General features: G+C 74.0%; 95 protein-coding genes, 1 tRNA gene and 1 riboswitch. Of the genes, 84 read left to right on the top strand and 12 right to left on the bottom strand.

Annotated features, from left to right (window positions below; genetic code table 11):
- Positions 1 to 465 precede the first annotated feature (465 nt).
- The 5 genes from ACWCOM_RS11660 to ACWCOM_RS11640 all read left to right on the top strand — a co-directional run bounded on the left by ACWCOM_RS11660 (position 466) and on the right by ACWCOM_RS11640 (position 4,211).
- Positions 466 to 1,311 (top strand): phage holin family protein, encoded by an 846-nt coding sequence (locus tag ACWCOM_RS11660; protein ID WP_454548911.1) that lies wholly within the window; start codon positions 466 to 468, stop codon positions 1,309 to 1,311.
- 166 nt (positions 1,312 to 1,477) lie between these two features.
- Complete coding sequence (locus tag ACWCOM_RS11655; protein ID WP_454548910.1) at positions 1,478 to 2,398, top strand: DMT family transporter; 921 nt, start codon at positions 1,478 to 1,480, stop codon at positions 2,396 to 2,398.
- A 47-nt stretch (positions 2,399 to 2,445) separates the two neighbouring features.
- The gene (locus ACWCOM_RS11650; RefSeq protein ID WP_454548909.1) at positions 2,446 to 3,693 is read left to right on the top strand and encodes a glycosyltransferase; all 1,248 of its coding nucleotides are present in this window, start codon (positions 2,446 to 2,448) and stop codon (positions 3,691 to 3,693) included.
- Between the two features lie 31 nt (positions 3,694 to 3,724).
- Positions 3,725 to 3,798, top strand: a tRNA-Ile gene (locus ACWCOM_RS11645).
- Positions 3,799 to 3,929: 131 nt separating this feature from the next.
- Positions 3,930 to 4,211, top strand: a complete 282-nt coding sequence (locus ACWCOM_RS11640; protein WP_454548908.1) for a hypothetical protein — start codon at positions 3,930 to 3,932, stop codon at positions 4,209 to 4,211.
- Here ACWCOM_RS11640 and ACWCOM_RS11635 read toward each other — a convergent pair.
- On the bottom strand, positions 4,184 to 4,771 hold the full coding sequence (locus tag ACWCOM_RS11635; protein ID WP_454548907.1) for a M23 family metallopeptidase: 588 nt from the start codon (positions 4,769 to 4,771) through the stop codon (positions 4,184 to 4,186). The two genes, ACWCOM_RS11640 and ACWCOM_RS11635, sit on opposite strands and share 28 nt — an antisense overlap.
- Positions 4,772 to 5,210: 439 nt before the next feature.
- Between ACWCOM_RS11635 and rpsB the strand changes: the two genes are divergently transcribed.
- From rpsB to ACWCOM_RS11545, 18 genes are all read left to right on the top strand, one after another.
- Positions 5,211 to 6,065, top strand: a complete 855-nt coding sequence (gene rpsB, locus ACWCOM_RS11630; RefSeq protein WP_454548906.1) for a 30S ribosomal protein S2 — start codon at positions 5,211 to 5,213, stop codon at positions 6,063 to 6,065.
- Between the two features lie 106 nt (positions 6,066 to 6,171).
- A complete protein-coding gene (gene tsf, locus ACWCOM_RS11625; RefSeq protein ID WP_454548905.1) occupies positions 6,172 to 7,002 on the top strand; it encodes a translation elongation factor Ts in 831 nt (276 codons plus the stop codon).
- Positions 7,003 to 7,225: 223 nt separating this feature from the next.
- Positions 7,226 to 7,999, top strand: a complete 774-nt coding sequence (pyrH, locus tag ACWCOM_RS11620) for a UMP kinase (protein ID WP_454548904.1) — start codon at positions 7,226 to 7,228, stop codon at positions 7,997 to 7,999.
- A 126-nt stretch (positions 8,000 to 8,125) separates the two neighbouring features.
- A complete protein-coding gene (gene frr / locus ACWCOM_RS11615) occupies positions 8,126 to 8,683 on the top strand; it encodes a ribosome recycling factor (protein ID WP_047801870.1) in 558 nt (185 codons plus the stop codon).
- Positions 8,683 to 9,618 carry a phosphatidate cytidylyltransferase gene (locus ACWCOM_RS11610; protein WP_454548903.1) on the top strand — a complete coding sequence of 312 codons (936 nt, stop codon included), beginning with the start codon at positions 8,683 to 8,685 and terminating at the stop codon, positions 9,616 to 9,618. Before frr ends, ACWCOM_RS11610 begins: the two co-directional genes overlap by 1 nt.
- Positions 9,619 to 9,641: 23 nt before the next feature.
- Positions 9,642 to 10,244, top strand: a complete 603-nt coding sequence (locus ACWCOM_RS11605; RefSeq protein ID WP_454548902.1) for a DivIVA domain-containing protein — start codon at positions 9,642 to 9,644, stop codon at positions 10,242 to 10,244.
- 163 nt (positions 10,245 to 10,407) lie between these two features.
- Positions 10,408 to 10,788, top strand: a complete 381-nt coding sequence (locus tag ACWCOM_RS11600) for a DUF485 domain-containing protein (protein WP_454548901.1) — start codon at positions 10,408 to 10,410, stop codon at positions 10,786 to 10,788.
- A gap of 3 nt (positions 10,789 to 10,791) precedes the next feature.
- Positions 10,792 to 12,423, top strand: coding sequence for a solute symporter family protein (locus ACWCOM_RS11595; protein WP_454548900.1), 1,632 nt, complete (start codon positions 10,792 to 10,794; stop codon positions 12,421 to 12,423).
- Positions 12,424 to 12,645: 222 nt separating this feature from the next.
- On the top strand, positions 12,646 to 12,915 hold the full coding sequence (locus ACWCOM_RS11590) for a GlsB/YeaQ/YmgE family stress response membrane protein (protein ID WP_454548899.1): 270 nt from the start codon (positions 12,646 to 12,648) through the stop codon (positions 12,913 to 12,915).
- Between the two features lie 112 nt (positions 12,916 to 13,027).
- A complete protein-coding gene (gene dxr, locus ACWCOM_RS11585) occupies positions 13,028 to 14,314 on the top strand; it encodes a 1-deoxy-D-xylulose-5-phosphate reductoisomerase (RefSeq protein ID WP_454548898.1) in 1,287 nt (428 codons plus the stop codon).
- Between the two features lie 46 nt (positions 14,315 to 14,360).
- A riboswitch (SAM riboswitch) is annotated at positions 14,361 to 14,477 on the top strand.
- A 91-nt stretch (positions 14,478 to 14,568) separates the two neighbouring features.
- On the top strand, positions 14,569 to 15,444 hold the full coding sequence (locus ACWCOM_RS11580; RefSeq protein ID WP_454548897.1) for a MetQ/NlpA family ABC transporter substrate-binding protein: 876 nt from the start codon (positions 14,569 to 14,571) through the stop codon (positions 15,442 to 15,444).
- Positions 15,441 to 16,517, top strand: coding sequence for a methionine ABC transporter ATP-binding protein (locus ACWCOM_RS11575; protein WP_454548896.1), 1,077 nt, complete (start codon positions 15,441 to 15,443; stop codon positions 16,515 to 16,517). The genes ACWCOM_RS11580 and ACWCOM_RS11575 overlap by 4 nt, the downstream gene beginning before the upstream one ends.
- 56 nt (positions 16,518 to 16,573) lie before the next feature.
- Positions 16,574 to 17,173, top strand: coding sequence for a methionine ABC transporter permease (locus ACWCOM_RS11570; RefSeq protein WP_454548916.1), 600 nt, complete (start codon positions 16,574 to 16,576; stop codon positions 17,171 to 17,173).
- A gap of 188 nt (positions 17,174 to 17,361) precedes the next feature.
- Entirely contained in the window at positions 17,362 to 18,696 is a 1,335-nt protein-coding gene (locus ACWCOM_RS11565; protein ID WP_454548895.1) for a M50 family metallopeptidase, read from the top strand.
- A gap of 144 nt (positions 18,697 to 18,840) precedes the next feature.
- Positions 18,841 to 20,001, top strand: a complete 1,161-nt coding sequence (gene ispG / locus ACWCOM_RS11560; protein WP_454548894.1) for a flavodoxin-dependent (E)-4-hydroxy-3-methylbut-2-enyl-diphosphate synthase — start codon at positions 18,841 to 18,843, stop codon at positions 19,999 to 20,001.
- A gap of 18 nt (positions 20,002 to 20,019) precedes the next feature.
- Positions 20,020 to 20,874: a GNAT family N-acetyltransferase gene (locus ACWCOM_RS11555; RefSeq protein WP_454548893.1), complete on the top strand. Its 855-nt coding sequence runs from the start codon at positions 20,020 to 20,022 to the stop codon at positions 20,872 to 20,874.
- Positions 20,875 to 21,016: 142 nt separating this feature from the next.
- Positions 21,017 to 22,816, top strand: coding sequence for a proline--tRNA ligase (locus ACWCOM_RS11550; RefSeq protein ID WP_454548892.1), 1,800 nt, complete (start codon positions 21,017 to 21,019; stop codon positions 22,814 to 22,816).
- A 4-nt stretch (positions 22,817 to 22,820) separates the two neighbouring features.
- A complete protein-coding gene (locus tag ACWCOM_RS11545; protein WP_454548891.1) occupies positions 22,821 to 23,633 on the top strand; it encodes a TSUP family transporter in 813 nt (270 codons plus the stop codon).
- A 55-nt stretch (positions 23,634 to 23,688) separates the two neighbouring features.
- Here the strand turns inward: ACWCOM_RS11545 and ACWCOM_RS11540 are convergent, their stop codons facing one another.
- A complete protein-coding gene (locus tag ACWCOM_RS11540) occupies positions 23,689 to 24,642 on the bottom strand; it encodes a hypothetical protein (protein WP_454548890.1) in 954 nt (317 codons plus the stop codon).
- A 100-nt stretch (positions 24,643 to 24,742) separates the two neighbouring features.
- On the opposite strand from ACWCOM_RS11540, the gene ACWCOM_RS11535 reads away from it, so the two are divergent.
- The 10 genes from ACWCOM_RS11535 to ACWCOM_RS11490 all read left to right on the top strand — a co-directional run bounded on the left by ACWCOM_RS11535 (position 24,743) and on the right by ACWCOM_RS11490 (position 34,372).
- Complete coding sequence (locus ACWCOM_RS11535; protein WP_454548889.1) at positions 24,743 to 25,261, top strand: ribosome maturation factor RimP; 519 nt, start codon at positions 24,743 to 24,745, stop codon at positions 25,259 to 25,261.
- Positions 25,262 to 25,453: 192 nt separating this feature from the next.
- Positions 25,454 to 26,434, top strand: coding sequence for a transcription termination factor NusA (gene nusA, locus ACWCOM_RS11530; RefSeq protein WP_454548888.1), 981 nt, complete (start codon positions 25,454 to 25,456; stop codon positions 26,432 to 26,434).
- A 193-nt stretch (positions 26,435 to 26,627) separates the two neighbouring features.
- Positions 26,628 to 27,038: a YlxR family protein gene (locus tag ACWCOM_RS11525; RefSeq protein ID WP_454548887.1), complete on the top strand. Its 411-nt coding sequence runs from the start codon at positions 26,628 to 26,630 to the stop codon at positions 27,036 to 27,038.
- 142 nt (positions 27,039 to 27,180) lie between these two features.
- Positions 27,181 to 30,048, top strand: coding sequence for a translation initiation factor IF-2 (infB, locus tag ACWCOM_RS11520; protein ID WP_454548886.1), 2,868 nt, complete (start codon positions 27,181 to 27,183; stop codon positions 30,046 to 30,048).
- A gap of 133 nt (positions 30,049 to 30,181) precedes the next feature.
- Positions 30,182 to 30,631: a 30S ribosome-binding factor RbfA gene (rbfA, locus tag ACWCOM_RS11515; protein ID WP_047802801.1), complete on the top strand. Its 450-nt coding sequence runs from the start codon at positions 30,182 to 30,184 to the stop codon at positions 30,629 to 30,631.
- A 20-nt stretch (positions 30,632 to 30,651) separates the two neighbouring features.
- A complete protein-coding gene (truB, locus tag ACWCOM_RS11510) occupies positions 30,652 to 31,698 on the top strand; it encodes a tRNA pseudouridine(55) synthase TruB (RefSeq protein WP_454548885.1) in 1,047 nt (348 codons plus the stop codon).
- Positions 31,698 to 32,069, top strand: coding sequence for a hypothetical protein (locus ACWCOM_RS11505; RefSeq protein ID WP_454548884.1), 372 nt, complete (start codon positions 31,698 to 31,700; stop codon positions 32,067 to 32,069). The genes truB and ACWCOM_RS11505 overlap by 1 nt, the downstream gene beginning before the upstream one ends.
- A 43-nt stretch (positions 32,070 to 32,112) precedes the next feature.
- On the top strand, positions 32,113 to 32,592 hold the full coding sequence (locus ACWCOM_RS11500; RefSeq protein WP_454548883.1) for a hypothetical protein: 480 nt from the start codon (positions 32,113 to 32,115) through the stop codon (positions 32,590 to 32,592).
- A 127-nt stretch (positions 32,593 to 32,719) separates the two neighbouring features.
- On the top strand, positions 32,720 to 33,334 hold the full coding sequence (locus tag ACWCOM_RS11495) for a GNAT family N-acetyltransferase (protein ID WP_454548882.1): 615 nt from the start codon (positions 32,720 to 32,722) through the stop codon (positions 33,332 to 33,334).
- Between the two features lie 48 nt (positions 33,335 to 33,382).
- Positions 33,383 to 34,372 carry a bifunctional riboflavin kinase/FAD synthetase gene (locus tag ACWCOM_RS11490; RefSeq protein WP_454548881.1) on the top strand — a complete coding sequence of 330 codons (990 nt, stop codon included), beginning with the start codon at positions 33,383 to 33,385 and terminating at the stop codon, positions 34,370 to 34,372.
- An 18-nt stretch (positions 34,373 to 34,390) separates the two neighbouring features.
- On the opposite strand, the gene ACWCOM_RS11485 is transcribed toward ACWCOM_RS11490, so the two are convergent.
- On the bottom strand, positions 34,391 to 35,260 hold the full coding sequence (locus tag ACWCOM_RS11485; protein WP_454548880.1) for an aldo/keto reductase: 870 nt from the start codon (positions 35,258 to 35,260) through the stop codon (positions 34,391 to 34,393).
- 260 nt (positions 35,261 to 35,520) lie between these two features.
- Here ACWCOM_RS11485 and rpsO point away from each other — a divergent pair, with 260 nt between their 5' ends.
- The 16 genes from rpsO to miaA all read left to right on the top strand — a co-directional run bounded on the left by rpsO (position 35,521) and on the right by miaA (position 53,714).
- Positions 35,521 to 35,790 (top strand): 30S ribosomal protein S15, encoded by a 270-nt coding sequence (gene rpsO, locus ACWCOM_RS11480; RefSeq protein WP_162459734.1) that lies wholly within the window; start codon positions 35,521 to 35,523, stop codon positions 35,788 to 35,790.
- A 256-nt stretch (positions 35,791 to 36,046) separates the two neighbouring features.
- On the top strand, positions 36,047 to 38,311 hold the full coding sequence (locus ACWCOM_RS11475; RefSeq protein ID WP_454548879.1) for a polyribonucleotide nucleotidyltransferase: 2,265 nt from the start codon (positions 36,047 to 36,049) through the stop codon (positions 38,309 to 38,311).
- A gap of 54 nt (positions 38,312 to 38,365) precedes the next feature.
- Positions 38,366 to 39,790 (top strand): M16 family metallopeptidase, encoded by a 1,425-nt coding sequence (locus ACWCOM_RS11470; protein ID WP_454548878.1) that lies wholly within the window; start codon positions 38,366 to 38,368, stop codon positions 39,788 to 39,790.
- Between the two features lie 38 nt (positions 39,791 to 39,828).
- Complete coding sequence (gene dapB, locus ACWCOM_RS11465) at positions 39,829 to 40,632, top strand: 4-hydroxy-tetrahydrodipicolinate reductase (protein WP_454548877.1); 804 nt, start codon at positions 39,829 to 39,831, stop codon at positions 40,630 to 40,632.
- A 4-nt stretch (positions 40,633 to 40,636) separates the two neighbouring features.
- On the top strand, positions 40,637 to 41,269 hold the full coding sequence (locus ACWCOM_RS11460) for a hypothetical protein (protein WP_454548876.1): 633 nt from the start codon (positions 40,637 to 40,639) through the stop codon (positions 41,267 to 41,269).
- Positions 41,270 to 41,358: 89 nt separating this feature from the next.
- A complete protein-coding gene (gene dapA, locus ACWCOM_RS11455) occupies positions 41,359 to 42,303 on the top strand; it encodes a 4-hydroxy-tetrahydrodipicolinate synthase (protein ID WP_454548875.1) in 945 nt (314 codons plus the stop codon).
- A 12-nt stretch (positions 42,304 to 42,315) separates the two neighbouring features.
- A complete protein-coding gene (locus ACWCOM_RS11450; protein WP_454548874.1) occupies positions 42,316 to 44,007 on the top strand; it encodes a ribonuclease J in 1,692 nt (563 codons plus the stop codon).
- A gap of 65 nt (positions 44,008 to 44,072) precedes the next feature.
- Entirely contained in the window at positions 44,073 to 47,075 is a 3,003-nt protein-coding gene (locus ACWCOM_RS11445) for a DNA translocase FtsK 4TM domain-containing protein (protein WP_454548873.1), read from the top strand.
- Positions 47,076 to 47,113: 38 nt separating this feature from the next.
- Entirely contained in the window at positions 47,114 to 47,719 is a 606-nt protein-coding gene (pgsA, locus tag ACWCOM_RS11440) for a CDP-diacylglycerol--glycerol-3-phosphate 3-phosphatidyltransferase (RefSeq protein WP_454548872.1), read from the top strand.
- A complete protein-coding gene (locus ACWCOM_RS11435) occupies positions 47,716 to 48,210 on the top strand; it encodes a CinA family protein (RefSeq protein ID WP_454548871.1) in 495 nt (164 codons plus the stop codon). The genes pgsA and ACWCOM_RS11435 overlap by 4 nt, the downstream gene beginning before the upstream one ends.
- Positions 48,211 to 48,374: 164 nt before the next feature.
- Positions 48,375 to 48,806, top strand: coding sequence for a helix-turn-helix domain-containing protein (locus tag ACWCOM_RS11430; RefSeq protein ID WP_454548870.1), 432 nt, complete (start codon positions 48,375 to 48,377; stop codon positions 48,804 to 48,806).
- 163 nt (positions 48,807 to 48,969) lie between these two features.
- A complete protein-coding gene (locus ACWCOM_RS11425; protein WP_454548869.1) occupies positions 48,970 to 49,191 on the top strand; it encodes a DUF3046 domain-containing protein in 222 nt (73 codons plus the stop codon).
- 230 nt (positions 49,192 to 49,421) lie between these two features.
- Positions 49,422 to 50,531, top strand: a complete 1,110-nt coding sequence (recA, locus tag ACWCOM_RS11420; RefSeq protein WP_454548868.1) for a recombinase RecA — start codon at positions 49,422 to 49,424, stop codon at positions 50,529 to 50,531.
- Between the two features lie 8 nt (positions 50,532 to 50,539).
- Positions 50,540 to 51,172: a regulatory protein RecX gene (locus ACWCOM_RS11415; RefSeq protein ID WP_454548867.1), complete on the top strand. Its 633-nt coding sequence runs from the start codon at positions 50,540 to 50,542 to the stop codon at positions 51,170 to 51,172.
- 98 nt (positions 51,173 to 51,270) lie between these two features.
- Positions 51,271 to 52,797 (top strand): tRNA (N6-isopentenyl adenosine(37)-C2)-methylthiotransferase MiaB, encoded by a 1,527-nt coding sequence (miaB, locus tag ACWCOM_RS11410; protein ID WP_454548915.1) that lies wholly within the window; start codon positions 51,271 to 51,273, stop codon positions 52,795 to 52,797.
- A complete protein-coding gene (gene miaA / locus ACWCOM_RS11405; protein ID WP_454548866.1) occupies positions 52,794 to 53,714 on the top strand; it encodes a tRNA (adenosine(37)-N6)-dimethylallyltransferase MiaA in 921 nt (306 codons plus the stop codon). The genes miaB and miaA overlap by 4 nt, the downstream gene beginning before the upstream one ends.
- Here miaA and ACWCOM_RS11400 read toward each other — a convergent pair.
- Entirely contained in the window at positions 53,711 to 55,288 is a 1,578-nt protein-coding gene (locus ACWCOM_RS11400; protein ID WP_454548865.1) for an LssY C-terminal domain-containing protein, read from the bottom strand. The two genes, miaA and ACWCOM_RS11400, sit on opposite strands and share 4 nt — an antisense overlap.
- 124 nt (positions 55,289 to 55,412) lie before the next feature.
- Between ACWCOM_RS11400 and dapF the strand changes: the two genes are divergently transcribed.
- Positions 55,413 to 56,378 carry a diaminopimelate epimerase gene (gene dapF / locus ACWCOM_RS11395; protein ID WP_454548864.1) on the top strand — a complete coding sequence of 322 codons (966 nt, stop codon included), beginning with the start codon at positions 55,413 to 55,415 and terminating at the stop codon, positions 56,376 to 56,378.
- 25 nt (positions 56,379 to 56,403) lie between these two features.
- Here the strand turns inward: dapF and ACWCOM_RS11390 are convergent, their stop codons facing one another.
- Positions 56,404 to 57,066: a class I SAM-dependent methyltransferase gene (locus ACWCOM_RS11390; protein ID WP_454548863.1), complete on the bottom strand. Its 663-nt coding sequence runs from the start codon at positions 57,064 to 57,066 to the stop codon at positions 56,404 to 56,406.
- 120 nt (positions 57,067 to 57,186) lie between these two features.
- Here ACWCOM_RS11390 and hflX point away from each other — a divergent pair, with 120 nt between their 5' ends.
- Positions 57,187 to 58,833: a GTPase HflX gene (gene hflX, locus ACWCOM_RS11385; protein ID WP_454548862.1), complete on the top strand. Its 1,647-nt coding sequence runs from the start codon at positions 57,187 to 57,189 to the stop codon at positions 58,831 to 58,833.
- Positions 58,834 to 58,837: 4 nt separating this feature from the next.
- Positions 58,838 to 60,919: an ATP-dependent DNA helicase gene (locus ACWCOM_RS11380; protein ID WP_454548861.1), complete on the top strand. Its 2,082-nt coding sequence runs from the start codon at positions 58,838 to 58,840 to the stop codon at positions 60,917 to 60,919.
- Between the two features lie 88 nt (positions 60,920 to 61,007).
- Here ACWCOM_RS11380 and lexA read toward each other — a convergent pair whose 3' ends face one another.
- Positions 61,008 to 61,781, bottom strand: a complete 774-nt coding sequence (gene lexA / locus ACWCOM_RS11375; RefSeq protein WP_454548860.1) for a transcriptional repressor LexA — start codon at positions 61,779 to 61,781, stop codon at positions 61,008 to 61,010.
- A 341-nt stretch (positions 61,782 to 62,122) separates the two neighbouring features.
- Here lexA and ACWCOM_RS11370 point away from each other — a divergent pair, with 341 nt between their 5' ends.
- The 9 genes from ACWCOM_RS11370 to ACWCOM_RS11330 all read left to right on the top strand — a co-directional run bounded on the left by ACWCOM_RS11370 (position 62,123) and on the right by ACWCOM_RS11330 (position 67,957).
- A complete protein-coding gene (locus ACWCOM_RS11370) occupies positions 62,123 to 62,542 on the top strand; it encodes a LysM peptidoglycan-binding domain-containing protein (protein ID WP_454548859.1) in 420 nt (139 codons plus the stop codon).
- A gap of 65 nt (positions 62,543 to 62,607) precedes the next feature.
- Positions 62,608 to 63,045: a DMT family transporter gene (locus tag ACWCOM_RS11365; protein WP_454548858.1), complete on the top strand. Its 438-nt coding sequence runs from the start codon at positions 62,608 to 62,610 to the stop codon at positions 63,043 to 63,045.
- Entirely contained in the window at positions 63,045 to 63,365 is a 321-nt protein-coding gene (locus ACWCOM_RS11360) for a DMT family transporter (RefSeq protein WP_454548857.1), read from the top strand. Before ACWCOM_RS11365 ends, ACWCOM_RS11360 begins: the two co-directional genes overlap by 1 nt.
- Before the next feature lie 59 nt (positions 63,366 to 63,424).
- A complete protein-coding gene (locus tag ACWCOM_RS11355) occupies positions 63,425 to 64,528 on the top strand; it encodes a histidinol-phosphate transaminase (RefSeq protein ID WP_454548856.1) in 1,104 nt (367 codons plus the stop codon).
- A gap of 143 nt (positions 64,529 to 64,671) precedes the next feature.
- A complete protein-coding gene (hisB, locus tag ACWCOM_RS11350; RefSeq protein ID WP_454548855.1) occupies positions 64,672 to 65,301 on the top strand; it encodes an imidazoleglycerol-phosphate dehydratase HisB in 630 nt (209 codons plus the stop codon).
- A gap of 17 nt (positions 65,302 to 65,318) precedes the next feature.
- Complete coding sequence (gene hisH / locus ACWCOM_RS11345) at positions 65,319 to 66,083, top strand: imidazole glycerol phosphate synthase subunit HisH (RefSeq protein WP_454548854.1); 765 nt, start codon at positions 65,319 to 65,321, stop codon at positions 66,081 to 66,083.
- Positions 66,080 to 66,241: a hypothetical protein gene (locus ACWCOM_RS11340; protein WP_454548853.1), complete on the top strand. Its 162-nt coding sequence runs from the start codon at positions 66,080 to 66,082 to the stop codon at positions 66,239 to 66,241. The genes hisH and ACWCOM_RS11340 overlap by 4 nt, the downstream gene beginning before the upstream one ends.
- Positions 66,242 to 66,353: 112 nt before the next feature.
- Positions 66,354 to 67,106: a bifunctional 1-(5-phosphoribosyl)-5-((5-phosphoribosylamino)methylideneamino)imidazole-4-carboxamide isomerase/phosphoribosylanthranilate isomerase PriA gene (gene priA / locus ACWCOM_RS11335; protein ID WP_454548852.1), complete on the top strand. Its 753-nt coding sequence runs from the start codon at positions 66,354 to 66,356 to the stop codon at positions 67,104 to 67,106.
- Positions 67,103 to 67,957 carry an SseB family protein gene (locus ACWCOM_RS11330; protein ID WP_454548851.1) on the top strand — a complete coding sequence of 285 codons (855 nt, stop codon included), beginning with the start codon at positions 67,103 to 67,105 and terminating at the stop codon, positions 67,955 to 67,957. Before priA ends, ACWCOM_RS11330 begins: the two co-directional genes overlap by 4 nt.
- Positions 67,958 to 68,005: 48 nt before the next feature.
- Here the strand turns inward: ACWCOM_RS11330 and ACWCOM_RS11325 are convergent, their stop codons facing one another.
- On the bottom strand, positions 68,006 to 68,416 hold the full coding sequence (locus tag ACWCOM_RS11325; protein ID WP_454548850.1) for a DUF1844 domain-containing protein: 411 nt from the start codon (positions 68,414 to 68,416) through the stop codon (positions 68,006 to 68,008).
- An 85-nt stretch (positions 68,417 to 68,501) separates the two neighbouring features.
- Here ACWCOM_RS11325 and ACWCOM_RS11320 point away from each other — a divergent pair, with 85 nt between their 5' ends.
- The 6 genes from ACWCOM_RS11320 to ACWCOM_RS11295 all read left to right on the top strand — a co-directional run bounded on the left by ACWCOM_RS11320 (position 68,502) and on the right by ACWCOM_RS11295 (position 72,302).
- Positions 68,502 to 68,798 (top strand): DUF503 domain-containing protein, encoded by a 297-nt coding sequence (locus ACWCOM_RS11320; RefSeq protein ID WP_454548914.1) that lies wholly within the window; start codon positions 68,502 to 68,504, stop codon positions 68,796 to 68,798.
- 311 nt (positions 68,799 to 69,109) lie between these two features.
- Positions 69,110 to 70,090 carry a translation initiation factor IF-3 gene (gene infC, locus ACWCOM_RS11315; RefSeq protein ID WP_454548913.1) on the top strand — a complete coding sequence of 327 codons (981 nt, stop codon included), beginning with the start codon at positions 69,110 to 69,112 and terminating at the stop codon, positions 70,088 to 70,090.
- A 159-nt stretch (positions 70,091 to 70,249) separates the two neighbouring features.
- On the top strand, positions 70,250 to 70,444 hold the full coding sequence (gene rpmI / locus ACWCOM_RS11310; RefSeq protein WP_454548849.1) for a 50S ribosomal protein L35: 195 nt from the start codon (positions 70,250 to 70,252) through the stop codon (positions 70,442 to 70,444).
- 94 nt (positions 70,445 to 70,538) lie between these two features.
- Positions 70,539 to 70,928: a 50S ribosomal protein L20 gene (gene rplT, locus ACWCOM_RS11305; RefSeq protein WP_454548848.1), complete on the top strand. Its 390-nt coding sequence runs from the start codon at positions 70,539 to 70,541 to the stop codon at positions 70,926 to 70,928.
- A gap of 13 nt (positions 70,929 to 70,941) precedes the next feature.
- Positions 70,942 to 71,853, top strand: a complete 912-nt coding sequence (locus ACWCOM_RS11300; RefSeq protein WP_454548847.1) for a TrmH family RNA methyltransferase — start codon at positions 70,942 to 70,944, stop codon at positions 71,851 to 71,853.
- Positions 71,850 to 72,302 (top strand): NUDIX domain-containing protein, encoded by a 453-nt coding sequence (locus ACWCOM_RS11295; RefSeq protein ID WP_454548846.1) that lies wholly within the window; start codon positions 71,850 to 71,852, stop codon positions 72,300 to 72,302. Before ACWCOM_RS11300 ends, ACWCOM_RS11295 begins: the two co-directional genes overlap by 4 nt.
- A 70-nt stretch (positions 72,303 to 72,372) precedes the next feature.
- Here the strand turns inward: ACWCOM_RS11295 and ACWCOM_RS11290 are convergent, their stop codons facing one another.
- Positions 72,373 to 72,819 (bottom strand): eCIS core domain-containing protein, encoded by a 447-nt coding sequence (locus tag ACWCOM_RS11290; protein WP_454548845.1) that lies wholly within the window; start codon positions 72,817 to 72,819, stop codon positions 72,373 to 72,375.
- 237 nt (positions 72,820 to 73,056) lie between these two features.
- Between ACWCOM_RS11290 and pheS the strand changes: the two genes are divergently transcribed.
- The 3 genes from pheS to ACWCOM_RS11275 all read left to right on the top strand — a co-directional run bounded on the left by pheS (position 73,057) and on the right by ACWCOM_RS11275 (position 77,501).
- On the top strand, positions 73,057 to 74,127 hold the full coding sequence (gene pheS, locus ACWCOM_RS11285) for a phenylalanine--tRNA ligase subunit alpha (RefSeq protein ID WP_454548844.1): 1,071 nt from the start codon (positions 73,057 to 73,059) through the stop codon (positions 74,125 to 74,127).
- A 4-nt stretch (positions 74,128 to 74,131) separates the two neighbouring features.
- Complete coding sequence (gene pheT / locus ACWCOM_RS11280; protein ID WP_454548843.1) at positions 74,132 to 76,684, top strand: phenylalanine--tRNA ligase subunit beta; 2,553 nt, start codon at positions 74,132 to 74,134, stop codon at positions 76,682 to 76,684.
- A gap of 202 nt (positions 76,685 to 76,886) precedes the next feature.
- Positions 76,887 to 77,501 (top strand): hypothetical protein, encoded by a 615-nt coding sequence (locus ACWCOM_RS11275; protein ID WP_454548842.1) that lies wholly within the window; start codon positions 76,887 to 76,889, stop codon positions 77,499 to 77,501.
- A 64-nt stretch (positions 77,502 to 77,565) separates the two neighbouring features.
- On the opposite strand, the gene ACWCOM_RS11270 is transcribed toward ACWCOM_RS11275, so the two are convergent.
- Both ACWCOM_RS11270 and ACWCOM_RS11265 read right to left on the bottom strand, forming a co-directional pair.
- On the bottom strand, positions 77,566 to 78,942 hold the full coding sequence (locus ACWCOM_RS11270) for a M1 family metallopeptidase (protein WP_454548841.1): 1,377 nt from the start codon (positions 78,940 to 78,942) through the stop codon (positions 77,566 to 77,568).
- Positions 78,939 to 79,907, bottom strand: coding sequence for a quinone oxidoreductase family protein (locus ACWCOM_RS11265; protein WP_454548840.1), 969 nt, complete (start codon positions 79,905 to 79,907; stop codon positions 78,939 to 78,941). The genes ACWCOM_RS11270 and ACWCOM_RS11265 overlap by 4 nt, the downstream gene beginning before the upstream one ends.
- A gap of 331 nt (positions 79,908 to 80,238) precedes the next feature.
- On the opposite strand from ACWCOM_RS11265, the gene argC reads away from it, so the two are divergent.
- The 7 genes from argC (at position 80,239) to ACWCOM_RS11230 (ending at position 87,895) form a co-directional block, all read left to right on the top strand.
- A complete protein-coding gene (argC, locus tag ACWCOM_RS11260) occupies positions 80,239 to 81,288 on the top strand; it encodes an N-acetyl-gamma-glutamyl-phosphate reductase (protein WP_454548839.1) in 1,050 nt (349 codons plus the stop codon).
- A complete protein-coding gene (gene argJ / locus ACWCOM_RS11255; RefSeq protein WP_454548838.1) occupies positions 81,285 to 82,499 on the top strand; it encodes a bifunctional glutamate N-acetyltransferase/amino-acid acetyltransferase ArgJ in 1,215 nt (404 codons plus the stop codon). Before argC ends, argJ begins: the two co-directional genes overlap by 4 nt.
- Before the next feature lie 61 nt (positions 82,500 to 82,560).
- Positions 82,561 to 83,490, top strand: coding sequence for an acetylglutamate kinase (argB, locus tag ACWCOM_RS11250; RefSeq protein ID WP_454548837.1), 930 nt, complete (start codon positions 82,561 to 82,563; stop codon positions 83,488 to 83,490).
- The gene (locus ACWCOM_RS11245) at positions 83,487 to 84,818 is read left to right on the top strand and encodes an acetylornithine transaminase (RefSeq protein ID WP_454548836.1); all 1,332 of its coding nucleotides are present in this window, start codon (positions 83,487 to 83,489) and stop codon (positions 84,816 to 84,818) included. The genes argB and ACWCOM_RS11245 overlap by 4 nt, the downstream gene beginning before the upstream one ends.
- An 8-nt stretch (positions 84,819 to 84,826) precedes the next feature.
- Entirely contained in the window at positions 84,827 to 85,795 is a 969-nt protein-coding gene (gene argF / locus ACWCOM_RS11240; RefSeq protein WP_454548835.1) for an ornithine carbamoyltransferase, read from the top strand.
- Positions 85,792 to 86,286, top strand: a complete 495-nt coding sequence (locus ACWCOM_RS11235) for an arginine repressor (RefSeq protein ID WP_454548834.1) — start codon at positions 85,792 to 85,794, stop codon at positions 86,284 to 86,286. Before argF ends, ACWCOM_RS11235 begins: the two co-directional genes overlap by 4 nt.
- A gap of 106 nt (positions 86,287 to 86,392) precedes the next feature.
- On the top strand, positions 86,393 to 87,895 hold the full coding sequence (locus ACWCOM_RS11230; protein WP_454548833.1) for a long-chain-fatty-acid--CoA ligase: 1,503 nt from the start codon (positions 86,393 to 86,395) through the stop codon (positions 87,893 to 87,895).
- Here ACWCOM_RS11230 and ACWCOM_RS11225 read toward each other — a convergent pair.
- The gene (locus tag ACWCOM_RS11225) at positions 87,892 to 88,326 is read right to left on the bottom strand and encodes an ankyrin repeat domain-containing protein (protein WP_454548832.1); all 435 of its coding nucleotides are present in this window, start codon (positions 88,324 to 88,326) and stop codon (positions 87,892 to 87,894) included. The two genes, ACWCOM_RS11230 and ACWCOM_RS11225, sit on opposite strands and share 4 nt — an antisense overlap.
- 183 nt (positions 88,327 to 88,509) lie before the next feature.
- Here ACWCOM_RS11225 and ACWCOM_RS11220 point away from each other — a divergent pair, with 183 nt between their 5' ends.
- On the top strand, positions 88,510 to 90,030 hold the full coding sequence (locus tag ACWCOM_RS11220) for a long-chain-fatty-acid--CoA ligase (RefSeq protein WP_454548831.1): 1,521 nt from the start codon (positions 88,510 to 88,512) through the stop codon (positions 90,028 to 90,030).
- Positions 90,031 to 90,145: 115 nt separating this feature from the next.
- Here the strand turns inward: ACWCOM_RS11220 and ACWCOM_RS11215 are convergent, their stop codons facing one another.
- On the bottom strand, positions 90,146 to 91,819 hold the full coding sequence (locus tag ACWCOM_RS11215; protein WP_454548830.1) for a catalase: 1,674 nt from the start codon (positions 91,817 to 91,819) through the stop codon (positions 90,146 to 90,148).
- 276 nt (positions 91,820 to 92,095) lie between these two features.
- Between ACWCOM_RS11215 and ACWCOM_RS11210 the strand changes: the two genes are divergently transcribed.
- The 6 genes from ACWCOM_RS11210 (at position 92,096) to tyrS (ending at position 99,896) form a co-directional block, all read left to right on the top strand.
- Entirely contained in the window at positions 92,096 to 93,307 is a 1,212-nt protein-coding gene (locus tag ACWCOM_RS11210) for an argininosuccinate synthase (protein ID WP_454548829.1), read from the top strand.
- Between the two features lie 142 nt (positions 93,308 to 93,449).
- Positions 93,450 to 94,898 carry an argininosuccinate lyase gene (gene argH / locus ACWCOM_RS11205; RefSeq protein ID WP_454548828.1) on the top strand — a complete coding sequence of 483 codons (1,449 nt, stop codon included), beginning with the start codon at positions 93,450 to 93,452 and terminating at the stop codon, positions 94,896 to 94,898.
- A complete protein-coding gene (locus ACWCOM_RS11200; protein ID WP_454548827.1) occupies positions 94,895 to 95,608 on the top strand; it encodes a DNA-3-methyladenine glycosylase in 714 nt (237 codons plus the stop codon). Before argH ends, ACWCOM_RS11200 begins: the two co-directional genes overlap by 4 nt.
- Positions 95,609 to 95,639: 31 nt before the next feature.
- The gene (locus ACWCOM_RS11195; RefSeq protein WP_454548912.1) at positions 95,640 to 96,146 is read left to right on the top strand and encodes an adenine phosphoribosyltransferase; all 507 of its coding nucleotides are present in this window, start codon (positions 95,640 to 95,642) and stop codon (positions 96,144 to 96,146) included.
- A gap of 119 nt (positions 96,147 to 96,265) precedes the next feature.
- Positions 96,266 to 98,524, top strand: a complete 2,259-nt coding sequence (locus ACWCOM_RS11190) for a HelD family protein (protein ID WP_454548826.1) — start codon at positions 96,266 to 96,268, stop codon at positions 98,522 to 98,524.
- 61 nt (positions 98,525 to 98,585) lie between these two features.
- The gene (gene tyrS / locus ACWCOM_RS11185; protein ID WP_454548824.1) at positions 98,586 to 99,896 is read left to right on the top strand and encodes a tyrosine--tRNA ligase; all 1,311 of its coding nucleotides are present in this window, start codon (positions 98,586 to 98,588) and stop codon (positions 99,894 to 99,896) included.
- Positions 99,897 to 100,320 lie beyond the last annotated feature (424 nt).

Raw genomic sequence — 100,320 nt, 5'->3', positions numbered from 1 at the left:
CTGGGCGGGGGGGCGGGCGGCGACCACCACGGACCACTCCCGCCCCTCGGCGAGGACGTCGGCGCTGGAGACGGCGAAGCCCCGGGCGGTCAGGGAGCGGAGGACGTCGTCGCGCACCGGGGTCGCGGCGGTACGGGCGGGGCGGGCGATGACGGTCATGGCAGGATTCCTTCCGGGAGAGCACGAGACGGTGCACTTCCCATTCAGCCGCATGGAATCGCTCCTGTAATGCCCGCTCTTTGCAGGACAGCGCGGGGACACCGCTGTGGGCTCCTCGGCGGACGGGCGCGCCGCGGAGCCGCTTTCGAGGCGCCCGGCCCCGGTGCGACAGGGGCGGGCCCGGGCCTCCCGTCCGGGCCCGGGACCCGGTGGGCCGCCGACCCCGCGAGCGCCCGCCGGCACGCGGCCCGATGGTAGCTTGGTGCTCAGTCCACATACTTTTTCTCATCATCAACGGAGGCGGGCATGAGTCATTCGGTAGGCCCCAGCGCGGGCGGCACCTCGGGAGCGGGGACGGAGCGCACCGACCCCGGGGCGGCGTCGATCCTGGATGTCGTCAAGGTCCTCGGCCGCCTGCTGCCCAAGCAGCTCAAGGACGAGGCCCAGCTCGCGAAGATCGAGCTCACGGAGAAGGCGAAGACCCTGGGCAAGGGCGCGGCCTTCGTCGTCGTCGGCCTGGTCTTCCTGCTGCTGGCCACCATCGCGCTCGTCGGCGCCGCCATCGCCGGGCTGGCGCAGGTGATGCCGGCGTGGCTGGCGGCGCTGCTGCTGGGCGTGCTGTTCCTGGTCGTCCTCGTGGTCGCGGCGCTCATCGGCGTGGCGACCATCAAGAAGGCCCTGCCGCTCGTCCCGCGCAAGGCGGTCTTCGGGCTCAAGTACGACCTCGGCGTGGTCAAGGAGGGCTCCGCCTACACCGAGGGCCGCGTCCAGCGCGAGGAGCAGCTGGCCCGCGAGCGTAAGGAGCAGGAGCGGCGCGAGGCGGCCCAGGACCCGGCCCGCCAGAAGCCCCCGGCGCCGACCGAGGAGCAGCTGCGGCACCGGCTGAAGCTGCGCCGCGAGCACCTCAAGACGCTGCGTGACGACGTCCAGGGCCGGGCCGAGACCATCCAGGCCACGACCAAGGGCTTCGTGGACCGCACGAGCCGCACGGTCCGCACCACGCCCAAGGACGTCAAGAGCCTCCTGACCCAGGGCGGCGGGACCCGCTCCGGCGCGGGGCAGTCCGGGCTGGGGGAGCGCTGGCAGCCGCTCACCGTCCTGGCCGTGGCGGGCAGCGCGTTCCTCGTCCTGCTGCGCAGGCTGTTCCGGTGACCACGGCGTCCACGGCGACCCCGTGGACGTCGACCCCGGCCGAAGGCCCGGAAGCCACCGGCTTCCGGGCCTTCGCCGTGCGTTCACCCGGCGGCCACGCGCCACCCGGACGGTCCCCGGCGGGCGTCGCTAGAATTCCGGGCGTGAGCACAGGTCGGTGGAGGCGGTGAGCCAGTGGTTGGCCGTGGCCCTCGCGCTGCTCTCGGCCCTGTGCCTGGCCGTCGGCACGCAGAAGCAGGGCAGCGCCGTGGCGGACCGCGCGCACGGCCGGCTGACCCCGAAGGCGCTGGCGGCGCTGCTGGGCAACCCCCGGTGGCTCCTCGGGCTGGGCCTGCTCGGGCTCGGCACCGCGCTGAACGTGGCGGCCCTCGGCCTCGCCACCGTGACGGTGGTCCAGCCGATCGGCGTCGTCGCCCTGGTGGTCACGACCCTGCTGCACGCCCGCCACCGGCGGCTGCGGATCAACCGCCGGACCTGGGCGGCGATCGGGCTGTGCACCGCCGGCGGTGCGATCTTCGTGACCTGCGCGGTCGCGGCGACGGATCCGGCGCACGGGATCTCGGCGTGGGCGGAGCGCACCGTGGTCGTCATGCTCGTGGTCCTCGTCTGCGTCCTCGGCGTCGCCGCGGCACTGTTCCGTCACGGCCTCGGCGGGACGTTCTACGTGGTGGGCGCCGGCATTCTCTACGGGTTCGTGGCGGTGCTGGTCCGGCTGACCATCACCCGGATCCAGGGCAGCGCCGGCGGCCCGCTGGACGACGTCAACTGGCTCGCGATCGGTGCCGCCGCGGCGGCCGCCGCCCTGGGCGGGTGGTTCGTGCAGACGGCGTTCGCCTCCGGGCCGCCGGACCTGGTCATCGCCGGGCTCACCGTAATCGACCCGATGGTGGGCGTCCTCCTGGGGATGCTGGTGCTCGGCGAGGCCGGCCCGGGCTTCTCCGTGCCGACCGGCGTGCTCATGGCGCTGGCAGGAGGCGTTGCTATAGTCGGGGTCGCCGTGCTCTCGCAGCACCACCCGGAGGTGCTCGCACGCCGTGCCGAGCTCGCGCACCGGGACCGGCGCGCACCGGAGCGGCCGGGGCCGTGACCCGCAGGACCTGACCGACCAGCCGACCACCGACCGGGAAGCCACGCTTGAGCGCCGACATCACGACCACCGACCGTCCCCTGACCGTGCTGCTGGGCGCCGACACGTACCCGCCGGACGTCAACGGGGCCGCGCAGTTCGGCCACCGGCTCGCCCGCGGCCTGCACGAACAGGGGCACCGGGTGCACGTGGTCTGCGCCCGGACCGACCGCGGGCCCTCCGTGCGCGCCGACGACGACGGCGTCGTCGAGCACCGGCTGCGCTCCCACCGGGCCTTCACCCACCCGTACTTCCGGCTCTGCCTCCCGTGGCAGGTGGCGGGGGAGATCCGCCGGGTGTTCGACGAGGTGGCTCCCGACGTCGTGCACGTGCAGTGCCACTACATCCTCGGCCGGCTGCTCGTGCGCGAGGCGCGGCGGCGGGGCATCCGGACGGTGGGCACCAACCACTTCGTCCCGGAGAACCTGGAGCCCTTCCTGCCGTTCCCGCAGTGGTTCCTGAACCTCTACCGCAGGGTCTCCTGGCGGGACATGGTGCGGGTCCTCGGCGGGTGCGACGTGGTCACCGCCCCTACGCCGTTGGCCGTGCAGACCATGGTCCGCAACGGCTTCCCGGACACCGTGCTCGCCGTGTCCAACGGGATCCGGATCGCCGACTACGAGGCCCACGCCGGGGAGCGGGCGCACCGCGGCGCGCACCCGACCGTCCTGTTCACCGGCCGTCTCGCGGTGGAGAAGAACGTCGACGTCCTGATCGAGGCTGTGTCCCTGCTGCCGGCCGAGCTCGGCGCCCATCTGGAGCTCGCCGGGGACGGCGAGCAGCGCGCCGGGCTCGAGAAGCTGGCGCAGGCCCTGGGCGTCGGCGACCGGGTGCACTTCCTCGGCTACGTCCCCGACGAGGAGCTGCGCGACGCCTACCTCCGGGCCGACGTCTTCTGCCAGCCGGGCACGGCCGAGCTGCAGTCGCTGGTGACCCTGGAGGCGATGTCGGCGTCCCGCCCGGTCGTCCTGGCCGACGCCCGCGCCCTGCCGCACCTGGCCGAGGACGGCGTCAACGGCTGGCTGTTCCGCCCCGGGGACGCCCGCGACCTGGCGCACAAGCTGGGCCTGGTGCTCGGGGCGAGCGCGCAGGAGCGGGCCCGGATGGGGCGGGAGAGCCGCCGCAAGGTGGCCCAGCACAGCTTCCCGCGCACCCTCGAGACGTTCCAGCGGATCTACCGCGGGGAGCAGCCCGGTCCCGACCGCGGCGGGCGGCCGCGCCGGCTGCGGGCCAGGCTGGGTGCCCTGGTGCGGTAACGTGGTCTGCGCCGCCGGCCCCGTCCGGCGCGGGGCCGTAGCTCAGCTGGTCAGAGCAGAGGACTCATAATCCTTCGGTCGTGGGTTCAAGCCCCACCGGCCCTACTCCCGCACCCCTCGCAGCGCCCTCGGCCGGTGACCGGGGTGCCTCCTCGCCCCCGGCCGGGTGCGCGCGGCGGCCGGATGTGGTGCACTGGTGCTGCGACGCACGCACCATCGACAGAGGGGACGTTCCGATGACCCGCCGCAGGCTGTGGAGGCCCCTGTCCCTCGCGGCCCTCGCGCTCGCCGCGCTGACCGGCTGCGACCTCGGCGCCGAGCGCATCGAGCAGGAGGTCGAGCAGGGCGCCGAGGACGTCCAGCAGGAGGTCGAGCAGGGCGCCGAGGACCTCCGGCAGGGCGCCGAGGAGGGCGCCGAGGAGGTCGAGCGGGGCCTCGACGACGCCCGGGACGAGGGCGCTCAGAACGAGGGCGCTCAGAACGAGGGCGCTCAGGACGAGGACGGCGACGACGGCTGAGCCGCCGCGTGCGGCCGCCCGGGCACGGGCAGCAGCACCGACGGCTCCAGCGCGCCGACGAACAGCAGCGGGTTGAGGTAGTCCCCGCCCCGGCGCACGCCCCAGTGCAGGCAGGCCGCGGCCCCGCAGTGGTCGCGTCCGCGCAGCACGCCCACCACCTGCCCGCGGCGGACCCGGTCCCCGCGCCGCAGGGCCGACTCGACGGGCTCGAAGCTCGAGCGCAGCCCGCCGCCGTGGTCCACCGTGAGCACCGGGCGGTCCACCACGAACCCCACGAAGCTCACGGTGCCGTCGGCGGGGGAGCGCACGGTCGCGCCGGGGGCCGCGGCCAGGTCCACGCCGCGGTGCCCCCGTCCCCAGCGCTGCGCCGGGGCGGCCCACTCGCCCACCACCGCAGGCCGCGGCGCCAGCGGCCAGGCCCAGCCGCGCTCCCCGGAGGCCGGCAGCGACGTCCCGGCCAGGACGACGACGAGGGCCAGGGCCATCGCGACGGGCAGGGCCACGGCGACGGGCAGGCGCGGCCGGCGGGTCGTGCGGAACCGGGGCGCAGCGGATGTCATGACCCCACCCTCGGCCGCGGCGGCGCCGGGCGCGGGGCCCGCCCCGCCGCCTGTGGACGGTCCGGGGCGGGGTCCCGCCCGAGGCCGCGGGTGTGCAGGGGCGACGGGGCCCGTGTAGTACAGTTGACCCCGCAGTGTGCTCCCTGCGCCCCTCGTGGCGTGCCCTCGTGACCACTCCGGACCCGGCTCCGCCGGATCCGACGGCACGGTGGCGAGCAGCTGACTTCGCGCGCAGCGCCGCCGGGACCTCCTGTCCCGGCCCGGCCGCCCCGGTCCGCGTTCCCCGTCCCGGCGGGGTGCGGCACGGCGGCCCGGCAGCGGATCCGCCTCGGGTCCGCTCACCGCTGCGCCAGGGGCTCGTCCGCCGGACGCAGTCGATAACCGTACCCGCGGGCCGGGCGTCGTCGCACGCCCTCCCGCACGAGAACAAGGAGACGACATGTCCGTCGTTACCATGCGCCAGCTCCTCGACAGCGGCGTGCACTTCGGCCACCAGACCCGCCGCTGGAACCCGAAGATGAAGCGCTTCATCTTCACCGAGCGCAACGGCATCTACATCATCGACCTCCAGCAGTCGCTGTCCTTCATCGACCGCGCCTACGAGGCCGTCAAGACCACCGTGGCCCACGGCGGCACCATCCTGTTCGTCGGCACGAAGAAGCAGGCGCAGGAGGCCATCGCCGAGCAGGCCACCCGCGTGGGCATGCCCTACGTGAACCACCGCTGGCTGGGCGGCATGCTCACCAACTTCACCACGGTCTCCAAGCGCATCGAGCGCATGAAGGAGCTCGAGGAGATCGACTTCGACGACGTCGCCGGCTCGCAGTACACCAAGAAGGAGCTGCTGCTCCTGCGCCGCGAGAAGGAGAAGCTGGAGCGCACCCTCGGCGGCATCCGCAACCTGACCAAGGCCCCGTCCCTGGTCTGGATCGTGGACACCAAGAAGGAGCACCTGGCCGTGGACGAGGCCCAGAAGCTGGGCATCCCGGTCGTCGCGATCCTCGACACCAACTGCGACCCCGACGAGGTCGCCTTCCCGATCCCGGGCAACGACGACGCCATCCGCTCCGTCAACCTGCTGACCCGCGTGATCGCCGACGCCGTGGCCGAGGGCCTCATGGAGCGCCACAACAAGAAGTCCGGCGGCGCCGAGCAGGCCGCCGAGCCGATGGCCGAGTGGGAGCGCGAGCTGCTGGAGCAGCACGCCGCCGAGCAGAACGCCGCCCCGGAGGCCTCCGCCGAGGCGCCGGCCGAGGCCGCCGCCCCCGCCGAGACCGAGACCGCCGCCGAGTAGTCTCCGTTCATCGTCCGTTTTCCCCGGTGGGGCACCATCTCCACCGGACGCCGGCCGGGGCGCCCGCGCGCCCCGGCCGGCACCACCGACTACGTGAGGAGTTCACATGGCGAACTACACCGCCGCTGAGATCAAGGCCCTGCGGGAGCGCACCGGTGCCGGCATGCTCGACGTCAAGAAGGCCCTCGACGAGGCCGACGGCGACCTGCAGAAGGCCCAGGAGATCATCCGCGTCAAGGGTCTGAAGGGCGTCACCAAGCGTGAGGGCCGCGCCACGGCCGAGGGCCTCGTCGCCGCGCGCGTCGAGGGCTCCGTGGGCTACCTGGTCGAGGTCAACTCCGAGACCGACTTCGTGGCCAAGTCCGCCCCGTTCGTCGAGTTCGGCAACAAGGTCCTCGACGCCGCCGTCGCCGCCGACGCGAGCTCCCTCGAGGAGCTCATGGCGGCCCAGGCCGACGGCAAGGCCGTCTCCGAGCTCGTCACCGAGACCGGCGCGCTGCTCGGTGAGAAGGTCGTCGTCCGCCGCCTCGCCCGCGTCGAGGGGGAGAACGTGGCCCTCTACCTGCACAAGACGTCCAAGGACCTCCCGGCCCAGGTCGGCGTGCTGCTGGCCGCCTCCGGCGCCCAGGCCGACGAGGTCGCCCACGACGTCGCCGTGCACATCGCCGCGATGTCCCCGACCTTCCTCTCCGAGGAGGACGTGCCCGCCGAGACCGTCGAGTCGGAGAAGCGCGTCGCCGAGGAGACCGCCCGCGCCGAGGGCAAGCCGGAGAAGATCATCCCGAACATCATCACCGGGCGCCTGAAGGGCTACTACAAGGACGTCGTCCTGCTCGACCAGGACTTCGCCAAGGACTCCAAGAAGACCGTCGGCAAGGTGCTCGAGGAGGCCGGTGCGACCGCCACGGCCTTCGCCCGCTTCCGCGTCGGCGCCTGAGCGTCCGGGCGCCGCGGCGCCCCGCCGGAGGGAGGCGACCCTGCACCGCAGGGTCGCCTCCCTTCGTCATACTCGCTCCCACCTGCGGCGACGCCCCGACGGCCGCCGGTGCCGCCGGAGGCCGGGCCCGGTGTTCTGTATGCTGAGGGAGGCCCGGGCCCGCTCCGCCCCACCCACGCGGGACCGTGCCCGTCCAGCAGCACCGTCGTCGCCGGGAGGAACCATGCCCACCACTTCAGCGTCCGAGATCCAGGACGAGGCCCTGCGCCTGAGCCGCGGCCCGCGGGTCACCCCGACGCGGCGCCGGGTCCTGCTGAAGCTTTCGGGCGAGGTCTTCGGCGGCGGCTCCATCGGCGTGGACACCCGAGTGATCCGCGACATCGCCGAGCAGATCGCCGCGACGGTCGGCCAGGTGGAGACCGCGATCGTCGTCGGCGGCGGGAACTTCTTCCGCGGCGCGGAGCTCTCCCAGGCCGGGATGGACCGCTCCCGCGCCGACTACATGGGGATGCTCGGCACCGTCATGAACTGCCTGGCCCTGCAGGACTTCCTCGAGCAGTGCGGCGTCGACACGCGGGTGCAGTCGGCGATCAAGATGGAGCAGGTCGCCGAGGCCTACATCCCGCGGCGCGCCATCCGCCACATGGAGAAGGACCGCGTCGTGATCTTCGGCGCCGGGGCCGGGCTGCCCTACTTCTCCACCGACACCGTCGCCGCCCAGCGCGCCCTCGAGGTGCACGCCGACGAGGTGCTGATGGCCAAGAACGGGGTCGACGGCGTCTACACGGCCGACCCGCGCACGAACCCCGACGCCCAGCGGCTGTCCGCCCTGACCTACGACGAGGCCCTGGCCCGCGACATCCGCGTAATGGACCAGACGGCCTTCAGCCTGTGCCGCGACAACGACGTGACGATGCGCGTGTTCGGCATGCAGGGGGAGGGCAACGTCACCCGCGCGGTCCTCGGGGAGCAGATCGGCACCCTCGTCACCGCCTGACCCGGCGTCCCGCGGCCCGGCGCTAGACTGGGGCCAGCATGCCCGGGACGGGCGCCCCCGGCGCCGTTCCCGGCGGAACCGACCCCGCGCGGAGGACTCCGTGCGACCCGACGAAGGAGCTCCTACGTGATCTCAGACATCCTGTCCGAAGCGAAGACCAAGATGGGCAAGGCCGTGGACGGCGCCAAGGAGGACTTCGCCGGCATCCGCACGGGCCGGGCCAACCCCTCCCTCTTCTCCAGCGTCCTCGTCGAGTACTACGGCACGCCGACCCCGCTGCAGCAGCTGGCCTCCTTCCAGAACCCCGAGGCCCGCACCCTGCTCATCACCCCCTACGACCGCTCGGCCCTGACGGACATCGAGAAGGCCCTGCGGAACTCGGACATCGGCGCCAACCCCGCCAACGACGGCAACGTCATCCGGGTGGTCATGCCGGAGCTGACGCAGGAGCGCCGCAAGGAGTACGTGAAGATCGTCGGGCACAAGGCCGAGGAGGCCCGGGTGTCGGTGCGCAACATCCGCCGCCACGCCAAGGACCAGATCGAGAAGACCGTCAAGGACGGCGACATCGGCGAGGACGAGGGCAAGCGCGCCGAGAAGGACCTCGACGCCGTGACCAAGAAGCACATCGAGCAGATCGACGAGATGCTCAAGAACAAGGAAGCGGAGCTGCTGCAGGTCTGATGCCGGACCCGCGACCCCCGCACCAGGAGCTGAAGGCTTCCCCGGGACCCGCCGGGGAAGCCTTCTCTCCTCGTGCCCCCGGTGCGGCGCCGGGCCACCACCGGGAGCGGCGGCACACCGCGCCCTCCCGCGCCGGGCGGAACCTGCCGGCCGCCGTGGGCGTCGCCGTGGTGCTCATCGGCACCCTGCTCGTGGGCCTGTTCGTCCAGCCCGTCGTGCTCGCCCTGCTCGCCGGCACGGCCGCCGGGATCGGGGTCTGGGAGGTCGGCCGGTCGCTGCGCTACCGCGGCATCTCCATCCCGCGCGTCCCGGCGGTCACCGCCGGGGTGCTCATGCCCCTCGCCGCGTTCGCCGGCGGGGGAGAGGCCCTCATGATGGCCGTGGTCGTGGGCCTGACCCTGGTGATCGTGTGGCGGGCGCTGGGGGACCGGGACGGGATGATCCTCTCCGTCATGGGCTCGGTCTTCGCCCTCGTCTGGGTCGGGTTCCTGCTCAGCATCGCCCTGCTGCTCTACCACGCGGACGCCGGGGCCCTGAAGGTCCTCACCGTCATCCTGCTGGCCGTCGGCTCGGACACGTGCGGCTACGCCGTGGGGGTGGTCTGGGGCCGCCATCCGATGGCCCCGAGGATCAGCCCGAAGAAGTCCTGGGAGGGCTTCGCCGGCTCCCTGGGCGGATCCGTGGTGATCGGCGTCCTGTGCGCCGTGCTGCTGCTGGACCACGCCTGGTGGGAGGGCGCCGTCCTGGCCGTGGCCCTCGTGCTGGCCGCGACCCTCGGGGACTTCTCCGAGTCCATGGTCAAGCGCGAGCTGGGGATCAAGGACATGGGCACGCTGCTGCCCGGCCACGGGGGCGTGATGGACCGGATCGACTCCATCCTCTTCGCGGTCCCCACCGGGTACCTGCTCTTCGAGCTGTTCGCCGCGAGCGCCTGACCAGCCCCCAGGACCGCCCGCCCATGCCCGCCGAGATCCCCGCAGCCCGCTTCCCGGCCGCCCGCATCCCCCGCTGCGCCGAGGGCGCCCGGGGCTACGACGTCGCCGAGGTGGACGCCTTCCTCGCCCGCGTGCGGCAGGCCCTGGAGGCGCCCGGCCACGCCCCGGGGCAGGAGCGCACCCGGCTGCTGAGCACGCACGTGCGCGCGGCCGCGTTCGCCGGGGCGAGCGGCGGCTACCGGCCGGAGGCCGTCGACGAGGTCCTGGACGCCGCGGAGGACGCCCTCGCCGCCGCCGAGCGCGAGGAGGTCCTGCGGCTGCACGGTCCCGAGGCCTGGCAGGAGCACGTCGACGCCCTGGCCGGGCTGCTGCGCGGGCGGATCGACCGGCCGCGCACCCGGCGCTTCCGCCACCCCGCGCGGGCCCGGGCGCAGGGCTACTCCGCCGCCCACGTCGACGTCCTCTGCGAGCGCCTCGGCGCCCGCCTGGCGCACGCCGCCCCGCTGGAGCCGGCCGAGCTGCGCCGGGCCGTCTTCCCGCCGGCCAACGGCGAGCGCGGCTACGAGGAGCAGCAGGTGGACGCCTTCCTGGACCGGGCCGTCCAGCTCCTGCTGGCCCTGCGCTGACCCCACCACCTCGGCCGGCTGTGTATACAGCCTGGGGCGCAAATCGTCCAGAACACGCCGCACGCATGACATTTTCTCCCCAAACTGGGAATTCCCCGGGCGTCGTCTTGCCCCTCTGCATACAAGGCCCTAGTGTGGTCCGCATCACATGAGGAGGTAGCCCATGTCCAACCAGCCACCCATCGACGCCGACGACCTCGTCGCCGACGTCGACTTCCCCGCGGCCCAGCGGTCGCCCGAGTTCCAGGAGCTGCGGAGGACCCACCGCGGCTTCGTCTTCCCGCTCGCCGTCGCGTTCCTGATCTGGTACCTGCTGTACGTGGTGCTCGCCATGTACGTCCCGCAGCTCTTCGCGATCCGGGTGGTCGGCAACGTCAACCTGGGCGTGATCCTCGGGCTGCTCCAGTTCGTCACCACCTTCGCGATCACGGGCGCGTACGTGTCCTTCGCCAACCGCAGGCTGGACCCGAAGGCCACGGCCATCCGGGAGCGCCTCGAGCCCGGCCCCGGCAGCACCGGCGGCGTCCACGGACAGGAGAACTAGCCGATGAACCACCTCCCCACCGCGCTCGCGCCCATGGCGACGGCCACCACGGAAACGGTCGGCACGCCCTGGATCAACATCTCCATCTTCGGCGCCTTCGTCGTCGTCACCATGGTGATCGTGCTGCGGGCCTCCAAGTCCACGGCCACGGCGGCCGACTACTACGCCGGCGGCCGCGGGTTCAGCGGCACGCAGAACGGCCTGGCCATCGCCGGCGACTACCTCTCGGCGGCCTCCTTCCTGGGCATCGTCGGGGCGATCGCCGTGCAGGGCTACGACGGGTTCCTCTACTCGATCGGCTTCCTCGTCGCCTGGCTGGTGGCGCTGCTGCTCATCGCCGAGCTGCTGCGCAACACCGGCAAGTTCACGATGGCCGACGTCCTGTCCTTCCGGCTGCGCCAGCGCCCGGTGCGGGTGGCGGCGTCGATCTCCACGCTCGCGGTGTCCGCGTTCTACCTGCTGGCCCAGATGGCCGGCGCCGGTGCGCTGGTGTCCCTGCTGCTGGGCATCAGCTCCCGCGCGGGACAGTCCCTCGTCATCGTCGTCGTGGGCGTGCTGATGATCGTCTACGTCCTCGTGGGCGGGATGAAGGGCACCACCTACGTGCAGATCATCAAGGCCGTGCTCCTGGTCTCCGGGGTGGCGGTGATGACCGTCTGGATCCTCGCGCTCTACGGCTTCAACCTCTCCTCCCTGCTGGGCGACGCGGTCGCCGTCTCCGGCAACCCCGCGATCCTCGAGCCGGGTCTGCGCTACGGGGTCAGCGAGACCAGCAAGCTGGACTTCATCTCCCTGGGGCTGGCCCTGGTCTTCGGCGCCGCCGGCCTGCCGCACGTGCTGATGCGCTTCTACACCGTGCCGACCGCCAAGGAGGCCCGCACCTCGGTGGTCTGGGCGATCGGGCTGATCGGCCTGTTCTACCTCTTCACCCTGGTCCTGGGCTTCGGCGCGGCGGCCCTCATCGGCGCCGAGCGGATCCAGTCGGCCCCCGGCGGGGTGAACTCCGCGGCCCCGCTGCTGGCCTTCGAGCTCGGCGGCTCGCTGCTGATGGGCATCATCGCCGCCGTGGCGTTCGCCACGATCCTCGCGGTCGTCGCCGGCCTGGCCATCACGGCCTCGGCCTCCTTCGCCCACGACATCTACACCAGCGTGATCAAGAAGGGCCGGTCCGACCCCCGCCAGGAGCTGCGCGTGGCCAAGACCACCGTGGTGGTCATCGGCATCGTCTCCATCGCCGGCGGCATCGGTGCGCAGGGCCAGAACGTCGCGTTCCTCGTGGCGCTGGCCTTCGCGGTGGCGGCCTCGGCCAACCTGCCGACCATCCTGTACTCCCTGTACTGGCGGCGGTTCACCACCCGCGGCGCGGTCTGGTCCATGTACGGCGGCCTGATCCTCTCGGTGGTCCTGATCGTCTTCTCCCCGGTGATGTCCGGCGCGGAGACCTCGATGATCCCCACGGCGGACTTCGCGTGGTTCCCGCTGCAGAACCCGGGCATCGTGTCCATCCCGGCGTCCTTCCTCCTCGGCTTCATCGGCTCCATGACGGAGCGGCGCCCGGAGGACCCGGTCAAGCAGTCCGAGATGGAGGTGCGCTCGCTCACAGGCATCGGCGCGGAGAAGCCCGTCGCCCACTGACGGCGCCCGCACTCTGACCTGGGACGATCCCGGTCCGCCCGACGCCCCGGCGCCGGGCGGGCCGGGATCGTCCGCTGCGGACGCCGCCCGGATTCGCGATCGACAAAAGACAGGAGCCTGATGGTCCGGTAGGGTGGGGCCAGAAGCCGGCCCAGGGTATTCCTGGGAAACTCGCCGGTTGCTTACAATGAAAGTCCCTCCCGGGACGGATAAGGAGCAATCATGGGAATCATCAGCTGGATCGTTCTCGGTCTCATCGCAGGCGCCCTCGCCAAGCTCATCATGCCGGGCAACCAGGGTGGCGGCATCATCGTCACCATCGTTCTGGGCATCGTCGGCGCCCTCCTCGGAGGCTTCCTCGGCTCGCTGATCGGCATCGGCGACCTCGAGTCCGTGTTCGACATCGGGACGATCATCACCGCCGTCGTGGGAGCGCTCATCGTGCTCTTCATCTGGGGCGCGGTCACCGGCCGCCGGGGCCGCACGCACTGACCCGCAGCCCAACGGAACCCGAGGCCCCGGCCACCGGCAACGGTGACCGGGGCCTCGTGCTGTCCGCACCCGCCGCGCCCGGGCGCCGCTCCGGCCGGGGGATACTGGGGCCATGAGCTCCCCCTCCGCCGCGTCCGGCCCCCGCCCGATCCCCGTCCCCACCCCCGAACTGCGCGCGCTGGCCGCCGCCGGCCCCCGCCGGGTCGTCGTGCTGGGCTCCACGGGGTCGATCGGCACCCAGGCGCTCGACGTCGTGCGGGCCGCCAACGGGCTCGACGGCGGGGCGCCGTTCCGCGTGGTGGCCCTCGCCGCCGGCCGGGGCCGTCTGCCGCTGCTGGCGGAGCAGGCCGTGGAGACCCGCGCCGCCGTGGTCGCCACGAGCGGCGGCGGGGAGGACGCCCGGGAGCTGGCCGTGCGGATCGGCGAGCGCGCCGCGGCCGTCGGCGCGGGGGACTACCGGCCCGAGATCCTGCACGGCCCCGACGCCGCCACGGCGGCCGCGGCGCACCCCGGTGCCGACCTCGTGCTCAACGGCATCACCGGCTCGATCGGTCTCGCCCCCACCCTGGCGGCCCTGCGGGCCGGGCACCGGCTGGCGCTGGCGAACAAGGAGTCGCTGATCGCCGGAGGAGCCCTGGTGAAGGAGGCGGCCGCGGCCTCGGGCCTGCCGGACGCCCTGGTCCCGGTGGACTCCGAGCACTCCGCCCTGGCGCAGGCGCTGCGCGGCGGCAGCGCCGCCGAGGTGGACCGGCTCGTCCTGACGGCCTCGGGCGGTCCGTTCCGCGGCCGCACCCGAGCGCAGCTGGAGGCAGTGACCCCGCGCGAGGCGCTGCGCCACCCCACCTGGGACATGGGCGTGATGGTCACCACGAACTCGGCCTCCATGGTGAACAAGGCCCTGGAGGTGCTCGAGGCGCACCTGCTCTTCGACGTGCCCCTCGAGCGCATCGACGTGGTCGTCCATCCCCAGTCGGTGGTGCACTCCATGGTCCAGTTCGTGGACGGGTCGACGCTGGCCCAGGCCTCGCCGCCGGACATGCGCCTGCCCATCGCCCTCGGCCTCGCCTGGCCGCACCGGGTGCCCGGCGCCGCCGCCGCGTGCGACTGGACGCGGGCGACCGAGTGGACCTTCGAGCCGCTGGACCGCGACGCGTTCCCCGCCGTCGACCTCGTGAAGGCCGCCGGCGAGCGCGGGGGCACCCACCCGGCGGTGTTCAACGCCGCCAACGAGGAGGCGGTGCACGCCTTCCACGACGGGCGGATCCGGTTCCCGGCGATCGTGGACACGGTGGAGGCGGTGCTGGGGGAGCACCAGGACCACGGGGGCCTGGACCTGGAGGCCGTCCTGGAGGCCGAGCGCTGGGCCCGGCGGCGGGCCCAGGAGGTCCTGGCCCGCTGAGCCGGGCCCTCCCCGGCTCCGGGTGCACGTGCTAGTCTGTCGGGCGGATGACGAGTCCCAGCGCGCAGCCCTGGCTAGCTGGGCGGCAACCCTCTCCCGTAGTGGGGTGCCCCAGGTGAACCATCCGGCACCGGCCATCGTGGGCCGGCGGCAAGTACGGTTCGACCGCGGACGCGCCCTCCGGCGCGCCCTCGACCGTGGCCGTCGGGCCCGGTGGGACCTCCCGACATCCTGGATCCACGGAAAGGCACGACATGCGATCGCAGCGCCTCACCCTCCTCGCCCTGACCACCACCCTGGGCCTGACCCTCACCGCCTGCGGCGGCTCCGACCAGGCCGCCGGGCCCTACGACGACGGCGTGATCACGATCGGCACCGACGGCCGCACCCAGGTGCACGAGGCCTTCCTGGAGGAGGCGGAGAAGGCCGGCGTCGAGGTCGAGCTCGTCGAGTTCACCGACTACAACCAGCCCAACGCGGCGCTCACCAGCGGCGACCTGGACATGAACTGGTTCCAGCACGGTGCCTTCCTGGCCGACTACCGCAACAACTCCGGCGAGGACATCGTCCCCATCGGGTCCACCTCCATCTACCCGCTGGGTCTGTACTCGGAGCGCTACGACTCCCTCGACCAGATCCAGGAGGGCGACGAGATCGCGGTGCCCAACGACGCGATCAACCTCGCCCGCGCGCTGCTGCTGCTGCAGTCGGCCGGGCTCGTGGAGTTCACCTCCGACACCACCGCGCCGTCCGAGCTGGACGTCGACACCGAGGCCTCCAAGGTCCGGGTCACCCCCGTCTCGGCCGAGCAGACCGTGCTGTCCCTGAGCTCCACCGCCGGCGCCGTGGTCAACAACACCTTCCTCGCCCGGGCCGACATCGACCCCAACACCGCCCTGTACTCGGACGGCGAGGACAACGAGAACGCCCTGCCCTACGTCAACTTCTTCGCGGCCACCGGCGCCAACAAGGACGACGAGACCCTCCACCAGGTCGCCGACCTCTTCCACACGGACGCCGTGCTGGCGGCGGAGCAGGCCGAGACCAAGGACACCGCCGTGTCCAAGGACGTCCCGCAGGAGGAGCTGATCGAGGTCGTCGACCGGTACGCCGAGGACCTGCAGAAGTGACGGCCCCGGGCGCACCCGACCGGGCCCGCCACCCCGACGGCGACGTCATCGTCCGCTTCCAGGACGTCAGCAAGACCTTCGCCACCGGCCCGGCCAAGGCCCGCCGCGAGGTCGTCGCCGTGGACAAGGTCTCGCTCGAGATCCGCCGCGGGGAGATCTTCGGCGTGATCGGCTACTCGGGGGCCGGCAAGTCCACGCTCGTGCGGCTCATCAACGGCCTGGAGCCGGTGACCGCCGGCTCCCTGGCCGTCGACGGGTTCGAGGTCGCCGGGCGCAAGGAGACCGAGCTGGCGCCCGTCCGGCGGGAGATCGGGATGATCTTCCAGCAGTTCAACCTGTTCACGTCCCGGACCGTGGCCGGCAACGTCGAGTACCCGCTCAAGCGGGCCGGCTGGCCGAAGGACAAGCGGCAGGCGCGGGTCGCCGAGCTGCTGGAGTTCGTGGGCCTGTCCGCGCGCGCCGGCAACTACCCGGAGCAGCTCTCCGGCGGGCAGAAACAGCGCGTGGGCATCGCCCGCGCGCTGGCGACCAGTCCGAAGCTGCTCCTGGCCGACGAGTCCACGAGCGCCCTGGACCCGGAGACCACCCAGGAGGTGCTGCAGCTGCTGCAGCGGGTCAACCGGGAGCTGGGCATCACGATCGTGATCATCACCCACGAGATGGACGTGGTCCGGGCGATCGCCGACCGCGTCGCCGTGATGCAGGACGGCCGGGTGGTGGAGCACGGCTCGACCGTGGACATCTTCGCCCGGCCCCGCACCGAGACCGCGCGCCGCTTCGTCTCCTCCGTCCTGCACTCGGTGCCGGACGAGCGCGAGGTCGAGCGGCTGCGCCGGACCCACCACGGGCGCCTGGTGATCGTGGACGTCGGCGACGGCGTGGACATCGGCGGCGTGCTCTCCGACGGCGCCGCCCGCGGGGTGCGCTTCACCATCGCCTACGGCGGGATCAGCGTGCTCCAGGAGCAGTCCTTCGGGTCCCTGACCTTCGAGCTGACCGGTGCGGACGCGGCCGTGCAGGCCGTGGTCGACGAGCTGTCCCGCATCACGACCCTGAGAGAGGTGGCCGCGTGAACGACTGGTCCGTCCTGGGCCCCGAGCTGCTCTCCGCGCTCGGCGAGACCCTCTACATGGTGGCCGTCACCCTCGTCCTCGCCGGGCTGCTCGGGATGCTCGTGGGGGTCGGCCTCTACGTGACCCGCCGGGGCAACATCCTGGAGAACCGCGTGGTGCACGAGGCGCTCAACCTCGTCGTGAACTTCGTCCGGCCGATCCCCTTCATCATCCTCCTGGCCGCCCTGGGGCCGGTCACCGAGGACGTCGTCGGGACCCGGCTGGGCCCCAACGCGGCGATCTTCGCGATGACCATCGGGGCGATGTTCGCGGTGGCGCGCATCGTCGAGCAGAACCTGATGAGCGTGGACCCCGGCGTGGTGGAGGCCGCCCGCTCGATGGGCGTCTCCCGGGGGCGGATCATCACCACGGTGATCCTGCCCGAGGCGCTCGGGCCCCTGGTGCTCGGCTACACCTTCCTGGTGATCGGCATCACGGACATGTCCGCGATGGCCGGGGCCATCGGCGCCGGCGGGCTCGGAGACTTCGCCCTGCGCCTGGGCTACCAGCGGTTCAACGACGAGGTCACGTGGGCGGCGGTCGCCGTCATCGTCGTCCTCGTCCAGCTGGTCCAGCTGGTGGGCAACCGGCTGGCGCGGCGCATCCTGCGCCGCTGACCCCCGGCGCCGCTGCGCCGCCCGCGACGGCCGGTCCCTCCCCGGAGGCGACCGGCCGTCGTCGTGCGCCGGGGCGTGACACCCGGCGCCCAGGATCGTGGTGCACACTGGTCCTCGCCGCGCACGCGCGGCCCCTGCCGTCCCCGGCGCCCGCCGGGGACGCCCCGACGACTCCCGGAGGTCCCCGGATGGGCGTGGTCCTGTTCCTCGTGGGCGTGCTGCTCGCCGCCGCGGCCATCGCGGTCTCCATCGCCCTGCACGAGCTCGGCCACCTGTTCCCCGCCAAGCTCTTCGGCGTGCGGGTGACCCAGTACATGGTCGGCTTCGGCCGCACCGTGTTCTCCCGCCGCCGCGGGGAGACCGAGTACGGGCTCAAGGCCGTGCCGCTGGGCGGGTACATCTCGATGGTCGGGATGTACCCGCCCGCCCGGGCGGGGAGCACGGCGCGGACCGCCGGCACCGGGGTCCTCCAGCAGCTCGCCGCGGAGGCCCGCAGCGCCTCCGCCGTGCAGCTGGCCCCCGGGGACGAGGACCGCGTCTTCTACCGCCTGCCCGTGGGGAAGCGGATCGTGATCATGCTCGGCGGGCCCGTGATGAACCTGCTGCTGGGCACCGTGTGCCTCGCCGTGCTGCTCACCGGCTTCGGCACGGCGACGCCGACCACGACGGTGGCGTGGGTCTCCCAGTGCGTGGTGCCCGCCGAACGGCAGGCCGCCGGGCAGAGCGAGTGCCGTGCGGAGGACCCCGAGGCGCCGGCCAACGCGGCCGGGCTGCGCCCCGGGGACGTCGTCACGGCCGTCGCCGGGGCTCCCGTGGCCACGTGGGAGGAGCTCACCGCGCGGATCCGGGACCGCGCGGGGGAGCGGATCCCCGTGGTGGTCGAGCGCGACGGGGCGCAGGTGCGGACCACGCTCACCCCGATCCTCACCAGCCGACCGGTGGTCGACGACGCCGGCGCGGCCGTGACGGGCCCCGACGGCGCGCCCCGCTACGAGGAGGTGGGCTTCATCGGGATCAGCCCCACCGCCGTACCCGTCCGGCAGCCGCTCACCGCGGTGCCCGGCGCGGTGCTGGACGGACTGGAGCAGATCGCCGGGATCGTGCTGCACCTGCCGCAGCGGATCTACGAGGTGGGGCAGGCGGCGTTCTCGGACGCGCCGCGGGACCCGGACGGGCCCATCTCCGTGGTCGGGATCGGCCGGATCTCCGGGGAGATCGCCGCCCACGAGGAGATCGGGCTGCGGGACAAGGCGGCCTCCCTGGTCGGGCTGATCGGGTCCGTGAACCTGGCGCTGTTCGTCTTCAACCTGCTGCCCCTCCTGCCGCTGGACGGCGGGCACGTGGCCGGTGCCCTGTGGGAGGGCCTGCGGCGGGGCGCCGCCCGGCTGCTGGGCCGCCCCGACCCGGGCCCGTTCGACCCGGCGCGGCTGCTCCCGCTGACCTACGCCGTGGCCGTGCTGATGATCGGGATGTCGGTCCTGCTGGTCTACGCGGACATCGTCAAGCCCGTGCAGCTGTTCTGAGCCGTTCCGCCACGGCGGACACCGGGGGCCGCGCCCAGGAACCGTCCCGGGGCATGGGGCACAATGGGAGGCGACGACGGATCCGGCGACCGGGTCCGCCGGCCACCGTTCCCGCACCTGTCCGCGAACTCCTCGGAGGAACCCTTGACCCCGGTCAGCCTCGGCATGCCCGCCGCACCCCAGCCCGTCCTGTCCCCGCGCCGGAAGACCCGGCAGATCCGGGTCGGGTCCGTGGGCGTCGGTTCCGACTCGCCGGTGAGCGTGCAGTCCATGACGACCACCCCCACCACGGACATCAACGCCACCCTGCAGCAGATCGCCGAGCTGACCGCCTCCGGGTGCGACATCGTCCGGGTGGCCTGCCCGTCGCAGGACGACGCCGATGCCCTGCCGATCATCGCGATGAAGTCCCCGATCCCGGTGATCGCCGACATCCACTTTCAGCCGAAGTACGTGTACAAGGCCATCGAGGCCGGGTGCGCGGCCGTGCGCGTGAACCCCGGCAACATCCGCAAGTTCGACGACCAGGTCGCCCAGATCGCCCGGGAGGCCAAGGCCGCCGGGGTCTCCATCCGGATCGGGGTGAACGCGGGCTCCCTGGACCAGCGGATCATGGACCGCTACGGGAAGGCCACCCCGGAGGCGCTCGTGGAGTCCGCGGTGTGGGAGGCGTCCCTGTTCGAGGAGCACGACTTCCACGACTTCAAGATCTCGGTCAAGCACAACGACCCCGTGACCATGGTGCGGGCCTACCAGCTGCTGGCCGAGCGTGGGGACTGGCCCCTGCACCTGGGCGTGACCGAGGCGGGCCCGGCCTTCCAGGGCACGATCAAGTCCGCCACCGCCTTCGGCGCCCTGCTCTCCCAGGGCATCGGCGACACCATCCGGGTCTCGCTCTCCGCGCCGCCGGTCGAGGAGGTCAAGGTGGGCAACCAGATCCTGCAGTCCCTGGGGCTGCGCCCGCGCAAGCTCGAGATCGTCTCCTGCCCCTCGTGCGGGCGCGCGCAGGTGGACGTCTACACGCTCGCGGACGAGGTCACCGCCGGCCTGGAGGGACTCACGGTCCCGCTGCGCGTCGCCGTCATGGGCTGCGTCGTCAACGGTCCCGGCGAGGCGCGCGAGGCCGATCTCGGGGTGGCCTCCGGCAACGGCAAGGGCCAGATCTTCGTCAAGGGCGAGGTCGTGAAGACCGTGCCCGAGGACCGGATCGTGGAGACCCTGATCGAGGAGGCCAACCGCATCGCCGCGGAGATGGACGCGGACGGGGAGAACGCCGCCGGCGGCCCCGTGGTGAGCGTCGGCTGACGGGCCGGTGACGGTCGCGTGAGGACGCAGCGGAGGACGGCGCCCCGGCTCGTGCCGTCGGGGGAGGTCGACGCCGCCGAGCTGGACCGCCTGCTCGGGGCGGACCCCGTCGCCCACGCCTTCGTGACGGCCCACGTGGAGTCCCACCGCCGGGGCAGCGGCTCCCGGGTGCCGCCGGTCGTCGGCACGGCGGGCCCGGACGGGCGGCTCACCGGGGCCTGCTGGACGGGCACCAACGTGGTCCCCATCGCCCTCGACGAGCCGGGCCTCGACCTCGTGGCCGGGCACCTGCGCCGGGGCGGGTCCCGGTTCGCCTCCGTCTTCGGCCCGGCCGAGCCGGTGCTCGGCCTGTGGTCCCGGCTCGAGGGCTCGTGGCCGCGGCCCTTCGACGTCCGTCCGGTGCAGCCCCTGCTGGCCATCGACCACGACCCGGCGCCCGCACCGCACCCCGGGGTGCGCTTCGCCACGAGCGCCGACCTGCCCGCCGTGCTCCCGGCCAGCGCCGCGATGTTCGAGGAGGAGGTCGGCTACTCCCCGTACTCCGGCGGGGACCGCGGCTACCGCGACCGGGTGGCCGCCCTCGTCGGCTCGGGACGCTGCCTCGTGCTCACCGACGAGCGGGACCGGGTGGTGTTCAAGGCCGACCTCGGCTCCGTCGCCCGCGGGGTCGCCCAGGTGCAGGGCGTGTGGGTCGACCCGGCGCACCGGGGCCGGGGGCTCGCGGTGCCGTGCATGGCCGCCGCGGTGCGCCTGGCCCGCCGCACCACCCCGGTGATCAGCCTCTACGTCAACGACTACAACACCCGCGCCCTGGCCACCTACGACCGGGTCGGCTTCCGCCGGGTCGGGACCTTCGCGACCGTCCTGCTCTGAGCCCGGCACCGGGCGCGCCGTCCGGCGCGGCGCCGGGGGTGTAGATTTGACCGGAATCCGCGGCGCCGTCGGTGCCGCACCCCTCTCGACGCCCCGGACCCGGCAGCACCTCGCCGCGCTCCCCGGGAGAAACGGAGCCCACGTGGCGCTGCGCCTCTCCTCCCTGTTCCTGCGGACCCTCCGCGAAGACCCCGTCGACGCCGAGGTGGACAGCCACCGGCTGCTCGTGCGCGCCGGCTACATCCGCCGCGCCGCCCCCGGGATCTACACCTGGCTGCCGATGGGCCTGCGGGTGCTCGCGAAGGTGGAGCGGGTGGTGCGCGAGGAGATGGACGCGATCGGCGCCCAGGAGGTGCACTTCCCGGCGCTGCTGCCGCGCGAGCCCTACGAGGTCACCCACCGGTGGACGGAGTACGGCGAGAACCTCTTCCGCCTCAAGGACCGCAAGGAGGCCGACTACCTCCTCGCGCCCACGCACGAGGAGATGTTCACGCTGCTCGTGAAGGACCTGTACTCCTCCTACAAGGACCTCCCGGTCACCCTGTACCAGATCCAGGCGAAGTACCGCGACGAGGCCCGCCCGCGCGCCGGCCTCCTGCGCGGGCGCGAGTTCGTGATGAAGGACTCGTACTCCTTCGACGTCGACGACGCCGGGCTCGAGGAGTCCTACGCCCGGCACCGCGAGGCCTACGTCCGGATCTTCGAGCGACTGGGCCTGCCCGTGGCCGCCGTGTCGGCGCAGTCCGGGGCCATGGGCGGCTCCCGCTCGGAGGAGTTCCTGCACCCCACGCCGATCGGGGAGGACACGTTCGTGCGCTCGGCCGGGGGCTACGCGGCCAACGTCGAGGCGGTCACCACGGTGGTGCCGCCCGAGCGCGACGTCGACGCCGCGCCCGAGGCGCGCGTGCTCGACACCCCGGACAGCCCCACCATCGCCACGCTCGTGGAGCGCTCGAACGAGCTGCACCCGCGCGTCGAGGGGCCCTGGACCGCCGCCGACACGATGAAGAACGTGGTGCTGGCCGTCGTCCTGCCCGACGGCGGGCGTCGGCTCGTGGCGGTCGGCCTGCCCGGGGACCGCGCCGTGGACCTCAAGCGCATCGAGGCCGGCATCGGCGCCGCGCTCGAGGTCTCCGGGGAGCTGCTGGTGGAGCAGGCGACCGATGAGGACCTGCGCACCTGCCCGCTGCTGGTGAAGGGCTACATCGGGCCCGGACTCGGCCTCGACCAGGCCGTGCTCGGCGAGCGCTCCTCGACCGGGATCCCCTTCTTCGTGGACCCGCGGGTGGTCCGCGGCACCCGCTGGATCACCGGGGCGAACGTGGCCGGCAAGCACGTCTACGACCTCACGGCCGGGCGCGACTTCGCCTGGGACGGCGTGCTCGAGTGCGCGGAGGTCCGGGCCGGGGATCCCGCCCCGGACGGCTCCGGTCCGCTCGAGGCGGCCCGCGGCATCGAGATGGGGCACATCTTCCAGCTGGGCCGCAAGTACGCCGAGGCGCTCGGGCTGAAGGTCCTGGACCGCAACGGCAAGCTCGTCACCGTGACCATGGGCTCCTACGGCGTCGGCGTCACCCGCGCGGTGGCCGCCCTGGCCGAGGCCTACCACGACGACAGGGGACTGATCTGGCCCCGCCAGGTCGCCCCGGCCGACGTCCACGTGGTCGCCACCGGCAAGGGGCCCGAGGTGCTCGAGGAGGCCGAGCGGATCGTGGCCGAGCTCGAGGCCGAGGGCGTCGAGGTGATCTTCGACGACCGCCCCAAGGTGTCCCCGGGCGTGAAGTTCGGCGACGCCGAGCTGCTCGGCGTGCCCACCGTGCTGGTGGTCGGCCGCGGGCTGAAGGACGGCCTGCTGGAGCTCAAGGACCGCGCGAGCGGCACCAGCGAGGACGTGGCCCGGGACGGCGTCGCCGCGGCGGTCGTCGCAGCCGTGCGCGGCTGAGCCCGTGGACCAGCTCGAGGGCTGGCTGGGGGCCTCCGGCCTGGAGCAGGTGGAGCCCGGCGTCGTCGTCCTGCTGGTCGCAGCCGGGCTCGCCGCCGGCTTCATCGACGCCGTGGTGGGCGGCGGCGGGCTGCTGCAGGTGCCGGTGGTGCTCATAATGCCCGGGATCAGCCCGGTCCAGGCGCTGGCGACCAACAAGATGGGATCGGTGTTCGGCACCGCCACGAGCGCGCTGACGTTCTACCGCCGCACCTCCCCGGACCTGCGCACGGCCCTGCCCATGGCCGGGGTCGCGCTGGCCGGCAGCTTCGGCGGCGCCGCCCTGGCCGCGTCCCTGCCCGAGGAGGTGTTCCGGCCCGTCATCCTCGCGGCGCTGGTCGCCGTGCTGCTGTTCACCGTCGCCCAGCCGACCGTCGGCCAGCTCACCGAGCTGCGCCACAGCGGGGCGCGGCACTACGGGACCGCGATGGTGATCGGCACGGTCATCGGCTTCTACGACGGCGTGATGGGCCCGGGCACCGGGTCGTTCCTGGTGATCGCGATGATCACGCTGCTGGGCTACAGCTTCCTGGCCGCGAGCGCGAAGGCGAAGATCGTCAACCTGGCCACCAACGTGGGCGCCCTGCTGTTCTTCTTCGGGCACGGCTCGGTGCTGTGGGGCCTGGGGCTGCTGCTGGGCCTGTCCAACATGGTGGGCGGCTACCTCGGGGCGCGCACCGCCGTGGCCCGCGGCAGCCGGTTCATCCGGGTCGTGTTCCTGAGCGTGGTCTCGCTGCTGATCCTCAAGCTGGGCGTCGACGTGCTCCGCGGGGCCTGATCCCGCCGGCCCGCCCCCGGAGGGGCCGTGGCCGGGCACCCCGGCGCCCCGCGCGTCACGGCAGGCCGGGCGCGGCGGAGGGGTCGTCGGGGAGCACCCCGGGCAGGGCGTCCACCTCGCCGCCGAGCTCCGCGCGGAGCGTGCCGGCCCGCTCCAGCGCGTGCACCGCCCAGCAGCGCGTCGCCGGCCCGCCCCCGGCCAGGGCGTGCGCGGCGGCCTCCTGCACGTCGCCGGCCGCGACCGCGGCACCCCGGTGCGGGTCCTGCACGAGATCCGCGGGCAGGACGTAGGCCCCGGCCCGCAGCCCGGGCTCGGCCGCGAGCGCACCGCGCGCCACGGGCTCCTCCAGCAGCTCCGCCACGTCCTCCCGGGCCCGCCGCAGCGCACCGTCCGCCGGGGCGCCGCTCGGCCCGGTGCGGGCGGCCAGCGCCTCGAGGGCGTAGCCGGCCCGGTCCAGCGCGGACCACAGCACCGCCGCGGCGGGATCCGCCGCCCCGGAGCCGGGGTCCGCGCCGGGCGGGCACAGCCGCGGCATCCCGGCGTCCTCCCGGAGCCGCCCGGCCGTGGTCGCCCGCGAGGCCGCGGCGGCGCCGAGGACGCGGGCCAGGGCGGGGTCCTCGGCGGCCAGGGCGTCCCGGGCCAGGTCCGCGGCCGAGCGCGCCAGGGCGCCGGCGAGGTCCTCGGCGTCCGCGGGGGTCGCAGGTCCGGAGGCGTCCGCGGGGGAGGGCGGCGCGGCCCGCGCCGCGGGCGCCGGCCCGAGGGCGGTGAGCTGGCGGTCCAGGTCCGCCCGCACGGCCGCCCCCTCCCCGAGGGCCCCCAGGGAGGGGTGCCGCAGCAGCGCCTCCGTGCCCGACCACGCCTCCGCCCGCGCCGCCTCGTCCGGGGGCACCGGCCGCGCCGCGCCGAGCCACCAGCCGCCGGCCGCGGCGAGGAGCACCACCAGCACCGTCAGCAGCGCCGTCGGCAGCGGCGGGAGCGCCCGGCGGGCGGGCGGGCGGGGATCGGTCACCGGGGGCTCCTGGACGGGGGGAGGAGAAGGGCGGGGGCCCGCTTCATCATAGGATCTGCAGGAGCGACCCCGCCCGACCCGAGAGCACCAGGAGATCCCCGTGAGCGAGCAGAGCAGCACCGGACCCGACGACCAGCGACGGCTGGCCGAGCTGGTCGGGCCGGTCGTGGAGGAGGCGGGACTGGTCCTGGAGGACGTCGCCCTGCGGCCGAGCGGCACCGGGCTGGTGCTGCAGGTGCTCGTCGACCTCCCCGAGGACCGCACCGACAGCGTGGACATCGACCGGATCGCCGAGGTGGCCCGGGCGGTCTCCGACGCCCTGGACCGGGACGACCCCGTGCCCGGGTCCGCCTACGAGCTGGAGGTCTCCTCCCCGGGGGCCACCCGGGAGCTGACCGCGCCCCGGCACTGGCGGCGCTCGCTCGGCCGCCTGGTGCGCGTCACCCCCGTGGAGGGGGAGAAGTTCACCGCCCGGCTGCTGGAGGTGGCGCCGGACGGCGTGGTGCTGCAGCGCAGCCACCAGGCCAAGAAGGGCATGCCCGCGCGGCTGCTCGACCCGGAGCGGTGGCCGTTCGACCGCGTACGCCGGGCCAAGGTGGAGGTCGAGTTCACGGACTGAGCGCCGCGGGGCACCCCGGGGCGAGTGTAAGATGTGCCGTTGACGCCGCGGCGCCCGCCGGCGCCGCGGTCCGCAGTGCGACGACAACCGAGTACAACGAACGAGTGTGCGAACACGACCCGTGGCAGCGCTCCGTCCTCACCGACGGCGCGCTGTTTCGTCCCCGGGGTCGACACGTGAGGAAGGCCGGACATGGACATCGATATGAGCACCCTCCGACTGCTGGAGCGTGAGCGCGACATCCCCGTGGACCTGCTCATCCCCACGATCGAGCAGGCCCTGCTGCTGGCCTACCAGAAGAGCCCCGGGGCGCTGCCGGGCGCCCGCGCCGAGATCGAGCGCCGGAGCGGGCACGTGACCATCTGGGCCCCCGAGCTGGACGAGGACGGCGAGGCGGTCGGGGAGTTCGACGACACCCCGGCCGGCTTCGGGCGGATCGCGGCCTCCACGGCCCGCCAGGTCATCCTGCAGCGCCTGCGCGACGTCGAGGACGACGCCGTGCTCGGCCACTTCAAGGGCCGCGAGGGCGAGATCGTCTCCGGGCAGATCCAGCAGGGCCACAACCCGCACATGGTGCAGGTCGACCTCGGCACCGTGGAGGGCGTGCTGCCCCCGCACGAGCAGTCCCCGGGCGAGAAGTACCTGCACGGGTCGCGGATCCGCACCTTCGTGGTCGAGGTCAAGCGCGGCATGAAGGGCCCGTCCATCACGCTGTCCCGCTCCCACCCCGACCTCGTGCGCCGGCTCTTCGAGATGGAGGTGCCGGAGATCGCCGACGGCTCCGTGGAGATCATGGCCGTGGCCCGCGAGGCCGGGCACCGCACCAAGATCGCCGTGCGCGCCACCCAGGGCGGGATCAACGCCAAGGGCGCCTGCATCGGCGAGATGGGCTCCCGGGTCCGCGCGGTGATGAGCGAGCTGCACGACGAGAAGATCGACATCGTGGACTGGTCCGACGACCCGGCCCGCTGCATCGCCAACGCCCTGTCCCCGGCCAAGGTGTCCCGGGTCACCGTGCTGGACGAGCGCGCCCGCTCCTCCCGCGCCGTCGTCCCCGACACCCAGCTCTCCCTGGCCATCGGCAAGGAGGGGCAGAACGCCCGCCTCGCCGCGAAGCTCACCGGCTGGAAGATCGACATCGTCCCCGAGTCGAAGGCGTCCGCGCGGGCCTGAGCCCGCCCCCCCGGGGCCGGGCCCGCGCCGCCGCGCGGGCCCGGCCCCGGGCCTCCGCCCGCCCGGTTTCGGCTCAGGGCCGTCCCCGGGATAGACTGGTCCACGGTCAGATCGTTGGTGGTCCCTGTCCGGGGCCGGATCCCCGGCCCGCGCGGGCCGTCCCGACGTCCCGCCGCGAGACGAGGAGCCCTGAGTGAGTGCGGACTCCCGTCGCACGTGCATCGGATGCCGGGCCACCGACCACCCTGACCAGCTCGTACGTGTGGTGACCGAGCCGGACGACGGCGGCCGAAGGGCCGTGCTCGACCGGACCGGGCGCCTCGGCGGTCGTGGGGCCTGGCTCCACCCCTCCCGCGAGTGCCTGGACACGGCCCTGCGCCGGCGCGCCTTCCAGCGCGCGTTCCGGGCCCCCGTGGACACCGAGGGGATCGCCCCCGAGCTGGACGCCCTGCTGTCCTCGCGGACGGCCGGGCGACCGGGCGCACGAGTGCCGACCACAGCCGCCCCCGGGCGGCAGCCCGCGCGGTCCGACCGGACCGGTGACCACGTCCGCACGCGGGTCAGAACTGGAAAGCGAGTCAGAGAACCGATGGAAAACCGATGAGTGCCCAGCGATGAGTGCTTCGTTGTGCTCTGCCTACGGCCTCCTGGGCCGGCGCGCCGTCGTCGACGGCCGACACCCCGGGAGCCTCAACGGAAAATAAGTGGTTCGTGCCTGTTTCGGTGCGGACCGAGACAGGAGAGAAGTGGCCAAGCCCCGCGTTCACGAGCTCGCGAAAGAGCTCGGAATAACGTCCAAGGAAGCGATTTCCACGCTTCAGACCCTGGGTGAGTTCGTCCGAGGCGCGTCCTCGACCGTCGAGCCCCCCGTCGCCAAGAAGCTGCGCTCGGCGTTCGCCGACAAGGCCGACAAGGCCCCCGCGCGCCCGGCCGGCGGCAGCGCGCCGTCCCCGGCGAAGTCGGGTCGTCCCGCCCCCCGGCCCGGCACGTCCGCCCGCCCGGGCTCCGCCGCGCCCAGCCCGGCGGCCGCCAAGCCCGCCGAGAAGCCGGCCGCCCGGCCCGCCCAGCAGGCCCCCGCGCAGCCCCAGCAGCCGGCGGCCCGCGCCGAGCAGCCGGCCGCCCCGGAGCGTCCCGCCCCGCAGCGTCCCGCCTCGCCGGGCGCCAAGGCACCCAGCCCCGGGCCCCGCCCCGGCAACAACCCGTTCGCCACCCAGCAGGGGATGTCCCGCGGCGGGGCGCCCCGTCCGGGCTCGGCCGCGCCGCGCCCCGGCTCGGCGGCCCCCCGCCCGGGCTCGGCCGGACCCCGTCCCGGCGGGCCCCGTCCCGGCGGCCCCCGCCCGGGCAACAACCCGTTCGCCGCCCAGCAGGGCATGCGCACGGGCCGCCCGGAGCGTCCGGGCGGTCCCCGTCCCCAGGGCGCGGCCGGTCCCCGCCCGCAGGGCCAGGGCGCGGCCGGTCCGCGTCCGCAGGGCCAGGGCGGTCCCCGTCCCCAGGGCGGCCCCCGCCCCGGCGGCGCCCGTCCCAGCCCGAACATGATGCCCGGCCACACCTCCGGCGTGGCCCCGATCGGCTCCCGGCCGGCCGGCGGCGGAGCCGGCCCCCGGCGCGGCGGTCCCGGCGGCGCCGGCGGCGGCGGGTTCTCCCGTCCCGGCGGCGGTCCCGGCCGCGGCGGCCGCGGCGGCACCCAGGGCGCCTTCGGGCGCGGCGGTGCGCGCGGCAAGCAGCGCAAGTCGAAGCGGGCGAAGCGCCAGGAGCTCGAGCAGATGAAGGCCCCGTCCGTCGGCGGCGTCTCCGTGCCCCACGGCGACGGCACCACGGTCGTGCGGCTGCGCCGCGGCGCGTCCCTGACGGACTTCGCCGAGAAGATCAACGCGAACCCGGCCTCCCTCGTCACGGTGCTCATCCACCTCGGCGAGATGGCCACCCAGACGCAGTCCCTCGACGAGGACACCTTCCAGCTGCTGGGCGCCGAGCTCGGGTACCGGATCCAGGTCGTGTCCCCGGAGGACGAGGAGCGCGAGCTCTTCGAGTCCTTCGACATCGACCTGGAGGCGGAGGCCGCGGCCGAGGGCGACGACGTGCTCGAGGCGCGCCCGCCGGTCGTGACCGTCATGGGCCACGTCGACCACGGCAAGACCCGCCTGCTCGACGCGATCCGCAACACCAAGGTGATCGAGGGGGAGGCCGGCGGCATCACCCAGCACATCGGCGCCTACCAGATCGAGACCGAGGTGGACGGCCAGGAGCGGCAGATCACCTTCATCGACACCCCGGGCCACGAGGCGTTCACCGCCATGCGTGCCCGTGGTGCCCAGGTGACGGACATCGCCGTGCTCGTGGTCGCCGCGGACGACGGCGTCATGCCGCAGACGGTCGAGGCGCTCAACCACGCCCAGGCCGCTGGGGTGCCGATCGTGGTGGCGGTCAACAAGATCGACAAGCCCGAGGCGAACCCGGAGAAGATCCGCGGTCAGCTCACCGAGTACGGCCTGGTCCCGGAGGAGTACGGCGGCGACACCATGTTCGTCGACGTCTCGGCCCGCCAGAACCTGAACATCGACGACCTGCTGGACGCGATCGTGCTGACCGCGGACGGCGCGCTGGAGCTGCAGGCGAACCCCAACAAGGACGCCCGCGGTGTGGCCATCGAGGCGAACCTGGACAAGGGCCGCGGCGCGGTCTCGACCGTGCTCGTGCAGTCCGGCACGCTGCGCGTCGGCGACGCGATCGTCGCCGGCGCCGCGTACGGCCGCGTGCGCGCCATGTTCGACGAGAACGGCCAGTCGGTCGAGCAGGCCGGTCCCTCGCGGCCGGTGCAGGTGCTCGGCCTGGACTCGGTGCCCCGCGCCGGCGACACGTTCCTGTCCACCCCGGAGGAGCGCACCGCCCGCCAGATCGCCGAGAAGCGCCAGGCGGCGGACCGCAACGCGCTGCTCGCCAAGCGGCGCAAGCGGATCACGCTGGAGTCCTTCGACGAGGCCGTGGCCGCGGGCAAGATCGACACCCTCAACCTCATCATCAAGGGCGACGTGTCCGGTGCCGTCGAGGCGCTGGAGGACTCGCTGCTCAAGATCGACGTGGGCGAGGAGGTCCAGCTGCGCGTCATCCACCGCGGTGTGGGCGCGATCACCCAGAACGACGTCAACCTGGCGACCGTCGACAACGCCATCATCATCGGCTTCAACGTCCGTCCCGCCGAGCGCGTGACGGAGCTGGCCGACCGCGAGGGCGTCGAGATGAAGTTCTACTCGGTGATCTACAACGCCATCGACGACGTCGAGAGCGCGCTCAAGGGCATGCTCAAGCCGGAGTACGAGGAGGTGGAGCTCGGCACCGCCGAGATCCGCGAGGTGTACCGCTCCTCCAAGTGGGGCAACATCGCCGGTGCCTACATCACCAAGGGCACCATCCGCCGCAACTCCAAGGCCCGGCTGGTCCGGGACGGCAGCGTGGTGGCGGAGAACCTCTCGATCGACTCGCTGCGCCGGTTCAAGGACGACGCGACCGAGGTCCGCGAGGGCTACGAGTGCGGTATCGGGCTCGGGTCCTTCAACGACATCCGCGAGGGCGACCTCATCGAGACGTGGGAGATGCGCGAGAAGCCGCGCGCCTGACCCGTCCCCGGCCCCGCGACCCGCGCGCTGGGCCGCCCCGGGGGCGCGGACGGACCCGTCCGTGCCGCCGCCCCCGTCGGCGGCACCGCACCGCCGACCGACAGCACCCCCGATGAACCGAGGAGCACCCACCATGGCTGACGCAGCACGCGCCGCCCGACTCGCCGACCGGATCAAGGTGGTCGTGGCCCAGGCGCTCGAGCGCCGGGTCAAGGACCCCCGGCTCGGCTTCGTGACCATCACGGACGCCCGGGTGACCAACGACCTCCAGCACGCGACGCTGTACTACACGGTCTTCGGCACCGCGGAGGAGCAGGAGAGCACCCGTGCGGCCCTGGAGTCCGCCAAGGGCGTCCTGCGCAGCGAGGTCGGCCGCAACATCACGGCCCGCCTCACCCCGACCCTCACGTTCGTCCCGGACGAGATCCCCGTGAACGCCTCCCACCTGGAGGAGGTGCTGCGCGCCGCCAAGGAGAAGGACGCCGAGGTCGCCGCGCAGGCCGCCTCGGCCACCTGGGCGGCGGGGGAGGACCCCTACCGCAGGCCGGCCGAGGAGGACGACGAGTCCTCCCCGTCCCGCTGAGCGCGGCAGGCACCGGACCGGTGGCCCGCGCCCCGCACGACGTCCCGAGCCCGGACCCGTCCCTGCCGACGGTGTCCGGGCTCGTGGTCGTGGACAAGCCCGCCGGCTGGACCAGCCACGACGTCGTCGCCCGGATGCGCCGGCTCGCCGGCACCCGGAAGGTCGGCCACGCCGGGACCCTGGACCCCATGGCCACCGGGGTGCTCGTGGTGGGCGTGGAGAAGGCCACCCGCCTGCTGACCTGGGTGGTCGGCCAGGACAAGACCTACGAGGCCACCATCCGGCTGGGCCAGGCGACGGTGACCGACGACGCCGAGGGGGAGCTGGTCGCGGCGGCGGAGCCCGCCGCCGTGGCGGCCCTCACCGACGGGGCCGTGACCGCGGCGGTCGCCCGGCTCACCGGGGCCATCGAGCAGGTCCCCGCCAAGGTCAGCGCCATCAAGGTCGACGGCCGGCGGGCCTACGCCCGGGTGCGCGCCGGGGACGACGTGGAGCTCGCGGCCCGTCCCGTGACGGTCTCCGCCTTCGACGTGCACCGCACCACCCGGACCCACGACGACGCCGGCCGGCCCGTCCTCGACGTCGAGGCCACCGTCTCCTGCAGCACCGGCACCTACGTGCGCGCCCTGGCGCGGGACCTCGGCGAGGCCCTGGGCGTCGGCGGGCACCTCACCGCCCTGCGGCGCACCCGCGTGGGCGCCCTCACCCTCGAGCACGCCGCCACCCTGGAGCAGCTCTCGGCCGACGTCGCCGCGGGCCGCCCCCTGCCGGTGACCACCCTCGAGCAGGCCGCCGCGGGGCTGTTCCCCGTCCGCCGGCTCACGGCCGCCGAGGCCGGGGACCTCGCCGACGGGCGCCGGATCGGGCCCTCCGCCGGGGACCCGGCGGAGGGCCCCCTGGACAACGACGTCGTCACCGCCGGCCTCGCCCCGGACGGGCGGCTCGTGGCGCTGCTGCAGGACCGGGGCAACCGCGGCGCCCGCACGGCCAAGCCCGTGCTGGTCTTCCTGCCGGGGGAGCGGTTCAGCGCCGCCGAGCCGCCCGCCGCGCCGGGACGGGACCGCTGATGCTGTGGGGCTACGACGGCTGGTTCTGGGCCGCCGTGCTGCTCGGCGGTGCGTCCTTCCTGGTGTGCGCGGTGCAGGCCCTGCGGGGCCGGCGGCCCGACGACGTCACCCAGGGCTCCGTGCTGCTGCTGGAGGCCTTCCTGCTCGCCTACGCGGTGGGCTCGGTCGTGATGCACGTGCTGGGCCCCGCGCCCACCGGCTCGGCCCTCGAGTACTGGGGCTACCTGCTGACCGCGCTGCTCATCCCCGCCGGGACCTTCGTGTGGTCGTTGGTGGAGCGCTCGGCCTGGTCCAACTACGTGCTCGCCGCCGCGGGGCCGGTGGTGGTGATCATGGTCTACCGCATGAACTTCATCTGGTACTACCAGTGAGCCCCCGCCCGCCGTCCGACCCGCCCGACCAGGAGACCGCCCGATGAACCACCAGCCCGAGCCCGGCCGCACCCGGCTGCAGCAGCGCTTCGGACCCCGGGCGGGTGGCGTGCGCGCCGACCGGAAGTCCTCGGGCCTCGGCCGTCTCGTCGTGGTGGTCTACGCGGTGTTCTCCCTCTCCGCCGGGGTCCGCTCCCTGTACCAGATCCTCACCGACTTCGGCGCCGCCCCGCTGCCGTACCTGCTCTCCGCCCTCGCCGCGGCGGTGTACGTGCTGGCCACCGTGGCCCTGGCCCGGCCCGGCGCCCGCTGGTACCGCGTGGCCGTGGCGGCGGTGCTGGTCGAGCTGTGCGGGGTGCTCGGCGTGGGGCTGCTCTCGGTGCTCGCCCCCGGGCTCTTCCCCGAGGCCAGCGTGTGGTCGCACTTCGGCGAGGGCTACGGCTACGTGCCGCTGGTCCTGCCCCTGGCCGGGCTCGCGTGGCTGTGGCGCTCCCGTCCCCGGGCCGGGGCCCCGGGGGCCTGAGCACCCCGCCGGCGCCCGCCCGTCCCGAGCGCGCGCCGGGCGGGCGCCGGGCGGGCGCCGGCAGCGGGTAGGCTCGTGCGCGGGCCGGAGCGCCCCGCGCCGCACCCCTCCCGAAAGGACCACGCCCATGCCCGCACGCCCCGACGGCGCCGGAGACTACGACGTCCCCGTCCTCACCGACGGGACCGTGGTCCTGCGCCGCCTCGACGAGCGCGACGTCCCGCAGCTGGCCCGCAACTGCGCGGACCCCGCGGCCGCCGAGTTCACCACCGTGCCGCTGGGCTACACGGACGCCGACGCCCGGTGGTACGTCGAGCACTTCGTCCCCGAGGCCTGGCGCGCGGGCCGCGAGTACAACTGGGCCGCCGCCGACGCCGCGACCGACCGTCTCTACGGCACCGTGGGGTTCAACGCGCTGCGCGGCACCACCGCCGACGTCGGGCTCAACTTCGGCCCGCACGCCCGGGGCACCGGGGCCGCCGAGGCCGCCTGCCGGCTGCTGCTCGCGCACGGCTTCGAGCACCTGGGCCTGACCTATGCTTACTGGGTGGCGAAGGTCCCCAACTGGGCCAGCCGGAAGCTCGCGTGGAAGCTGGGGTTCCGCTCGCCGGTGCGCATCGACGGGTTCATGGAGCAGCGCGGCGCCTCCGTGGACGCCTGGATCCTCACCCTCGGGGCCGACGACCCCCGCGCCCCCCAGGCCGCCTGGGACGGCCCGCCCCCGCCCGGCGCGCGGCGCTGACCCCCGCCCCGCCCTGTTCCTGCCTGTCCCGATCCTGCGAGGAGAACCGTGTTCCGCTGGCGAGACCTCTCTGACGTCCCCGCGGGCTTCGGCCCGTCGGTGGTCACCCTCGGCAACTTCGACGGCGTCCACCGGGGCCACCAGCAGGTGATGTCCCAGCTCGTCAGCTCCGCCCGCGAGCGCGGCTGGGCCTCGGTCGTGGTGACGTTCGACCCGCACCCCGCCCGGGTGCACCGGCCGGACAGCCCGCCGGGGCTGATCATGGGCACCGAGGACAAGCTCGACGCCCTCGAGCAGACCGGGGCGGACGCGGTGCTCGTGCTGGCCTACACCCTGGAGTTCGCCGAGCAGACCACCGAGGAGTTCGTGCTGGGCACCCTGGTCGGGCCGCTCGGCGCCCGCTGCCTGGTGGTCGGCTCCGACACCCGCCTGGGCCGGGGCAACTCCGGCAACATCGACACGCTGCGGGAGCTGGGGGAGCGGCACGGCTTCGAGGTCCGGGTGGTCGACGACCTGCTCGACCCGCTGGACGGGGAGGACTCCCGGCACGCCCCGCCGGGCGAGCGGCGCTGCTCGTCGACGTGGATCCGCTCGTGCCTGCAGGCCGGGGACGTGCGCGCCGCCGCCCGGCTGCTCGGGCGCAACCACCGGGTGCGCGGGGAGGTGGTGCACGGGGCGGCCCGGGGGCGGGAGCTGGGCTACCCCACGGCCAACCTGGCCGCCGAGACGGCCGGGTTCGTCCCCGCGGACGGCGTCTACGCCGGCTGGCTGGTCGACGCCCACGGCACCCGCTGGCCCACCGCGATCTCCGTGGGCTCCAACCCCACGTTCGAGAACGTCCCGCGGCAGGTGGAGGCCCACGTCATCGACCGCCCCGCGGAGCGGGTCGAGGACTTCGACCTCTACGGCCAGGACGTGGTCGTCGAGTTCGTGGAGCGGCTGCGCGGGATGGTCGCCTACGAGGGCGTCGACAAGCTCGTGGCGCAGATGGACGAGGACGTGGCCCGCACCCGCCGGATCCTGGCCGCCGAGGGCTGAGCCCCCGGCGGCACCGCGCTACATCTCCTCGTGGGTGTTCGGGTCGAAGCCCGAGCCGCTGATCCCGGTGTGCAGCATCTGCAGCCGCTGCATCTGCTCCTCGTCGAGCTCCCAGTCGAGGACGTCCAGGTTCTCGGCCATCCGCCGGGTGTCGGAGGTCTTCGGGATCGGCACGGTCCGGGACTGCAGGTGCCAGCGCAGCACGACCTGCGCCGGGGTGCGCCCGGTCCGGCGGGCGATCCGCGCGATCCACTCGTGCTGGAGGAGGTCCGTCTTGCGGCCCAGCGGGGACCACGCCTGGGTGACGATGCGGTGCTCCTCGTGGAACTCCCGCAGCCGATCCTGCTGGTACTGCGGGTGCAGCTCGACCTGGTTCACCGCCGGGGTCGCCCCGGTCTCCGCCACGAGGCGGCGGATGTGCGCCGGGGTGAAGTTGGACACCCCCACCGAGCGGACGAGGCCCTCCTCCTGCAGCTCCAGCATGGTCCGCCACGTCTCCACGTAGCGGTCCACCGACGGGTTCGGCCAGTGGATGAGGTAGAGGTCCACGTGGTCGGTGCCCAGCCGCCGCAGGGACCCGTCGAGGGAGCGGCGCACGGCGTCGGTGCCGTGGTCCCGGCCCGGCAGCTTGGTGGTCAGGAACAGCTCGTCGCGGGGGACGCCGGAGGCGGCGACCCCGCGGCCCACCCCGGTCTCGTTGCCGTAGTTCATGGCCGTGTCGACCATCCGGTAGCCGAGCATCAGCGCCTCGGCGACGTTCGCCTCCGCCTCGGCGTCGTCCATGGGGTAGGTCCCCAGGCCGATCACGGGGATCCGCCGGCCGTCCCGCATGGTGTGCGTGCGGCCGGCGGGCTCGGGGCCCCGGCCCTCGTGGGTGTCCTTGCTCACGGGCTGCTCCTGTGTTCCGTGCCCGGGCGCGGGTGCGCGCCGGGCCCTGGTCGTGGTGTCCCTCCCATCTTGGCCCACGGCCCCGGGAGCACCCAGCCCAGCGCGCCGCGGGCCGCCGCGCTGGGGCGATCTGCGCGCGTCCGGTAGACTTGAGGGCGGTCCGACTGCAGTCCGTGGTTGTCGGGCCCCCGGGAGCTCCCGGGACCCGGCGGCGAACCCGCCGCCCGGGCCGCACGGTACTGACTCGAACGGAGTTACACGTGGCACTCGACGCCGCCGTCAAGCAGCAGATCATCCAGGACTTCGCCACCCACGAGGGCGACACCGGTTCGCCCGAGGTGCAGATCGCGGTCCTGACCCGCCGGATCGCCGATCTGACGGAGCACCTGAAGCAGCACAAGCACGACCACCACACCCGCCGCGGCCTGATGGCCCTGGTCGGTCGCCGCCGCCGCATGCTGACCTACCTGCACGACACCGACATCACGCGCTACCGCACGCTCATCGAGCGCCTCGGCCTGCGCCGCTAGGCGGCCCCCGGCGGCGCCCGCCCGGTCCCCGGGCGGGCGCCGCCGAGCACCACCCCGTCCGCCCCGGACGGGTGAGCAGCACCGCACACAGCACCACCACCGAACCCCAGACGGGGCCGCCGCGCCGATCATTCGCGGTCCTCGGTAGTGATCTCCGGAAACCGGACGGCCCCTCGGGGCCCCGGCGGTCCGTGGATCTCGATCGAAGACCGGGTGGCGCGCGGACCGCCCCGCCGACACGAAACGGAGGTGACCCTTGGAGGGTCCCGAGATCCAGTACGCCGAAGCCGTCATCGACAACGGCTCCTACGGAAAGCGCGTCGTGCGCTTCGAGACCGGCCGCCTCGCCAAGCAGGCCGCCGGCTCCACCCTCGTCTCCATCGACGAGGACACCACCATGCTCTCGGCCACCACGGTGGGCAAGTCCCCCCGCGAGGGCTTCGACTTCTTCCCCCTGACGGTCGACGTCGAGGAGCGCATGTACGCCGCCGGGCGCATCCCCGGCTCGTTCTTCCGCCGCGAGGGCCGCCCCTCCACGGACGCGATCCTCACCTGCCGCCTCATCGACCGCCCGCTGCGCCCGGCCTTCGGCAAGGGCATCCGCAACGAGGTCCAGGTCGTCGTGACGATCCTGTCCATCAACCCGGACGAGATCTACAACACCGTGGCGATCAACGCCGCGTCCATGTCCACCACCCTGTCCGGCATGCCCTTCCAGGGCCCGGTCGGCGGCGTGCGCATGGCCCTGATGGCCGGGGAGAACGGCCAGCACCAGTGGGTGGCCTTCCCGAAGCACTCCCAGCTCGAGAACGCCGTGTTCGACATGGCCGTGGCCGGGCGGGTCGTCACCGGCAGGGACGGCACCGAGGACGTCGCGATCATGATGGTCGAGGCCGAGGCCACCGACAACTCCTGGACCCTGATCAAGGACAACGGCGCCGTGGCCCCCACGGAGGAGCTCGTGGCCCAGGGCCTCGAGGCCGCCAAGCCCGCGATCAAGGCCCTGTGCGACGCCCAGGCCGACCTCAAGGCCCGCGCCGGCAAGCCCGCCCTGGAGCTGCCGCGCTTCGGCGGCTTCGGCGACGACGTCAAGGAGGCCGTGGCGGCCGCCGTCGGCACCCGGCTCGCCGAGGTCTACTCGATCCCCGGCAAGCAGGAGCGCGAGGCCGCGACCGACGAGCTCCACCGGTCGACCCTGGCGGAGCTGACCGGGGAGGGCAAGCCCTTCGCGGACCGCAAGGACGAGGTCAACGGCGCCTACCAGGCCCTGACCAAGCAGACCGTGCGCCAGCGGATCCTCACCGAGCAGGTGCGCATCGACGGCCGCGGCCTGACGGACATCCGCCAGCTCACCGCCGAGGTGGAGGTCCTGCCCCGGGTGCACGGCTCGGCGATCTTCGAGCGCGGCGAGACCCAGATCATGGGCGTCACCACGCTGAACATGCTCAAGATGGAGCAGCAGATCGACTCGCTGTCCCCGGTCAAGCACAAGCGCTACGTGCACCACTACAACTTCCCGCCCTACTCCACCGGCGAGACCGGCCGCGTGGGCTCCCCGAAGCGCCGCGAGATCGGCCACGGGGCGCTGGCCGAGCGGGCCATCACCCCGGTGCTGCCCTCCCGCGAGGAGTTCCCCTACGCCATCCGCCAGGTCTCGGAGGCGCTGGGCTCCAACGGCTCCACGTCGATGGGCTCCGTGTGCGCCTCGACCCTGTCGCTGCTCAACGCCGGCGTGCCGCTGCGCGCCCCGGTGGCCGGCATCGCCATGGGCCTGGTCTCGGACGAGGTGGACGGGGAGACCCGCTACGCCGCGCTGACCGACATCCTGGGCGCGGAGGACGCGCTGGGTGACATGGACTTCAAGGTCGCCGGCACCGCCGAGTTCGTGACCGCCATCCAGCTCGACACCAAGCTGGACGGCATCCCCTCCTCCGTCCTGGACGCGGCCCTGACCCAGGCCCGCGAGGCCCGGCTGCACATCCTCGGGGTGCTCAACGCCGCCATCGACCGGCCGGACGAGATGAGCGAGTTCGCCCCGCGCGTGATCTCCGTGACGGTGCCCGTCTCCAAGATCGGCGAGGTCATCGGCCCCAAGGGCAAGATGATCAACCAGATCCAGGAGGACACCGGCACCGACATCTCGATCGAGGACGACGGCACCGTCTACATCGGCGCCACCGACGGCCCCTCGGCCGAGGCGGCCCGCGCGGCGATCAACGCGATCGCCAACCCGCAGGTCCCGGAGGTCGGCGAGCGCTACCTGGGCACCGTGGTCAAGACCACGACCTTCGGCGCCTTCGTCTCCCTGACCCCGGGCAAGGACGGCCTGCTGCACATCTCGGAGCTGCGCAAGCTCAACGAGGGCAAGCGCGTCACCGACGTCGAGGACGTCCTCGGCGTGGGCCAGAAGGTCCAGGTGGAGATCACCAAGGTCGACGACCGCGGCAAGCTCTCGCTGGCCCCGGTGGTCGCGGAGGAGCCCAACGTCTTCCCCGAGGACGACGGCGCCTCCGAGGTCTGAGCCGGGTCCCTCCCGCGCGCAGCAGAGCACGAGCACAGAAAGCAGCACAACTGGATGACGGCAGTCGATCTGCCGCTGGAGGCGGGCGACCGCGGCCCGGGGACCACCCCGGGCCCGGGAGCCCGCCTCTCGGCGGTCCTGAGCAGTTCACCGACCACCACCGCCGAGGCGCTGACCGCCGCGGCCGGGGGGTTCACGCACACCCTGCACGAGGGCGAGGGCGGCAACGTGGTGCGGCGCACCGTGCTGCCGTGCGGCACCCGCGTGCTCACCGAGCGGATGCCGGCCCAGCGCGCCGTGACGGTCGGCTTCTGGGTGGGCGTCGGCTCCCGCGACGAGCAGCCGGGGCGGCTGGGCTCCACCCACTTCCTGGAGCACCTGCTGTTCAAGGGCACCACGCGGCGCTCGGCGCTGCAGATCGCCGAGGCCTTCGACGAGGTGGGCGGGGAGTCCAACGCGGCCACGGCCAAGGAGCACACCTGCTACTACGCCCGGGTGCTCGCCGAGGACCTGCCGATGTCCATCGACGTCATCACGGACATGGTGACCTCGGCCGTCCTGGACCCGGAGGAGCTCGAGCGGGAACGGGGGGTGATCCTCGAGGAGCTGGCCATGGACAAGGACGACCCCGAGGACGTCGCCTTCGAGGAGTTCACCCAGCGGGTGCTGGGCGAGCACCCGCTGGGCCGGCCGATCGGCGGGACGCCGGAGGAGATCCTGGCCGTGCCCCGCGACGCGGTGCTCGAGCACTACCGGCGGCACTACCGGCCGGAGGGCCTCGTGGTGACGGCCGCCGGCGGGCTGGAGCACGACCTGGTCGTGGCCCTCGTCGCGGAGGCCCTCGGCCGGGCCGGCTGGGACCCGTCCGCCCCGGCCGCCCCGGTGGCCCGGCGCGAGCGCACCCCCGCCCCGCTGGCCCCCGCGTGGGGCGAGCACTTCCTGGAGCGGCCCGTGGAGCAGACCAACGTGCTCGTGGGCCGGCCCGGGATCGTGGCCGGCGACGAGCGCCGCTTCGCCATGACCGTGCTCAACGCCGCCCTGGGCGGGGGGATGTCCTCCCGCCTGTTCCAGGAGATCCGCGAGAAGCGCGGGCTGGCCTACAGCACGTTCTCCTTCACGGGGGCGTACTCGGACGCGGGCTACTTCGGGATGTACGCCGGGTGCCTGCCGGCGCGCACCGACGAGGTCGTGGCCCTGATGACCGGCGAGCTCGAGACCCTCGCCGCGGACGGGATCGGTGCCGACGAGCTGCGCAAGGTGGTCGGCCAGCTCGGCGGCGGCACCGTGCTCGCCCTGGAGGACACCGGCTCGCGGATGTCGCGGCTGGGCTCGGCGGAGCTGAAGTCGGGGGAGTTCCTCGACATCGACGAGTCGCTGGACCGGGTGCGCTCCGTGACCCCGGAGCAGGTCCGGGAGCTCGCCGGGTGGCTCGCCGAGGGCCCGGTCGTCACCACCATCGTGGCGCCCTCCCGCCGCTGACCGCCGTCCCCGCACCCCTGTGACCTAGAGTTGGAGCCATGACCGACAGCACCGCCCCCGTGACCACCGACGCCGCGGCGTCCGCCCCCGCCGAGGTGCGGGTCGCCGTGCTCGGCGCCCGCGGCCGGATGGGCAGCGAGGCCGTGCAGGCGGTGCGCCGCGCCGAGGGCCTGCAGCTCGTGGCCGAGCTCGGCCGGGAGGACTCCCTGCAGGCCCTCGTCGCCGCCGGCGCCGAGGTGGTGGTCGACCTCACGGTGCCCTCCGCCACGGAGGCCAACGTCCGCTTCGCCGTGGAGCACGGCATCCACTGCGTGGTGGGCACCACCGGCTGGGACGCCGAGCGGCTGGAGCGGCTCGAGGAGCTCCTGGCCGCCCACCCCGGGGTGGGCGTGCTGATCGCCCCCAACTTCTCGGTCGGGGCGGTGCTGGCCATGCGCTTCTCCGCCCAGGCCGCGCGGTTCTTCGAGTCGGTGGAGATCGTCGAGCTGCACCACCCGGACAAGGTCGACGCCCCCTCCGGCACCGCCGCGCGCACCGCGGCCCTCGTCGGCGAGGCGCGGCGGGCCGCCGGGGTGGCGCCGTCGCCCGACGCCACCGAGCACGACCCGGCCGGCGCGCGCGGGGCGCTCGTCGACGACGTCCGGGTGCACTCCGTACGCCTGCGCGGCCTGGTGGCCCACCAGGAGACGCTGCTGGGCGGCGTCGGGGAGCAGCTGACCATCCGGCACGACTCCTTCGACCGGATCTCCTTCATGACCGGCGTGGTCCTCGGCGTGCGCCGGGTCGGCGCCCACCCCGGTCTCACGCACGGCCTCGAGAGCTACCTCGACCTGGAGCTGTGACCCGATGGGCTCGTTGCGCGTCTGGGGCTGGCTGCTGCTCGCGGCGGGCGCCCTGACCCTGTGGCTGCTGCCGCTCCCGGACGGCTCGAAGCTGTGGATCCTCGCGGTGCTCGTCTTCGCCGGCGTCTTCACGCTGCTGGAGTCCACCAGCCGGGCCAAGGCGCTGGCCGCGGCCATGACCGCCCTGCTCGTCGTCTATCTCGCCCTGAGCCTGCACCGCGCGGCCCTGCTGCTGGCCACCGAGGGGTGGATCCCCAAGGCCTTCGGCCTCGCCCTGCTGGTGCTGCCGGCCGTGGGCGTGTGGGCGCTGGTGCGCGAGGTGCTCTTCGGCGTCCGCACCGAGCAGCTCGGCCGCATCCTGGAGGCCGAGGGCGGGCTGCCCGCGGACGACCTGCCGCGCACCCCGGGCGGCCGGATCGTGCGCGAGGCCGCCGACGAGCGGTTCCACGTCCACCGGGCGCGGACCGAGGAGGACCCCGGGGACTGGCGCAACTGGTACCGGCTCTCCCTGGCCTACGCCGCCGCCGGGGACCGCCGCCGCGCCCGCTCCGCGATGCGCGACGCCGTGGCCCTGTCCCGCGGGCGCCCGGCCCGCAACGTGGAGGCCTCCGGCCCGGCCGGCGACGGCCGGGACTGAGCGGTGGCCGCCGCGACCCGCACCGCCGGCGGCCCCTCGGCCGGCCGCCCCGGCGCGGGCCCGGGTCCGGAGGCGGTAGCCTGGGGCCCATGACTGACTTCGCCGCGTCCTCCGCCGCCGACCGCCCCGCCACCCCGGACGAGCCCCTGTTCGGGACGCTGCTCACCGCGATGATCACCGTCTTCGCCGAGGACGGCTCCGTGGACCTGGAGGGCACCGCGGCCGAGGCCGAGCGCCTCGTGGACGGGGGCTGCGACGGCCTGGTGGTCTGCGGGACCACGGGCGAGTACTCGACCATGACCGACGACGAGAACCTCTCCGTGTTCCGCGCGGTCAAGGACGCCGTGGGCTCCCGGGTGCCGCTGCTGGCCGGCACCGGCTCCAACGACACCGAGCACTCCCGCTACCTCTCCCGCGCGGCCGAGAAGATCGGCATGGACGGGCTGCTCATCGTCACCCCGTACTACAACAAGCCCACCCAGGCCGGCGTCGAGGCGCACTTCCGCAGCCTCGCCGACTCCGTGGACCTGCCGATCATGCTCTACGACATCCCCGGCCGCGCCGGCATCCCCATCGCCACCGAGACCCTGATCTCCCTCGCGGGCCACCCCAACATCGTGGCCGTCAAGGACGCCAAGGCGGACCTGTTCGCCGCCACCCGGGTGCTGGCCGAGACCGACCTGCTCTACTACTCCGGCGACGACGGGCTGACCCTGCCGTGGATGTCGCTCGGCGCCGCCGGCCTGGTGGGCGTCACCACCCACGTGGCCACCGCCGAGTACCGCCGGCTCGTCGACGCCGTGCGCGCCGGGGACCTCGGCACCGCCCAGCGCATCAACCGGGACCTCGAGCCCGTGGTCCGCGCCACCATGACCCGCGCCCCCGGCGCCGTGGCGGCCAAGACGATCCTCATGTGGCAGGGCAAGCTGCCGCACAACACCGTGCGGCTCCCGCACGTCCCACCCACGGAGGCCGAGGCCGCCCTGATCCGCGCGGATCTGGAGGGCTCGATCCTCTCCGGCACCCTCGAATGACGAAAGACGCACATGACCCAGTGGCACACTGACCTCTCCGCTCCTCCCGCCCTCGCCCAGGACACGCTGCGCGTCGTCCCGCTGGGCGGGCTGGGCGAAGTCGGCAGAAACATGACGGTGTTCGAGATCAACGGGCAGCTGCTCGTGATCGACTGCGGGGTCCTCTTCCCCGAGGAGACCCAGCCCGGCGTGGACCTGATCCTCCCGGACATCAACCACATCATCGACCGGCTCGACGACGTCGTGGCCGTGGTGCTCACGCACGGGCACGAGGACCACATCGGCGCCGTGCCCTACCTGCTCCGGCGCCGCCCGGACATCCCCGTCATCGGCTCCCAGCTCACGCTCGCGCTGATCGAGGCGAAGCTGCAGGAGCACCGCATCAAGCCCTACACCATGGCGGTGCGGGAGGGGCAGGTCGAACGGCTCGGCGAGTTCGAGGTCGAGTTCGTGGCCGTGAACCACTCCATCCCCGACGCGCTGGCCGTGTTCCTGCGCACCCGGGCCGGCACCGTGCTGCACACCGGCGACTTCAAGATGGACCAGCTGCCCCTCGACGGCCGGATCACCGACCTGCGCCACTTCGCCCGGCTCGGCGAGGAGGGCGTGGACCTGTTCCTCACCGACTCCACCAACGCCGAGGTCCCCGGCTTCACCCCCACGGAGAAGCACATCGGCCCGGTGCTGGCCGACGTGATCGGCCGGGCCCCCAAGCGGGTGGTCGTGGCGTCCTTCTCCTCCCACGTCCACCGGGTGCAGCAGGTGCTCGACGCGGCCGCCGAGCACGGGCGCAAGGTCGTCTTCATGGGCCGCTCCATGGTGCGCAACATGACCATCGCCGAGAAGCTCGGCTACCTCGAGGTGCCGCCGAACACCCTGGTCGACCAGAAGAGGATCGACGACCACGCCGACTCCCAGCTGGTCATCATGTGCACCGGCTCGCAGGGCGAGCCGATGGCCGCGCTGTCGCGGATGGCCAACGGGGACCACAAGGTCCAGCTCACCGAGGGGGACACCGTGATCCTGGCGTCCTCGCTGATCCCGGGCAACGAGAACTCCGTGTTCCGGATCATCAACGGGCTCATGCGCCTGGGCGCGAACGTGGTGCACAAGAGCAACGCCAAGGTCCACGTCTCCGGGCACGCCGCCGCCGGGGAGCTGCTGTACTGCTACAACATCATCGAGCCCGAGTACGTGATGCCGGTGCATGGCGAGGTCCGCCACCTCATCGCCAACGGCAAGCTCGCCGAGGAGACCGGCGTCCCGACCGACCACGTGCTGCTGGCGGAGAACGGCACCGTGGTGGACATGGCCGCCGGCCGCGCCCGGATCACCGGGCAGGTCGAGTGCGGGGACGTCTACGTGGACGGCTCCTCCGTGGGCACCATCACCGACGCCGACCTCAAGGACCGCCTGGTGCTGGCCGAGGAGGGCTTCATCTCCGTGATCACCGTGGTCAACCGCGACACCGGCAAGGTCGTCTCCGGCCCCGACGTGCACGCGCGGGGCGTGGCGGAGGACGACGAGGTCTTCGAGGACATCAAGCCGAGGATCACCGCCGCCCTCGAGGACGCGATCAACCACTCCGGCAAAAACCACACCACCCAGCAGCTCCAGCAGGTGGTCCGCCGCACGATCGGCTCCTGGGTCAGCCGCAAGCTGCGCCGCAAACCCATGATCGTCCCGGTGGTCATCGAGGCCTGAGCGCCCGCCGTCCTCCGCCCGTGCGGCACCGCGGGCGGGGGGAGGCCGTGGTCTACCCTGGGAGCATGGCGACTCGTACTTCCCCTGCCCGCAAGGGCGCCTCGACGTCGCGTGGCAAGAACAGCACGTCTTCCGCGCGGTCGTCGGGAACCAACCGGAAATCCCCCTCCCGTCCCGCCACCGCGGCGCGGGGCTCCTCGGCGCGGGCGGCCGACGGCTCGCCGGGCGCGCTGCACGGCCTCGGCGCCGCCCTGCTGTGGTGCGCCCACGTGGTGGGGGGCGCCTGGACGGCCGTCGCCCACGTGGTCGGCGGCGCGGTGCGCCGGATGGGCACGCTGCGCACCGACGTGCCCGCCGAGCGCCTCCGGGACGGCGGGGCGCTGTTCCTGCTGCTGCTGGGGCTGCTCAGCGCCGCCGTCGAGTGGTGGAACCTGCCGGCCGCCCCGGCCGCGTGGATCGCCCTGCCCGCCGCCGTGGTGCACCAGGTGCTCGCCGGCACCTTCGGCTGGATGGCCCTGGTCCTGCCCCTGCCGCTCACGGGCTTCGCCCTGCGCCGCTTCCGGCACCCGGAGGAGACCTCCGCCAACAACCGGATCGCCATCGGCCTCGGCGCCGCCGTGGTGGCCGGCTCGGGCCTGGCCCACCTGTTCCTGGGCCGCCCCTCGATGAGCGACGGCCGGGACGCCCTGGGCACCGCCGGGGGCACCGTCGGCTTCCTCGCCGCCGACCCGCTCAGCGCCCTCGTCACCCCGGTCGGGGCCGGCGCGGTGTTCGTCGCCGTGCTGTTCCTGTCCGTGCTCGTGATCACCGCCACCCCCGTGAACCTCATCGGGCACCGGCTGCAGCAGGGCTACTGGCGGCTGATGGGCCAGGACGGGCCCGTGTCCGCGACCGACCTGTCCTCCGAGCGCCACGACCGCTCCTACCTCGACGAGCACCATGCGCGCGCCGAGGCCGGCAAGACCCGGCGGCAGAAGCGCCGCGAGCGCAAGGAGGCCGAGGCCGAGCGGCGCGCCCTCGACGGCTACCGCGGCGACGAGGCCTTCGAGCGGGCCGTGGTGGACCAGGAGCAGTCCGCGGCCGGAGCGCCCACCCGCGTGTTCGACGTCGACTCCGCCCGCGCCGCCCGGCGGAAGGCCGCCGCCGGCAGCCCGGACCCGGCCGCCGCCGGCACCGCGGAGCCGGCCGGGGCACCGGCCGCCGCCGAGCCGGCGCCGCAGCCGCCGGCCGGCCCGCGCCCGGGGCAGAAGCGCCCCACCCAGGAGCAGCGCGCCGCCACGCAGCTGCGCCGGGAGCAGGGCCTCGAGCCGGCCGCGGACACGGCCGCCGGCTCCGGCTCCCCGGCGCTCGAGGACGTCGCCGCCGCACCGGCGGGCTCGACCTCCGTCACCGCCCGCACGCACACCCCCGAGGCCCCCATCCCGGCCCGGGCGGAGCAGCTCAAGCTCGAGGGGGACATCGCCTACTCCCTGCCCACGCCCGGGGCGCTCGTGCAGGGCCCCCCGCCCAAGGAGCGCTCGGAGGCCAACGACGCCGTGGTCGCCGCCCTGACCAGCGTCCTGGAGCAGTTCAACGTGGACGCCGTCGTCACGGGCTTCTCCCGCGGGCCCACCGTCACCCGGTACGAGATCGAGCTGGGCGCCGGCACGAAGGTCGAGCGGGTCACGGCGCTGTCGAAGAACATCGCCTACGCCGTCGCCTCCGCCGACGTGCGCATCCTCTCGCCGATCCCGGGCCGCTCCGCGATCGGGATCGAGATCCCCAACACCGACCGCGAGACGGTGTCCCTCGGCGACGTCCTGCGCTCGCACAACGCCCGCAAGACCGAGCACCCCATGGTGATGGGCGTCGGCAAGGACGTGGAGGGCGGCTACGTGGTGGCCAACCTCGCGAAGATGCCGCACCTGCTCGTGGCCGGCGCCACCGGCGCGGGCAAGTCGAGCTTCGTGAACTCGATGATCGTCTCCCTGCTGATGCGCGCCACCCCCGACGAGGTGCGGATGGTCATGGTCGACCCCAAGCGCGTCGAGCTCACCGCCTACGAGGGCGTCCCGCACCTGATCACCCCCATCATCACCAACCCCAAGAAGGCCGCCGAGGCGCTGCAGTGGGTGGTGCGGGAGATGGACGCCCGCTACGACGACCTCTCCCACTACGGCTACAAGCACGTCGACGACTTCAACAAGGCCGTGCGCAACGGCAAGGTCCAGCCCGAGCCCGGCTCCAAGCGGGTGATCCGGCCATACCCGTACCTGCTCGTGATCGTGGACGAGCTCGCCGACCTCATGATGGTCGCCCCGCGCGACGTCGAGGACGCGATCGTGCGCATCACCCAGCTCGCCCGCGCGGCCGGGATCCACCTGGTGCTCGCGACCCAGCGGCCCTCCGTGGACGTGGTCACCGGCCTGATCAAGGCCAACGTGCCCTCCCGGATGGCGTTCGCCACGTCCTCGGTCACCGACTCCCGGGTGGTCCTGGACCAGCCCGGCGCCGAGAAGCTCATCGGCCAGGGCGACGCCCTCTTCCTGCCCATGGGCGCCTCCAAGCCCATGCGCGTGCAGGGCGCGTGGGTCTCCGAGTCGGAGATCCACGAGGTCGTCGACCACGTCAAGGGCCAGATGCGCGCCCACTACCGGGACGACGTCGTGCAGGAGGCCCCCAAGAAGGCCATCGACGAGGACATCGGGGACGACCTCGACGTGCTCCTGCAGGCTACCGAGCTCGTGGTGACCACGCAGTTCGGCTCCACCTCCATGCTGCAGCGCAAGCTGCGGGTGGGCTTCGCCAAGGCCGGCCGGCTCATGGACCTGCTGGAGTCCCGGGGCGTCGTCGGGCCCTCCGAGGGGTCCAAGGCCCGCGACGTGCTCGTCAAGCCCGACGACCTCGCCGCGACCCTGGCCGTGCTCCGCGGCGAGGAGCCGCCGGCGCCGGCCGGCGGGACCGGTGGCTCCGTCGACTACGGGGAGGACCCGGTCGAGGCGTCGCTGGCCGCCACCGCGGTCGACCACCACGACGGCGCCGAGGACCCCGAGGGCTCCGAGGACGCCTGGCAGCTCACCGGCCGCTGAGCCCGCACCGACCACCACCACCAGGAAGCGAGCACCCGATGAGCCCCGCGGACCCGGCCTCCAACCTCAACCTGCCCAATGCGCTCACCGCCCTGCGCATCGTGCTGGTGCCCTTCTTCGTCTGGTTCCTGTGGGCGGGCGGCACCCAGGGCGAGGACTCCGCGGCCATGCGGTGGGCCGCCCTCGCGGTGTTCGCCGTGGCCATGTACACCGACAAGCTCGACGGCGACATCGCCCGGGCCCGCGGGCTGATCACCAGCTTCGGCAAGATCGCCGATCCGATCGCGGACAAGCTGCTGACCGGGGCCGCCTTCGTGGTGCTCTCGATGCTGGGGGAGCTGTGGTGGTGGGTCACCGTGGTGATCCTGGTGCGCGAGTGGGGCATCACGGTCCTGCGCTTCGTCGTCATCCGCTACGGGGTGATGGCCGCCTCCAAGGGCGGGAAGCTCAAGACGGTCCTGCAGACCGCCGCCCTGCTGCTGCTGCTCCTGCCCCTGGCCCCGCTGGTGGGCGCCTGGTGGCCGTGGCTGGGCTGGACCGTCATGGGCGCCGCCCTGGTGGTCACGGTCGTGACCGGCGTGGACTACGTGGTCAAGGCCGTGCAGCTGCGCCGCCGCTCGCCGGCCGGGCGGAACCCGGCGTGAGCGGCCCGCGGCCGGCCGCCGGGGCGCTCGTGGAAGCGGCCGTGCGGCGGGGGCTGACGATCGGCACCGCGGAGTCTCTGACCGGAGGCGCCCTGGCCGCCGCCGTGGTGGACGTCCCCGGGGCCTCCGGCTGCTTCGAGGGCGCGGTCGTGTCCTACTCCAACCGGGTCAAGACCGAGGTACTCGGCGTCCCGGCGGCGCTGCTGGCCGAGCGCGGCTCGGTGGACCCCGAGGTCGCGGCGGCGATGGCCCGGGGCGCCCGCCGGGTGCTCGGCACGGACTGGGCCGTGGCCACTACCGGCGTGGCCGGCCCGGAGCCGCACGACGGCCGCCCGGTGGGCACGGTCTACCTCGGCCTGGCCGGCCCCCGGGGCGCGACCGCCGTGGAGCTGCGCGCCACGGGAGACCGCGCGGCCATCCGGGCGGCCACCGTGGCCGCGGCCCTGGAGCGGCTGACCGCCGCCATCGTGCTCCCAGACAACTCCCAGTGAAAAAGTCCGGTCGGCGGGGAAGAATGGAACCGTCAGCGTGGTTAGCAATGATCGCAGGCTCGAGTTGAGCCGCTCGAAGTCAAGTTGTCGACCGGCCGGCGCCGGGGACACCGTCCGCAGCAGGCGGTGACACTGCCGCACACATGAGGAGACAAGCGATTCACATGACGAAGCAACCCGTGTCCGTCAATGGCGTCGTCCGTTGGAAGGACGTGGGCCTGGACGAGCGCAGCGGTACCGAGACGAAGGACATGAAGATGGGTGTACTCCGCCAGGAGATCGGTGAGGTTCTCCGCAACGTCCGTCAGCGTCAGGGGCGCACCCTCCGGGAGGTCTCCCACAGCGCCCGTGTCTCCCTCGGCTACCTGAGCGAGGTGGAGCGCGGGCAGAAGGAGGCCTCCTCGGAGCTGCTCGCCTCGATCTGCGCCGCCCTCGACATCCCGATGTCCCAGATGCTGCGCGAGGTCGCCGACCGGCTGGCCTACGCCGAGGGCCTCCTGGTCCCGGACACGGTGCCCAGCGACCTGACCGAGCAGTACTCGCGGGAGTTCGGGCGCGTCAACGGCGGCGAGGCCGCCGCGGCCGGCGCCCGCTGAGCACCCCGGGCGGCACCCCGCCCACCACGACGTCCCGGAGGGCTCGTCGGTCCCAGGACCGCCGGGCCCTCCGGCACGTGACCCGCCGCCGGCGCCCCGACCGGGCGCGGCACGACCACGCACTGCGGACCGGCAGGCCGCAGCACGACCGAGGAGGACGCGCATGAGGCTCAGCAGCTTCTGGGAGCTGATGGCCGACGAGTTCGGGGCGGGCTACAGCAAGGTCCTGGCCCGGGACCTCGTGCTCGGGGAGCTCGGTCACCGCACGGCCGCGGAGGCCATCGAGGACGGGGAGGACCCGCGCGCCGTGTGGTTCGCCCTGTGCCGGGCGCAGGACGTGCCGGAGTCGCGCTGGTGGGGCGCGGACCGGCCTCCGCGCGGCTGACCGGGCCCGTCCCGGCGCGCCCGTGGACCCCGGGGGAGTTCGAAGGTATATTCGACACCGCAGCGCGGACTGCACAGTGCGCTCCCGCCCGGGCCGCCGTCCGACGGGCGTCCCCAGCCCCGGTGCCGAGGCCTTAGGGTGTCCGACCGCGGCGATACCGTGGACCACGAAACGACCCGCAAGAACGGTTCCGGCCGCACCGGCGGAACCCCCCGACCACGAGGTGAACCATGGCAGCCAAGGGCAACAAACAGAGCGCCGACCAGCAGTTCGGCAGCGACCGCGAGAAGGCTCTCGAGACCGTCCTCGCGCAGATCGACAAGAACTACGGCAAGGGCTCGGTGATGCGCCTGGGCGACCGCCCGGCGACCAAGATCGAGACCATCCCCACCGGCTCCATCGCGATGGACGTCGCTCTGGGCATCGGGGGGTTCCCGCGCGGGCGCGTCGTGGAGATCTACGGCCCGGAGTCCTCCGGCAAGACCACCGTGGCGCTGCACGCGGTGGCCAACGTGCAGAAGGCCGGCGGGATCGCCGCGTTCATCGACGCCGAGCACGCCCTGGACCCCGCCTACGCCGAGAAGCTGGGCGTGGACACCGACAGCCTGCTCGTCTCGCAGCCGGACACCGGTGAGCAGGCCCTCGAGATCATGGACATGCTGGTGGGCTCCGGGTCCATCGACATCATCGTGATCGACTCGGTGGCGGCCCTGGTCCCCAAGGCCGAGATCGAGGGGGAGATGGGCGACAGCCACGTCGGTCTGCAGGCCCGGCTCATGAGCCAGGCGCTGCGCAAGATCACCGGGCGGCTCTCCCACTCCAACACCACCGCGATCTTCATCAACCAGCTGCGCGAGAAGATCGGCGTGTTCTTCGGCAGCCCCGAGACCACCACCGGTGGCAAGGCGCTGAAGTTCTACGCCTCGGTGCGCGTGGACGTGCGCCGCATCGAGACGCTCAAGGACGGGGCGAACCCGGTGGGCAACCGCACCCGCGCCAAGATCGTCAAGAACAAGATGGCCCCGCCCTTCAAGCAGGCCGAGTTCGACATCCTCTACGGGGAGGGCATCTCCACCCAGGGCGGGCTCATCGACATGGGCGTGGAGCACGGGATCGTCAAGAAGTCCGGGGCGTGGTTCACCTACGAGGGCGACCAGCTCGGGCAGGGCAAGGAGAACGCCCGGCGGTTCCTCAAGGACAACCCGGAGCTGGCGGAGGAGATCGAGCGCCGGATCCTGGTCAAGCTTGGGATCGTGGCCGAGCCCGAGAGCGCCGCGGAGGCCGAGGAGGAGTCGCCGGTCGCCGGCCTGCCCTCCGAGGTCGGCGGCCCGGCCTTCTGAGCGGGTCCGTGACCGAGAGCCCCTACGCACGCCGGCGCCGCCGGTCCTCCGCCCGCCACCGCGGGCCGGATGGCCCGGCGGCGTCGGCGTCCGCCGCCCAGGACCCCGAGCCCGACCCGCGGGAGGTGGCACGAGCGATCGTGCTGCGCCAGCTCACGGCCTCGGCCAAGAGCCGCAAGCAGCTCGAGGACAAGCTCGCCGACCGCGGCGTCCCCGAGGACGTGGCCCGGGAGGTCCTGGACCGTTTCGAGGAGGTCAACCTCGTCGACGACGCCCAGTACGCGGAGCTCTACGTCCGCTCCCGCGCCGGCTCCCGCAAACTGGCCCGTTCCGCGATCCGCCGGGAACTGGCCACCCGCGGCGTCTCCGGCGAGCTCGCCGAGGCGGCGCTCGAGCAGCGCACCGACGAGGACGAGCGGGCCGACGCCGCCGAGCTGGTGCGCCGGAAGCTGCCGGCGGGACCGGAGCTCGCGGACCGCACCCAGCGGGACCGGGCGGTGCGCCGGCTGGTGGGGATGCTCGGGCGCAAGGGCTACGCCCCGGGACTGGCCTTCGCCGTCGTCAAGGAGGAGCTCGAGGCCCGCACCGGCGCCGCCGCGGACGACGACGGCGTGGACGAGGTCCTTCCCGACACCCCCTGACCGGGGACGGGCGTGCCCCGCCGCCGGCGACGCCGGTCCGCCCGGCGATCCGGGCGGACGGGACGGGCGCGGCGTGCGGCCCGTACAATTGACCGGTGATCTCGACCCCTGCCGCCCAGCCCGCGGACCTGACCGCGTCCTCCGCCGCCCCCGCTCCGCGCTCCTACGAGGTGCGCACCTTCGGGTGCCAGATGAACGTCCACGACTCCGAGCGGATCACCGGTCTGCTCGAGGCCGCCGGCTACGTCCCGGCCGCGGGCGGCGAGCCGGACCTCGTGGTCTTCAACACCTGCGCGGTACGCGAGAACGCCGACAACAAGCTCTACGGCAACCTCGGGCAGCTCGTGCCGGCCAAGAAGCGCAACAAGGACCTGCAGATCGCGGTGGGCGGCTGCCTGGCCCAGAAGGACCAGGACACGATCCTGGAGAAGGCCCCGTGGGTCGACGTCGTCTTCGGCACGCACAACATCGGCTCGCTGCCGACCCTGCTGGAGCGCTCCCGGCACAACGCCGAGGCCCAGCTCGAGATCCTCGACGCCCTGGAGGTCTTCCCCTCGACGCTGCCCACCCGGCGGGACAGCGCCTACTCCGGCTGGGTGTCGATCTCCGTGGGCTGCAACAACACGTGCACGTTCTGCATCGTGCCCTCGCTGCGCGGCAAGGAGCGCGACCGCCGGCCGGGCGACGTCCTCGCCGAGGTGCAGGCGCTGGTGGACGACGGCGCCGTGGAGGTCACCCTGCTCGGGCAGAACGTGAACTCCTACGGTGTCGAGTTCGGGGACCGCGGCGCCTTCGCCAAGCTGCTGCGCGCCTGCGGGCAGATCGAGGGCCTGGAGCGGGTGCGCTTCACCAGCCCGCACCCCGCGGCCTTCACCGACGACGTCATCGACGCCATGGCGGAGACCCCCAACGTGATGCCCCAGCTGCACATGCCCCTGCAGTCCGGCTCGGACCGCGTGCTCCGGCAGATGCGCCGCTCCTACCGCTCCCGGCGCTTCCTCGAGATCCTGGACACGGTCCGCGAGCGGATCCCGCACGCCGCGATCACCACCGACATCATCGTGGGGTTCCCGGGGGAGACCGAGCAGGACTTCCAGGACACCCTCGACGTCGTGGCCGCCTCCCGCTTCTCCTCGGCCTTCACCTTCCAGTACTCGATCCGGCCCGGCACCCCCGCGGGGGAGATGGCCGACCAGCTGCCCAAGGCCGTGGTGCAGGAGCGCTTCGAACGCCTCGTGGCCCTGCAGGACCGGATCTCGGCGGAGGAGAACCGCCGGATCGTGGGGCGCCGGGTCGAGCTGCTCGTCACGGCGGAGGCCGGCAAGAAGGCCGGGCTGACCCACCGGCTCTCCGGCCGCGCCCAGGACCAGCGGCTCGTGCACTTCTCCGTGCCGGAGGGCGCGGAGGCCCCCCGGCCCGGCGACTTCGTCACCGTCACCGTGACCGGCGCCGCCGCCTACCACCTCGTCGCCGATCCCCGCGGGCCGGAGGAGTACGCGCTGCGGCGCTCCCGGGCCGGCGACGCCTGGGACCGCCGCCAGGCCGAGTCCTGCGGCGTGCCCGCCCCCGGCGGCGCCGGCCCGCGGCCCGTGAGCCTGGGCATGCCGGGCCTGCCCGTCCGGTGAGCGCCGAGGCCCTGCCGGTCGTCGCCGTCGTCGGCGCCACGGGCACCGGCAAGACCGCCCTGGGCGTGGAGCTGGCGCTGCGGCTGGGCGGCGAGGTGGTCAACGCCGACTCGATGCAGTTCTACCGCGGCATGGACATCGGCACCGCGAAGGCCACCGCCGAGGAGCGGCGCGGAGTGCCCCACCACCTGCTCGACGTCCTGGACGTCACCCAGGAGGCCTCGGTGGCCGCCTTCCAGCAGCAGGCCCGCTCCTGCTTCGCGGGCATCCGCGCCCGCGGCCGGGTCCCCGTCCTGGTCGGCGGGTCGGGGCTCTACGTCCGTGCCGCCCTGGACGTGCTGGAGCTGCCGGGCACGGACCCGCGGATCCGCGCCCGGCTCGAGGAGGAGCTCGCCGCGGGAGGTCCCGGTCCGCTGCGCGAGCGCCTGCTCCGGGTCGACCCGGAGTCCGCGGCCCGGGTGCGCGACGACCGCCGCCTGGTGCGCGCCCTGGAGGTGTGGGAGCTGACCGGGCGCCCCTTCGCCTCCTTCATGCCCCGCCGGGAGTACGTGGCGCCCACGGTGCAGCTGGCCCTGGACGTCGACCGCGCGCAGCTGCACGACCGGCTCGCCCGGAGGGTCGGGGCCATGGTCGCGGCCGGGCTGGAGGCCGAGGTGCGCGAGCTGGCCGGGCGCGGCCTGCGCGCCGGCCGCACGGCCTCCCGCGCCCTGGGCTACGGGCAGTTCCTCGACGTCGTCGACGGCCGCGCCTCGGCCGCGGACGCCGCCGAGGCCACGGTGGTGGCCACCCGGCAGTTCGCCCGCCGCCAGCTGACCTGGTTCCGCGCGGACCCGCGGGTGCACTGGCTGGATGCCGCCGGGCCCGGAGCGGCCGAGCGGGCCGTGCGGCTCGTGCAGCGGTCCCGGCCCGGCCCCTAGCCGGACCCGCCGCCGGCCGCGGCCGAGCGGCGCAGCCACCACCCGTCCACGGCGGACACCGGGACGATGAGCAGCCAGCTCCACGCGGCGAGCCCGGGCTCCCAGAACGCCACCGGGATGCTGAGGGCGAAGACGACCGGCGCCGGCAGGAGCCCCCGCAGGACGTAGCGGTACAGCGGGGCGTCGACCTCGGGCGCCATCAGCCCGGCGTGCCACGCGTGGGCCCACACCAGGTTCAGCGCGGCGTAGAGCGCCGCCGACACCGCGGCGTACAGCGCCGCCGGCCAGGGCGAGCCGACGCCGCCGTAGTCGCTGAGCAGGCTCGTGGGCATCGGCAGCAGGGCCACGAAGAACAGGGACAGCAGGTTCAGCCACTGCAGGCGCCCGTCGATGCGGCGGATCACGGTGAACCGGCGGTGGTGGCTCATCCACGCGGTGCCGATGACGGCGAAGCTCAGCCCGTAGGCCAGGAACTGCGGCAGGTCGGCCCGCAGCGCCGGCTCGAGCCGCTCCGGCGGGAGGTCCCCGGGCAGGATGAGCTCCAGGACCAGCAGGGTCATCGCGATGGCGAACACCGCGTCGCTGAAGAACACGGTCCGCTCGGTGGACTCGCCGGTGCCGGAGAGCCGGCGGAACTCCTGGGCGGGAGCGGGACGGCGCGCCGGGCCGGCCGCCCGCCCCTCGGGGCCCGGGTCCCGGTCCCGCTCCGGTTCCGGGGCCGACGGGGTCGGCCGCACGTCGAGGACGGGCAGGTGGCCGTCGGTCTCGATCGCGTCCCCGCCCCCGTTGCGGGCGTGGTAGCCGGAGGAGAAGTTGCGCAGCACGTGCACCCGGGCGCCGGCGGAGCGCAGCGCGGCGACGACCAGGTCCCGCTCGGCGTCGGTGCGCTCGGCGACCTTGTGGGTCACCTGCAGCGTGAACAGGGACAGCCCGACCCGGCGGTCGAAGGTCGCCGCGCCCACCAGGTCCACGAGGGCCCCGCCCGGCAGCCGCCAGCCCGGCGGGCAGACCCAGAAGCGCACGTGGTGCCGCTTCGCGGGACTGTCGGCGACCTCGCGTTCGAAGGCCAGCGCCTGGGGGCGGCCGAAGACGTAGAGCGGGCTGACCGGTGCGGCGGGGTAGCTGCGGTGCAGCACCGCGGCGCGGGCGATGCGCCACGCCGTGGCGGGGGTCAGGGGATCGGCGGGCGTCCAGCCCGCCGCGCGCATGGCCGCGGCCAGCCGCTCGGGGGTGCCCGTGACCGCCAGGTTGACCGGGTCGCCCAGCAGGCCGTCGGCGGTGCGGGCGCGCCCGATGAAGTAGTGGGGCACGTAGAGGCCGGTGAGCACCCGGTTCAGGAACGGCAGCAGCACGTACGCCGACAGCGCCCAGACGGGCACGAACGCCCACACCAGGCGCCCCTCGTCGTCGACGTCCTCGAGCACGAGGTGGTAGACGCCCCAGCCCGCCAGCAGCGCGGTCGCCAGCCGCCCGGAGCGGTGCAGCCACAGGACCGCCGTCGGACCCGGCCGCCGGCGGGCACCCGGAACGGCGCCCCGCGCCCCCGGTGCCCGGTCGCTGCCTCGTGCGTCCACCCGACCGTCCTCGCCCCCGTGCCGCACCGGACCCCCGGCCGGTGTGCCCCCAGGCTAGCCAGGGCGGCGGCACCGGGAAAGGCCGTGACCCCGGCCCGCCGGCGGGGCCGCGTATCATGTCCGGGTGACCTCAGCGCAGCCCGAGACCCTCCCGACCGCCCCGTCCCCGGACGCCGCCGTGCCCTGGGGGGAGCTGCGCGGCCGCGGCTTCGCGAAGGGCCACGGCACGGGCAACGACTTCGTCCTGCTGACCGACCCGGACGCCCAGCTCGCCCTCGACGCCGACCTCGTGTCCCTGGTCTGCGACCGGCACCGCGGCATCGGCGGCGACGGGCTGATCCGGGCCGTGCGCAGCGAGGCGCTGCCCGAGGGCCGGGCCGTGCTGGAGGCCGCCCCGGACGCCGAGTGGTTCATGAACTACCGCAACAACGACGGCTCCGTCGCCGAGATGTGCGGCAACGGCGTGCGCGTGTTCGTCCACTACCTCGTCGAGCGGGGCCTCGCGGAGGTCCCCGCGGGCGAGGTGCTGCGCATCGGCACCCGCGCCGGGGTGAAGACCGTGGCGCGCACCGACTCCGGCTACGCCGTGGACATGGGCCCGTGGAGCTTCCTGGACGGCGAGAGCGCCCGGTCCCGCGGCTCGGACGCCGTCGTGACCGCGAAGGGGCTCAAGGTGCCCCGCCCGGCGCTGTCCATCGGGATGGGCAACCCGCACACGGTCGTGGCGCTCGCCGAGGGGGAGAAGCTCGACCAGCTCGAGCTGTTCACCGCCCCCGTCGTACGCCCCGAACCCGAGGACGGCACGAACGTCGAGTTCGTCGTCCCCGCGGACGGCGACGACGACGGCGTGGGCCGGGTGCGCATGCGGGTGCACGAGCGCGGCGTGGGCGAGACCCAGTCCTGCGGCACCGGCGCGTGCGCGGCGGCGGCGGCGACCCGGTTCTGGGGCGGGCCCACCGCCCCCGACCAGTGGCTCGTGCAGGTGCCCGGCGGGGTCGTCTCCGTGACGTTCGTGCCCGCCCCCGACGGCGCGGAGCACGTGGTCCTCGCCGGTCCCGCCGTGCTCGTGGCGGACGGCACCTTCGCCTGAGCCCCGCCGCCGGGCCCGGACCGGCTCAGGCCGGCCGGTCCACCCGCAGCACGCGGAACCCCTTGTCGGTGGCATGCCGGGAGACCCGGAAGGACCCGCCCAGCTCGGCCGCCAGCCAGCTCTGCAGCGAGTCGGCCCCCAGGTTCTTCTGCACCACCAGCCACGCGCTCCCGCCGGGGCTCAGCCGCGGCAGCCACCGGAGCAGCAGCTCGTGCAGCTGCTGCTTGCCGATCCGGATGGGCGGATTGGACCAGATCGTGTCGAAACGCCGGTCCGCCGGCACCTGCTCGGGCAGCAGCACCTCGACGTTGCCCAGGCCCAGGGCCGCGGCGTTGTCGCGGGTGAGCCCCAGCGAGCGCTCGTTGACGTCCACCGCCGTGACCCGCGCCCCGGGCGCGGCCTCCGCGAGGCTCAGGGCGATCGGGCCCCATCCGCACCCGAGGTCCAGCAGCTCCGCACCGGCCGGATCGGGAACATTTCGGAGCAGCGCGGACGTTCCCTTGTCGAGACCTCGCGGGCTGAAGACCCCGTTGGCGGTCTGCAGGACGACCTCCCGCCCGCGCAGGGCCACGGTCACCGGGCGGCGCACCTCCGGCACCGCGGGATCCTCCGAGAAGTAGTGCTCGGTCCCCGGGTTGGGGGCCGCCGGGCCGGCGGCGGGATCGGGGGAGTCGGAACGCCGTGTCATAGACATCCATGCTACCGATCGCGCGGGCCCGGCCCGCTCCGCACGGCGGCCCGCCCGCGGCCCCGTTCGTCGGAGACCGCGACTAGAATTCCAGCTACCGAAACCTGTCCGAAAGGAACCATGACCCAGTCGCACAACACCCCTGCCGAGCACAGCACCGCGGCTCCCGCCGCGGAGGCCGACAACGGCCTGAGCCGGCAGGACCTCGAGGACGTCGTCGAGCGCGTCCTGTCCCGGGCCCGGGCCCGGGAGGCCGACGCCGGAGCACGCGCGGACCGCCGGCACGAGGACTCCGGGGCCGCCGGGAGCGGCCTGCTGAGCGGCCGCGCCCGCGAACTGGCCGACGCCGGGCAGGAGCACTCGCAGCACGACGGCGAGCAGCAGGACCTCGACGAGCGCCGCGCGCTGCGCCGGGTGGGGGGCCTGTCCACCGAGCTCGAGGACGTCACGGAGCTCGAGTACCGCCAGCTGCGCCTCGAGCGCGTCGTCCTGGCCGGTCTCTGGACCGAGGGCACCCTCGAGGAGGCCGAGAACTCCCTGCGGGAGCTCGCCGCGCTCGCCGAGACCGCCGGGTCCGAGGTGCTGGACGGCATCGTGCAGCGCCGGCTCAAGCCGGACCCCGCCACGTTCCTGGGCTCCGGCAAGGCCAAGGAGCTGCGCGACGTCGTCGCCGCCACCGGGGCCGACACCGTCATCGTGGACTCCGAGCTGGCCCCGTCCCAGCGGCGCGGGCTGGAGGACGTCGTCAAGGTCAAGGTCATCGACCGCACCGGTCTGATCCTGGACATCTTCGCCCAGCACGCCAAGTCCAAGGAGGGCAAGGCGCAGGTGGAGCTCGCCCAGCTCGAGTACCTGCTCCCGCGCCTGCGCGGCTGGGGCGAGTCCCTGTCCCGCCAGGCCGGCGGCCGCGCCGCCGCCGGTGAGGGCATCGGCTCGCGCGGGCCCGGTGAGACCAAGATCGAGCTGGACCGCCGCCGGATCCGCACGCGGATGGCCAAGCTGCGCCGCGAGATCGCCGCCATGAAGCCGGCCCGGGAGACCAAGCGGCTCAACCGCCGGCGCAACTCCGTGCCCTCCGTGGCGATCGCCGGCTACACCAACGCGGGCAAGTCCTCGCTGCTCAACCGGCTCACCGACGCCGGGGTGCTCGTGGAGAACGCGCTGTTCGCGACCCTGGACCCCACGGTCCGCCGGGCGCAGACCCCGGACGGCATCGGCTACACGCTCTCGGACACGGTGGGCTTCGTGCGCTCCCTGCCGACCCAGCTCGTGGAGGCGTTCCGCTCCACGCTGGAGGAGGTCGCCGACGCCGACCTCATCCTGCACGTGGTGGACGCCTCCCACCCGGACCCGGAGGGGCAGATCCGGGCGGTGCGCCAGGTCTTCACGGACATCGACGCGCAGAACATCCCGGAGATCATCGTGCTCAACAAGGTCGACGCCGCGGACCCCTTCGTGGTCGAGCGGATCCGCCAGCGGGAGCGCAACGTCGTGGTGGTCTCCGCCCGCACCGGTGAGGGGCTCGAGGAGCTGCGCGAGCGGATCAGCGCGTCCATCCCGCGCCCGGAGACGGTGCTGGAGCTGCTGGTCCCGTACCAGCGCGGCGACGTGGTGAGCCGGCTGCACGACTGGGACGCGGAGATCCTGCGCACCGAGCACCTGCCGGAGGGCACGCACCTGCTGGTCAAGGTCCGCGAGGACCTGGCGGCCGAGCTCGCGGAGTTCGTCCCGGAGCGCGCGCCCGGCTTCGGCGCCGAGAGCGCCTGAGCCGGTGGCCGCAGCATTCGTCGACGAGTCCGGGCGGGACGTCTCCGGCACCCGGCCGGAGACCCTGCCCGGCGCCCAGGACGCCCTGGGCCTGCTCGACACCGCCGTCACGGCGATGGGCGGGCAGATCCGGGACGGGCAGCGGCTGATGACCGCCAAGGTGGCGGAGGCCCTCGACCGCGGCCGGCACCTGCTGGTCCAGGCGGGCACCGGGACCGGCAAGTCCCTCGCCTACCTGGCCCCGCTCGTGGCCCACGCCCAGCACGCGGACAAGCCGGTGGTGGTGGCCACCGCGACCCTCGCCCTGCAGTCGCAGATCGTGGGCCGGGACGTCCCCCGCCTGCTCGCCGCCCTGGAGGGGGAGCTCGAGCACGAGGTCGACGTCGCCCTGCTCAAGGGCCGCAGCAACTACGCCTGCCTGCACAAGCTCGAGGGCGGCTACCCGTCCGAGGACGATCCCGGCGCGCTCTTCGCCCTGCCGGACGCCGCCCCGCACCCCGGCGCCGCCCAGCCCGACGCCGCCGAGCAGCCCGGCCGGCTGGGCCAGGAGGTCCAGCGCCTGCGCGAGTGGGCGCGCGCCACGGACACCGGCGACCGCGACGAGCTGCTGCCGGGCGTGAGCGACAAGGCGTGGCGGCAGGTCTCCGTGACCGCCAAGGAGTGCCTGGGCCGCAGCTGCCCGATGGTCGAGGAGTGCTTCGCCGAGCTCGCCAAGCAGCGGGCCGGGGAGGCGGACATCGTGATCACCAACCACGCCCTGCTCGCGATCAACGCGTTCGAGGGCATCACGGTCCTGCCCGAGCACGACGTCGTGGTGATCGACGAGGCGCACGAGCTGCAGGACCGGGTCACGGGGGCAGTGACCGGCCAGCTCTCCGCCGCCATGGTGCGCGCGGCGGCGGCCTCCGCGCGCAAGCACACCGCCGCGAACCCCGACTCCCTCACCGCCGGTGCCGCCAACCTCGAGGCCGCGCTGCTGGGCGCGCCCGCCGAGCTGCTGCACCGCGGCCTCGACGACGCCCAGGCGGCGGCCGTGGCGCAGATCCGGGACGCCGCCCGCACGGTCATGAGCGAGTCCAAGGGCGGCTCCGGGGGCGAGAAGGACGGGGACGCCGGTCGGCAGATGGCCCGCTCGCGGGTCAGCGACGTGCTCGAGCTGGCCGAGCGCATCCTCGCCGCCGCCGACTCCCGCGAGGTGCTGTGGATCTCCCGGCAGGGCGGCTGGGAGCCCGGCCGCGGCTACGTGCCCGCCGAGGACACCGACCCGGCCACCCTGCACGTCGCGCCGCTGTCGGTGGCCGGGACCCTGCGGGAGGGACTCTTCGACGGCCGCACCGTGGTCCTGACCTCGGCCACCCTCTCCGTCGGGTCCTCCTTCGACGCCGCCGCCGGGGCCCTCGGCCTGCGCGGGGAGGGCGCCCCGCGCTGGGAGGGCGTGGACGTGGGCAGCCCCTTCGACTACCCGCGGCAGGGGATCCTCTACCTCGCCAAGCACCTGGAGAAGCCGGGCCGGCGCCTGACCGAGGCGCAGCTCGAGGAGATGCTCGCCCTGCTCGAGGCCTCGCGCGGCGGGGCGCTGGGCCTGTTCTCGTCCCGCCGGGCGGCGGAGGAGGCCGCGGAGGCCCTGCGCGGGCGCACCGAGCTGCCGATCCTGTGCCAGGGGGAGTCCTCGCTGGCGGGACTCGTCCAGGAGTTCACGGACGACCCCGCCACGAGCCTGTTCGGGACGATGAGCCTGTGGCAGGGCGTCGACGTCCCGGGGGCCTCGTGCCGGCTGGTGATGATCGACCGGATCCCGTTCCCGCGCCCGGACGACCCGCTGTCCACGGCCCGCAGCCGGGCGGCCGAGCGGGCGGGGGGCAACGGGTTCATGTCCGTCTCGGCGACGCACGCGGCCGTGCGGCTGGCCCAGGGCGCCGGCCGGCTCATCCGCGCCGGCGGGGACCGCGGCGTCGTGGCGATCCTGGACTCCCGCATCGCCACCGCCCGCTACGGCGGGTTCCTGCGGGGGTCGCTGCCGCCCCTGTGGACCACCACGGACCGCTCCGTGGTGCTCGGGGCCCTGGGGCGCCTGGCGACAGCCTGACCCGCTCGGGACGCGACGCGGGGCCCGGCCGGTCGGCCGGGCCCCGTGCCGGAGCGCGCGTCGGGCGGCGGCTGCCGCCGGGCCGGGCTCAGAGGCTGCGCAGCACCGAGACGACCTTGCCCATCACCGTGGCGTGGTCGCCGAGAATGGGCTCGTAGCGCGTGTTCTGCGGGAGGAGCCAGGTGTGCCCGTCCCGCTGGCGGAAGGTCTTCACCGTGGCCTCGTCGTCGAGCAGGGCCGCCACGATGTCCCCGTTGTCGGCGGCGCTCTGCCGGCGGACCACGACCCAGTCGCCGTCGCAGATGGCGGCGTCGATCATGGAGTCGCCCTTGACCCGCAGCATGAACAGCTCGCCGTGGCCGACCAGCTGGCGGGGCAGCGCCAGCACGTCCTCCACGTCCTGCTCGGCGGTGATGGGCCCGCCGGCGGCGATGTGGCCCACCAGCGGCACCATCGTCACGTCCGCGGAGGTGGACAGCTCCGCCACCAGGCCCGGTGCGCCGGGGCGCGGGCCGCGGGGCGCGTCCGCCGGCTCGTGCGGCGCGCCCGGGGTCTCCGGGGCGAGCGCGTCGCGCAGCTGCAGGGGTGTGAGGACCTCCATGGCCCGCGGCCGCTTCGGGTCCCGGCGCAGGTAGCCCAGCTTCTCGAGCTGGGAGAGCTGGTGGGTGACGCTGGAGAGCGAGGCCAGGCCCACGAGGTCGCCGATCTCGCGCATCGACGGCGGATAGCCGTGCTCGGCGATGGAGCGCTGGATGGCCTCGAGGATGGTGCGCTGGCGCACGCTGAGGCCCCGGCCGCGCGCGCGGGCGCCGGAGCGCGAGGCCCGGGTGCGGGACTCCTCGGGGGTGGGGGGCTGAGCCATGGGAGCGTCGTCCTTTCGCGTCCGGCTGGTGGTGCCTCCGGTGCGCGCCGGCCCCGTTCCGATGTCGGACCCGGGTGCTTCGATAGGTCACGTCCCGCAGGGAGCCGGGGGAGTCGGAACGCGCCGGCCCGAGGCCCGAACGTGCTCCCAGCCTAGGCGACACGCCGTGTGTCTTCAAACATATGTACGACCCGGTGTCGACAGCATTCGCAGGCCCGTGCTAGACATGGGTCATCGGTATTCGAAAGTATGTTCGATCGCATGCAGGCCCAGAGGGGCCGCCGGTCGGACCGGTGTTCGAGATCGCCCGCTCCCTGCGGGAACGTCAAGGAGTTCATGTCATGAGTGCCAGTGCCACCCTCAGCGCCGTCGTCGCCCGCCGCCCCCGGTCCCTCGGCGGCCCGGCCCGTGCGGTCCGCCGGGCCCGCGCGTCGGCAGGGGCCTCCCGCGCTCCGCTGGTCCTGACCCGGCGCGGCCGACTGGTCCTGCTGGGCCTGCCCGTGCTGGCCGGCTCCGCGGCCCTGGTGGTGCTCGCCGTGATCTTCCTCGTCCCGTCCACGGCCACGGCCACCAGCGAGCCCGTGGCGGGCGCCGGGACCGAGCAGGCCACGGTGCACCCCGGGCAGAGCCTGTGGGACCTGGCCGTGCAGGCCGACCCGGAGCGCGACCCGCGGGACGTCATGGACGAGATCGTGGAGCTCAACGACCTCGACAGCTCCGTCCTCCAGGCGGGCCAGCTCCTCGAGGTCCCCGCCGCCTGAGCGGCGGTCGGTCCGGCCGGGCGCCCGGTCCCGGGGCGGTCCCCGTCATCGGTAGGGTCGAGGTCATGAGCACCGGCGCCCACCACCCGCTCCCCGAGCGCGCGAACCCACCGTCCCCCGTGTCCACCGGTGCTCCCCGGCGCCCCCACCGGAGCCCCGGGACCACCGTGTGGCCGCTGCTGGGCGCCGCGATCTGCAGCGAGGTGGCCGCCTCGCTGGCCCTGAAGGCCGCCCTGAGCCACCCCGGCTGGTACCTGCTCGTCGTCACCGGGTACACCGCCGCGTTCGTGTTCCTCGCGGCGGTGCTGCGCCGCGGCCTGGCCGTCGGCGTGGCCTACGGCATCTGGGCGGCCACGGGCGTGACGCTCACCGCCCTGCTGGCGGCCCTGCTCTTCGGGGAGGCGCTGAGCCCCCTGGTGCTCGCCGGCATCGCCCTGGTGGTCGCCGGGGTGCTGTGCGTGGAGGTCGGCGCCCACCGGGCCGTCCGAGACGGCGGCGCCTGATGGCCTGGCTCTACCTGGCCGGGGCGATCCTCACCGAGGTCGCCGCCACCCTGTCCCTGCGGGTCGCCGCGGACGGGCGCAGCCGCTGGTACGCCGCCGTGGTGGCCGGGTACCTGCTCGCCTTCACGCTGCTCGCCCTGGCCCTGCGCCACGGGCTCGGGCTGGGCGTGGCCTACGGCATCTGGGCCGCCGCGGGCGTGGCGCTCACCGCGGTCGCGGGCCGGCTGCTCTTCGACGAGCCGCTGAGCCGGGTCATGGTCCTGGGCATCGCGCTCATCATGGGCGGAGTGCTGCTGATCGAACTCGGCGCCGCCCACTGAGCGCCCGCCGTCGGCGCCCGCCCGGTGGGCCGGCGCGGGGGCCGGTCTAAACTGTTCGGGTGACGCAGAACCTGGACCGACTCAACGCCCTCCCGCTGCGCGACGACCTGCGCGGCCGGGCCCCCTACGGCGCCCCGCAGCTGGACGTCGCCGTGGCGCTCAACACCAACGAGAACACCCACCCGGTCCCGGCGGACGTGCACACCGCGATCGTGGAGGAGGTCACCGCGGCGGCCCGGACCCTCAACCGGTACCCCGACCGGGAGTTCACGGCCCTGCGGGAGGAGCTCGCGGCGTACCTGGGCCACGGGCTGGGGGCCGAGCACCTCTGGGCGGCCAACGGCTCCAACGAGATCCTGCAGCAGATCCTGCAGGCCTTCGGCGGCCCCGGGCGCTCCCTGCTCACGTTCGTCCCGACCTACTCCATGTACCCGCTGCTGGCCGCGGGCACGCACACCGGCTTCGTGGCGGGGGAGCGGTCCGCGGACTTCGGGCTCACCGCGGAGTCGGCGGCCGAGCAGGTCCGGCGGCACCGACCGGACGTCGTCTTCCTCTGCTCGCCCAACAACCCGACGGGCACGGCCCTGGGCGAGGACGTCGTCACGGCCGTGTACGAGGCCGGTGAGCCCTTCCGGACCGTCGTGGTGGTGGACGAGGCCTACGCGGAGTTCTCCCACGGGGGCACCGGCACCGCGCTCTCCCTGCTGGCGGACCGGCCCCGCCTGATCGTCACCCGCACCATGAGCAAGGCCTTCGCGCTCGCCGGCGCCCGGCTGGGCTACTTCGCCGCGGCCCCCGAGGTCGCGGACGCCATCCGCCTCGTGCGCCTGCCCTACCACCTCTCGGCCGTCACCCAGGCGACCGCCCTGGCCGCCCTGCGCCACTCGGGGGCGCTGCTGGCCAACGTCGAGGACATCAAGCGCCAGCGGGACCGCATCGTCGAGGAGCTCACCCGGCTCGGGCTCGCCCCGGCGGCCTCGGACTCCAACTTCGTGTTCTTCGGCGGGATGGCGGACTCCCGGGCCATGTGGCAGGCCCTGCTCGAGGACGGGGTGCTCGTGCGCGACGTCGGGATCCCCGGCCACCTGCGGGTCACCGCCGGCACGGAGGAGGAGACCACCGCCTTCCTGGCCAGCCTGGAGCGGATCGTCTCCACCGGCTGAGGCCCCGGGGAGCCGGGGCTCCCCGTCCCGGATAGCATGGAGGCAGACAACCACCGGGCCCGACGCGCCGCCCGCCCGGGGCGGCCCGGGCCACCCCGCGGCCCGCCGACGGCCGCGCCGCGCCCGCGAGGAGTTCCACCCGCATGACCGACCAGAGCCCCACCGGCACCCGTGCCCCCCGCCGCGCCTCCCTGGAGCGGCGCACGAGCGAGTCCTCCGTGTCCGTCGAGATCGACCTCGACGGCACCGGCACCCACGACATCGACACCTCGGTGCCGTTCTACGACCACATGCTCACCGCCCTGTCCAAGCACTCCCTCATCGACATGCGGATCCGGGCCACCGGCGACACCCACATCGACGTCCACCACACGGTCGAGGACACGGCCATCGTCCTGGGCGACGCCCTGCGCCAGGCCCTCGGCGACAAGGCCGGCATCCGCCGCTTCGGCGAGGCCACCGTCCCGCTGGACGAGGCCCTGGCCAACGCCGTGGTGGACATCTCCGGGCGCCCCTACGCGGTGCACACCGGGGAGCCCGAGGGCCAGCAGTACCACCTCATCGGCGGGCACTTCACCGGTGCCATGGTCCAGCACGTCTTCGAGTCCCTCGCCCACCACGCCGGGATCTGCCTGCACATCACGCTGCTGGCCGGGCGGGACCCGCACCACATCGCCGAGGCGCAGTTCAAGGCCCTGGCCCGCGCCCTGCGCCAGGCCGTGGAGCCCGACCCCCGGGTCAGCGGCGTCCCGTCGACCAAGGGCGCCCTGTGAGCGCGGAAGGAGATCGCATGCCGGAGGAGCCCACGCGGCCGGAGCAGCCCGCCCGCCCCACAGTCACGGTCCTCGACTACGGCGCCGGCAACGTCCGCTCGGCCGTGCGCGCCCTCGAGGCCGCCGGGGCGGACGTGGTGCTCAGCGCCGACCCCGAGGCGGTCCTGGACGCGGACGGGCTCGTGGTCCCCGGCGTCGGCGCCTTCGCCGCGGTGATGGACGGCCTGCGCTCCGTCGACGGCCTGCGCCTGATCGGCCGCCGCCTCGCCGGGGGCCGCCCCGTGCTGGGCATCTGCGTGGGCCTGCAGGTCCTCTTCGACTCCGGCGTGGAGCACGGCCAGGAGACCGAGGGCATGGGCGAGTGGCCCGGCGTCGTCGAGCGGCTGAAGGCCGACGTGGTCCCGCACATGGGCTGGAACACCGTCGACCCGCCCGAGGGCTCGGTGCTGTTCCGCGGCATCGAGGACGAGCGCTTCTACTTCGTGCACTCCTACGGGGTGCAGGAGTGGGACTTCCCGCAGAGCATCCTGAAGATGAAGCCGCCGCAGGTCACCTGGTCCGAGCACGGCGGTCGCTTCATCGCCGCCGTGGAGAACGGGGCGCTGTGCGCCACGCAGTTCCACCCGGAGAAGTCCTCCGAGGCCGGCATCCAGCTGCTGCGCAACTGGCTGGGCACCCTCCCGCGGACCGGCCGGCTGGACCACCTCAAGGCCGGGGACCCCCTGGGCGGGGACACCCTGGCCGGGCGGCCGACCCTCCAGCAGGCGGGCGACGACGCGTGAGCGCCGCCGTCGTCGTGATGGCCTTCGGCGCCTTCATCGCCGGCGGCGCCATCTCCTTCCACCGGCAGAAGATGCCGGCCTGGACGGTGGTGCTCCTGGCCCTGGTCGCCGCCGGGCTCATCGGCTACGGCGGGTACTCCTGGTTCCTGGCCCGCTGAGCCCACCCCTCCCGCACGTCCCCGACCCGGGGCGGCTCCCCGAGCCGGCCCACCACCCGAGTAGCCCCGGGCGGCCCCGCGCCGCCCGGGAGCCCGAGAAGGAAGAGATCCCATGCCCCTAAGCGAGACCCCCCGCCTGCAGCTGCTGCCCGCCGTCGACGTCGCCGACGGCCAGGCCGTGCGCCTGGTCCAGGGCGAGGCCGGCTCCGAGACCGGCTACGGCGACCCCCTGGAGGCCGCGCTCGCCTGGCAGGAGGCCGGGGCGGAGTGGATCCACCTGGTGGACCTCGACGCCGCCTTCGGCCGCGGGGACAACATCGAGGTGCTGCGCCGCGTCGCGGCCGAGCTCGACCTGAAGGTCGAGATGTCCGGCGGCATCCGGGACGACGCCTCGCTGGAGCGGGCCCTGTCCCTGGACCCGGCCCGGATCAACCTCGGCACCGCCGCCCTGGAGCACCCCGAGTGGACCCGGAAGGTGATCGCCGAGCACGGCGAGGTCATCGCGGTGGGCCTGGACGTGCGCGGCACCACGCTGGCCGCGCGCGGCTGGACCGAGGAGGGCGGCGACCTCTGGGAGGTCCTGGACCGCCTCGAGGAGCACGGCTGCGCCCGGTACGTGGTCACCGACGTCACCAAGGACGGCACCCTCAAGGGCCCCAACCTCGAGCTGCTCCAGGAGGTCGCCACCCGCACGGACAAGCCGGTGGTCGCCTCCGGCGGGATCTCCTCCCTCGACGACCTCGCCGCCCTGCGCACCCTCGTGCCCTCCGGCGTGGAGGGCGCCATCGTGGGCAAGGCCCTCTACGCGGGCCGGTTCACGCTCGGGGAGGCCCTCGACGTGGCGGGCCGTCCGGCGGCGCGGTGACGGAGCGCCGACTGCCCGCCCACATCGCGGCCCAGCTCGCGGGCGCCGGCGGCACGGAGGACACCGGCGGCCAGGCCTGGGCCGGGCGCAACCTGGGGGAGGGCACCAGCCACACCCACCGGTTCCCCGACGACGACGGCGCCGCCGCCGCGGCGGTCCTCGACGCGCTCGCCGGTCTGCGGGCCGGCACCGGCGACGAGTCGCACGTGGTCGCCGCGCTGGCCGGGGCCCGGGTGTTCGTGCCGGTCGTGGCCGAGGTCTCCTCCTCGACCGTGACCGCCGCCGGGCACGTGGCCGACAAGGAGGCGGACATGGCGCTCGTGTCCCTGCGGGCGGCCGACGGGCGCCCGGTGCTGCCCGTGTTCACGTCCACCGCGGCCCTGTCCGCCTGGCACCACCAGGCCCGGCCCGTGGCCACCGACGTCCGCCGGGCCGCCGTGGCCGCGGTGCAGGACGGCACCCAGCTGCTCGTGCTCGACCCCGGCGCGGACCTGCCCTTCGTGGTGCGCCGGCCGGCGCTCTGGGCGCTGGCCCAGGGCCGGCCCTGGACGCCGTCCTACCGCAGCCCGGCCGTCGCCGACGCGGTCCGCCGCTGCGCCGAGGGCCTGCCCGGGGTGGCGTCGGCGGGGACCGGGCCCGGCAGCGGCGTCGCGGCCCGGGCCGCCGACGGCACGGTCGTCGACGGCGGGGGTGCCGGCCCGGAGCTCGCGGTCGTGCTCGCCCTGCGCGCCGGACTGGACCGCGCGCAGGTGGACGACGTGCTCGCCCGCTTCCAGGCCCGGCTCAGCGTCGAGCCGGCCCTCGCCGAGGACGTGGACTCGATGCAGCTGCGCCTGACGACCGCGGGCTGACCCGGCGCACCGGATCAGCCCGCGTCGGGGTGCTGCTGAGGGGAGCCGTCAGTTCACCGGGCCGGTGAACTTCTCGCCCGGGCCCTGCCCGGGGGCGTCCGGGTAGAGGGAGGCCTCGCGGAAGGCCAGCTGGAGCGTGCGCAGGCCGTCGCGCAGCGGGGCGGCGTGCTGGGAGCCGATCTCCGGGGCGGCGGCCGTGACGAACCCGGCCAGGGCGGTGATGAGCTTGCGCGCCTCGTCCAGGTCTTTGAGCTCGTCGGCGTCCTCACCGGCGGCCAGGCCGCACTTCACGGCGGCCGCGCTCATGAGGTGGACGGCGGCGGTCGTGATGACCTCGATGGCGGGGACCTCCGCGATGTCGCGCATCTGCTCGTCGACGGCCTCCACCGTCTCCTGCGGGATGTCCTGGCCGGAGCGGGCGGCGTCGTCGTCGAAGCGGAAGGTGTTCTCGGAAGTCATGGTCCAACTCTGCCACACCGCCCCGGCCCGCCGGGCCTATCCTGCTGGGGAGGCCGGCGCCGGCCGGGAAGGGGGGAGGACCGCCGTGTGGATCGGGTGGATCGAGTTCGACCTGCTGCTGGGGGACGTGCACTCCCGGAAGGCCAAGCGGTCGGTGGTGCGGCCCCTCGTGGCCGAGCTGCGCCGCCGCTTCCCCGTGAGCGCCGCGGAGGTCGGCCACCTCGACCTGCACCGCCGGGCCCTCGTGGGCGCCGGGGCGGTCGCCGGGGACTCCGCCCACCTCGTCGACGTCCTCGACCAGCTGGAGCGGTTCGTGGCCGCCCGCCCGGAGACGGAGCTGCTCTCGGCACGCCGCGGCCTGCGCTCGACCGACGACGAGTGAGGGGACGGGGGGTAGGGGCGGGGCGGGTTCCCCGATCCCCGGCCGATGCGTTAGACTGTCGGGCAGTGTGCAAGTGGAGGTGACTCCCACCCGCGCCGACCACGGTCGCCGGGTCCGCGACGACATCGTCCGCACGACGGCCCGCCGGGTTCCCCGCGCCGGTGCTGTCACGCAGCGCACCGCCCCCGGGTGGTGCGCCGATGAGCCTCCGCTTGCCGACCGCAGCGGGGGCTTTTGCCGTTGTGGACCGGACCGAACCATGAGGTCCCCGGAAACCTCCGGGTGATCACGCAGAACATCAGGAGCACGGCATCAGCGATCCACGTATCAATGACAGAATCCGAGTCCCCGAAGTCCGCCTCGTCGGACCCGCAGGCGAGCAGGTCGGCATCGTCCGCGTCGAGGACGCACTGAGGCTGGCCCGCGAATCGGATCTCGATCTGGTCGAGGTGGCGCCCAACGCCAAGCCGCCGGTGGCCAAGCTCATGGACTTCGGCAAGTACAAGTACGAGGCCGCGGTCAAGGCCCGGGAGTCGCGCAAGAACCAGACGAACACGGTCCTCAAGGAGGTCCGGTTCCGGCTCAAGATCGACACCCACGACTACGAGACCAAGGTCGGCCACGCCAAGCGCTTCCTCGGCGCCGGCGACAAGGTCAAGGCCATGATCCAGTTCCGCGGCCGTGAGCAGCAGCGCCCCGAGATGGGCGTGCGCCTGCTCGAGCGCTTCGCGAACGACGTCGCCGAGGTCGGGGCCGTCGAGTCGAGCCCCCGGGTCGACGGGCGCAACATGGTCATGGTCGTGGGCCCGCTGAAGAACAAGGCCGAGGCCAAGGCCGAGGCGCGCCGCCAGAAGCAGCGCGAGGAGGCCCGGGCCGAGAACGACCGCAAGGCCCGGGAGAAGGTCGACACCTCCTCCGCCGAGCCCGTGACCCAGTCGATCGGGGACGCGTTCCCGGCCGAGCTGCGCGAGCGAGCCGCCCGGGCCGAGGAGCCGGCGCAGCAGACCGCGCCGGAGCCCGAGGTCCAGGAGCCCGAGGTGCAGGAAGCGGCTCCGGCCGCGCCCGAGGTGCAGGAGGCGGCCCCGGTGCAGGAGGCGGCCGCGCCCGCCCCCGAGGTGCAGGAGGCGGCTCCGGCCGCCCCCGCGGCCCCGGTGCAGGAGGCGGCCCCGGCCGCTCCCGCGGCACCGCGGCCTGCGGCTCCGAAGGCCGCCGCCCCCGCGGCACCGCGGCCGGCGCCCCGGGCCCCGCGGCCCGGCCCGAAGCCGGGCGCCAAGCCCGGTCCCCGGGCCTGAGCGGCCAGCAGGACCTTCCGCGCGAGCGGAGCAGAACTGACAACGCCCCGTGGGCGCAGCCGGTCCCGGCTGCGCCCGGGGGGCACCGTTGAGGTGCGGCGGACGTCGTCGTGCCCTCCGGTGGCCACCACCGGACGAAACGCAAGGAGAACGGCCCACATGCCGAAGATGAAGACCCACAGCGGGGCGAAGAAGCGCTTCAAGCTCACCGGGAGCGGCAAGGTCAAGCGCCAGCAGGCCAACCGTCGCCACTACCTGGAGCACAAGTCCTCCCGCCTGACCCGCCGCCTGGCCTCCGACCAGATCGTCACCCCCGGCGAGGCCAAGGTCATCAAGAAGATGCTGGGCAAGTAACCCCCACCGCATCCGCAGGGGAGCCCGCCTCCCCGCCCCGCACAGATTTGACCTCCCGGCCGGACGGCCGGGACCGAAGTGAAGGAGTACACACGTGGCACGTGTGAAGCGGGCGGTCAACGCCCACAAGAAGCGCCGGGAAATCCTCGAGCAGGCCTCCGGCTACCGCGGCCAGCGCTCGCGCCTGTACCGCAAGGCGAAGGAGCAGGTCACCCACTCGTTCGTCTACAGCTACAACGACCGCCGCAAGCGCAAGGGCGACTTCCGCCGGCTGTGGATCCAGCGCATCAACGCCGCCGCCCGCGCCAACGGCCTGACCTACAACCGCTTCATCCAGGGCCTGAAGGCCGCCGAGGTGGAGGTCGACCGCCGCATGCTCGCCGAGCTGGCCGTCAACGACGCGCAGGCGTTCGCCGGCCTGGTCGAGATCGCCAAGAACGCCCTGCCGGAGGACACCTCCGCGCCGCGCGACGCCGCAGCCTGACCCCGTCGGAGCTGTGAACCTCACGGAGCGCCTGGCCGCCCAGCCGATGTCCAACCCCCGAGCCGATCGGGTGCGGGACGTCGCGGGACTGGCCGGGCGCTCCGCGCGTTCCAAGCGCGGGCTGTTCCTCGCCGAGGGACCGCAGAACGCCCGGGAGGCCCTGGCCCGGCACCTCGAGTCCGCGTGCGTGGACGCCGTCTACGTCACCGAGGACGCCCTGGCCCAGCACCCGGACATCGCGGCCCTGCTCGAGCGCGTCGCCGCCGACCGGTCCGTGTTCGTCCGTCTGGTGACCCGGGAGGTGCTCGCGGCGATGAGCGACGCCGTGAGCCCGCAGGGCGTCGTCGTGGTCTGCCGGTCCCTGGACGTGCCCGCGGCCGGGATCCTCCGGCCCGCCCCGCAGCTGGTGGCCGTCCTGGCCCGGGTGCAGGACCCGGGCAACGCGGGCACGCTCCTGCGCGCCGCCGACGCCGCGGGGGCCGACGCGCTGGTGCTCAGCACCGGCAGCGTGGACGTCTACAACCCCAAGGCCGTCCGGTCCACCGCCGGGTCCCTGTTCCACCTGCCCGTGGCCGTGGGCGCGGACCTGCCCGAGCTGGTCCGCGCCGCCCGTGCGGCCGGCTGCGGGGTCCTCGCCGCCGACGGCCGCGGCGACGTCGACCTCGACCGGCTCCAGGACCTCTCCGCGGCCCGCGCCGCCGGGGCCCCGGTCGATGACTCCGGCTACGACCTGGCCCGCCCCACCGTGTGGCTCTTCGGCAACGAGGCCCAGGGGCTGTCCGAGGAGGAGAAGGCCCTGGCCGACCACCGCGTGGCCGTGCCGGTGTACGGCCGGGCCGAGTCCCTCAACGTGGGCACCGCGGCCACCGTGTGCCTCTACGCCTCCGCGCGCGCGCAGCGACGGGCCGGGCGGGAGCCCCGGTGACCGCCCCGCTGCCCGCCGCGTTCCGCACCCAGGTGGTCGGCGCCGCCCTGCTGGACGACCCGCACCGCCCCACGGCGTTCCTGGCCGCCCAGCGCGCCTATCCGGCGGGGCTGCGCGGGCTGTGGGAGTTCCCCGGCGGCAAGCAGGAGCCCGGGGAGAGCTGCGAGGCCGCCCTGCGGCGCGAGTGCGCCGAGGAGCTCGGTGCCCGCGTGGAGCTGCTGGCGGAGGTGCCCGGCCCGCACCCGCAGGGTTGGCCCCTCAAGGAGACCGCGGCGATGCGGGTCTGGACCAGCGTGCTCGCGGCCGGCTCGTCGGCCCCGGCGGCCGGGCAGGACCACCTGGCCGTGCGCTGGGTGCCGCTCGGGGACGCCGCCGCCGCGCTGGCGCTGCCCTGGATCCCGGCCGACCTGCCGATCGTGCGGGCGCTGCTCGCCCAGCTCGCCGGCTGACCACGGGTCACCCGACCGACCACGCCGTCCCGGCCGCGGGATCGTGCGCCCACGCGCGGGAACCCCATGGTCAGTCACGGGCGGGTGCGCCGCCCCGACGGCGGGGCCGGACGCGGTAGCCGCCGTCGGCCAGCCCCGCCCGCACCTCGAACGGGTTGTGCGGGGCCGGGTGCCCGCAGCGCAGCACCGACCACCCGGCGGCGGCGGCGTAGAGGGGCAGGAACGGCAGGCCCAGGCACAGGGCGTACTGGCTGGCGTGGCGGGACTCGTGGGCCAGCAGCCGGGGGCGGGCGGCGACGTGGTCGGGCCCGGCCCGGAAGAGCACCACGTTGCCCACGGTGAACGCCCCCGCCCTCGGCAGCCGCGGGCGGTAGCCGAAGCCCAGCAGCAGCCCCTCGGGCCCGCGGACCACCCGCGTGCCCGTGAGCGCAGCCACCAGCAGCCCCAGCGGGGTGGACAGGTTCGTCATGTTCCAGGCCGCGCGGACGCGGGCCCGGCGGACGGCAGGAGCGCTCATGGCCCCAGACTAGGCCGCAGGCGCCCGGGCCACGACGTCCCCGCCCTCGCGGCCCGGGGCCGAGGCGCGGGACGGGGAGACCGGCCCCGGCGGCCCCACCGGTCCCGCGGACCGCGTGCCCTAGACTGGGGTCCGCCCGCGATCCGCGCCGATGCGGGCTTCTCCGTGGTGACTGGTTCACAGAACATGTGACAGTGCGCGGATTCCCCTGTCCCCGAGCCGAAGAAGCCCGTGCTGATGCCTGAACTGCCATCCGAGACCGCGCCGAGCGGCGCGGTCGACCCGACCGACGAGGCCGCGGTCGCCGCGGCCGTGGAGGCGGCCCTGGCCGCCGTCGGAAACGCCCAGGACCTCGACGAGCTCAAGGAGGTGCGGCTCGCCCACGCGGGGGAGCGCTCCCCGCTGGCGCTGGCCAACCGGCAGATCGGCTCGCTCGACAAGACGCTGAAGGCCGCCGCCGGCAAGCTCGTGGGCCAGGCCCGCGGCCGCGTAAACCAGGCGGTCGCCGCCCGCACCACGGTGCTCGAGGAGGAGCGCGACGCCCGGATCCTGGTGGAGGAGGCGGTGGACGTCACCGCCGCCGGCCGCCGCCGGCAGCTGGGCGGCCGGCACCCGCTGACGAACCTCATGGAGCGCATCGGCGAGACCTTCGTGGCCATGGGCTGGGAGGTCGCCGACGGGCCCGAGGTCGAGTCCGAGTGGTACAACTTCGACGCCCTGAACTTCAAGCCGGACCACCCCGCCCGGGAGCTGCAGGACACGTTCTTCGTGGACCCGCCCGAGGCGCACCTCGTGCTGCGCACGCACACCTCCCCGGTGCAGATGCGCACGCTGCTGACCCGCGAGCTGCCGGTCTACGTCGTCGTCCCCGGGCGCACCTACCGCACCGACGAGCTCGACGCCACGCACACCCCCGTCTTCCACCAGGTCGAGGGCCTGGCCGTGGACAAGGGCTTGTCGATGGCCGACCTCAAGGGCACCCTCGAGCACTTCGCCCGGCAGATGTTCGGCCCGGAGGCGAGGATCCGGCTGCGCCCCAACTACTTCCCGTTCACCGAGCCCTCGGCCGAGCTGGACGTGTGGCACCCGAGCGCCAAGGGCGGGCCGCGGTGGATCGAGTGGGGCGGCTGCGGCATGGTCCACCCCAACGTGCTGCGCGCCGCCGGCATCGACCCCGAGGTGTACTCGGGCTTCGCGTTCGGCATGGGCATCGAGCGGACCCTGATGTTCCGCAACAACGTCCCGGACATGCACGACATGGTCGAGGGCGACATCCGCTTCAGCGAGCACTTCGGGATGGAGATCTAGAGACATGCGAGTTCCTTTGTCATGGCTGCGCGAGCACGCCCCCGTCCCCGCGGACGCCACCGCCGAGGACGTCCTGGCCACCCTGGTCCGGGTCGGCCTCGAGGAGGAGGACGTCCACCGCCCCGCGGACGAGCTGCACGGGCCGGTCGTGGTGGGCCAGGTGCTGTCCAAGGAGCCCGAGACCCACTCCAACGGCAAGACCGTCAACTGGTGCACGGTGCGCGTGGTCCCCGAGGGCCGGGCGCAGAGCCTGACCGGCAAGGGCATCGACCCCTCCGGGGTGCAGGGCGTGATCTGCGGGGCCCACAACTTCGAGGTCGGGGACAAGGTCGTGGTGACCCTGCCCGGCGCCGTGCTGCCCGGGAACTTCCGGATCTCGGCGCGCAAGACCTACGGGCACACCTCCGCCGGGATGATCGCCTCGGTGCGCGAGCTCGGCATCGGGGAGGACCACGACGGCATCCTCGTGCTCTCGACGCTGGGCCTGGACCCGGAGATCGGCACGGACGCCCTGGAGCTGCTCGGGCTGCACGACGAGGCCGCCGAGATCAACGTGACCCCGGACCGCGGCTACGCCTTCTCGATCCGCGGGGTGGCCCGCGAGTACTGCCACGCCGTGCACCAGCCCTTCACCGACCCGGCCGACGCCGTGGCCGCCCGGGTGCCCGCCCCCACCGCGGGCGGGCACCCGGTGACGGTCGACGACGCCGCCCCCATCCACGGCAACCCCGGGTGCACCCGCTTCGTCGCCCGCACGGTGACCGGCATCGACGCGACCGCCCCCACGCCCCCGTGGATGTCGGCGCGGCTGCGCCTGGCGGGCATCCGCTCGATCTCCCTGCCGGTGGACATCTCCAACTACGTGATGCTCGAGTTCGGCCAGCCGCTGCACTTCTACGACCTCGCGGCGCTGGACGGGGGCATCACCGTGCGCCGGGCCGCCGCGGGGGAGGCCCTCACCACCCTCGACGGGAAGCGGCGCACCCTCGACCCCGAGGACCTGCTCATCACGGACGGCTCCGGGCCCATCGGCCTGGCCGGGGTCATGGGCGGGGCCACCACGGAGGTCTCGGACCGCACCGCGGACGTCCTCGTGGAGGCGGCCCGCTTCGACGAGGTCTCCGTCGCCCGCACCACCCGCCGGCACCGGCTGCCCTCGGAGGCGTCCAAGCGCTTCGAGCGCGGCGTGGACCCGCGGATCGCCCCCGTGGCCGCCCAGCGGGCCGTGGAGCTGCTCGTGGAGCTGGCCGGCGGCACCGCCGGGCCCGAGGTGACGGACGTGGACGCGACCACCGCCCCGGCACCGATCGAGCTGCCCTGGGACTACGCGGGCCGGCGGGTGGGCGTGGAGTACACGGCCGAGCAGGTCGTCTCCGTGCTCACCGAGCTCGGCGCGCAGGTCGAGACCACCGATGACGGTTGGCGCGTCGTGCCGCCGTCGTGGCGCACCGACCTGGTCGCCAAGGAGGACCTCGTCGAGGAGATCGCCCGGCTCGTCGGCTACGACGCGATCCCCTCGCGGCTGCCCGTGGCCCCGCCCGGCCGCGGGCTGACCCCCGAGCAGCAGGCCCGCAAGCGGGTGGCCGACGCGCTCGCCGCCGCGGGGCTGACCGAGGTGCTCGCCTACCCCTTCGTCTCCCAGGCCGACAACGAGCTGTGGGGGGCCCCCGAGCCGGGCTCCCCGGTGCTCTCGGTCAAGCTCGCCAACCCGATCAGCGAGGCCCAGGGGATGCTGCGCGTCTCCCTGCTGCCGGGGCTGCTCGAGGTGCTGCGGCGCAACACCTCCCGCGGCTTCCGCGACCTGGCCCTGTACGAGGTCGGCCGCGTGTTCCGGCCCGTGCAGCAGCTGGTCACCCGCACCCTGCCGCCCCTCGGGGCCCGCCCGGGCCAGGACGTGCTCGACGAGCTGGAGACCGGGATCCCGGTCCAGCCCCGCCACCTCGCGGCGGTCTTCGCGGGCCGGGACGCGGCCGAGAGCCCGTGGGTCGCCCCGCGGCCGGTCGACTGGCAGGACGCCCTGGACGCCGCCCGGCTCGCCGGCGAGGTCCTGGGCGTGGAGCTGAGCGTGCGGCAGGGCAGCCACCAGGCCTTCCACCCGGGCCGCACGGCCGTGCTCAGCGCCCCGGACGGGACCCCGCTGGGCTACGCGGGCGAGCTGCACCCGCAGCTGGTGGCCGCCCAGGACCTGCCCGCGCGCACCGTGGCGATGGAGCTGAACCTCAGCTCGCTCATCGACGCGGAGGTCGACGTGGTCCAGGCCCGCCCCATCTCCGGCTACCCGGCCGCCACGCAGGACGTGGCGCTCGTGGTCGAGGAGTCCGTCCCGGCCGCCGAGCTGCGCGCCGCCCTGGAGGAGGGGGCGGGGGAGCTGCTCGAGGACGTCCGCGTCTTCGACGTCTACCGGGGCACCGGGATCGAGCCGGGCCGGAAGTCGGTGGCCCTCGCGCTGCGCTTCCGGGCCCCGGACCGCACGCTGACCGCGGAGGAGGCCTCCGCCGCCCGCGAGGCCGCCGTCGCGGTGGCCGCCGAGCGCCACGGGGCCGTGCTGCGCGGCTGACCGGCCCGCCGCCGCACGGCCCGCTCCCCGCCCCCGGGGAGCGGGCCGTGCGCCGTCCGGCGCCCGGGCGGCACCCGCCCGGTCACACGCGCGCCCCGCTCCCGGGAACCGCGGGGAACTTCGGTACTGTGGCACCGGGTCCCCGACCTCGGCTCCGCGCCGCGGTGGTCCCCCTTTCCCGACCCCGTTCCAGGAGCTCAGCATGACCGAGGAGACCACCGACCGGCAGGAGACGTTCTTCGCCTTCGACGACGACGAGCAGGAGCACGGGCGCTCCCGCCGGCCGATCGCCTGGAGACCGACCGCGGTGGGCCTGCTCGGGCTGCTCCTGGGCCTGGTCCTGGCCGTGACCGGGGCCCTCGCCTGGGACGACTCCCGCAGACTGGCCGGCTACGCGGACCGCTCGTGGGTGGTCGCCGGGACGTACCAGGACATGACCAACGACCTGCAGACCAAGACGTACAATCCCATCTACCGGGGCGCGCTGCCCGGCGACGAGGCGGTCACGGCGCAGCCCTTCGACTCCGGGCTCGCCGACCCCCGTGTCCCGGAGGCGGGGGAGGAGATCGTCTTCCGCGGCACCCAGACCGGCGACCGGGAGGACGACTTCCACCAGGAGGCCGACGCCCTGCTCGCCGTCGAGGACGGGACGCTGCAGGTCGTCGAGACCGCCGAGGCCGGCGAGTTCGGGACCGGCATCACCGCCGGGACGATCACCGGCAAGCGGGTCCAGGCCGCGCTGCTGCTCCTCGCGGGCCTCGGCGTGGCCGTGGCCGGGGTGTGGTACGCCCGCCGGCTCTACGCCGCCGGGCACTGACCGACCGGCCCCGTCCGTGTCCGGCCGCCGGGGGGACGGGCCGGTGCGGGCCCGCCGGGACGGCTCAGCGCCGGGCGGGCAGGGCGGGCAGCTCCGGGCGCAGCAGCCACGCGTCCAGCAGGCCGTCGAGCTCTGCCCAGCGCTGCGGGGGCGCCCAGGAGCGCAGGTGCTCGCGGAAGCCGGCCGTGCTGACCCACCCGTCCCGGTGCGCCTCGACCCAGCCGCGGAGCATGCCCCGGAAGGCCTCCTCGCCCAGGGCCTCGCGCAGGGCGTGGACGGTGAGGGCACCGCGCACGTAGACCACGTCGTCGAACAGGCGCACCTGCCCGGGGTCGCCGATCACGAGGTCCTGGCGCATCCGGGAGAGGGTCTTGTGCGCCTTCTCCGCGTGCCAGCGGGCCGGGCGGTCCCCGGAGGCCTCGGACCAGATCCACTCCGCGTAGGACGCGAAGCCCTCGTTGAGCCAGATCTCCTGCCAGGAGGCGAGCACGAGGCTGTTGCCGAACCACTGGTGGGCCAGCTCGTGGGCCACCAGCCGCTGCTGCTCCCAGTCCGTGCCGAGCTGGTTCTTGCCGAACACGGAGCAGGCGAAGCACTCGAACGGGTCCTCGAGCGACTCGTCCACCACCACCACGGTGTAGCTGGGGAAGGGGTAGGGGCCGAACCACTCCGTGAAGGCCTCGAGCATCCTGCCCTGCTCGGCGAAGGTCTTCTCGGCCTTCTTCCGCCGCTTTCCCGAGCACACGAGGTACTGCGGGACCCGGGAGCCGGTGAGCTCGCCGCGCCGGTACGGCCCGATCTGCACGGTGGCCAGGTACGGCGGCAGCGGCACCCGGGACGTGTAGACCCAGTGGCGCTCGCCGTCGCGCTCGGTCACCGACTCCAGCTCGCCGTGCACCACGACCTCGTAGTCGGCGTCGGCGTGCACGCTCACCCGGTAGGTCGCCCGGTGTGAGGGATGGTCCACGCACGGGAACCAGGTGGAGGAGCCGGTGGGCTGCCCGGCGACGAGCACGCCGTCGTCGAGCTCGGCCCAGCCGATCTCGCCCCACGGGCCGTCGAGGGACTCCGGGTAGCCCTCGTAGGCCACGGTGAGCTCGAAGGACTCCCCGGCGGCGACCGGCCGCGGCAGGGTCAGCACGAGCCGGCTGCCCCGGTGCTCCACGCCGGCCCGGCGGGGGCCCAGCAGCCCGCCGAGCCCGCCGACGCCGACGCGGGCGTCGGTCACGGCGAGCTCGGTGAGGTCCAGCTCGATCCGGTCCGTGTCCCGGAGGGCGCGGCAGGTCAGGGTCGCCCGGGCCTCGAGCCCGTTGTCCTCGACGTCGTAGTCGAGGTCCAGGTCGTAGTGCTCCACGGTGGCCGCGCAGCACCCGACGGACGGGGTGTAGGGGTCCCGGGCGCCGTCCGCCCCGAGGTAGCGGTGCATCGGTGCGGCGCTCACGGGACCAGCAGCAGCTTGCCCTGGGCGGCCCGGGACTGGAGCACCTCGTGCGCCTGCCGTGCCTGCGCCAGCGGGAAGGTCTGCGCGACCCGCACCGTCAGGGACCCGTCGAGCACCGCGTCGAAGAGCTCGCCGGCGCGCCAGTTGCGCTCCTTCTCGTCGAGCAGGTAGTCGTTGAGCGTGGGCCGGGTGACGTACAGGGAGCCGTGGCGGGCGAGGCCCTGCAGGTCGAACGGGGGCACCTGGCCGGAGGAGCCCCCGAAGAGCACCAGCACCCCGCGCTTGCGCAGTGCCCGCAGCGACTCGTCGAAGGTGTCCTTGCCCACGGAGTCGTAGACCACGTCCGCGCCGCGGCCGCCGGTGAGCTCCCGGACCCGCTCCGCGAAGCCCTGGTAGCCGACGATCGCGTGGTCGGCGCCCAGCGAGCGCGCCGTCTCGGCCTTGGCCTGCGAGCCGACCAGGGCGACGACCGTGGCGCCCAGCGACCTCAGCAGCTGCACGGCCAGGCCGCCGACCCCGCCCGCGCCGGCGGTGATCACGGCGACGTCGCCCTCCTGCACCGGGTAGGTGGAGCGGACCAGGTAGTGCGCCGTGAGGCCCTGCAGGGGCAGGGCCGCCGCGACCTCGTCGGAGACCCCGGTGGGCACCCGCAGGGCCTTGTCCGCGTCGACCAGGAAGGCGTCCGCGTACGTGCGGGCGGCCTGCGACGTGGTGACCCGGTCGCCCAGGGCGAAGTGCTCCACCGCGGAGCCGACACCCGTGACCACGCCCATGCCCTCCGAGCCCGGCGTGAAGGGGTGCTCCACGGGGTAGACGCCCTCGCGCTGGTAGACCTCGATGAAGTTCACCCCCGCGGCACGGGTCTCCACGAGCAGCTGGTGCGGGCCCGGTTCGAGGTCCGGGCGCTCGCCGAGGGACAGGACCTCGGGGCCTCCGGGCTGCTCGACCATGACGGATCGGACCATGACGGGTACCTCCTGGACTTCGCGGACGGAACGTCCTCATCGTAGGCACGCCGTCCGGGACGGCACTGCCCGCGGCGGCTCCGCGGGAGTAGCGTGAGCACAAGTGGGGGCACGGCAAGACGCCCGTCATCCTCGAGGTTTGCGTCCGGGAAGCGTAGATTCGGAAGCAGAGCCGTTCCGGGGGGAGCGACGGACGGCCTCGGCCGGAGCGACATCCCGTGCCCCGTGCTGCGGACCCGCGGCCGGGGCGCCGCCGGGGTCGTCGGTGCTCTTCCCGTCACGGTGCATAATTATTGAAGACCATGCATAAAATTGAGCTAGAGTGGGCCGTATGACGTTCAGCGCAGCAGTGTCGGGAGCATCCGGGTACGCCGGGGGAGAGGTCCTCAGGATCCTCGCGGGCCACCCGGGGATCGAGATCGGGGCCGTGGCGGCCCACTCCAACGCCGGTCAGCGGCTGGGGGAGCTGCAGCCGCACCTGCACTCCCTGGCCGACCGCGTGCTCGTCGACACCACGGTCGAGAACCTCGCCGGCCACGACGTCGTCTTCCTCGCCCTGCCGCACGGGGCCTCGGCCGCGATCGCCGCGCAGCTGCCGCCGGAGACCGTGGTGATCGACGCCGGGGCCGACCACCGGCTGGAGTCGGCCGAGGACTGGGACCAGTTCTACGGCTCGGCCCACGCCGGCACCTGGCCCTACGGGCTGCCCGAGCTGCTCGTCGACGGGGAGGGCGCCCGCCAGCGCGAGCGGCTGCGCGGGGCCACGCGGATCGCGGTGCCGGGCTGCTACCCGACCAGTGCCCTGCTCGCCCTGGGCCCGGGCTTCGCCGCCGGGCTCCTGGAGCCCCAGGACGTCGTGATCGTCGCCGCCTCGGGCACCTCGGGCGCCGGCCGGGCCCTGAAGCCGCACCTGCTGGGCTCCGAGGTGATGGGCTCCATGGCCCCCTACGGGGTGGGCGGGGCGCACCGGCACACCCCCGAGATCGAACAGGGGCTGTCCCGGGCCGCGGGCGAGCGCGTACAGATCTCCTTCACCCCGACGCTGGCGCCCATGCCGCGGGGCATCCTCACGACCGCCACCGCCCGGGTCGCCGAGGGCGTCACGGCCGACCGGCTGCGGGACGCCTGGGAGAGCGCCTACGCGGCGGAGCAGTTCGTGACCGTCCTGCCCGAGGGCACGTGGCCGGCCACGAAGTCGGTGGCCGGCTCCAACCACGCCCACCTCCAGCTCGCCCTGGACCCCCGGGCGGGCCGGGTGGTCGTCACCTGCGTCATCGACAACCTCGTCAAGGGCACCGCCGGCGGTGCCGTCCAGTCCATGAACCTCGCCCTCGGCCTGCCCGAGGACACCGGCCTGAACCTCCAAGGAGTCGCACCGTGAGAACGTACCCCTCCCAGCAGCCCGCCGGGACCCTCCGGGTGGACACCGGCCGCGGGGTGGCCGCGGCCCAGGGCTTCCGCGCCGCCGGCGTCGTGGCCGGGTTCAAGGACTCCGGCGGACCCGACCTCGCCCTCGTCGTCAACGACGGGCCGCAGCACCACGTCGGGGCGGTCTACACGACCAACCGGGTCTCGGCCGCCCCCGTGCAGTGGTCCAAGGCCGCGACCGCCGACGGGCGGGCCGCCGCGGTGGTCCTCAACTCGGGCGGGGCCAACGCCTGCACCGGCCCGCAGGGGTTCCAGGCCGCCCACCGCACCGCCGAGCTCGTGGGGGAGGCGCTCGGCGTCGGGGGCGGCGACGTGGTGGTGTGCTCCACCGGGCTGATCGGCGTCCAGCTGCCCATGGACGTGATGGAGCGCGGCCTGCCCGCGGTCGTCGGTGCCCTGGGCGGCGACGACGAGGCCGGGGCCGCCGCCGCCCGGGCCATCATGACCACCGACTCCGTCTCCAAGCAGGCCGCCTACGTCCGCGACGGGTGGACGGTCGGCGGCATGGCCAAGGGCGCGGGCATGCTCGCCCCCGGCCTGGCCACGATGCTCGTGGTCCTCACCACCGACGCCGAGCTCTCCTCGGACGCCCTGCAGTGGGCCCTGGAGGACGCCGTGAAGGTGACCTTCAACCGCACGGACTCCGACGGCTGCATGTCCACCAACGACACCGTGGTCCTGCTGGGCTCGGGCGCCTCCGGGGTCACCCCGGACGAGTTCGAGTTCAGCCAGGCGGTCACGGCGGTGTGCCACTCGCTGGCCCAGCAGCTCATCACGGACGCCGAGGGCGCCTCCCACGACATCGCGATCACCACGGTCAACGCGGCGACCGAGAAGCAGGCCGAGGACGTGAGCCGCTCGGTGGCCCGCTCCAACCTGTTCAAGGCGGCGATCTTCGGCAACGACCCCAACTGGGGGCGCGTGCTGTCCGCGGTGGGCACCACCGACGCCGCGTTCGACCCGGACAAGCTCGACGTCACCATCAACGGGGTGACCGTGTGCCGCAACGGGGCCATCGGCGATCCCCGGGAGGACGTGGACCTCGCCGCCGACCGGCGGGTGGGCGTGCTGATCGACCTCAAGGCCGGGGACGCGGACGCGACCGTGTGGACCAACGACCTCACCCACGACTACGTCGAGGAGAACAGCGCCTACTCCAGCTGAGCGTCGCATCAGCCCACCGCAGCACCGTCCACCGCAGCACCGCCCACGGCGCAGGAGAACCATGCCCCACCCGAGTGACCCGACCCGCTACGAGACCGCCCGGCTGAAGGCGGCCACCCTGATGGAGGCCCTGCCCTGGATCCAGCGCTACGCGGGCGCCGTGATGGTCTTCAAGTACGGGGGCAACGCCATGGTCTCCGAGCCGCTGCGCGAGGCCTTCGCCCAGGACATGGTCTTCCTGCGCCACGTCGGCGTCCGGCCGGTGGTCGTGCACGGCGGCGGCCCGCAGATCAACCGGATGCTGGAGCGGCTGGGCATCGCCTCCGAGTTCCGCGGCGGGCTGCGGGTGACGTCCCGTGAGGCCGTGGACGCGATCCGGATGGTGCTCACGGGCCAGGTCCAGCGCGAGCTCGTCTCCCTGCTCAACGCCACCGGCCCCTACGCCGTCGGGCTGTCCGGGGAGGACGCCGAGCTCTTCCGCGCGGTGCGCCGGGGCACGGTCGTGGACGGCGTCGAGGTGGACCTGGGCCACGTGGGCGAGGTGGTCGGCGTCAACGCCGAGCCCCTCACCCAGCTCCTCGAGGCCGGGCGGATCCCGGTGGTCTCCTCCGTGGCCCCCGAGGTCGACGACGCCGGCCGGCCGACCGGGGAGATCCTCAACGTCAACGCCGACACCGCGGCGGCCGCCGTCGCGGTGGCCCTGCGCGCGGAGAACTTCGTGGCGCTCACCGACGTCGAGGGCCTCTACGCGAACTGGCCCGACCGGGACTCCCTCATCGCCTCGCTCTCCGCCTCGGAGCTGCGGGCCATGCTCCCCGGTCTGCAGGCGGGGATGATCCCCAAGATGGAGGCGGCCCTGCGGGCCGTGGAGGGCGGGGCGCGCCGGGCGTCCATCGTGGACGGGCGCAGCCCGCACGCGTGCCTGCTCGAGATCTTCACCGACACCGGCATCGGAACCCAGCTCGTCCCCGACCACGGAGCCTCGTCATGACCGCCGCCCAGCACACCACCTCCCGCTACTCCGCGCAGGCCGCCCTGCTCGGGGAGTACGACGACTCCCTGCTCGGCGTCTTCGGCAGCCCCTCCCTCGTGCTCACCCACGGCCACGGCGCCGTGGTCACCGACGCCGACGGCCGCGACTACCTGGACCTGCTCGCGGGCATCGCCGTCAACGCCCTCGGCCACGCCCACCCCCGCTGGGTGGAGATCGTCTCCCGCCAGCTGGCCACGCTGGGCCACGTCTCCAACTTCTTCACCTCGCCCCAGCAGATCGCCCTCGCCGGGAAGCTGCTGTCCCTGGCCGGGGCCCCGGCCGGGTCCCACGTGTTCTTCGCGAACTCCGGGACCGAGGCGAACGAGGCGGCGTTCAAGCTCGCCCGGCGGCACGGCCAGGAGCACCCCGGCCCGGACGGACGGCCCCGCACCACGGTCCTCGCCCTCGAGTCGGCCTTCCACGGGCGCACCATGGGCGCCCTCGCCCTGACCGCCAAGGAGGCCTACCGGGCGCCCTTCGAGCCGCTGCCCGGCGGGGTGCGGCACATCCCCGCCACCCTCGAGGCCCTCGAGCAGCACCTCGACGCCACGGTCGCCGCGCTCGTCGTGGAGCCGGTGCAGGGCGAGGCCGGCGTGCGGGAGCTGCCCGAGGGCTTCCTCCGGCGCGCCCGGGAGCTGACCCGCCGGCACGGCGCGCTGCTGGTCGTGGACGAGGTGCAGACCGGCGTGGGCCGCACGGGGCGCTGGTTCGCGTCCTCGACCGAGCTCACCGGCGAGGACCTGCCGGACGCGCTCACCTTGGCCAAGGGCCTGGGCGGGGGCTTCCCGATCGGGGCCATGCTCACCGTGGGGCCCGAGGTCTCCGCCCTGCTGGGCGCCGGACAGCACGGCACCACCTTCGGCGGCAACCCGCCGGCCACCGCCGCGGGACTGGCCACCGTCACCGTCATCGAGGAGGACGGACTGCTCGAGCAGGCCCGCACGGTCGGGGCCCTGCTCGGCGACGGGCTGCGGGCGGTCCCCGGCGTCGGCGAGGTGCGCCAGCGCGGCCTGCTCATCGGCGCCGACCTCCACGTCCCCGCGGGCGCCACCGCCCCGTTCGGGCCCGCCGTGGTCGAGGCCGCCCGGGACGCCGGGTTCATCGTCAACGCCACCGGTCCCGCGACCCTGCGCCTGGCTCCGCCCCTGATCCTCACGCAGGAGCAGGCGCGCACCTTCCTCGAGGCCCTGCCCGGGATCCTCTCCACCGCCACCACCGCCGTCGCGGCCCCCGCCGCGTCCCCGGCCGGCACCCCTCCGGCCGCCGTCCCCGCGAAAGAAGCATGAAACCGTCCATGACCCCCCGCCACTTCCTCGTCGACACGGACCTCACCCAGCAGGAGCAGTCCGAGGTGCTCGAGCTCGCGCTCGCCCTCAAGGCCGACCGGTGGGCCCACCGCCCCTACGCCGGCCCGCAGACCGTGGCCGTCATCTTCGACAAGACCTCCACCCGCACCCGGGCCTCCTTCTCCGCCGGCATCGCCGACCTCGGCGGCAACCCCCTGGTGATCAACCCGGGGGAGTCCCAGCTGGGCAAGGAGAGCGTGGCCGACACGGCACGCGTGTTCTCCCGCATGGTCGCCACGATCGTCTGGCGCACCTACGCCCAGTCCGCGCTCGAGGAGATGGCCGCCGCCTCGGACGTGCCCGTGGTCAACGGGCTCTCCGACGCCTACCACCCCTGCCAGATCCTCGCCGACCTGCTCACGGTCCGCGAGCACCGCGGGGACCCCGCCGGGCTGACCTTCGCCTACCTCGGGGACGCCGCCAACAACATGGCCCACTCCTACCTGCTGGGCGGGGCCACCGCCGGCATGCACGTGCGGGTGGCCGGGCCGCAGGGCTACCTGCCGGACCCGGGAGTCGTCCGGGCCGCCGAGGAGCGGGCCTCCCGGACCGGCGGGTCGGTGCAGGTGACCACCGACCCGGCCGAGGCGCTCGCCGGCGCGGACGTCGTGTGCACCGACACCTGGGTGTCCATGGGGCAGGAGGCCGAGACCGAGGCGCGGGCCCGGATCTTCAGGCCCTACGGCGTGGACGCCGCCGCCATGGCCCGGGCCGCGCCCGGGGCGCTGTTCCTGCATTGCCTGCCCGCCTTCCGGGGCTCGGAGGTCGCCGCGGAGGTCATCGACGGCCCGCAGTCGGTCGTCTGGGACGAGGCCGAGAACCGGCTGCACGCGCAGAAGGCGCTGCTGGTGTGGCTCATGGCCCGGTCCGGGCGCTACGACCTCGACGCCGCCCGGTCCCCGGCCCTGCCGGCATGAGCATCCCGGCGACGAAGACCGCCCGGCAGGCACGGATCGTGGCCCTGGTCACCGGCGGCGCGGTCCACTCCCAGGCCGAGCTGGCGGCCCTGCTGGCCCGGGACGGCGTGCAGGTCACACAGGCCACGCTCTCCCGGGACCTGGTCGAGCTCGGCGCCGTCCGGGTCCGGGACGGGTCCGGCGCCCTCGTCTACGCGGTCCCGCAGGCCGGGGCCGACCGCTCGCCCGCCTCCGGGATCACCCAGGAGGTGCTCGACGCGCGGCTGGCGGCCCTGTGCCGGGAGCTGCTCGTCACGGCCGAGGCCAGCGCCAACCTCGTGGTGCTGCGCACCCCGCCGGGCGCCGCCCAGTACTTCGCCTCCGCCATCGACACCTCCGTGCTCCCGGCGGTGCTCGGGACCATCGCCGGCGACGACACCATCATGGTGGTCTGCCGGGAGGCCGACGGCGGCGAGGCCGTGGCCCGCCGCTTCCTGGAGCTCGCCGACTGATCCGCGCCCCGCGGGACCGGCCGCGGGGCGCCCGCGGGCACCGGCCGGCCGCCGGCCGGTGTGGTGCAATGGCTCCCACGTCGTCCGCCCCGGAAGGAAGCCCGTCATGCCGAACCTGGCGTCCCTGCTCGCCGACACCGCCGCACGCCACCCCGACCGCCCGGCCGTGGTGCTGGACGACCACGTCCTCGGCTACGCCGAGCTCGACGGGCTCGCGGCCCGGGCCGCGGGGCTCCTGCGCGCCACCGGGGTGCGCGCCGGGGACCGGGTGGCGCTCATCGCGCCGAACGTCCCGCCGATGCCGATCGCCTACTACGGCGTCCTGCGCGCCGGGGCCGTGGTCGTCCCGCTGAACCCGCTGCTCACCCCCCGGGAGCTGGCCCACCACTTCCGCGACGCCGGGATCACCGCCGTGGTGGTGTGGGAAGCGATGGCGGGGACGGCCCGGGCCGCCCTCGCCGACCTCGGCCTCGACGTCCCCGTCCTGGAGCTCGGCGCCGGGACCGGGCAGCAGCTCGCGGCGGCCGATCCGCTGTCCGGGGTGGTGGAGCGCGCGGCGGAGGACATGGCCGTGCTGCTCTACACCTCCGGCACCACCGGCCGGCCCAAGGGGGCGATGCTCACCCACGACAACCTGCGGGGCAACGCCGCGGCGGTCGTGGACCTGTTCCGGATCACCGAGCAGGACGTGTTCTTCGGCGGGCTGCCGCTCTTCCACGTCTTCGGCCAGACCGTGGCGCTCAACGCGGTGGTGGCCGCCGGCGCGGCGGTGACCCTGCTGCCCCGCTTCGCCCCGCGCACCGTCCTGGAGATCCTCGAGCGGGACGGCGTCACGGTCTTCGCCGGGGTGCCCAGCATGTACGTGGCGCTGCTCGAGGCGCTCGGGGAGCGTGCCGCGTCCTTCCCCGCGCTGCGGGCCGCGATCTCCGGTGGGGCCGCGCTGCCGGTGGAGGTGCTCCGGCGCTTCGAGCGGACGTTCGGCACCCGCCTGCTCGAGGGCTACGGGCTGTCGGAGACCTCCCCGGTGGTGTGCTTCAACCGGTTCGAGGGCCCGCGCCGGCCGGGCTCGATCGGCACGGCGGTGCCCGGCGCGGACCTGCGGGTGCTGGACGACCGGGGGCGGGAGCTGCCGCGCGGGCAGGTGGGGGAGCTGGCCGTGGCGGGCCCGTACGTGATGGCCGGCTACTGGCGCAACCCGGAGGCCACCGAGGCGGCGATCCGCGGCGGCTGGTTCCGCACCGGCGACCTGGCGCGCGTGGACGAGGACGGCTTCCACTACATCGTGGACCGCAAGAAGGACATGGTGCTGCGCGGCGGCTACAACGTGTACCCCCGCGAGGTCGAGGAGGTGCTGTACGAGCACCCCGCCGTCGCGGAGGTCGCCGTCGTCGGCGTCCCGGACGAGGCGCAGGGCCAGGAGGTCGCGGCGTTCGTGGTCCTCACGGCCGAGGCCGCCGCGGACGGGGAGCGCCTGGTGCCCGAGCTGCGGTCCTGGGTGCGCGAGCGCCTGGCCTCCTACAAGCGCCCGCGGCTCTACCGGGTCGTCGGGTCCCTGCCGAAGGGGCCCACCGGCAAGATCCTCAAGCGCGAGGTGGAGCGGCTGGCCTAGCGGGCGGTGTACTCCTCGAGCACCGGGAGCAGGTCGGCGCGCTCGAAGACGCGGGCGAAGTCGGCGGCGGAGTGGGCGCCGGCCGTCTGGGAGGCCCCCGCCTCCAGCAGGGTCCGGACGACGGCCTCGTTGCCCCGGAAGACGGCGCTGAGCAGCGCGGTCTGCCCGTTGTCGTTGACCCGGTCCGGATCCGCCCCGGCCTCGAGCAGCGCCGCGACGGTGTCCTCCCGCTGGTGGTAGGCGGCGAGGATGAGCAGGGTGTCGCCCTTGCCGTTGGTGAGGTTCACCGGGACGCCGGCGCGCACGGCGGGCAGCAACTCCTCCGTGCGGCCCTCCCGGGCCATGTCGAAGAGGGTCAGCACGTAGGCCATCTCCTCCTCGGTGAGCTGCGGGGCGGCCGGGTCCTGGGACGGCTGGGGCTTGTCGGTCACGGCGGGTCCTTCGGGGTCGTCGGGCGGGTCCTCAGAGGGCAGTTTATCGGGGACGGCGCCGCCCGGGCACACCCCGGTACCCGGGTCTTGACGTTGCAGTAACCGCCTGGCACGCTCGTGTGACACAGCTCACCCCGACCGTTCCACGCGCCGGTGCCCGCGCACCGGGGATCCGGAGTCCCCATGACCAACCTCGCCGCCCTCCTCCGCGACTCGGCCGCCGCGGCCCCCGACGCCCGGGCGGTCGTGCTCGACGACCGGGTCCTGAGCTACGGAGCCCTCGACGACCTCTCCGCCCGGGTGGCCTCGACGCTCGCCGCCGCCGGCATCCGGCCGGGGGACCGCGTGGCGATGATCCTGCCCAACGTCCCGCACATGCCGATCGCCTACTACGGCATCCTGCGCCTGGGCGGCGTGGTCGTGCCCCTCAACCCCCTGCTCAGCGCCCGGGAGCTGACCTACCACTTCCAGGACGCCGAGGTCTCCCTGGTGCTGGTGTGGGAGGCCGTGGCCGAGGCCGCCCGCGCCGCCGTCGGGCAGCTGCCGCGGGAGGTGCCCGTGGTCGAGGTGACGGCCACCGGGACGCTGCAGCGCCTCGGCGCGGTGCCGCCGATGCCGGAGCTCGCCGACCGGGCCGACCACGAGCCCGCCGTCCTGCTCTACACCTCCGGGACCACGGGCCGGCCCAAGGGCGCGGTGCTGACCCACCACAACCTGCGGGCCAACGCGGAGCTCTCGGCGAGCCTGTTCGGCCTCGGGCCCGGGGACGTGATGTTCGGGGGGCTGCCGTTCTTCCACGTCTTCGGCCAGACCGTGGCCCTCAACGGCGTCATCGCCGCCGGGGCGGCGGTCACGCTGCTGCCCCGCTTTGACCCCGCCAAGGCCCTGGAGATCCTCGTCCGTGACGGGGTGACCGTCTTCGCCGGGGTGCCCAGCATGCACATCGCGCTGCTCCACGCCGCCGGCGAGGGACCCGTCGAGCTGCCGCACCTGCGGGCCGGGATCTCGGGCGGCTCCCCGCTGCCGGTGGAAGTCCTCGAGCGCTTCGAGCGGGTCCTCGGCGCCCCCGTCTACGAGGGCTACGGGCTGTCCGAGACCTCCCCGGTGGTGTGCTTCAACCAGGAGGCGCACGGCCGCAGGCCGGGGTCCATCGGCACCGTGGTGCGCGGGGCGCGGCTGCGGGTCGTCGACGACCGGGACGAGGACGTCCCCGCCGGGGAGATCGGCGAGCTCGTGGTGGCGGGGGAGTACGTGATGGCCGGCTACTGGCGCAACCCGGAGGCCACCGAGGCGGCGATCCGCGGCGGCTGGTTCCACACGGGCGACCTGGCGCGCGTGGACGAGGACGGCTTCCACTACATCGTGGACCGCAAGAAGGACATGGTGCTGCGCGGCGGCTACAACGTGTACCCCCGCGAGGTCGAGGAGGTCATCTACCAGTTCCCCGGCATCGCGGAGGCGGCCGTGGTCGGGGTGCCGGACGAGACCCTCGGCGAGGAGGTCGCGGCCGTCGTCGCCTTCCGCGACGCCCCCGGGGCCGGGACGGACGCCAGGCTCGACGAGCTGGACGCCTTCGTGCGCGAGCGCGTGGCCAGGTACAAGCACCCGCGCTACTACAAGGTGGTCGACGAGCTGCCCAAGGGCCCGACCGGCAAGATCCTCAAGCGCTCCCTCGACCTGGAGGGCGCCGGGCGGCGGAACTGAGCCCGGCACGCCGGAGGGCCCGGCCGCGATCCGCGGCCGGGCCCTCCTCCCGTCCTCCGGCGGTCCGCCGGCGGCAGCGATCCGGTCGGGGCCCCTGCAGGACCCCGGCCCGGGATCAGTTGGCCATCATGGCCGGGTTCGCCTGGGGCTCGCGCTCCACGGAGACGTGCTCGTTGGGCACGCAGTGGGTCATGGTCAGACCCGCCACGCTGCGCGGGCCGTTGTTGCCGAGGTTGGCCACACGCTGCTGCTCCTCCTCGTTCAGGCGCTGGGTGGGCAGCGGGCCGAGGTCCTTGACGTCCTCGAGGGAGACGCCGATGCCGTCGCCCACGCGCCGGCCCATCTCGTCCTCGACCATGTAGAAGTGCCAGACCATGCGCTCCTGGATCGGGCGGTCGCACTGGGAGAGCGCGTCGATCAGGTTGGCGATGAGCTCCTCCTTCTCCCAGTCCTCCTGGAGCTGGAAGCGCTCGCCGGCCTGCTTGTAGTCGTTGGTCCGCTCGATCCGTGCGCGGGTCAGGCGCGCGTTGAGCTGCGGGCCGACCTCGGGCTGGTAGCCCTCGGGCTTCGGCGCCTCCTGGACGCCGCCGGTGATGGACGGCTCGTAGTTCACGTGCGGGTTCTGGCCCGGGGCGTGGTCCACGGCGTAGGCCATCTGGCCGTCGCGCTGGTTGGTGGCCACCGGCACCTTCGGCGCGTTGACCGGCAGCTGCAGGTAGTTCGGGCCCACGCGGTAGCGCTGGGTGTCCGAGTACGAGAAGGTGCGGCCCACGAGCATCTTGTCGTCGGAGAAGTCCAGGCCGTCCACCAGCACGCCGGTGCCGAAGGCGATCTGCTCGTTCTCGGCGAAGAAGTTCTGCGGGTTGCGGTTGAGCACCATGCGCCCGACCGGCTTCGGCGGGAACAGCTCCTCCGGCCACACCTTCGTGTCGTCCAGCGGGTCGAAGTCCAGCTCGGGGTGGTCGTGGTCCTCCATGACCTGGACCAGCAGCTCCCACTCGGGGTAGTCGCCGGCCTCGATCGCGTCGTAGAGGTCCTTCGTGTGCGAGCCCAGGGTCTTCGCCTGGATGTTCGCCGCGTCCTCGGAGGTCAGGGACTTCACGCCCTGCTTCGGGATCCAGTGGTACTTCACCAGCACGGACTCGCCCTGCGCGTTGACCCACTTGTAGGTGTTCACGCCGAAGCCCTGCTGGTGGCGGTAGTCCGCCGGGATCCCGCGCGGGGAGAACAGGATCGTGATCATGTGCATCGCCTCGGGCGACTGGCTCCAGAAGTCGAAGGCACGGTTGGCCACGCCGGACTCGAAGTTCACGGGGTCCGGCTTCTGGGAGTGGATGAAGTCGGGGAACTTGATGGCGTCGCGGATGAAGAACACGCCGAGGTTGTTGCCGACGAGGTCCCAGTTGCCGTCCTCGGTGTAGAACTTCACCGCGAAGCCGCGCGGGTCGCGGGCGACCTCGGAGGAGTCGCGGCCGCCGGCCACGGTGGAGAAGCGCAGGGCGACGTCGGTGCGCTTGCCCGGCTCCTGGAACAGCTTGGCGCGGGTGTACTTGGCGATGGGCTCGTCGCCGTACTTCCCGTAGGCCTCGAAGTAGCCGAAGGCCGTGGTGCCGCGGGCGTGCACCACGCGCTCGGGGATGCGCTCGCGGTCGAAGTGGCTCATCTTCTCGAGGAACGCGTAGTTCTCGAGGGTCGCCGGACCGCGCGAGCCGACGGTGCGGGTGTTCTGGTTGTCGTGGACCGGGTGGCCCTGACGCGTGGTGAGGGACTGCTCGGGAGCGTTCGTCATGGGGGTTCCTCTCGGGGTAGGGACCGGGTGTGCGGCACGGCCGGGACGCGAGGGCCCCGGACGCTGCGGGTGGGCCCGTCCGACGAGGACGGGACCGTGCTCACAGTATGTCGGATGCGCCCGGCTATTGCTAGCTATTCATAATTGCCGTGGGTCGCCGCCCGGGCCGCCCGCCGTGCCCCCGCCGGAGTGCATAAATACAACTTGGCGTGTATAGTCATGCACAGAGACGGGGCCCACGCCGTGGTGCCCGGACGACCGACGAAGGGAAACACCGTGACCGAGCGCGTAGTGCTGGCCTACTCCGGAGGCCTGGACACCTCCGTGGCCATCGGCTGGATCGGCGAGGCGACGGGGGCCGAGGTCGTCGCCGTGGCCGTCGACGTGGGACAGGGAGGGGAGGACCTCGAGACCATCCGGCAGCGCGCCCTGGACTGCGGCGCCGTGGAGGCCTACGTGGCCGACGCCCGCGACGAGTTCGCGGCCGAGTACTGCATGCCCGCGCTGCAGGCCAACGCCCTGTACATGGACGCCTACCCCGTGGTCTCGGCGCTGTCCCGGCCGGTCATCGTCAAGCACCTGGTGGCCGCGGCCAAGCGGTTCGGCGCCTCGACCGTCGCCCACGGCTGCACCGGCAAGGGCAACGACCAGGTCCGCTTCGAGGTCGGCATCCAGACCCTGGGCCCGGAGCTCAAGTGCATCGCCCCGGTCCGCGACCTCGCGCTGACCCGGGACAAGGCCATCACCTACGCCGAGAAGCACGACCTGCCGATCGCCACGACCAAGAAGAACCCCTTCTCGATCGACCAGAACGTCTGGGGCCGCGCCGTGGAGACCGGGTTCCTCGAGGACATCTGGAACGCCCCCACCAAGGACGTCTACGACTACACGGACGACCCCACCTTCCCGCCCCCGGCCGACGAGGTCGTCATCAGCTTCGCGGGCGGCATCCCCGTGGCCATCGACGGCCAGCCCGTCACCCCGCTGCAGGCCATCCAGGAGATGAACCGCCGCGCCGGCGCGCAGGGCGTGGGCCGGATCGACATCGTGGAGGACCGGCTCGTGGGCATCAAGTCCCGCGAGGTCTACGAGGCCCCCGGCGCCATGGCCCTGATCGCCGCCCACCGCGAGCTGGAGAACGTCACGATCGAGCGCGAGCAGGCCCGCTTCAAGCGGACGGCCACCCAGCGCTGGACCGAGCTCGTCTACGACGGCCAGTGGTTCTCCCCGCTGAAGCAGTCCCTCGACGCGTTCATCCAGGACACCCAGAAGTACGTCGACGGCGACATCCGGATGACCCTGCACGCCGGCCAGGCCACCGTCACCGGGCGCCGGTCCCGCACCTCCCTGTACGACTTCAACCTCGCCACCTACGACGAGGGGGACGCCTTCGACCAGTCCCAGGCCCGCGGGTTCATCGAGCTGTTCGGCATGTCCTCGAAGGTCGCGGCGTCTCGCGACCAGCGCCTCGCGGCCGAGGGCAAGTAGACCAGCAGCACGTAGGCTCGTGCCGAGCAGGAACGGGCACGACGACGGAGGGCCCCATCCCGGCGGTGGGGCCCTCCGCGCACGCCGGGGGAGCGCCCCCGGCCCGCACCGACGGGACCGCCAGGACGGCAGAAGGAGAGACATGGCGCAGCAGGACAAGCACGGCACCAACGAGGGCGCGCTCTGGGGCGGGCGCTTCGCCGGGGGGCCGGCCGACGCCCTGGCGGCCCTGAGCAGGTCGACGCACTTCGACTGGCGGCTCGCCCCCTACGACATCGCGGGCTCCCGCGCCCACGCCCGGGTGCTGCACACGGCGGGGCTGCTGAGCGGCGAGGAGCTCGAGGGCATGCTCGCGGCCCTGGACCGGCTCGAGGCCGACGTGCGCTCCGGCGCCTACGCCCCCGCCCCCTCGGACGAGGACGTGCACGGCTCCCTCGAGAAGGGGCTGATCGAACGGGCCGGCCCCGAGCTCGGCGGCAAGCTGCGCGCCGGGCGCTCCCGCAACGACCAGATCGCGACCCTCGGGCGGATGTACCTGCGCGACCACGCCGCGATCATCGCCGGCAACGTGCTCGACGTGGTCCGGTCCCTGCTCGACCAGGCGCAGGCCCACCCCGAGGCCCCCATGCCCGGGCGCACCCATCTTCAGCACGCCCAGCCCGTCCTGCTGTCCCACCACCTGCTCGCCCACGCGTGGGCCATGCTGCGGGACGTCCAGCGCCTGGTCGACTGGGACGCCCGCGCCGCGGTGTCCCCCTACGGCTCCGGGGCCCTCGCCGGGTCCTCCCTGGGCCTGGACCCGGCCGCCGTGGCCGCGGAGCTGGGGTTCGACTCCGCCGTGCACAACTCCATCGACGGCACGGCCTCGCGCGACGTCTATGCCGAGTTCTCCTGGATCACCGCGATGATCGCGGTGGACATGTCGCGGATCTCCGAGGAGATCACCACGTGGGCCACCAAGGAGTTCTCGTTCGTCACGCTCGACGACGCCTTCTCCACGGGCTCCTCGATCATGCCCCAGAAGAAGAACCCGGACATCGCCGAGCTCGCCCGCGGCAAGGCCGGCCGGCTGATCGGCGACCTGGCGGGCCTGCTGGCCACGCTCAAGGGCCTGCCGCTCGCCTACAACCGGGACCTGCAGGAGGACAAGGAGCCGGTCTTCGACGCGATCGACCAGCTCGAGGTCCTGCTGCCCGCCGTCGCGGGCATGATCGGGACGCTGTCCTTCAACACGCGGCGCATGGCCGAGCTCGCGCCCCAGGGCTTCGCCCTGGCCACGGACGTGGCCGAGTGGCTCGTGCGCCAGGGCGTGCCCTTCCGCGACGCCCACGAGATCGCCGGGGACGCGGTGCGGGTCTGCGAGCAGCGCGGGATCGAGCTCTGGGACCTCTCCGACGAGGACTTCGCCGGGATCTCCGCGCACCTGACCCCCGGCGTGCGCGAGGTCCTCACGGTGGCGGGCTCGCTGGCCTCGCGCAGCGCCCAGGGCGGCACCGCCCCGTCCGCGGTCGCGGCCCAGATCGGCGAGCTCGAGCGGCAGGTGGCGGAGGTCGCGGCGTTCTCGCGGCGGGCGCCGATCGTCCAGGGATGACGGCCGGGGCGCCCGTGGACGGGTCCGCGCTGCTCGCGCTGCTCGCGCGGCCGGCCCCCGAGGCCGCACCGCACCTGCTCGGCGCCCTCCTCGGCCACCGGGGCGAGGACGGCGCCGTGGTCGTGCGGATCACGGAGATCGAGGCCTACGGGGGGCCGGCCGGCTCCGACCTGCCCGACCCCGGCGCGCACACCTGGGGCGGGCGCACCGCGCGCAACGCCTCGATGTTCGGCCCGCCGGGCCACGTCTACGTGTACTTCACCTACGGCATGCACCACGCGGTCAACCTCGTCTGCCGGCCCGAGGGCACGGCGGGCGGCTGCCTCGTGCGGGCCGGGGAGGTCGTGGAGGGCGTCGAGCTGGCCCGGGCCCGCCGCGCCCGGGGCCGGACCAGCCCCGTGCCCGACGCCGCCCTGGCCCGCGGCCCCGGCAACCTGGCCAAGGCGCTGGGCATCGACCTGAGCCACGACGGCGCCGGGCTCGCGGCCGGGGACCCGGCCGCGCCGGGCTTCTTCCTGGTCCCGCCGGGGACCGGCACGACCGCGCCGGTGGCCTCCGGCCCGCGCACCGGGGTGTCCGGGCCGGGGGGCACCGCCGAGTTCCCCTGGCGCTGGTGGATCCCGGGGGAGCCCTCCGTCTCCCCGTACCGTGCCGCCGCCCCGCGCCGCCGCCACCGGCCGCCGGGACCGGCGGCCGCGCAGGACGGCTAGCATGACGTGCGTGAGCGAATCCGTTGAGCAGATGATCGAGCGCCTGTGCGTGAAGATCCCCGACTACCCCGAACCGGGGGTCCTCTTCCGGGACCTCACGCCCCTGTTCGCGGACGCCGCCGGCTTCCGGCGGACCATCGACGCGCTGGCCGACGCCTTCCGCGGCCAGTTCGACTACGTGGCCGGGATCGAGGCGCGCGGCTTCCTCATGGCCGGGGCCGTGGCCTACGCCTCCGGCGTCGGCCTGATCCCGGTGCGCAAGGCCGGGAAGCTGCCGCGCGAGACCTTCCGCGAGGAGTACGTCCTCGAGTACGGCTCGGCGGTGCTGGAGATCCACACCGACGACGTGCCCCGCGGCGCCCGGGTGCTCGTGCTCGACGACATCCTGGCCACCGGCGGCACCCTGGGCGCCACCGCCCAGCTGCTGCACCGGGCCGGCCTGCACGTCGCCGGGTTCGGGCTGGTCATGGAGCTCACGGACCTGCGGGGCCGCAGCCGCCTCGGCGGCCACCGCGTCCGGGCCCTGTACCGCGTCTGACCCGGGACGTCGTCCCCGCCGCCGGGCCTGTTACGCAACGTGCGGCGGCGCGGCCGGGGGATCGCCGGGGGTACCGGTAGAATCGATGGTCTGCTCGATCCGGAACGAGGTGTCCACCCATGGCAGAGACTGTCGCCACGACGGCGGCCGAGCAACTTGCTGTCGAGCGCGCGTACGTCGCGATGCTCTACGACCGGCTCGACGAGCTGCGGGCCGAGAAGACGGCGGAGCTCGCGGCCGTGCGCCGCAGCGAGTCGGCCGGCAACCACCAGAACCGTGCGGAGCGCGACGCCTTCGCCTCCCACTACGAGGACCGCCTCGCCCAGCTGGAGGCCGTGGACCACCGGCTCGTCTTCGGGCGGCTGGACACCCACGAGGGCGACCGCCGCTACGTCGGGCGCATCGGCCTGGCCACGCAGGACCACCAGCGGCTCATGGTCGACTGGCGCGCCCGGGAGGCCGCCGCGTTCTACCAGGCGACCGCCCAGAACCACATGGGCATCCGCCGGCGCCGGCATCTGATCCTGGAGGGCCGGGACGTCGCCGCCCTGGAGGACGACGTGCTGGACCCGGAGATGCTCGACGACGAGGGCGTGCTCCACGGGGAGGGCGCCCTGCTCGCCGCGCTGAACCAGAAGCGCACCGGGCGGATGTCCGACATCGTCGCGACCATCCAGGCCGAGCAGGACCGGATCATCCGCGCCCCGCTGCCGGGTGTGCGCGTGGTGCAGGGCGGGCCCGGCACCGGCAAGACCGCCGTGGCGCTGCACCGGGCCGCGTACCTGCTCTACGAGCACCGGGAGCGGCTGCGCAAGGCCGGGGTGCTCATCGTGGGCCCGTCGTCGTCGTTCCTCTGGTACATCGAGCGCGTCCTGCCCGCGCTCGGGGAGACCGGCGTGGTCATGTCCTCGCTGGCCGAGCTCTTCCCCGGCGTCACCGCGGTCCCGGAGCGGGACCCGCGGACGGCGCGGCTGAAGTCGACCCTGGACATGGCCGACGTCATCGCCAAGGCCGTGCGCGACCGGCAGAAGGTCCCCGCGCAGCCCCAGGTGCTGCGTGTCGACACGCACCGGGTGACGCTGAGCCCGCGCACCGTCAAGCGTGCCCGGGACAGGGCCCGCGCCACGGGCAAGCCGCACAACGAGGCGCGCAACACCTTCGTGAAGATCGTGCTGCGCGAGCTCACCGAGCAGCTCGGCGAGCACCTCAACACCACCAGCGGCAACGTGATGGACCGCTCCTACCTCGCCGAGGACATCCGGCAGGCCCGGGACGTGCGGATCGCCCTCAACCTCGCGTGGATGCCGCTGTCCCCGCAGACGCTGGTCGACCAGCTCTTCAGCAAGCGGCACTACCTCGAGTCGGCGGCCCCGCACCTGGACGCCGCCCAGGTCGAGGCGCTGCTGCGCCCGGCCGGCAGCCCGTTCACGGTGGCCGACGTGCCGCTGCTGGACGAGGCCGCCGAACTGCTGGGCGACCTCGAGCAGGCCGGGGTGCGCCGGCGGGCCGAGTCCGAGCGCGAGCAGCGCAAGGCCACGGACAACGCCGAGCGGGCGCTGCAGAACATGCACCAGAGCCTCGAGGACGTCGGCGCCGACGGCATCGTCACCGCCGCCCAGCTGACGGACTTCAACGCCGCGTCCCAGCACCGCATGACCGCGGCCGAGGCGGCCACCGCCGACCGCACGTGGGCCTACGGCCACGTCGTGGTCGACGAGGCGCAGGAGCTGTCCCCGATGCAGTGGCGGGTGCTCATGCGCCGGTGCCCCATGAAGTCCTTCACCGTGGTCGGGGACATCGCCCAGGCCGGCTCGGCGACCGCCGCGCACAGCTGGGGCGACGCCCTCGAGCCGTTCGTGGGGGAGCGCTTCGTCCTCGACGAGCTCACGGTCAACTACCGCACCCCGGCCGCGATCGCCGAGGCCGCCGTCGACGTCGCCCGCGCCGCCGGCCTGGACATCTCCGCGCCCCGGGCGGTGCGGGAGGGCGAGCCCCCGGTCGTCAGCCGGGTCGGCCCCGCGCAGGTGGTCGAGGCCGTGCTCGACGAGGTCCGCTCCGAGCTCGAGCTCGTCAACGGGGGACTCGTGGCCGTGATCGTGCCCGAGGACCGCGTGCCCGGGATCGGCGCCGCCCTGGCCGAGGCGATGCCGGGACTGGTCGGCGCCGGGGTGCGCCGCCTGGACCGGCAGGTGGTGGTGCTCTCCGCCTGGGACGCGAAGGGCCTGGAGTTCGACTCCGTGGTCCTGCTCGAGCCGCAGGCCCTGCTGGACGAGGTCGGCGGCGGGGTCGGCAACCTGTACGTGGCCATGACCCGCCCCACCCAGCGCCTGCGCATCGTATCCGCGGCCGGGCTGCCGGCCGGGCTCGACCGCTTCTGACGCCGGACCGGCACCGGGGCGCGGACGGGACGCCCGTCCGCGCCCTGGTACCTTGGAATCCGTGTCGAACGCAATTGATCTGAACTCCCAGCACAACGACCCGGCCTTCGCCAACATCTGGCAGGAGCTGCAGTGGCGCGGCCTGGTGCACGTGTCGACCGACGAGTCGGCGCTCGAGAAGTCGCTGTCGGAGGAGGAGCTCACCTATTACTGCGGGTTCGACCCCACCGCCGCGTCCCTGCACCTGGGGCACCTGGTCCAGCTGCTGCTCATGCGCCGGCTCCAGCTGGCCGGGCACCACCCGATCGGGCTGGTGGGCGGGTCCACCGGGCTGATCGGCGACCCCCGGCAGAGCTCCGAGCGGGTGCTGAACTCCAAGGAGACGGTGGCGCAGTGGGTGGACCTGCTGCGCGGGCAGGTCGAGCGGTTCCTCTCCTTCGAGGGGGAGAACCGGGCCGTGATGGTCAACAACCTGGACTGGACCTCGCAGCTGTCGGCCATCGACTTCCTGCGCGACATTGGCAAGCACTTCCGGGTGGGCACGATGATCAAGAAGGAGATCGTCGCCAAGCGGCTGCACTCGGACGAGGGGATCTCCTACACCGAGTTCAGCTACCAGATCCTGCAGGGCCTGGACTACCTGAACCTCCACCGGGAGCACGGCTGCACCCTGCAGACCGGAGGCTCCGACCAGTGGGGCAACCTCACCTCCGGCACCGAGCTGATCCGCAAGGTCGAGGGCACCGCCGTGCACGCGATCGGCACGCCGCTCATCACCAACTCGGACGGCACCAAGTTCGGCAAGTCCGAGGGCAACGCGGTGTGGCTGGACCCCGAGCTGACCTCCCCGTACGCCTTCTACCAGTTCTGGCTCAACACCGCCGACGCCGACGTGGTCGACCGGCTGAAGGTCTTCACGTTCCTCGGCCGTGCCGAGATCGAGGAGCTCGCCCGGCGGACCGAGGAGGAGCCGTACAAGCGGGAGGCCCAGAAGGTCCTGGCCTGGGAGGTCAACTCGCTGGTGCACGGGGTCGAGGCGACCGAGAAGGCGATCGCGGCCTCGGCGGCGGTCTTCGGCCGCGGCGAGCTGGGGGACCTGGACGCCGGCACCCTGGAGTCGGTGGCCCGGGAGCTGCCCGGGGCCAGCGTGGAGGCCGGCCGGCTGCAGGTGGCCGACCTGCTGGTCGCCACCGGTCTGTCCGAGTCGAGGTCCGCCGCACGCCGGACCCTCAAGGAGGGCGGGGCCTACGTGAACAACGAGAAGGTCGTCGGCGAGGACGCGGAGCTGGCCCCGGACCAGCTGCTGCACGGGCGCTGGGCCCTGCTGCGCCGGGGCAAGAAGCACCTCGCCGCGGTGACCGTGCAGCCCTGACCGAGGACCGCTCGAGGTCCGCACCCCCGGCCGGGAACCGCGTTTGCGGCACCCCGGACGGGGGTGTAGTGTTCATCGAGTCGTCAGGCAGGGCCGAGAGGCCGGCCGGCGACGATCCCGCAAAGAGCAGCCCGGCCGAGCGCCGGGCCAAGTTCATGCGGGACGACCGTCCGAACGGAACCGGATCGGGTGCCAGCGTCAAGTTGACACGCCGGGAACGGGCCGCCTAGGATGGACGAGCTGCCTGAGGCCGGGAACGAAAACGGTTCCGAGACCGACGGGCAGGGAATCACCACTCACGAGTTTCGGGGCCCTGGGGGGTTCTGGTTCTTGGTCTGTTGTTTGAGAACTCAATAGTGTGCCATGTTTGTTGATACCAAATGTTTTGTTTGGTTGATGGATCGCCTGTGTCCCGCCTCCGTGG

It is taken from the genome of Kocuria sp. KH4, from assembly GCF_053711175.1.
This window is presented reverse-complemented; position numbering and strand designations above follow the sequence as displayed.

Bases quoted from the DNA above. Each gene is read 5' to 3' on its own strand.
- ACWCOM_RS11660 (WP_454548911.1), top strand. From the start codon at position 466: ATGAGTCATTCGGTAGGCCCCAGCGCGGGCGGCACCTCGGGAGCGGGG.
- ACWCOM_RS11640 (WP_454548908.1), top strand. From the start codon at position 3,930: ATGACCCGCCGCAGGCTGTGGAGGCCCCTGTCCCTCGCGGCCCTCGCG.
- ACWCOM_RS11635 (WP_454548907.1), bottom strand. From the start codon at position 4,771: ATGACATCCGCTGCGCCCCGGTTCCGCACGACCCGCCGGCCGCGCCTG.
- rpsB (WP_454548906.1), top strand. From the start codon at position 5,211: ATGTCCGTCGTTACCATGCGCCAGCTCCTCGACAGCGGCGTGCACTTC.
- tsf (WP_454548905.1), top strand. From the start codon at position 6,172: ATGGCGAACTACACCGCCGCTGAGATCAAGGCCCTGCGGGAGCGCACC.
- pyrH (WP_454548904.1), top strand. From the start codon at position 7,226: ATGCCCACCACTTCAGCGTCCGAGATCCAGGACGAGGCCCTGCGCCTG.
- ACWCOM_RS11610 (WP_454548903.1), top strand. From the start codon at position 8,683: ATGCCGGACCCGCGACCCCCGCACCAGGAGCTGAAGGCTTCCCCGGGA.
- ACWCOM_RS11605 (WP_454548902.1), top strand. From the start codon at position 9,642: ATGCCCGCCGAGATCCCCGCAGCCCGCTTCCCGGCCGCCCGCATCCCC.
- ACWCOM_RS11600 (WP_454548901.1), top strand. From the start codon at position 10,408: ATGTCCAACCAGCCACCCATCGACGCCGACGACCTCGTCGCCGACGTC.
- ACWCOM_RS11595 (WP_454548900.1), top strand. From the start codon at position 10,792: ATGAACCACCTCCCCACCGCGCTCGCGCCCATGGCGACGGCCACCACG.
- ACWCOM_RS11590 (WP_454548899.1), top strand. From the start codon at position 12,646: ATGGGAATCATCAGCTGGATCGTTCTCGGTCTCATCGCAGGCGCCCTC.
- dxr (WP_454548898.1), top strand. From the start codon at position 13,028: ATGAGCTCCCCCTCCGCCGCGTCCGGCCCCCGCCCGATCCCCGTCCCC.
- ACWCOM_RS11580 (WP_454548897.1), top strand. From the start codon at position 14,569: ATGCGATCGCAGCGCCTCACCCTCCTCGCCCTGACCACCACCCTGGGC.
- ACWCOM_RS11570 (WP_454548916.1), top strand. From the start codon at position 16,574: ATGGTGGCCGTCACCCTCGTCCTCGCCGGGCTGCTCGGGATGCTCGTG.
- ACWCOM_RS11565 (WP_454548895.1), top strand. From the start codon at position 17,362: ATGGGCGTGGTCCTGTTCCTCGTGGGCGTGCTGCTCGCCGCCGCGGCC.
- nusA (WP_454548888.1), top strand. From the start codon at position 25,454: ATGGACATCGATATGAGCACCCTCCGACTGCTGGAGCGTGAGCGCGAC.
- rbfA (WP_047802801.1), top strand. From the start codon at position 30,182: ATGGCTGACGCAGCACGCGCCGCCCGACTCGCCGACCGGATCAAGGTG.
- ACWCOM_RS11505 (WP_454548884.1), top strand. From the start codon at position 31,698: ATGCTGTGGGGCTACGACGGCTGGTTCTGGGCCGCCGTGCTGCTCGGC.
- ACWCOM_RS11500 (WP_454548883.1), top strand. From the start codon at position 32,113: ATGAACCACCAGCCCGAGCCCGGCCGCACCCGGCTGCAGCAGCGCTTC.
- ACWCOM_RS11495 (WP_454548882.1), top strand. From the start codon at position 32,720: ATGCCCGCACGCCCCGACGGCGCCGGAGACTACGACGTCCCCGTCCTC.
- ACWCOM_RS11470 (WP_454548878.1), top strand. From the start codon at position 38,366: ATGACGGCAGTCGATCTGCCGCTGGAGGCGGGCGACCGCGGCCCGGGG.
- dapB (WP_454548877.1), top strand. From the start codon at position 39,829: ATGACCGACAGCACCGCCCCCGTGACCACCGACGCCGCGGCGTCCGCC.
- ACWCOM_RS11460 (WP_454548876.1), top strand. From the start codon at position 40,637: ATGGGCTCGTTGCGCGTCTGGGGCTGGCTGCTGCTCGCGGCGGGCGCC.
- dapA (WP_454548875.1), top strand. From the start codon at position 41,359: ATGACTGACTTCGCCGCGTCCTCCGCCGCCGACCGCCCCGCCACCCCG.
- ACWCOM_RS11450 (WP_454548874.1), top strand. From the start codon at position 42,316: ATGACCCAGTGGCACACTGACCTCTCCGCTCCTCCCGCCCTCGCCCAG.
- ACWCOM_RS11445 (WP_454548873.1), top strand. From the start codon at position 44,073: ATGGCGACTCGTACTTCCCCTGCCCGCAAGGGCGCCTCGACGTCGCGT.
- pgsA (WP_454548872.1), top strand. From the start codon at position 47,114: ATGAGCCCCGCGGACCCGGCCTCCAACCTCAACCTGCCCAATGCGCTC.
- ACWCOM_RS11430 (WP_454548870.1), top strand. From the start codon at position 48,375: ATGACGAAGCAACCCGTGTCCGTCAATGGCGTCGTCCGTTGGAAGGAC.
- ACWCOM_RS11425 (WP_454548869.1), top strand. From the start codon at position 48,970: ATGAGGCTCAGCAGCTTCTGGGAGCTGATGGCCGACGAGTTCGGGGCG.
- recA (WP_454548868.1), top strand. From the start codon at position 49,422: ATGGCAGCCAAGGGCAACAAACAGAGCGCCGACCAGCAGTTCGGCAGC.
- ACWCOM_RS11390 (WP_454548863.1), bottom strand. From the start codon at position 57,066: ATGACACGGCGTTCCGACTCCCCCGATCCCGCCGCCGGCCCGGCGGCC.
- hflX (WP_454548862.1), top strand. From the start codon at position 57,187: ATGACCCAGTCGCACAACACCCCTGCCGAGCACAGCACCGCGGCTCCC.
- lexA (WP_454548860.1), bottom strand. From the start codon at position 61,781: ATGGCTCAGCCCCCCACCCCCGAGGAGTCCCGCACCCGGGCCTCGCGC.
- ACWCOM_RS11370 (WP_454548859.1), top strand. From the start codon at position 62,123: ATGAGTGCCAGTGCCACCCTCAGCGCCGTCGTCGCCCGCCGCCCCCGG.
- ACWCOM_RS11365 (WP_454548858.1), top strand. From the start codon at position 62,608: ATGAGCACCGGCGCCCACCACCCGCTCCCCGAGCGCGCGAACCCACCG.
- ACWCOM_RS11360 (WP_454548857.1), top strand. From the start codon at position 63,045: ATGGCCTGGCTCTACCTGGCCGGGGCGATCCTCACCGAGGTCGCCGCC.
- hisB (WP_454548855.1), top strand. From the start codon at position 64,672: ATGACCGACCAGAGCCCCACCGGCACCCGTGCCCCCCGCCGCGCCTCC.
- hisH (WP_454548854.1), top strand. From the start codon at position 65,319: ATGCCGGAGGAGCCCACGCGGCCGGAGCAGCCCGCCCGCCCCACAGTC.
- priA (WP_454548852.1), top strand. From the start codon at position 66,354: ATGCCCCTAAGCGAGACCCCCCGCCTGCAGCTGCTGCCCGCCGTCGAC.
- ACWCOM_RS11325 (WP_454548850.1), bottom strand. From the start codon at position 68,416: ATGACTTCCGAGAACACCTTCCGCTTCGACGACGACGCCGCCCGCTCC.
- rpmI (WP_454548849.1), top strand. From the start codon at position 70,250: ATGCCGAAGATGAAGACCCACAGCGGGGCGAAGAAGCGCTTCAAGCTC.
- ACWCOM_RS11290 (WP_454548845.1), bottom strand. From the start codon at position 72,819: ATGAGCGCTCCTGCCGTCCGCCGGGCCCGCGTCCGCGCGGCCTGGAAC.
- pheS (WP_454548844.1), top strand. From the start codon at position 73,057: ATGCCTGAACTGCCATCCGAGACCGCGCCGAGCGGCGCGGTCGACCCG.
- pheT (WP_454548843.1), top strand. From the start codon at position 74,132: ATGCGAGTTCCTTTGTCATGGCTGCGCGAGCACGCCCCCGTCCCCGCG.
- ACWCOM_RS11275 (WP_454548842.1), top strand. From the start codon at position 76,887: ATGACCGAGGAGACCACCGACCGGCAGGAGACGTTCTTCGCCTTCGAC.
- ACWCOM_RS11265 (WP_454548840.1), bottom strand. From the start codon at position 79,907: ATGGTCCGATCCGTCATGGTCGAGCAGCCCGGAGGCCCCGAGGTCCTG.
- argC (WP_454548839.1), top strand. From the start codon at position 80,239: ATGACGTTCAGCGCAGCAGTGTCGGGAGCATCCGGGTACGCCGGGGGA.
- argB (WP_454548837.1), top strand. From the start codon at position 82,561: ATGCCCCACCCGAGTGACCCGACCCGCTACGAGACCGCCCGGCTGAAG.
- ACWCOM_RS11245 (WP_454548836.1), top strand. From the start codon at position 83,487: ATGACCGCCGCCCAGCACACCACCTCCCGCTACTCCGCGCAGGCCGCC.
- argF (WP_454548835.1), top strand. From the start codon at position 84,827: ATGACCCCCCGCCACTTCCTCGTCGACACGGACCTCACCCAGCAGGAG.
- ACWCOM_RS11235 (WP_454548834.1), top strand. From the start codon at position 85,792: ATGAGCATCCCGGCGACGAAGACCGCCCGGCAGGCACGGATCGTGGCC.
- ACWCOM_RS11230 (WP_454548833.1), top strand. From the start codon at position 86,393: ATGCCGAACCTGGCGTCCCTGCTCGCCGACACCGCCGCACGCCACCCC.
- ACWCOM_RS11220 (WP_454548831.1), top strand. From the start codon at position 88,510: ATGACCAACCTCGCCGCCCTCCTCCGCGACTCGGCCGCCGCGGCCCCC.
- ACWCOM_RS11215 (WP_454548830.1), bottom strand. From the start codon at position 91,819: ATGACGAACGCTCCCGAGCAGTCCCTCACCACGCGTCAGGGCCACCCG.
- argH (WP_454548828.1), top strand. From the start codon at position 93,450: ATGGCGCAGCAGGACAAGCACGGCACCAACGAGGGCGCGCTCTGGGGC.
- ACWCOM_RS11200 (WP_454548827.1), top strand. From the start codon at position 94,895: ATGACGGCCGGGGCGCCCGTGGACGGGTCCGCGCTGCTCGCGCTGCTC.
- ACWCOM_RS11195 (WP_454548912.1), top strand. From the start codon at position 95,640: ATGATCGAGCGCCTGTGCGTGAAGATCCCCGACTACCCCGAACCGGGG.
- ACWCOM_RS11190 (WP_454548826.1), top strand. From the start codon at position 96,266: ATGGCAGAGACTGTCGCCACGACGGCGGCCGAGCAACTTGCTGTCGAG.